A 111,941-nucleotide genomic window follows, 5' to 3' on the forward strand; every position below is an offset into this window, starting at 1 on the left:
GCACGGCGCAGTCGCGCACCACCAGGTCGGACACGGCGTCGCCCAGCCGGGCGATCAACCGGCCATAGCCCTCGCGCACCCGCCAGTTCACCCCGGTGTCGCCATAGGCGTCATAGTCCAGGCTCGACACCTCGGCGAACCGCGCCCCGTTCAGGGCGCCCGAGACGGCGTCCATCCGGGCGTTCCAGCGGCAGTCGGGGTCGAAGAAGTCGGACGCCGGCCGGTCTTCCCCCTGCCCATCCCGACACAGGGCTGCGGCCTCGGTCACATGCTGGTCGAAGGCGGCGAAGGCCTCGCCGAACGCGGCCTGGTCGGCGCGCGTGATCTCGTGATCAAAGGCCTGGGTCCGCCACGGCGGCGGGGCCTGGTCCAGCGTCAGCCCCTCGGCCTCGACCCGCCCGGCCAGGACATTGTCGTCGGCCGAGTGCAGCCAGCCGCACCCCATGTCCAGACCCTCGCCCTCGACCCGTGCGGTCCAGGCCCGGCCGCCGACCCTGTCGCGGGCTTCCAGCACCAGTACCGACAGGCCGGGCCGCATCAGCCGCCGCGCGGCGGCGATCCCGGCCGCCCCTGCGCCGACCACCACCACATCCACCTCGGACGGCAGCGGATTCGAGGCTTGAGCGCGGTCGTTCATGGGGCCGGGACATACACGAAAACCACGTGTGATCGCGCATTTGTCGATTGGACATTGATTTTTGGACGGCGGCGTCCATTTTAGCTCTGCTTCAAAACGCCGCACCCTCCCCCGGATGTCCCATGTCGCCTGAACTCAAGAAACGCCTGCCCCTGTTCGCCGCGGTCCTCGTCGGCCTGGCCCTGATCGCGGGCGGGATCGTCTGGTGGATGAACGGCCAGCGGTGGGAAGCCACCGACAACGCCTTCGTCCAGGCCGACACCACCCTGATCAGCCCCCAGCTGGCGGGCCGGGTGACCGAGGTTCTGGTCGGCGACAACCAGAGGGTCGAGGCCGGTCAGGTCCTGGTCAGGCTGGATGACTCCGATCAGAAGGCCGAACTGGCCCGCGCCGAGGCCAATCTTCAGGCCGCCCTCGCCGCCGTCGGCAATGTCGACGCCCAGTCCGCCCAGGAAGAGGCCGCCATCGCCGCCCGCGCCGCCGCCGTGACCCAGGCTCGCGCCCAGGCCGGCCTGGCCCGCGCCGAGGTCGACCGCTACGGCAAGCTGGCCCAGCAGGGCTGGGTTTCGCAGCAGCGGATCCAGACCGAACGCGCCGGCGCCGCCACCGCCGACGCCAGCGTGCAACAGGCCCAGGCCGCCCTGGTCGCTGAACAACGCACCGCCGGGGTGCTGGGCTCGACCCGCGAACAGAGCGTCGCCGCCGTCGAACAGGCCCGCACCCAGGTGGACACCGCCCGTATCGCCCTGGAACGCACCGTGATCCGCGCCCCCATCGCCGGCGTCGTCGGCGCCCGCAGCGTCCGGGCAGGCCAATATGTCAACGCCGGCGCCCAGCTGCTGTCCATCGTGCCCCTGACCCAGACCTATGTGGTGGCCAACTTCAAGGAGACCCAGCTGGACAAGATGCGTCTGGGCCAGACGGTCGAGATTTCCGCCGACGCCTTCCCCGGGCGCAAGATCGAGGGTCGGATCGACAGTTTCGCCCCCGCCACCGGCTCCGAATTCGCGCTGATCCCGGTCGAGAACGCCACCGGCAACTTCACCAAGATCACCCAGCGCGTCCCCGTGCGCATCGTCGTCGCCGGCGCCGACCGCAGCCTGGCCCTGCGTCCCGGCCTGTCGGTCGACGTCAAGGTGGATCTGAAGAGCCAGGGCGGCCAAAGCTTCGCCGAGGCCTCCATCGGGGCGCCCCGCCCGTGACCACCGCCAACCCGGCTGGGGCTGGGGCTGGGGCTAGGACTGGGGCTGGAGCCACGCCGCAGAACCCCGTCGCCGGCCATCCCGAGATCAACTGGACCATGCTGCTGCTCGGCTTCGCCGGCATGGTGGTGGGTCAGTTCATGGCCATTCTGGACATCCAGATCGTCGCCGCCTCCCTGCCCCAGATCCAGGCCGGGGTCGGCGCCTCGGCCGACGAGATCAGCTGGATCCAGACCGCCTATCTGATCCCCGAAGTGGTGATGATCCCCCTGTCCGGCTTCCTGTCGCGACTGTGGGGCACCCAGAAGGTCTTCCTGGCCTCGTGCGCCGGCTTCGTCCTGATGAGCATCGCCACCGGCCTGTCGAACTCCATCGACACCATGATCCTGTTCCGCGCCATCCAGGGCTTCGTCGGCGGGGCCATGATCCCGACCGTCTTCGCCGTGGCCTTCACCGCCTTCCCGCCGGAGAAGCGGGTCACGGCCAGCGTGGTCATGGGCCTGATCGTCACCCTGGCCCCGACCGTCGGTCCGACCCTGGGCGGGCACCTGACCGACTGGCTCAGCTGGCGCTGGCTGTTCTTCATCAATGTCGCGCCGGGCCTGCTGGTCCTGTTCCTGGTCGGCCGCTATGGAAACTTCGACAAGGGCGACCCGTCCCTGGCCAAGGGGTTCGACTGGTGGGGCCTGGGCTTCATGGCGACCTTCCTGATGTCGATGCAATATGTGCTTGAAGAGGGCTCCAAGAACGACTGGTTCGACGACACCTCCATCCTGATGCTGTCGGTGGTCGCCGCCGTGACGGGGCCGGTCTTCATCTGGCGTTCCCTGGCCTATCGCCAGCCGATCGTCGAGCTGCGCGCCTTCGCCAACCGCAACTTCCTGGTCGGCTTCATCATGACCTTCATCGTCGGCTTCGCCCTGTATGGCGGCACCTTCCTGCTGCCCTTGTTCCTGGGTCGGGTGCTGGACTATTCGTCGTCCCAGGTGGGCACCACCATGGTCGTCTCGGGCCTGGCCATGTTCGCCACCGCCCCCTTCGCCGGGCGGCTGGTGCGCAAGATGGACGCGCGGATCCTGATGTTCGGCGGCTTCATGCTGTGCGCCTGGGGCATGTGGGAGGCGCGGGTCGTCACCGACGACTGGGGCTTCTGGGAATTCGCCTCGGTCCAGGCCTTCCGCGGCGTCGGCGTCATGCTGGCCATGATCGCCTCGCAACAGGTGACCATGGCCACCCTGCCGCCGCACATGGTCAAGAACGCCTCGGGCCTGGTCAACCTGTCGCGCAACGTCGGCGGCGCCTTCGGCCTGGCCATCCTGAACACGAACCTGACCACCAACACCGCCGTCCATATCGGCGAACTGACCAGCGGCATCGCGCAAGGCGACCAGGCCATACGAAATATGATGGCCGGCATGGCCCAGCGCTTCGCCGGCACCATCGACCCGGCCGCCTCGGCGATGAAGGCGGTCTATGGCATCCTGCAGAAACAGGCCACCACCATGGCCTTCGGCGACGCCTTCGCCCTCTTGGGCATCATGTGCGCCGGGGCCGCCTTCGTCACCCTGCTGGCCCAGCCGGTAAAAGCCCAGCCGGGCGCCCCGCCTTCGGACGTCCACTGATGGCGCGCCGTCGGGGCCAGATCGACGAGAAGAAGAGCGAGGCCATCCTCGACGCCGCCGCGACCCTGTTCGCCGACAGGGGCCTGTCGGTCTCGATGGAGGAGATCGCCCGCGTCGCCGGGGTGTCGAAACAGACCCTCTACAACCGCTTCGACTCCAAGCTGGAGATCGCCCGGGCCATGGCGATCCAGCGGGCCGACGCCATCGTCGCCCCCCTGAAGACGACGGCCGCCCCCGCCGAGGTGCTGGAGGCCCTGGCCCTGCTGCTGCTCGAACGCATCTGCCACCCGGACAAGGTCAGCACGATGCGCGGCGTGATGCTGATGTCGACCGACGCCCCCGAGATCGCCCAGGCCGTCTATGAGGCCGGCCCCCTGCGCAGCCTGAAACTTCTGGCGGCCTGGCTGTCGGACCAGACCCGCGCGGGCCGGCTGAACGTGCCCGACCCCGAGGATGCGGCCGAGATGTTCTCGGGCCTGGTGCTGGGACACGGCCATCTGCGCGCCATGCTGAACGTGCCCCAGATCGACGCCGCCCGCCGCCTGCGCCGCGCCCGCGAGGCCGCCCGCCTGTTCGTCGCCGCCTATGCGCCCCCTCAAGATCGCGCTAGGTGATATCGGTCGCGTAAAGGAGTCCGCCCATGCTGATCCACCTGTCGTCCTGGCCCGAGATCGACGCCCAGATCGCGTCGGGCCGGCCCCTGTCCAGGACGGTCGTGGTCCCCATCGGCTCCAACGAGCAGCACGGCCCGACCGGTCTTCTCGGCACCGACTGGCTGTGCCCCGAGATCATCGCCCACGAGGCCGAGCGGTCGGACGCCGCCCTGATGGTCGCCCCCACCTTCAATATCGGCATGGCCCAGCATCACCTGGCCTTCGCCGGCACCATCAGCCTGCGCCCCTCCACCTTCATGGCCGCCATCACCGACTGGGTCTCGTCGCTGAGCCGCCACGGGTTCGAGCGGATCTATTTCCTCAACGGCCACGGCGGCAATGTCGCCACCATCGAGGCGACCTTCTCGGAAATCTACGCGGAGTGGAGTTTCGGTCGAGGCGCCCTCAAGCAGCACGACGCCGCGCGGCGTGCGGTAGGGAAAGAGAATGAGCCCCCATTCGTTCTCAAGCTCAAGAATTGGTGGGACCTGCCGGGCGTCCAGGGCCTGTGCAACGAAATCTTCCCCACCGGCCACGGCATGCACGCCACCCCGTCCGAGATCGCCGTGACCCAGGCCGCCTATCCCGACCGGATCAAGACGGCGGAATACGCCCCCAAGATCGCGCCCAGCGGCCCGATCCGCGACGCCCTCGACTATCGCGCCCGCTTCCCCGACGGCCGCATCGGCTCCGACCCGGCCCAGGCCAGCCCCGAAAAGGGCCGCCGCATCATCGATCTGGCCGTCCCCACCCTGCTGTCCGACGTCGCGGCCTTCGCCGCCGAAGTCCGGCCTGGAGAGACATTCTGACCCGCAAGACCCCCGCCGCCCCGACCCCGGCTGTCCTGGGCGCCGAACTCCTGTCCGCCTCGGCCGAGGTGATCGCCGCCCGCACCACCCTGATGGCCCAGGGCCTGACGGACCCCAGGGGCCAGGACCCGGTCGAACTGTCGCTGATGAGCTCGGAAAAGACCGAGGCCATGGCCGCCTCCGCCGCCGCCCTGACCGCCAGCGCCGGCGCCGTCGGCGAACGCCTGAGCCGCGACGCCATGAACGAGGGCGCCCGCGCCCTCCACGCCGCCACCGAAATCGCCGGCGCCCACACCCCGGCCGAAGCCGCCCAGGCCCAGATCCGCTACGCCCTGGGCTGGTGGAGCCGCGCCGCCGGCCAGGCCCAGACCCTGACCGCCGAACTGACCCAGGCCCACACCGACGCCCTCACCCCCATCCACAAGACCGCCGTCGCCAACGCCAAACGGCTGAGGAAGACGTAGGGCGAACCCGCACCGTCTCCTCCCCACACCGTGGGGAGGGGGACCGCGCGTAGCGGGGTGGAGGGGCTCCCTCCCCCCCCCCCCCCGTCATCCTCGGGCTTGACCCGAGGACCGGGCGCCGATCGGGCGCTGCGCCAAAACCATCGCACAAGCGACGGACCGCTCGATCCTCGGGTCAAGCCCGAGGATGACGGTTTCCAACTTGGCCGAGCAACTCTCAAATGCACCAGCTACGAGGCGGCATACGGATCAAGTGCTGTCACGAAGTCGAAATGTATCTCGAGGATGAATGACCGCATGCTAGCCAATTCAATCTCTCGACGTGCTGTCATAGGAAGCCTGCTCGCCGGCGCTAGCGGGCTACAAGGCTGTGCCGAGGTCAAGGATCTCTACGGATTTCGCTTAGACGTCCGACTTCATTTGCCCAATCGCCATATCGACGTTCACGCTGTACGCCGACAAGCCGAGGTTCGCTATTACGACTGGGTACCTACCGCTAACAGAAGTTATAGCCCAGTTTCCGGCCAAGCTGTTCCCGTTGATATAGACGGCAGAACGCTATTCATAACACGAACCGGATTTCAGCAGTGGAGTGATAAAAATCATCGATTTAGCTACTATGGCGATGGCGAGCGAGTAATAGGATCAACATGGACTCCTGAAATTATTTACAGAGACAGGAGACTTTTATTTCCACCCGACTGGGGATCGTCTGGAGAAATTATAGATATTCAACCGCATGAGATGCCTGCATTAGCAGTCTTCGATGATACGAAACGCCCGGAAACGATCCGAATTATTCCTCCAAACAACTTGGGGGACGAATTTCCTGGCTTGCGACTTGGGCGGTGCACAGTCCGTCCCAGCGCTGAAAAAACATCAAAGACGGACGTGAGAGAACGTCTTCCTTGGCTGAACGAGCAAAACAGGTCGCTGCCCGACTTGGGAGACCACGTGTATCCTGATGAGGACATGTTTGGTTGAGGCAACCACGCATCGATGCGTGCCTGCCACAGCGTGATCGGCGCCAACGCCATTATCCCCCCTCACCTCAGCGGCAAAAACAACTCCGCCGCCGCCCCCCTCTCCGGCTCCCCCAGAAACAGCCGCTGGCAATAGATCGGAAAGTCCCGCATCTCCTCCCCGCTGGCCGGCAGCCACTCGCGGTACAGATACAGGGCGGCGGGCTCCAGATTATGGGTGTCGCCGGTGACGCGCAGCACGGCGCACCGCCCGCCGGGGATTTCGCCCGCCTTGACCGACGGGTCCTCCGCCTCCACCCGCTGACCGGGGTTCAGACCGACGCACAGGTCCATCCGATAATCAGCCGGGTCGGCGGGTCGGCGTTCCGAGTGCCAGATGTTGAAGGTCGGGTTGGTCTGGGGCGACAGGCCGGCGGCCTTGCGCCAGGCGATGAACCGCTGGACCGTGGCGTCGATGGTCGCGGGATCGCCGCGATGTTCGAAGATCGCCACCCGGATCGGGGGCGTCTCCCGGATGCTGACCTGATCGGGCGTGAAGGGCGTGGGCATGAGCCTGCTCCTGGCTGAGTTGAGCGGCCCGAAGGCCTGAAGCCACGGCGCCCAGTCGGGCGATTTCCGGAAGCTAGACGGCGACTGCCGGAACCTCTGGCGAAAGGCGCGGGCGAAGGCGTCGGGCGTCTCGTAACCGGCGTCCAGGGCGATGTCGGTCACGCTGTCCCCCTGCCCGTCCGCCAGCCGTTTCGAGGCCTGTCGCATCCGCGCCAACTGGACATAGCGGTGCAGGGACAGCCCGAAGGTCGCTTTGAACTGCCGGTGGAAATGGAATTTGGAAAAGGCCGCGACACCGCTGACCGTCTCCAGGTCCAGATCGCCGTCCAGATGCCGGTCGATATGATCCAGCACCCTCAGCATCCGGGCATGATAGTGGTCCTGCGCCGCCGTCATCATCCTCATCCGTCGTGGTGAAACGACCTTGGCGCCTGACGCGCCCGCGCGCTCGCCCGATCTTGCGGTTTGAAACGGGATGCGGACCCCGGCGCCGCCTAGCCCGCGCCGGTCCCCTTCTCGCGATGCGGGCATCCCGGCCAGCAGCAGGGGCGACGTTTGCCGTCGCTCAGGTTCTCCCGCCCCCAGTCGATCCGCTTCAGCCGCGTCTCGGTCTTCTTCGCCGACTCGACCCAGCAGATCCATTCGTTGCGGGCCAGGGGCGTGATCGACATCCAGGTCGCCACGGCTGCGGCGTCGCGGCTCAGCGCCGCCCGCAGATCGGCGGGCAGCGGATGAACGACGCCGCCGGGCAGGTCTGTCTCATCAGCCATGCCCCATTGTTCGCAGTCGCGGACCGGCGACACAACCCGGTCCTCCCGTCTCCTCCCCGCGCCGTAGGGTGGAGAAGCCCGCCCCCACCCTCGTCATCCTTGAGCTTGACCGGAGCGCAGCCGGGACCGAAAGTGAAGTTTGCACTTGACTGTTTTGGGGCGAAGAAGTTAGTGAAGTTCAGGCTTCACCAATTGAGAGGGCGTCATGACCGTCAAGTTCGACAGCTTCGAGATGGACGAGGCGTTCGCATGTCCGGTGCAAAGGCTCTTTTCGGCGTTCACCGATCCGATGACCAAGCGCGCCTGGTATGCCGATGGCGCCCACGCTGAGACCCACGAGACGCTGGAGTACACGCTCGATCCGCAAGTTGGCGGCAAGGAGGTCTTTCGTCTGGCGCTGAACGACAAGACGCCCGCGCCCGGCCTGGAAATCCATATGGTGGGAGAGTGCGTGGCGCGCATAGATGATGCACTGCTCGTCTATGCCTCGCGGATGAGCGCGCATGGCCAGGTGGTCTCGATCACCAACGAGACCTTTGAATTCGCGCCCGACGGCGCGGGCGCGCGGCTACGCCTGACCCAGCAAGGCACCTACCTCGAGGGCTCAGACGGTCCCGAGTTGCGCAGGCGCGGCCACGAGCAGTTGTTTTCCGACCTGCGACGCCATTTGGCCGGCTGACCATGTCGACCGACCTGCAGACCCTGTCGCCTGGCGCCGTCGAGGGGATCTTTGTCGCCCTCGGCGACAATACCCGGCGAAGCATCTTCTTTTCGTTGATGGAGCGCGAGCAATCGATCAAGGAGCTCGCCACGCCCCTGGGGATCACCCTGACGGGCCTCGGCCAGCACATCAGGGTGCTGGAGGCCGCACAGCTCGTGAGCAGCCGAAAGGTTGGACGTGAGCGACGATGCATGATCGACCCCGCAGGGCTGGAGCGCCTTGAAGCCTTCGCGCAGTTGCAGCGGTCGCTCTGGCGATCCCGCTTCGACACCCTCAGACAGATCCTGGAAACGCCCTAGGTATCGAACCGCCCCAGATCTCTACGGGCGTGCGTGGCGCGACCGCGCCCCAGCTGCGGCAAACAACAACTCCGCCGCCCCCGCCTCGTCATCCTCGCCCTTGTGGCGAGGATCCATACCCCCGGTGTTTCCACAGGGCGCACCCCCATCCACAAGACCGCCGTCGCCAACGCGAAACGGCTGCGGAAGACGTAGGGCTCACCGGCTCGTTCAGGCCGCGCGGCGGGTCAGACGGTCGATCTGGGTCGAGAACTCGGCGCGGACGGCGGCTCGTTCATCGTCGGGCAGCCACCGGCTCATCTGCGGCACGACCGTGGTCCAATAGGCCAGCTTCCGCTCCGACAGAGGCATGACCTCCGCCTCGCGCAGGCTTTTCAGCAGGGCCTCCAGCCGCGCGCGCACCGCATCGACGCTGGGCTCGGTCGAGGGCTGGACGACGGGCTGGGTGAAAAGCTCGAACTGGGACATGGAACGGACTCTCCCGCTGATTCGTGGCGAGGTCCAGACATCATCGCGGTTGCATCGCGAAGCTCCCCAAGCGATTGAGGGAGACTCGAGGGGGAAGTGGATGAAGCCGACGCTTGCGGACGCCATCGCCAAATTTGGCAAGACCGCCAAGGACAAGCTGAGCAATCCCGCCGTCACGGGCCAGCCCGAGGACCAACTTCGCGCGCCGCTGGAGACCTTGATCCAGGACATCTGCGCCGTCATCGGCGCGGCGGCGGACGATGTCATTCTGGTCGGCGAGACCTCCCTGGCCGATCTGATGACGCGGCCCGACTATTCGGTCACGCGCAAGGGCGCCCTGACCGGCCATATCGAGGTCAAGGCGCCGGGTAAGGGCGCCGATCCGCGCAAATTCACCGACAAGCACGACAAGGGCCAGTGGGAGAAGCTGAAGGCCCTGCCGAACCTGATCTATACCGACGGCTCCGCCTTCTCCCTGTGGCGCGACGGCGAACTGGCCCAGTCCATCGTGCGGCTGGACGGCGACATAGAGACGACCGGGGCGGCCCTGACGGGACCGGAGACCTTGCGGGCCCTGGTCGAGTTGTTCCTGGACTGGCGCCCGATTCCGCCGCGCAGCCCCAAGGAGCTGGCCGACACCACGGCGCGCCTGTGCCGCCTGCTGCGTGACGAGGTGGTCGAACAGCTGGATCGCGAGGCGCCGGCCCTGGTGGGTCTGCGGCAGGACTGGCGTCAACTGTTGCTGCCCGAGGCGACCGACGACGAATTCGCCGACGGCTACGCCCAGGCGGTGACCTTCGGCCTGCTGATGGCCAAGGCGCGGGGCATTGATCTGTCGGCCGGCCTGGACGCGGCGGCCCGGCAGTTGAGCCAGACCAACACCCTGATCGGATCGGCGCTGAAACTGCTGACCGAGCCGACGGCCGGGGCCAATCTGCTGGACACCTCGATCAAGACCCTGGTCCGGGTCGTGGACGCGGTGAACTGGAAGACCCTGACCAAGGGCAAGACCGAGCCCTGGCTCTATTTCTACGAAGAGTTCCTGCAGCAGTATGACCGCTCGCTGCGGAAAAAGACCGGCAGCTATTACACTCCGCCCGAGGTCGTGACCGAGATGGTGCGGCTGGTGGACGAGGCCCTGCGCGCGCCGAACCGGTTCAATCTGGCGCGCGGCCTGGCGTCCGGCGAGGTGTCCCTGGCCGATCCGGCGGTCGGCACCGGCACCTTCCTGCTGGGGGTCCTGAACCGCATCGCCCGCACGGTCGAGGATGAAGAGGGGGCGGGTTCCGTCCCCGCCGCCGTCCAGAGCGCCTTGAAACGTCTGGTCGGGTTCGAGCTTCAGTTCGGCCCCTTCGCGGTGGCCCAGCTGCGACTGCTGGCCGAGGTCGCCGACCTGACCTCGGTGGACGCCGATGTGGCCGATGCGACCGCCCTGCGCCTCTATATCACAGACACCCTGGCCGACCCGGACGAGGAAACCCAGTGGGTGCCCCAGTCGGTCCAGGGCATCGCCGAATCCCGGCGTCAGGCCAATAAGGTCAAGCGCAAGGAGGCCATCACCGTGGTGATGGGCAATCCGCCCTATAAGGAAAAGGCCAAGGGCCTGGGCGGCTGGGTCGAGGATCACGGCGGCCGCGACCGCGCCCCGCTGGACGACTGGCAGCCGCCGGTCGCCTGGGGCGTCGGCGCCCACGCCAAACACCTGAGAAATCTCTATGTCTATTTCTGGCGCTGGGCCGCGTGGAAGGTGTTCGGCGGCGACAGTTTCCGCAGCGGCGGCGACAAGGAAGAGGCCCGCGACTGGACCAAACGCCAGGGGATCGTCTGTTTCATCACCGTGGCCGGTTTCCTGAACGGACCGGGCTTCGAGAAGATGCGGGCGGACCTGCGCCGCGACTGCGACGAGATCTGGGTCATCGACTGTTCGCCAGAGGGGCATCAACCGCCGGTCCAGTCACGCATCTTTGAGAGCGTGCAGCAGACGGTCTGTATCGTCATGGCCCTGCGCCGGTCGCCCGACAGCCCGTCCACTCCGGCGCGGGTGCGGTTCCGCGCCCTGCCCGAGGGCGGGCGCAAGGCCAAGTTCGAGGCCCTGGCCAGGATCGGCCTGGACAACGCCGGTTGGACCGAGGCGCCGACCGCCCCCCGCGCCCCCTTCCTACCCCAGCAGGCAGATGATTGGGTTGGCTATCCTGCCTTAGTAAGCCTGTTTGACTATAACGGGTCTGGTGTGATGCCGGGCAGAACTTGGGCCATCTCGCCCGACCGTGAATCCCTCACAGCCCGATGGGCACGGCTTACCGGCGAAAAGGATAGAGCCAAAAAAGAAATCCTTTTCCATCCGCAATTGCGGAAAGGGAAGCTTGCCAGCAGACACATCGCCAAGGTCGTGAAGGAGCCGCTCGGAATCATCCGAACGCGCAGCATATCCATCGAGAACGATGGTGCTGAAGTGCCCTCACCTGTGAGATATGCGTTTCGTTCGTTTGATCGTCAGTGGCTCGTCGGCGACGCCCGCGTTCTGAACGACCCTCGCCCAGTACTTTGGGCTGGCCTTAGCAGCGACCAGATTTTTGCGACTGCCGTCCACGCCACCTCACCGTCTGCGGGGCCAGCGATCACCTTTACCTCTTCCGTGCCAGATCAAGATCACTACAACGGGCGTGGAGGCCGTGCCTTCCCCCTTTGGGCCGACGCCTCGGCGAGCCAGAGCAATATCGCGCCGGGTCTGCTGAAGACCCTGGGCGAGACCTACGGGCAGGAGGTCGAGCCCGAGGCCATGCTGGCCTATATCGCCGCCGTCGCGGCCCATCCGGCCTATGTCGCCCGGTTCCGGGCCAATCTGAAACAGCCGGGTCTGCGGATTCCGATCACCGCCGACGGCGACCTGTTCCATCAGGCGGCGACGCTCGGGCGCGCGGTGGTCTGGCTTCACACCTTCGGCGAACGCTTCGCCGACGGCCGGCCCCAGGGGGCGCCGCGCGTGACCGACGGGCCGGAGCCGACCATTCCCAAGGACGGCGCCCTGCCGCGCACCTTAGCCGAGATGCCGCACGACCTGACCTATGACGCCGCCGAACGCCGACTGAAGATCGGGTCCGGCCATATCGACAATGTCGCGCCCGAAGTCTGGGCCTATGAGGTGTCGGGCAAGCGGGTGATCAGCCAGTGGTGGAGCTATCGCCGCGCCGACCGGTCCAAGCCGCCGATGGGCGACAGACGCCCGCCCTCGCCCCTGTCGGCCATCCAGCCGACCGAATGGCCGGCGGAATACACCACCGAACTGTTGAACGTGCTGCGGGTGCTGACCCGGCTGGTCGCGCTGGAGCCGCAGCAGGCGGACCTGCTGGCCCGGATCGTGGACGGCCCCACCATCGACGCCGACGACCTGATGGAAACCGGCGCCCTGTCAGAGGGAACGACCGACGCGGCGGACGAGGCCGAGACCGAGGAATGACGGGCGGCGGCCGTCAGGCGAGCTCGACCACCTTCAGCTTGGGCTTCTTGACCTTGCCGGGCTTGGCCGGGCGGACCGCCTTCTTGGCGGCCTTTTCGGCCTTCTTGGCTTCCTTCTCGGCCAGTTTGGCGGCCTTCTTGGCGGCCTTGACCTCGGCCTTGGCGGCGTCGGGGGCGGCGTCGGCGGCGGCGGCCAGTTCGGCCAGCTGGGCCAGGAAGGTCTCGCGCTGGCCCTTGGGCAGCAGGGCCATGATCCGTTTGTCGGCGGCCTCGACCAGGGGGCGGGCGGCCTCAAGCCGGGCGGCGCCGTCCGTGGACAGACGAACCGCCTTGGCGCGGGCGTCCAGGGTCGAGCGTTCGCGCTCCAGCAGGCCCTTGGCGGTCATCCGCGTGACCAGGTCAGCCAGGGTCGAACGGTCGATGCCGGTCATCCGCACCAGTTCCGTCTGGGTCAGGCCGGCCTTCAGCGAGGCGGCCTCAAGCACCGCGAACTGGCGCTGGGTCAGGCCGTCGGCCCCCGTTTCCTCGGAATAGATGTCCAGCGCCAGTTGCAGCGCGCGGTGCATCAGATGGCTGGGCGAGGTGGCCAGAGGCCCGACCTTGCGCAACGCCTTGCCCGACTTGACCATATCGACCGTCCCCCGATTGTCTTTCGTCCGCACGCGTACCAGCAGCGCTTTACGATTTGACGCGAGAAGTGTGTCGGTTACACGACATTTTGTCTGTGCGCTATCGCGCTTCCTTCAAAGTCCCGTGTCCGGCGAGACGGGGCCGGGCTCTTCGTCCTTGGTCATGTTGCGCATGATCAGCGGCACCTGCGACAGGCCGAAGACCGAGGCGGCGATCCACAGAACGCCGCGGAACCCGGTCCAGACGTCGTTCGGATTGGGCGTGTCGCGGCCCAGGGCGTGCCAGATGGCGGTCACGGCGGCGGGGCTGCGGAACACCTCGTTCAGCACGGCGACGGTCAGGAAATACAGGCCATAGCGCAGGGTCAGGGTGCGCCAGGCGGCGTCATTGACCTTGATGGCCGAGCCCAGCAGGGCCTTGAACGGATATTTGCCCAGCGGGATCGAGCCCAGCAGGATCACCGCCAGCAGCCCGTTCTGCACCGTCAGCTTCAGCTTCACATACAGGTCGTCGTGGGTGAAGACGGTCAGCAGGCCGAACACCAGGGCGAACAGGCCGGTGATCAGCGGCAGGGGCGCGAACCGCCGCTCGACCGCATAGCCGACGACCAGGGCCAGGGCCGAGGCCCCCACCAGCACCCAGGTCGCCAGGATCATGTCCCGCGTCACGAAATAGCTGATCATGAAGGCGGCCAGGGCGCCGAAATCGACGGCCTGCCGGATCCACTGACGGTTCTTGGTCTCGGGGGCGGGGGTCTCTTGGACCTTCGTCACCTCAACGTGTTCAACATCAACAGGCACTAGGTCGCGGCCGGGCTTTTGGTCGGTCATCTCAGTCTTCCAGTCCCACCAGCGAGCGGGCGAAGGCGCGGGCGTCGAAGGGTTGCAGATCCTCCACCCCCTCGCCCACGCCGATCAGCATCAGGGGCGCGTCGGACGCCTGGGCCACGGGCACCAGCACCCCGCCGCGCGCCGTCCCGTCCAGCTTGGTCATGACGACGCCCGTGACGAAGGCGGTGCGGCCGAAGATCTGTTCCTGGGCCAGGGCGTTGCGCCCCACCGTGGCGTCCAGCACCAGCAAGGTGTCATGCGGCGCCTCGGGGTCCACCTTCTTCAGCACCCGCACGATCTTCAGCAGCTCGTCCATCAGGGCCGACTTGTTCTGCAACCGCCCGGCCGTGTCGATCAGGACCACGTCGAACCCCTCGGCCCGCGCCTTGGTATAGGCGTCAAACGCCAAGCCCGCCGCGTCGGCCCCGTCGCGACGGCTCTCGAACTCGGCCCCGGCCCGGTCGGCCCAGACCTTCAGCTGTTCGCGGGCGGCGGCGCGGAAGGTGTCGCCGGCGACGATCATCACCTTGGCGCCCTTGCCCGTCAGGTCGGCGGCGATCTTGCCCAGGGTGGTGGTCTTGCCCGAGCCGTTCACCCCGACGAACAGCACCACATAGGGTTTGGGCCCGCTCAGCGGATCAAAGGTCGCCTGGCGCGGCGCCAGTTCGGCCGCCACCGCCTCGGCCAGGGCTTCCTTGACCTCGCGCTCCTGGGCGTCCTTGCCGAACTTCAGCGCCCGGAACCGTTCGACGATCCGCGCCGAGGCCGCCGGCCCCAGGTCGCTTTCCAGCAGATGTTCCTCCAGCTGCTCCAGCGCCGCCTCGGACAGGGGTTCCTTGACGAAGCTGGCGACGACCTGGTCGGTCATCTGTTTGGAGGAGCGCGAGAGCCCCGCGGACAGGCGCTGGAACCAGCCCTTTTTCGGCGTATCGTTCATGGATCAGGCTCTAGCGCGCCCGCCGCCCCCCGTCACGCGCCAATGGCGGGGTCATGGGCCTACAACACCCTGAACCACGGCCCCTGCCCCTCCTCCCCCAGCATCAGGTCGGTCAGGGCCCAGACCAGGGCGTCGGCCCGGTCCAGACTGCCCGTCTCGTCCCCGCCCAGGGCCATCAGCTCCTCCTCCAGGTCGCGGAACCGGCCCAGGTGCGTCACCCGCCCCTGTTCGTACAGGGCCGCCACCGGCTCGGCCCGCATCCGCTTGCCGCGCGTGGCCCGCACCTCGCGCACCACCACGTCAGGGCTCAGAGTCTTCAGCACATGGGCCACCATGTCCCCGCCTTGGTTGACCTCGGCCACGATGGCCCCGGCCCCGAACTCGGCGGCGCAGGCCAGGGCCCGCCGCGCCCAGCCGTCGGGGCTTAAGCCCCGCATCGACCGGTCGGCCAGGACATAGGCCTGCGTCCCCACCCGCCCCGCCGCCACGATGCCGCAGGCGTCGCCCCCCGGCGTGGTGGTCGGATCGATCGCCACCACCACCCGGTCTAACCGTTCCGGCGCCGCCCCGGCGTCCAGATTCGCCCGCGCCAGATCCTCCGCCCGGAACAGCGCCCCTTCGACGTCGAGGATCAGCCCCTCCATCTCCTGCGCCGCCCGCCGCGTGCCGCCGTACAGAGCCTCCAGCCGCGCGATCACCCCCGGCGCCAGATGGTCGGCGTTGTCCCGCGTCGGCGCATGGGTGGTCACGCACCCGGCCTCGGCCCGCAGCGCCTTCAGCGCCGCCATCGGCCGGGGCGTGGTCGTCACCACCAGACGCGGATCCCGCCCCAGCCTCAGCCCCAGGCGCAGCATGGCCAGGGTCTCGTCCGGCCGCGCCCAGGCGCAGAATTCGTCGGCCCAGGCCCCGGCGAACTGCGGCCCGCGCAGGCTGTCAGGGTCCTCGGCGGAAAAGGCCCAGGCCTCGGCCCCGCTCGGGAACACCAGCCGCCGCCGCGTCGATTCATAGACCGGCCGCGCCCGCCCTCGCCAGCGCGGCAGGGCGTTGATGCCGCTGGGCCCGCCGATCATCACCTCGCGCACATCGTGCAGGGTCGCCCCCACCAGGGCCAGCCGCCCGCCGGGCCCCAGCCGCTCGGCCTCGTCCGCCGCCCACGACGCCCCCGCCAGGGTCTTGCCCGCCCCCCGTCCGCCCAGGAACAGCCAGGCGGACCAGGCGTCCTCCGGCGGCTGCTGCGCCGTCCTCAGCACCAGCTCCGGCCCCGGCTCTTCGTCTTCGCCCAGCCCCGCCGCCTCCAGCGCCTCCCGCGCCGCCTCGGGCCAGACCACATAGGGCAGGGGCGCCCCCGTCGCCGCGCGCAGGCCCGCGATACAGCGCAGGATTTCGCGAAACTCGGGCAACCGCCCCAGGCGGCATGCCGCCTTGCCCAACTCGATCAGGGCCTCCATCGACAGATCCGGACGCTCGGGGTCCCATTCGAACCCCATCAGGGCGGCTCTCGCCTCCTCCAGCGTCCGCGTCTCCGGCGCCGCCGTCCCCTTCAGGAAGTTGGCCGGCAGGGACTCGCGCGGCGTCTGCCGGAAGAACCCGCGCTTGTGCATCTGGGTTTCCAGCGTGCCCTTGGAGACGCCCAGCTCGGCCGCCATCGCCCGCGCGGTCTTGTGCCGCTCGTTCATGTATCGTGGGCCGATCTCCTCGTCCCACACCTTATCCGTGAATATGCTCTTGGCTCCCATGCGGACATTATTCGCGCACCCGCACCTCAGGCGCGCAAATAGGCTCTCGCGCGCCTCAAGCCGCTGAAGTCCCAGACTTTCGATCGTCCAATTGTGCGCGCAGGGCCGCCCAACTCATCATAAGTCGGGCCATCCTAAGTCGGGCCATCCTAAGTCGGCCCATCCTAAGTCAGATGGGGCGCCCGCCGATCAGTGCTGGTTCTGCGGCAACCGCACCACCAGGCCGTCCAGCGCCTCCGACACCCGGATCTGGCACGACAGCCGGCTGTTGGGCTCGACCTCTTCGGCGAAGTCCAGCATCGACTCCTCCATGGCCGAGGGTTTGCCCGCCGCCTCGCGCCAGGCTTCATCCACATAGACATGGCAGGTGGCGCAGGCGCAGGCCCCGCCGCAATCCGCATCGATCCCCGGCACATTGTTCCGGATCGCGCCCTCCATGACGCTCAGCCCCGGTTTCACGTCAACGACGTGCTCGGTTCCGTCATGCTCGATATAGGTAATGCTGGCCATGCGCCGCTCATATCAAGCCGGGGGGATGGTGCAAGGGCGCTCATCGACGGCGCAGACGCTCCATGGCATCCTCCCCCCATGACCGACAGGCGCAAGACCACCGCCGCCCCGCCCGCGCGCCCTTCGGCGCGGCGCCCCAACGCGACCGGTCAGGGCGTGACGGAAACCCTGCGTCAGGCGCTAGAAACCCCGGCTCATTCAGACTGGAGCCGCCGCATGCTGGCCCTGGAACACCGCGCGCCGCTGGACCTAGATCTGGACGACCTACGCCAGGATCGCGCGATAGACTGATTGAAACGGCCGGTTTGTCGCGGTCGAACTTGTCCTCGGCCCTAAATTTAAGCTCTCGCATCCAGCCAGTCGGCCAGCGGCTGAAGATCATGGGACCAAAAGACCAGGACGTCGCTGTCGAGAAGGCGCGCCACATCCTTGTATGCGACCACCCCTTGCAGCAAGGCCGCCGTCTGGATGAAGCCGCCCCATTGGTCGTTCCAGGCCTTGGTCTTGTCCATCACGTCGCTGACGCGCTTCACCGAATTGGTGGCGTCGTTCGACACCTTGCACTCCATGGCCATGATCAGGCTGGGGTTCACGCCGCAGGCGATGTCCACCTCCTTCGTAGCCGTGCGCGTTTTGCAGCGCGTCTTGCGCATGAAGTGCTGCGGCGGAAGGTCGGCGGTATTGTTGACCGTGGTCGAGGGCGAGCGGACCCAGCCCTTGGTCTCCAGCAGGGCGACCACCGCCTTCTCCTGCTCGTCGGACAACCGATTGCGCCGGACGGTATTGAATCTTTGATTGCTGATCATCGGCGTCAGCGTGTCCAGGAGCTTTTTGATCTGTCGCCGATTGGGGTTGGCGTTGGTCGATAGCCAGGCCGTCAGGTTCTTGTCACGTCGCGCCGCAAAGGCGGCGGCGAAGTCCTCCGCCGCCTGTTTCGACAGCCGGGTCGAGCCTTTTTCCGCTCCCTTGGGGTAGGATTTCACGATCAGCTTCAGCTGATCCTGGCTGATGGGCGGCGCGAAAAGGTGACGCAAGACCAGGATATGCCTGCCGGTCTTCGTCAGGGACTCCTGAAGATCGCGAAGTCCCTTGGTCTCTATCAGCGTGCGCAGGATTTCTTTGCGAACAGCACGACAGACCTGTCGCCACTCAGCCGCCAGCGGGTCAGGCGCCATGCCCCCGACATAGATCTCGACCGCCTTTGCGGCGGCTTCGCGGTGGTAGGCCTCGTCAGCCCCAGACTTCGCCGTCGTCATGCGCGAACGAGGACGCGGCGTTTCGCTGGCGCCTCTCGGCGCGACGGACCGTTCCGACGCTCCTCGCGCCGGGTGTAGTCGATGGCGGATTGAAGACGTTCCGGCAGGGGCGTCGGCGCGGCCCACGTCACCTTCCGGTCCTCGCCCTCGCACGAGGCCAGCAGCGTCGCCCCCACGGCCTCGGCCAGGCGCGGCGGAACAGCATTGCCGATCAGTCGATATTGATCGACACGCCGACCGGTGATGATCCAGTCGGTGGGGAAGCTTTGCAGCGCCGCGCACTCTCGCGGCGTCAATCGGCGTAACCCGTGTCGTGGATCCCTGACCCAATCCTGCTGCGGATTGGCCGTGACCGTGCGGCCAGGCAGGGCGGGATCGGCGACGAATGCGCCCTGCTTGTAGCCCCAGTGCCCACCAGGCCGCGTCGCTTCCGACTTGCCCGGGCTCTTGACGCCTGAGCCCGGCTTGATGCCTTCCAGATCCAGCGCCAGCTTGCCCGTGGGCCGAATGATCTCTTCGTCTGACAGCGGGGACAGGGCGCCGATACAGGCCCCCAGGCTGACCCAGGGCCGCCTGCCGTCCTCTTCGCGCTTGTCGTGCGTCGGCTCAGGCAGGCGTGGCAAATCGCCCGTCCGATAGCCGACCAGCACCACACGGACCCGGCGCTGCGCCACGCCATAGTCCGCCGCATTGAACAGCTCGACATGGGTCTGCCAGCCGCGGGCGAACAGCTGCTCGCGCAGCCAGGCCAAAGCAGACCCAGGAACGCCGTCCGGGCCGCGCGCCGTGATCAAGCCGCGAACATTCTCAAAGAGCAGATAACGACAGTCCAACTCCGACGCGATGCGCAGATAGTCCTTGATCAACTGGCCCCGAGGATCGTCGAAGCCCAGCTGATGACCCGCGCTGCTCCACGATTGGCAAGGCGGCCCCCCTGCGAGCAGAGTTATCGCGCCGCGCCGCTGTCCCGACTTGGACAGGACATCCTCGCCTCGAAGCGCGCGAACGTCTCCGACTTCGATCTGCGCGTCGCCCATGAACCGTCGCCCGTCGGCCAGGCGGCGACCACGGTTCGCCTCAAGGCTCTCGACCGCGCGCGGATCGATGTCGGTGGCGTAGACACAGTCCCAGCCTGCGGCCTCAAGACCCAGGTCGAGGCCGCCTAGACCGCTGAAAAGCGACACGACTTTCTGCATCTGTCTCGCCTCCGCTGGACATGCTCCCTATCGCGTCTGGGGACGCGTCCGCTTGCGCGAGGACCATGCTGTACAAGCCGTTAACAGCCGGTGTTTCGGCCAATCCGTCAATCCGATCCCGCAAAATCGCCGGGGGCCGGCGCTCGGGCTCGGGATCAGATCACACCGTGTATGTTCTTATCTTGTTCTGGTCAAGTTCGCCTTGGCTCAGGCGCTAAAGCGCCGCCACATACACCCAGGCCTCCGCCCCCGCCTCCGTCGTCACGCGCACCCGGCGATAGGCCTCGCCCTCATAGGCGTCGGCGGCGGTCAGATCGGCGGGGGTCAGGGGGTAGAGGCGGCCGGGGACGGGCGGGGCTTCGTCCGTCGTCGGGATCAGGATCGGATAGTGGGTCAGGCCGGTCTCGGCCGTGATCTGGGGGTCGTCAACCGGGATGTGCGACAGGCGAAAACCGCTCAGTCGGTCCGGGGCGCCCGGTCCAGGGTGGGGCGCCAGAGCACGACCGAAGACGGCCGTCTGGACCGCCGGGTCCTGCAGCGTGCCATAGGCGAACAGCAGGACCTCAGCGGTCATTGACGCGGTCGGGGGAGCGGCGCCGGCGGTCAGGCCGCCTGTTTCTTGCGGCTGGGGGCGACCATCAGCTTCTTGGTTTCGGCGATGGCCTTGGCCGGGTTCAGGCCCTTGGGGCAGACCTGGGCGCAGTTCATGATGGTGTGGCAGCGGTACAGTTTGAACGGGTCTTCCAGGTCGTCCAGACGTTTCTGCGTGGCGTCGTCGCGGCTGTCGGAGATCCAGCGATAGGATTGCAGCAGGGCCGCCGGGCCGAGGTATTCGTCCTGGTTCCACCAGTAGCTGGGGCAGGAGGTGGAACAGCAGGCGCACAGGATGCACTCGTACAGGCCGTCCAGTTTTTCGCGCTCGGCCGGGGTCTGGAGCCGTTCCTGTTCCGGGTCGGGCTCGTCCGACTGGAGATAGGGCTGGATCGAGTCATACTGGGCGTAGAACAGGCTCAGGTCCGTCACCAGGTCCTTGATCACCGGCTGGTGCGGCAGGGGGGCGATGGTGATGTTGTGCGACGCGCACTCGTCCCAGCCCTTGGTGCAGGCCAGGGTGTTGCGCCCGTCGATGTTCATCGAGCAGGAGCCGCAGATGCCTTCACGGCACGAGCGCCGGAACGACAGCGTCGGGTCGATCTCGTTCTTGATGTGGATCAGGGCGTCCAGCAGCATCGGACCGTGGTCGCCCGTGGGCACCTCGAACGTGTCCCAGCGCGGGTCGGCGTCGACCTCGGGGTCGTAACGATAGACCTTGTAGGTCTTGACGTCCTTGGAGCCGGGCGCGGCCTTGTGGACCTTGCCCTTGGTCGGCTTGGAGCCGCGGGGGAGGGAGAGTTGAACCATCTGCGTTCGACCTCAGTAAACCCGAGCCTTGGGCTCGATGTACGCGATGTCGTCGGACATCGTGTATTTGTGCACGGGGCGGTAATCGATCTGGACGGGCTCGCCCGGACGCTTCCACGCCAGGGTGTGTTTCATCCAGTTGGCGTCGTCCCGGTCGGGATAGTCCTCGCGGGCGTGGGCGCCGCGCGATTCCGTGCGGTTCAGCCCGCTCTCGATGGTGACGACGGCCTGGGCGATCAGGTTGTCGTACTCCAGCGTCTCCATCAGATCCGTATTCCAGATCAGGCCGCGATCGGTGGTCTTGATATCATCCCCCGCCGCATCAATCGCCCGCAGCTTGTCGGTGCCCTGTTGCAGGGTCTCGCCGGTGCGGAACACCGCCGCGTCAGCTTGCATCGCCTTCTGCATGGAAAGGCGAAGCTCTGCGGTCGAAGTGGAACCGTCGGCGAAGCGGAAGCGGTCCAGGCGGGCCAGGTGGGCGTCGGTCTGGGTCTTGGAGGCGGACGGAACGGCCGAGGCCTTGTCCACCACCTCGCCGCAGCGCAGGCCGACGGCGCGGCCGAACACCACCAGGTCGGTCAGGGAGTTGGAGCCCAGGCGGTTGGCGCCGTGCACCGAGACGCAGGCCGCCTCGCCCACGGCCATCAGGCCCGGAACCACGCTGTCGGGGTTGCCGTCGCGCAGCGTCAGGACTTCGCCGTGATAGTTGGTCGGTATGCCGCCCATATTATAGTGGACGGTCGGCAGGACCGGGATCGGCGCCTTGGTCACGTCCACGCCGGCGAAGATCTTGGCGCTTTCGGAGATGCCCGGCAGGCGCTGGTGCAGGATCTTCGGATCCAGGTGGTCCAGGTGCAGGAAGATGTGGTCCTTGTTCGGACCCACGCCACGACCTTCACGGATCTCGATGGTCATGGAGCGGCTGACCATGTCGCGCGGGGCCAGGTCCTTCACGGTCGGGGCATAGCGCTCCATGAAGCGCTCGCCTTCCGAGTTGGTCAGGTATCCGCCCTCGCCGCGCGCGCCCTCGGTGATCAGGCAGCCGGCGCCGTAGATGCCGGTCGGGTGGAACTGGACGAACTCCATGTCCTGCAACGGCAGGCCGGCGCGCAGCACCATGGCGTTGCCGTCGCCGGTGCAGGTGTGGGCGCTGGTGGCGCTGAAATAGGCGCGGCCGTATCCGCCGGTGGCCAGAACCACCATCTTGGCGCGGAACTGGTGCAGCTGGCCGTTATCGAGCTGAAGCGCGGTCACCCCGGTGCAGGTCCCGTCCTGCATGATCAGGTCCAGCGCGAAATATTCGACGAAGAACTTCACTTCCCGACGCACCGACTGGCCGTACAGGGTGTGCAGGATGGCGTGGCCGGTGCGGTCGGCGGCGGCGCAGGTGCGCTGCACCGGGCCTTCGCCGAAGTTGCGGGTCATGCCGCCGAAGGCGCGCTGGTAGATCTTGCCTTCCTCGGTGCGCGAGAAGGGCACGCCCCAGTGTTCCAGCTCATAGACGGCCTTGGGCGCGTTGCGGACCAGATATTCGATCGAGTCCTGGTCGCCCAGCCAGTCCGACCCCTTGACGGTGTCGTACATGTGCCACTGCCAGCTGTCCTCGCCCATATTGCCGAGCGAGGCGGAGATGCCGCCCTGGGCTGCGACGGTGTGCGAGCGGGTTGGGAAGACCTTGGTGACGCAGGCGACCTTCAGCCCCTGCTGGGCGGCGCCGAGGGCGGCGCGAAGGCCGGAGCCCCCGGCGCCGACGACGACGACGTCGTATTCGTGGTCAATCAGTTCGTAAGCGGCCATCAGAAAATCAGGCTCCGAAACCGGCGGGCAGGGGCGCAGAACCCAGCGCCAACCGCACGATGAAGAAGAGGCTGGCGGCGACCAGCACGAAGAAGACCAGGTTCAGCAGACCCGTCAGCGCCTTGCGGGCGCCGACCTGGGGCACATAGTCCTCGAGGATGACTTTCCAGGCCAGGCTGAGGTAGCCGAACAGCAGCACGGCCGTAACCGCCAGCAGGCCAGCGTTCAGCGGCTTGGCGAACCAGTCCAGCACGGCTTTATAGGTTGCGCCCGCCAGGGTGAAAGCGGTCGAGGCGAGCCACAGGCCCAGCGACAGCAGGGCCGTCAGCAGCACCCGCTCGGCCAGCCATTCGCCGCCGCCGTGGCGCTCGGAAATCTTGACGTTGTTCTTGAACTTAACGGCGCCGCTCACAGCGAGACCCTCCTGACAGCGAACAGGACGACCCAGAACAGGATCGCCAGGGGGACCGGCGCCCAGACCGCGATGTTCGACAGCGCAGTCGCCGACTTGATCGTCAAACCGTTGCCCGTGTCATTGATCGTGTGGCGCGCGCCGTTCAGGATGAAGGAGAACAGGATCACCGTCAGGCCGAAGCCGACGAACAGGCCCAGCGGCGAACCCGCCAGGGCCAAGGCGCACTCATAGACCTCAGGCCCAAAAGCCAGGGCGCCCAGCCAGGCGACGACGAAAACCAGGCCGACCGTGCCCGCGATCAGGGTCGCGCGGAACAGGATCGAGGCGGCCATGGTCACGTGCCAGCGCCAGATTCCCATATGGGGCGAGAGCGGCGTCTTGTGACCGTTGGGCTGGACGACGAAGCGACCGGTCCGGTCGCCCGATGCAACCCCCGGGGTCGGGTTGGGTTGAGTCATGCGAATGGTTCTCAAAAGCGAATGAATTCAATCGCCGTGTGCGGTTGCGAAGGCTTTTGTGACCCTAGAGGGACGGTGTCAACGGACCGTTGATAACTTCGCGGATTCACGCGTCGCTTCGCCCGATCCATGTCGAAATCGCGATATTCAAGGCATGATCGATCCTCGCTCCGCCCGAGTCGCAGGTTTTACGCGGCGCCGCAGGTTTTGGATCGCCGCGCCGCGCCACGCTCGCCAAAACCGCGCCGGCCCTTATATGGACCCATGACCGAGACCACGCCCCGCCCCGTTCTTCGCCTGCATCCCGCCCACCGCGACGACATCGGCGACCTGACCACGCGCCGCCCCGTGCCCGGTCCGGGCCTGGACCAGGTCGATCCCTTCCTGTTCCTGAACCACCACGGGCCCCAGACCTATGCGCCGGGCAACCAGGGCCTGCCCTTCGGCCCGCACCCGCACCGGGGGTTTGAGACCGTCACCTTCATTCTGGACGGCGAACTGGCCCACAACGACTCCGGCGGCGGCGAGAGCATCATCAAGGCGGGCGGGATCCAGTGGATGACCGCCGGCTCGGGCCTGATCCACGCCGAACTGTCGCCGGCCGACTTCAAGCGCGACGGCGGGCCGATGGAGATTCTGCAGCTGTGGGTGAACCTGCCGGCGCGGCTGAAGATGACCCAGCCCGACTATGTGGGGCTCCAGGCCGCCGACATTCCGACCTTCACCACTGAGGCCGGCGTCACGGTCGAGCCGGTCTCCGGCGAATGGCTGGGGGTCAAGGCGCCGATCCAGTCGCTGATCGACATCCATCTGGCCATCGTCCGCCTGCCCGCCGGCGCCCGGTTCGAAGTCCCGGTCGCCGCCGGCCGCAATATCTTCTTCTATGCGATCAAGGGCCAGGTCTCCGTCGCCGGAACCCCGGTGCCCGAATGGAACCTGGCCGCCCTGGGCGACGGCGACGCGGTCGAGATCACGGCCCAAACCGACGCCGTCGTCCTGCTGGGCCACGCCGAACCGATCAACGAGCCCGTCTTCAGCCACGGTCCCTTCGTCATGACCACCCGCGAAGAAATCATTCAGGCGATCGAGGACTATCAGTCCGGCAAGTTCGGTCCGCCGCCGCGGGTGTGAGGCTTATTTTCCGTCACCCTGGGCCTTGTGCCCAAGGGTGTCAGGCCCATCAGAGCCAGCCGCCGAGCCAAGAAGGCCTGGATCGGCGCGCTCGCCATTTCATAGCCCTACGCGCGATGATCGGGGCAATGCGATCGTAGCTCTTCCACGTATCAGGGACCTCGTAGAGGTTGGCTGCTTCCGGAAACGCCTTCTCATAATCCTCTAGGTATGAGGACGAGGCAAAAGCCCGGTTCGCTTCGGCTGTATAATAGTCACTCGCGAACACGTTGCCTTCGTCACTCAGATCTTCGTCTGTGAATTTTCCATCGCACGCCTCAATGAACCAGCGGGCCGGCGTCAGTGTTCGCGCCCGCAAAAAGTCGGTCGCTTCTGAACTTTCGACTCCATGTAGTTCTCCCGCCATTCCGTTGAGCACGCACCACGCAACGAACATCGCGATATGTGTTGCCCCGGCCTCGTCAGGCAGGTTCGAAGGAAACTCCCCGTCGTAGTGCCATGAAGCATCATCATATTTCATGCCGCCTCTCCCACCATGGGGGTAGTTAGAGCCCGTGGGATGCACACCACAAGCCCCTCCCCACGGCACCTTGTGGATCGGAACGCGGAATCGAAACCCGCGTTAGCCGACCTCCTGATAGAAGCCCCTAGAATAGCCGTTCTCAGCGAACGCCCGGCCGAAGATGACGAACTAGAGCATTTTCCGATCAGTCTGCATCATAGCCGGCGGCGGCGAAGTAGTTGGCGCATTCTTGGGGAGAGTAGGTCTGGATGATGCGGGCGATGGCGTCCCAGAGTTGGTCGATTGTCCGAGCGGCGGCCTTTCTCAGCAGGGCCTTGAGCTTGGCGAAGGCGTTCTCGATCGGGTTGAGGTCGGGACTGTAGGGCGGCAGGAAGAGCAGCCGTGCGCCGACAGCCTCGATGGCGTCCCTGATGGGCGTGCTCTTGTGGGCGGCGAGATTGTCCATGATCACCACGTCGCCGGGCTTCAGGGTCGGGGCCAGCACCTGTTCGACATAGGCCAGGAACCAGGCGCCGTTCATCGGGCCGTCGAGCACCATCGGGGCGGTCATGCCCGTCAGCCTCAAGGCTCCGACGAAGGTGGTCGTCTTCCAGTGACCGTGCGGCACGCTGCACCTCAGCCGCTGCCCGCGCGGCGCACGTCCGTGGCGGCGGGCCATCTTGGTCGAGGCTCCCGTCTCATCGATGAAGACGAGCCGCTCGGGATCGAGGTCGAGCTGGCTGTCGAACCAGGCCTGACGCCGGCTCAGGACGTCGGGGCGGCTCTGTTCGTCCGCGTGCGCCGACTTTTTTTGAGCGAGATCCGGCGGCGCACGAAGAACCGCCACAAGCTCGACAGGCTGGTCCCCACGCCCTGTTCGGCCAGAGCCGTCTGAAGCTCCGCCAGGGTGATGTCGCTCTTGCGCTCGACCAGGCCCAGGATCAGGTCGGCATGGCCTTCAATCCGCCCAGAGCGCCGATCTCCGCCCAGAGGCCCCGGCCGCACGTCGCCCTGCCTGCGGACCCGCGAGCGCCAGCGGATCGCGCTGGCCGCGCTGACCCCGAACCGGGCCGCCGCCTGACGGCACGACATCCCGCCCTCAATCGCCGCGATCACACGATCACGCAAATCTACCGATAGCGCCTTGCTCATTCATGCTGGCCTCCGCCTCCAGCACGAAGGTTGAATCAGAACCCGGACCCCTTGGGAATCCCAAACGATTCAATCAGGTCGCCAAATGCTCTAGCGCATCGCCCCGCCCTCCTTCGCGCGGATGATGCGTTCCCCGACAAAACCCTATATGACGCCGGTTCCTTAGCGACCGCCCAGCCGAAGACACGCCCAAATGCCCAGCCTGAACGAGATCCGCGCCACCTACCTCGACTTCTTCGCGGCCGACGGCCACGAGAAGGTGCACTCGGCGCCGCTGGTGCCGCAGAACGATCCGTCGCTGCTGTTCGTCAATGCGGGCATGGTGCCGTTCAAGGACTATTTCACCGGCGCGTCCAAGCCGCCCTATCCGCGCGCCACCAGTTCGCAGAAATGCGTCCGCGCCGGGGGCAAGCACAATGACCTGGACAATGTCGGCTACACCGCCCGCCATCTGACCTTCTTCGAGATGCTGGGGAACTTCTCCTTCGGCGACTATTTCAAGGAACACGCCATCGACCGGGCGTGGAAACTGGTCACGCAAGAGTTCGGCCTGGACGCCAAACGCCTGCTGGTCACCGTCTATATCGATGACGACGAGGCCGCCGCGATCTGGAAGAAGGTCACCGGTTTCGGCGACGACAAGATCATCCGCATCGCCGGCAGCGACAATTTCTGGGCCATGGGCGACAGCGGTCCCTGCGGCCCCTGCACCGAAATCTTCTGGGACCACGGCGACAAGATCCCCGGCGGCCCTCCCGGCTCGCCGGACGAGGACGGTGATCGCTACGTCGAGATCTGGAACAACGTCTTCATGCAGTTCGAGAAGGAGAACGACCAGATCGTTCGCAACCTTCCCAAGCCCAGCGTAGACACCGGCATGGGGCTGGAACGGATGACCACCGTGCTCCAGGGCGTGCATTCGGTGTTCGAGACCGATCTGTTCAAGACCCTGATCGCCGCCTCGGAAGACGCCACCTCGACCAAGTCGGACGGCGAGCGCGCCGCCAGCCACCGGGTCATCGCCGACCACCTGCGCTCCTCCTCCTTCCTGATCGCCGACGGCGTCACCCCGTCGAACGAGGGCCGGGGTTATGTGCTGCGCCGGATCATGCGCCGCGCCATGCGCCACGCCCACCTGCTGGGCGTCGCCGACCCGCTGATGCACCGTCTGGTCCCGACCCTGGTGGCCCAGATGGGCGACGCCTATCCCGAACTGGCTCGCGCCCAGCCCTTCATCGAGGACACGCTGAAGCAGGAAGAGGTCCGTTTCCGCACCACTCTGGGCCGAGGCATGGCCCTGTTCGACACGGCGGTTCAGGGCTTCAAGCCGGGCGACATGCTGGACGGCCAGACCGCCTTCACCCTGTCCGACACCTATGGCTTCCCGCTGGACCTGACCCAGGACGAGGCCCGGCGTCGCGGCTTCTCGGTCAATGTCGACGGTTTCGAAGACGCGATGGCGCAACAGCGCCAGCGTTCGCGCGAACACTGGAAGGGCTCGGGCCAGACCGCCAACACCAATGAATGGCTGGCGATCCGCGACCGCATGGGGCCGACCGTCTTCACCGGCTATGAGAATATCGAGGGTTCGGGCGAGGTCCTGGCCCTGATGAACGGCGGCGCTCCGGTCGAGACGGCCGAGGCCGGCGACATCGTCGAAATCCTGTTCGACAACACCCCCTTCTACGCCGAAAGCGGCGGCCAGACCGGCGATCAAGGCACGCTTGAGTGGCCGGGTGGAGAGGCCGAGGTGCTCGACGTCAAGAAACACGCCGGCGACCTGCACGTCCTGTCGGCCCAGATCACGGCCGGGACGCTTGAGATCGGCGCCCGCGTCGCCCAGCTGGTGGACGCCGACAAGCGTATGACCACCCGCGCCAACCACTCGGCCGCCCACCTGCTGCACACGGCCCTGAAGAATGTGCTCGGCCCGGCGGTCGCCCAGAAGGGCCAGCTGGTCGATTCTGAGCGCGCCCGCTTCGACTTCAGCCACGGCGCCCCCGTGACCGAGGACGAGCTGGCGACCATCGAGGCCGAGGTCAACGCCGTGATCCGCCAGAACGTCCCGGCGGAGACCAAGCTGATGGCTCCGCAGGAGGCCATCGAGGCCGGCGCCATCGCCCTGTTCGGCGAGAAATACGGCGACGAGGTCCGCGTCCTGACCCTCGGCCGCTCGCTGATCAGCGATAACGCCCCCTATTCGGTCGAACTGTGCGGCGGCACCCATGTGGCCCGCACCGGCGACATCGGCCTGTTCAAGGTGGTCCAGGAAACCGGCGTCGCCGCCGGCGTGCGCCGTATCGAGGCCCTGACCGGCGAGGCGGCCCGCCTCTATCTGGAATCCCAGGCCAAGGTGACGCGCGGCCTGGCCCGCGACTTCAAGATCCAGACCCAGGACGTGCCCGGCCGGGTCGAGGCCCTGCAAGGCTCGGTCAAGACGCTGGAGAAACAGGTCGCCGAGCTGAAGAAGCAACTGGCCCTGGGCGGCGGCTCGGGCGCGGCCTCGGCGCCCGAAGAGATCGGCGGGATCAAGCTGATGGCCCGCGTCCTCGACGGCGTGGACGGCAAGGGTCTGCGCGGCGTGGCCGAGGACTTCCGCAAACAGGTCGGCACCGGCGTCGTCGCCCTGATCGGCGTGACCGAGGGCAAGGCCGCCGTCACCGTCGCCGTCACCTCGGACTTGGTCGGTAAGGTCAACGCCGCCGACCTGGCCCGCGCCGCCGTCATCGCCATGGGCGGCCAGGGCGCCGGCGGCAAACCCGACTTCGCCCAGGGCGGCGCCCCCGACGGCTCCAAGGCCGAAGACGGTCTCACCGCCGTCCGTGAGGCGCTGAAGGGCTGAGCCCACCAGAGACCCTCTCCCGCTTGCGGGAGAGGTGGCCCGGCGTCCGCGCAGCGGACCAGGGTCGGAGAGGGGAGTCTTGCTTGAACAACAAGACTTCCCCCATCGTCACGCGTGTCGCTTCGCGCCACGACGCGACACTTCCCCCGCAAGCGGGGGAAGGTCTGAGTGCCTGATCGCCCGCCTCCGCGCACAATTCCGAAAACAATCTTTCGGCGATTCAATCGCCTGGCTTCCCGAAAAGCCCATCGACCCATCACGCTTTCGAACGCCCGTATAATGGGCGCATGATCGCGAGACGTGACCACCGACTATGGACTTTTCACTAGGCGACGCCCGTCATCCTGACGCCCGCCGAAATTGCACTCTTTTGCATATTGCACCCGTTTTCGGGGGTGCAGTGCAATTTGGCCGGCGCCCCTAGCCCATCGGGTCGGGCGTCAGGTCCACCCCCGCCAGCTTCCAGCTCAACGGCCCCCGCCGCTCCAGGATCAGCACCAGGGCGTCGTCGGGCCGGTCGTCGCGGGTCAGGGTGACGGCGAAAGTATTGATCCCGCGATAGGCCCAGGACTGATGGATCCGCTCCTTCGGCGTCGCAGGCGTGTCAGACGCGGGGACCGGTCGCTCGGGCCGGGGCTTGTCGCCGGAGCGGACCATGGCCGCGATCCCCTCGGGCGTGACCAGACCGTCCACGGCCCCCTCGACCAGCGACGGCGCCAGCAGCATGCCCAGGGCGGCCATGGCCCGGTCGCCGCCCGTCCGCTCGCGGATCTCCAGCGCCGCGCGGGCGTTCAGCTCGGCCTTCAGACTGGTCCGAAAGGCGGGAAAGTCCACGGACCGCTCCAGACCGGCCACGTCGCCCGTCCGCGCCGCCCGGATCAAGGCCTGGGCGGCCACGAAGGGCGAAGCGAAACAGGCGGCCAGGGCCAGGCCCAGAATGGCCACGACCAGTCCGATGGCGATCTTCTTCATGGATTCTCCTTCAACCGAAACGCCGAGACGAGCCAGATGTTGCGCCTAGGGCGTCGCCACAGGTGCAACGGTCGGAGCCGAAGCCGGCGCCGCCCCGTCCGGCAGGCCGATCTGGACCAGCATCCACTCGAACGGCCCGCGCCGCTCAAAGGTGAAGACAGTGCGCGATCCGCCCTGGTCCTGGACCACCATCCGCATCCGGTTCACGCTCCAGTAGATCGGTCGGGGCCAGGGCTTGGGCGTCTCCGCGCCGACCGCCGGGGGAGTCGCCGCCGACCACTGGCTGGCGTAGCGGCCCTCGCCGCGCGTCAGGGCCGACACGGCGGCCGGCGTCAGATAGGCGTCAACGTCCGGCGCATTCAGGATCGGGTTGCGCTCCATCTGGCGTCTGACGGCGCCGATCGGGTCTTCCAGGAACGAGGGCGCCGGCGCCTGGGCCCGACCGCTCAGCTGCGGCCGCAGCGATTGGCGCACGGCCTGGAAGTCGATCAGCCGGGTCAGCCCCTGCACATCGCCGGCCTCCGCCGCCGACCGTATGGCGAAGAAGCCCACCGCCGGCGCCCCAAAGAAGGCCACGGCCGCCGCCAAGAGCACCAGGCCCACCAGATTGCCGAACTGCCGCTTCAAACCACGTCCCCCACGCTCGACGCCGATCATGCACGACCCTTGCTTCGACGCAACGAAAAGCCCCGCCGGATCGCTCCAGCGGGGCTTTGTGTTGTGGTCCTACCGCGCTTCGCGCTGCTTGAGGACAGTCTGTGTCCTACCGCGCTTTGCGCTGCTTGAGGACGTTCTGTGTCCTACCGCGCTTCGCGCTGCTTGAGGACGGGCTCAGCCGACGTCGGGCAGGGCGGCCTTCAGGTTCTCGGCGACCTTGTCGAGGAAGCCCTCGGTGGTCAGCCAGCCCTGTTGATCGCCGACCAGCAGCGCCAGATCCTTGGTCATGTGGCCGCTCTCGACCGTGTCGACGACGATCTTCTCCAGGGTGTCGGCGAAGACGTCCAGGGCCGAGTTGCCGTCCAGCTTGGCGCGGTGCTTGAAGCCGCGCGTCCAGGCGAAGATCGAGGCGATCGAGTTGGTCGAGGTGGCCTCGCCCTTCTGATGCTGGCGATAGTGGCGGGTCACGGTGCCGTGGGCGGCTTCCGTCTCCAGCACCTTGCCGTCCGGCGTCATCAGCACCGAGGTCATCAGGCCCAACGAGCCGAAGCCCTGCGCCACCACGTCCGACTGCACGTCGCCGTCATAGTTCTTGCACGCCCAGACGAAGCCGCCGGACCACTTCATCGCCGCCGCGACCATGTCGTCGATCAGGCGGTGCTCATAGGTCAGGCCGCGCGCCTTGAACTCGGCGGCGTAATGGGCGTCGAACACGTCCTGGAACAGGTCCTTAAAGCGGCCGTCATAGGCTTTCAGGATCGTGTTCTTGGTCGACAGATAGACAGGATAGTTGCGCTGCAAGCCATAGGCGAAGCTGGCGTGGGCGAACTCGCGGATCGACTCGTCCTGGTTATACATGGCCATGGCCACGCCGGCGCCGGGCGCCTTGTAGACTTCGTGCTCGATCACGGCGCCGTCTTCACCGACGAACTTGATCGTCAGGGTGCCGGGGCCAGGCATCAGGAAGTCGGTGGCCTTGTACTGGTCGCCGAAGGCGTGGCGGCCGACGACGATGGGCTGGGTCCAGCCCGGCACCAGGCGCGGCACGTTCGAGCAGATGATCGGCTCGCGGAAGACCACGCCGCCCAGGATGTTGCGGATGGTGCCATTGGGCGACTTCCACATCTTCTTCAGGCCGAACTCCTTCACCCGCGCCTCGTCGGGGGTGATGGTGGCGCACTTCACGCCGACGCCGTGCTTCTGGATCGCGTGGGCGGCGTCGATCGTCACCTGGTCGTCGGTGGCGTCGCGGTGCTCCATGCCCAGGTCGTAGTAGTCCAGCTCGAGATCCAGGAAGGGGAAGACCAGCTTGTCCTTGATCATCTGCCAGATGATGCGGGTCATTTCGTCGCCGTCGATATCGACGATGGGGTTTTCGACCTTGATCTTGGCCATGCGTGCGGTCCGCCTCTGAGCTTTGGGGAAAGAATATCGTGGCGGGGATATAGCCGGGCCGCGCGCCCGCGCAAACCCCGCCGTAGAGCCTGATCGGAGTCAAAACGATCAGGCTCTAGCTGACGATCTCTAGCCCTGGGTCGCGATCCAGCCGTCCACGATCCGCTCCAGCACCGACAGGGGCACCCCGCCGGCGGCCAGGGCCGTGTCGTGGAAGCCCTTCAGGTCGAACTTGTCGCCCAGGCTCGTCTTGGCCTTTTCGCGCAGCCGGACCCATTCGTTGTGACCGACCTTGTAGGCGCAGGCCTGACCCGGCCAGCCGCAATAGCGCTCGACCTCGGACACGGCGGCCCCTTCCTGATCGCCATAGGCCTCCATCATGTACTGGATGCCCTGTTCGCGGCTCCAGCCCTTGGAATGGATGCCGGTGTCCACCACCAGACGGGCGGAGCGGAACATCAGCGACTGGATATAGCCGATCTGACCCACCGGATCGTTCTCATAGGCGCCCAGTTCGTCGGCCAGCTGTTCGGCATACAGGCCCCAGCCTTCGACATAGCTGGAGAAGCCCAGCAGGTTCATCAGCTTGGGCGCCGCCGCGCTCTCCTGCTGCAGGCTGATCTGCAGATGGTGGCCTGGCGCCGCCTCGTGATAGGTCAGGGTCGGCAGGGTCCAGGACGGCCATTCCGCCGTGTCCTTCAGATTGATCCAGTAGATGCCCGGCCGCGTCCCATCCAGGCTGGGCGAGTTATAGTAGCCCATCGGCGCGCCGGCCTCGACCTCGGGCGGCACGCGCTTGATCTGGACGGAAGCCTTGGGCAGGCGGCCGAAGGCGCCGGGCAGACGGGCCTGCATATCGGCCATCTGATCGTTCAGCTTCTCGATCAGTTCGGCCTTGCCCGCGTCTGTGTTGGGATAGACGTATTTCGGATCCTGACCCAGAGCGCGGATCCGCTCCGCCACCGTCCCCTGGGTCAGGCCCTGGGCTTGCAGCAGCGCATCAGCGCGGGCGGACAGCTCGGCCATCTGGGCGCGGCCGGTGCGGTGGATCTCGTCGGCCGTCAGCCGGGTGGTGGTGATGAAGCGCAGGCTGTTGGCGTAATACTGCTGGCCCTGCGGCAGGCGACGGACCGAGGCCTCATGTCCCGCGCGCGGCAGGGCCGCCTTTAGCAGGGCGTTCTGGGCCGCCAGGGCGGGATAGACCTTCTGGTTCAGCAAGGCCTCGACCTGGGCGCCCCAATCTCCCGTCAGGCCCTTGGCCTGCGTCCGGTCCACCACCGAGGCCACCATGGGCGAGGCGGCGACGTCGGTGGCCAGTATGCCCTCCTGCTGAGCGATAGCCTTGGCCAGGATGAAGTCCGGCGGGATCACGCCCAGGCCATAGTCCTCGCGCAGCCGCTCGGTCTCGGCGCTCAGCACCTCGGCGAAGGCGGCGACGCGCGCCACATAGGCGTCGGCGTCGGCGGCGGTCTGGATCGTGTGCTGATTGGCCAGGAAGTCGGGCGTCGACTGATAGGCCCCGCCCTGCTGGCTGACCCGATAGGGATTGGGCCATCCGCCCTGGCCATAGGGTATGGCGAAGGTGGCGATCACCCCGTCCAGATTGTCGGCGATGGTGTCGTAATAGATGCCGTCCTGGGCATCCATCGACGCGCGGTCCAGGGCGGTCAGGGCGGCGCGCTGGGCCTTGGTGAAGGCGCGGAACTTCTCCTCGTTCTCCAGGGTCGAAGCGGTCAGCTGGGACTTGGCGGCGGCGCGCGCGCCATTGTCCAGGCCAAAGGCGGTCACGGCCTCAGGGCTGAGATCCAGCGTCTGTTCGAAGGCCTGATCCATGTAGGCGGCCAAAGCCGTCTTGGCCTGACCGGCGTCTCCGGCTGAGGCGGTCAACGCAAACGCCTGTCCATTGGCGGCGGCGAGGCCCGCGCCTGCGGCGGCGGACAGAAGAAGGCGGCGACGGTCGATCATGGAAGGCCCCAGCGAATATGTCTGGCGCCAATGGAGCGCCGGTCGTCGCGACCCGCAAGTGAAATCGCGGACAGGCAGGATCTGGGCTCACCTCCCTGTTCGCGAAGGCGAACGGGGAGGACAGGCGATCGCGTCAGCGAGCGCCAGGAGGGGGCGACTCGGTGTCTGAAGCTGGCCTAGTCATCACCACCGTCGGAGTCGCCCCCTCCTGGTCGCTGCGCGACCGGTCCTCCCCACGCGCCTTCGCGCGCGGGGAGGTGACAATCACCCCGCCGCCTTCACCGCCGCAGACACGTCCGACACCACCCGCTTGACCAGGGCCGCGTCATCGCCCTCCGCCATCACCCGGATCAGCTTCTCCGTGCCCGAGGGCCGGACCAGCAGCCGTCCCGAGCCGTTCAGCGCCGCCTCGGCCTCGGCGATGGCCGCCTTGACCTTTTCATTCTCGAGAGGCTTGCTGGAGGAGAACCGCACATTCTCCAGCCGCTGCGGCACAGGATCGAACTGGCGGGCCAGTTCGCTCATCGGCTTGCCGGAGTCCACCAGTACGGCCAGCACTTGCAAGGCCGCCATAAGGCCGTCGCCGGTGGTGGCGTGGTCGTGCAGGATGATGTGGCCGGATTGTTCGCCGCCGATATTGAACCCGCCCTCGCGCATCCGCTCCATCACATAGCGGTCGCCGACCTTGGTCCGCTCCAGCGTCAGACCCTCGGCCTTCAGCTTCCGTTCCAGCCCCAGGTTGGACATGACGGTGGCGACCACCCCGCCGCCGGTCAGCACACCGCGTTTGGCCCAGTCCAGCCCGACCAGGGCCATGATCTGGTCCCCGTCCACCACCTGGCCCTTTTCGTCGCAGATGATCAGCCGGTCGGCGTCCCCGTCCAGGGCGATGCCGATGTCGGCCCGGTAGCGTTTGACCGCCTCGACCAGGGTCGCCGGATGGGTCGAGCCGCATTCGGCGTTGATATTGGTTCCATTGGGGGTGACCCCCACGGGGAAGACCTCGGCCCCCAGCTCGAACAGGGTGGTGGGCGCGACCTTGTAGCCGGCGCCATTGGCGCAATCGACGGCGATCCGCAGCCCTTGGAGCGACAGCCGCTTGGGGAAGGCCTGTTTGGCGATCTCGATGTATCTGGCCTGGGCGTCGTCGATCCGCTTGACCCGCCCCAGCTTGTTGGACGGCGCCAGGCCCTGGTCCAGGCCGTCGTCCATCAGGGCTTCGATCTTCAACTCGATCTCGTCCGACAGCTTGTAGCCGTCCGGCCCGAACAGCTTGATGCCGTTGTCGGCATAGTCGTTGTGCGAGGCCGAGATCATCACCCCCAGGTCGGCGCGCATCGACCGCGTCAGCATGGCCACCCCCGGCGTCGGCACCGGGCCGAAGGTGCGCACGTCCATGCCCACCGAGGCGAAGCCGGCGACCAGGGCCGGCTCGATCGTATAGCCCGACAGTCGGGTGTCCTTGCCGATCACCACCAGATGGCGCCGGTCGTCGCCGGTTCGGAACAGTTTCCCGGCGGCCAGGCCCACGCGCAGCGCGACCTCGGCCGTCATCGGATAGGTGTTGGCGCGCCCGCGAATGCCGTCGGTGCCGAAATATTTCCTGTCGCCCAAGGCGTCATCCTTCGTTTCGGGTAACGTTCCGAAACCCCTTTTTTGATGCGGTCCGCCTTAAGATTGCATAGACGGCCGGTGGGGCTCGATGCGTGGCTTAGCCCCGGATCGCCGCTAGTGCAAAGCGGCGCCCTTCTGTTTCCTTCTTCCTCGGAGTTCCAGCCCATGTGCGGCATCATCGGCGTCACCGGCAATGGACCCGTCGTTCCCCGGCTGATCGACAGTCTGAAACGGCTGGAATACCGGGGCTATGACTCGGCCGGGGTCGCCGCCGTCGTAAATGGGTCGGTCGAGCGTCGCCGCGCCCAGGGCAAGATCCGCAATCTGGAAGCCGTTTTGGTCGAGGCGCCGCTGACGGCCACGGTCGGCATCGGCCACACCCGCTGGGCCACCCACGGGGCCCCGACCACCGCCAACGCCCACCCGCACAAGGCCGGCCGCGTCACCCTGGTCCACAACGGCATCATCGAGAATTTCGCCGAGCTGAAAGCGGAACTGGCCGCCGAAGGCCATGTCTTCGAAAGCCAGACCGACACCGAGGTCATCGCCCACCTGCTGGACGCTGAGCTGAACACGGGCCGTACGCCGCTGGAGGCCTTCAAGATCACGCTCGACCGGTTGACCGGGGCCTATGCCCTGGCGGTGCTGATCGACGGCGAGGACGATCTGATCCTGGGCGCCCGTCGCGGCAGCCCGCTGGTGGTCGGCTGGGGCGAGGACGAAATGTATCTGGGCTCGGACGCCCTGGCGGTCGGCCCCTTCACCCAGAAGATCTCCTATCTGGAAGAGGGCGACTATGTCGCCGTGACCAAGGGCGGGGCCCGGATGTTCGACGTCGCCGGCAAGCCGGTCGAACGGGCTGTGGTCCAGGTCTCGGCCTCCTCGGCCATGGTCGAAAAGGGCGAGTATCGCCACTTCATGGAAAAGGAGATCCATGAACAGCCCGACAGCGTCCAGCACACCCTGTCGGAATATCTCGATCTGGTGACCGGCACAGCCAAGACGAACAGCGTCGATTTCGCCGCTCTCGACCGGATCCAGATCGTCGCCTGCGGCACCGCCTTCTACGCAGGCCAGATCGGCCGCTACGCCTTCGAGAAGATCGCCGGTCTGCCGTGCGACGTCGAGATCGCGTCCGAGTTCCGCTACCGCTCGCCGGCGGTGTCGCCAAAGACCCTGGCGGTCGCCGTCAGCCAGTCGGGCGAGACGGCCGACACCCTGGCCAGCCTGACCTGGTGCAAGGCGCACGGGTTGATGACCGCTGCGGTGGTCAATGTCCACTCCTCGTCCATGGCGCGGGAGGCTGATGTGCTGTGGCCCACCCACGCCGGACCGGAAATCGGCGTGGCCTCGACCAAGGCCTTCACCGCCCAGGTCGCCGCCCTGCTGGCGCTGGCCGTGGCGGCGGGCGTGGCGCGCGGCCGGATCGATGCGGCCCAGGAGCACGAACTGGTCAAGGCCCTGTTCGAAAGCCCCCGCCTGATCGCCGAGGCCCTGCGCATGGACGCCAGCATCCGCGCGGTGGCCCACGACCTGGCCAAGGCCGACGACGTCCTGTTCCTCGGCCGGGGCGCCATGTTCCCCCTGGCCATGGAAGGCGCGCTGAAGCTGAAGGAGATCAGCTATATCCACGCCGAGGGCTATGCCGCCGGCGAGCTGAAGCACGGCCCTATCGCCCTGATCGACGAAGACACCCCCACCATCGCCCTGGCGCCGCTGGACGACGTCTTCGAGAAGACCGCCTCAAATCTGCAAGAGGTCGCCGCTCGCGGCGGTCCGGTCATCATGATCGCCCCGGAAAAAGCGCCCGATCCGCACGGCGCCGGCATCCGCCGCATCCACGCCCCGGACTGCCACCCCCTGATCGCGCCCCTGGTCTACGCCGTGCCGGTCCAGCTGCTGGCCTACTACACCGCCGTCCAGAAGGGCACCGACGTCGATCAGCCCCGCAACCTGGCCAAGTCCGTCACCGTGGAGTGAGGTGCTGGTTTGGCGAGCCGCTCCTCGCTAACTGCCGGCCTCAAGCGGCGACAGGCTGCAGTTCACCGCGCAGAGTGTGAGCGAGATAGGCGCGACCAGCCTTATCACGCACGACAGACTGCTGCGGAACGTCCGACGCACGCCAGTAGTGCACGACCAGACTGCTGCGAGTCCGCGAGAAATCCCTTATGGGCGAACCGCCGTGAATAAGCTGGCCGTGCCAGATGAAGACATCGCCAGGACCGCCCTGATAACGAATCAAGGGAAGCTGTAATTCCTCAATCTGAGCTTGCACATAGGCGCGGCAATCGGCGAATTCGGCATCGATGACGTTCAGGCGTCCATCGGAGAAACGGTAGGGCGCGATCTTGTGACTGCCGGGGTAGAAGAATATGGGGCCGTTCGTATCATCGACCGGGTCGAGAGAAATGCTTGCGGCAACCATGCTCTCATCATCGGGGGCGGGCATATACCAACTATCGATGTGCGCGTCTTGCTGGCTGCCACGTTCGAAATTCAAGGAGTTGCAGATCATAGGCTCGGACTGGAGCAATTCGCCCATGATCCGCTTCAGGCGCCGAGACAAGGCAACACTGCGTATGGTGTCGTCCCTCAAAAACAGATTGTTTAGCTTGTAAGCCTCCCCTCTTACTGTGAGGGGGGTATCGTTCATGGTGAAGCACTGACCAGCATAATCGCCAGTAATGACATCCACATTGTGCGGATTGCCCGAGGGATTCGCCCAATGCCACTCTACCCTATTGCGGACTGCTGTGATTTCTTCGGTTGAGATGGCCTTTTTTAGATGCAGATATCCTTGATCGTTCCACGTTTTACGCTGTGTGGCCGAGAGGGGCGAAAAAAACGGCAAATCGAACATCGAAAGCTCCAACTGCATCCATGCGCCGCAAAGGTTATCGCTGATCATAGCCAAACAATAGGCGGTTGTGTCGCGTCACAGGCCCTCTACAACGCAAACCATAACGCGTGAAGAGGATGCCCGTAACCGTGGTAAAGAATATGGAGGCCGGTTGGCTGGCGCGTGTTGGCGGCCTGTTTAGGAAGTCCAATGACACTGCTCTTCGCGAGAAGGGACGTGGCGCGCTTCGCGAGGGGCGAACGGATGAGGCAATTGAGGCGTTTCAGCGCCATTTGGCGCTGCGTCCTCGTGATGGACAAACTTGGGTTCGTCTCGGAAATGCGCTCAAGGACGCCGGGCGTTATGATAACGCCGAGGTCGCCTACGAAAAGGCCTGCAAGATTAGACCCCGTTCCGCTCACACTTGGTTGCAGCGGGCCCATCTTGCCCGTTTCAGCGGCGACCGAGAGGGAGCTGCGGCCTATTTTCGACGTAGCTTCGAACTGGACGGAAACGCTGAGGCAGGACGGGAGTTGTTGCGACTTTCCGATTCGGTAGAGGGCGCGTCCGCCCCTCCCTCCCTTGTCGGCTGTATCGACGGTCTAACGGCGAATTCAATCTTTGGCTGGGTGGTCGATCCGGACAGTCCCGATGTTCCGGCCAAGATCGAGTTTCTGCAGGCCGGGGTCGTGGTCGGATTGGGCCAAACTTCTATCGCGAGGCCGGATGTCCATGCGGCGGGTTACGGTGCAACTCATGCCGGATTTCGCGTCGCACTGAATGCTCATTACCGGGGCGATAAAGGACCAGTGATTGCCCGATTGTCAGAGAGCAAACGCCCATTGGTCAATTCGCCGTTCCAGCCTGCTGAGGACGACCATGTCTCTCTGTGGCTGAAGCGTTGGCAGGTGGTTGACGCCGATACACGTGCGGAGCTTCGACGACTTTTCGATCAGGAGACAGAGGGGCTGTCTCTGTCGATAATCATGCCGATCTATAATCCGCCGATCAATTGGCTGAAGCAGGCGCTGGACAGTGTGGTGGGGCAGTTCTGTAGCCGATGGGAGCTGATTTGCATTGATGACGCGTCTCCTGACCCCGCAGTCATGGGCGTACTGTCTGCATATGCGGCAAAGGATCGACGCATAAGAATTCTACAGATGCCCAAGAATGGAGGAATATCGAAGGCGACAAACGCTGGCCTGAAGCTAGCAAAGGGCGACTACGTCGCTTTCATGGATCATGACGACGCTCTCGAGCCCGAAGCGGTTTATCGCATGCTGGAAACAGCTCGTGGAGGTTATGATCTAATATACAGCGATGAGGTTCTGACAGGGGCAGATATCGAGGAGATCCTCGAAGTTGTTGCTCGACCGGCCTTTTCCTACGACTACTACATCTCGCACCCGTATTTTGTGCATTTGATCGCGGTTAAACGATCGCTGGCTAAACGCGTGGGCGGGCTGGATCCCTCCATGTCAATCTCGATGGACGTAGATTTTGTCCTCCGCGTCCTTGAGGCGGCAATTAGCGTGGCTCACATTCCCGCACCCCTATATCGTTGGCGGACGCACGAAAATAGCGCCGGGCACGCTAAGGTGGACGCAGTCATGGCCGCGACTCGCGGAGCGCTGGAACGCCATCATGAACGTTTGGGTCAAAGCGTGGAAGTGTCTGACGGATTGACGTTTAACACCTTCCGCCACGATTTCCCGCTTAAGGGGCGGACATTGATCATCGTGCCGACCAAGGATCGACTGGATCTAATCAAGCCTTGCGTCGACTCCCTCTTGGCCACCACCTCCGCAGATATCGTGATTGTGGATCACGATTCCGTCGATCAGGAAGTATTAGACTATTTCTTGAGTCTACCTCCCCGCGTCCGGATTCAGAAATTCTCTGGCCCGTTCAATTTTTCGAAGATGAACAACGAGGCTGTCAGCGCCCTTGGTGAAGGTTATGACGCCTATCTGTTCGCCAACAACGACTTGGAGGCGATCGAAGCCGGTTGGTTGGAGCATATGCAGGGAGTGTGCCTGCGTGAGGATGTCGGCGCGGTCGGCGCTCTACTGCTCTACTCCGATGATTCCATCCAGCACGGCGGCGTGGTTTTGAACGTCGGCGGTCCGGCCGAACACGTCTACAAGAATGAGCCTTCGTGCATCGGAAACATCCGGCACCCAGGGCATATCAGTGGTTTAGTGTCCGTCCGGGATTTCATGGCGGTCACGGGCGCCTGCCTGATGGTGCGCGCCGATATATTCCATCAAGTCGGAGGCTTCGACCCGCTTCTGGCGGTCGGCTTCAACGACATCGACTTGTGTCTGCGTATCAAGGAGGGCGGCCACAAAGTGCTCTTTGACGGCCATGCCATGCTTTACCATCATGAATCTGCTACGCGGATGAAGTCGAAGCAACTGCGGCACCCAGAAGACACAGCACTTATGATCGGCCGGTGGAGAGATCTTCTGAATGCGTCTGATCCCTATTTCAGCCCGTTATTCGGTAATCGCGCGCCTGCGAAGCACTTTATAGCCAATCCTATCGATCCTTACGCACCTGCTCGCGCCTGGACTCGCCGCAGAAGCAAGATGAAGAAGCATAGGACAGGTCGGGTTGCTCCGCCTATTGCGGTCATGTGAGCGACTCGAATGCGTCGGGGTTGTGAGGCGAGGAACTCTGCGGTCGGGTAAAGTCTGACGCCTTGCGCAGTGCGGCGGTGTCCGACAGTAGAGTCACACCCCTTCGCACGCGGATCGCCCCGGCCGTCTGAAGCTCCCCGCAGGCAGTCGAGACGCCGGCCCGGCGAACGGCCAGGAGATCGGCGATGTCGCTCTGGCGCGGCGGGACTTCCATCTGACGTAACCCCCGGCTCTCATCCAGCCATAACGAGAGTCCTTTGGTGATCTGAGCTGGGGCTGGTGGGGTTGGCAAGAGGCCGGTCAGCGCAGCCTCCAACCCGCGCAGCGGACCGGCCGATCTGTCCGTTGAGCGCATCTGCGTAAGCCTGCGGCGTCAGCCATCCCAGCTTCGAGTGCGGCCGGGTTTCGTTGTAGTCGCGCCGCCAAGTTTCGAGCACCGAACGGGCGTGCGATAGTGATCGGAACAGCGTTTCGTTCAGCAGTTCGTCACGCAGGCGGCCGTTGAAGCTCTCGTTGAAGCCGTTCTGCTGAGGCTTGCCTGGCGCGATGTAGTGCCAGCCGACGCCGGTGTCGTCGGCCCAGGCCAGGATGGCGTTGGACGTATATTCCGTGCCGTTGTGGCTGCGCCGACCTTCGGTTCGCTGATGATCGTGTGCGGGCGCCCTCGCCGCAGGATGATGGCGTCCAACTCGCGCACCAGTCGATCAGCTCGACCAGACGGTCCGCCGGGATCGTGATCTGCCGACCGGCCGTCAGGGTGGCGATCTTCGGTGGGGATCCCGCCTGAGTCACGTCTCGACCCAACCCTCTGGCGGGGCGTCGGAAGCCTTGGCCGTAACGCTGACCACGGTACGCCCGTCGGCATCGGTCACGATCACGCTGAACGAGGCCGTCTCCCAAAAGGCCGCACCCCTGGTACCGCAGAATCCCCCCAGAACCGCCACCGCCTCTTCACGTGCAGTATCGACATCGGGCAGATCCTCGCCCTGATCATCCCGAATACAGTCGCCGTTTTCGGTGTGGAAATAGAAGTGCGGCAATCGGGCCTCCAGCATCAGGTCTGCTGGAAGCGGTCATGGGGCGGATTGGTTCAGCGTTCAGATTTTCTGATTGAAAGCGCCGTCAGGCCGCCGCGCGTTTTCTGATCCGCGCAATGCGCCGAAGCCGGCGCCAGAAGCGGCCGCGCTCGGGTTCGGGATAGGGTTCCAGGTTCTCGACGAACTGCTCGGCCGACGCCCGCCAGCTGAACTTCTCAGCATAGGCGCGGACGTTTCGGCGGTCGAGGTCGAGGCATTTCAGGCAGGCGGTCTTCAAATCCTGGTCGATGACCCCGGCGTTCGAGCCGGGAATGATGTCGATCGGACCATGGGCCGGATAGGCGGCGACCGGCGTGCCGGCGGCCATGGCCTCCAGGATCACCAGACCGAAGGTGTCGGTCCAACTGGGGAAGACGAAGACGTCGGCGTCGCGAAAGCAACGGGCCAGATCATCACCGAACCTGGCCCCGAGGAATTTCGCCTCGGGATACTTTTCCTGCAGCTCGGCGCGGGCGGGCCCGTCACCGACAATGATCTTAGTGCCGGGCAGGTCCAGTTCGAGGAAGGCCTCGATATTCTTCTCCACCGCCACCCGTCCCACGTTCAGGAAGAAGGGCCGCGTCCAGTCCTTGCCGCCCATCTCGTCATAGATCCGGTCCAGATCGGGGCTGAACATCTCGGTGTCCACGCCGCGCGACCAGGGCGAGACGTTCTTGAACCCGTGCTCGACCAGTTCGTCGCGCAGGGTCGGGGTCGCCACCATCAGCCGGCCGGACGGCTTGTGGAACCATTTCATATAGGCGTAGCCGACCTGAACCGGGATCGGGAACCGGGCCGAGACATATTCCGGGAATTTGGTGTGATAGCTGGTGGTGAACGGCAGTTTCCACTCGACGCAGATTCGTCGCGTGGCGATGCCGATCGGCCCCTCGGTGGCGATGTGGACCGCCTCAGGTTCGAAGGCCCGCAGCATTTCGCGAATCTCTTCCTCCGCCCCCAGGGCCAGCCGGATCTCCGGATAGGTGGGGCAGGGAATGGTCTTGAACAGGCTCGGCTCTATGACCTCAACCTCATGGCCCATGCCGCGGCATTCCGCGACGGTGCGGGTCAGGGTGCGGACGACGCCGTTGACCTGAGGTTCCCAGGCGTCGGTGGCCAGAACGATGCGCATTGAGGCGGGCGGACCCTGAGCCGTTAAGTAAGGGCGGAACTTCTAGACGGTTCGAATGACGATGGCGAGACGTTCGCTACAACGGCAGCACCGTCGTCGACTTCACCTCCTCCAGCACGGCATAGGTCCGGGTCTCGCGCACGCCCGGCATACGCACCAGAACGTCGCCCAGGAAGGCGCGATAGGCGTCCATGTCGCCGACGCGCGCCTTGATCAGATAGTCGAAACCGCCGGCGACCATATGGCATTCCAGCACCTCGGGCTGGCTGCGGACGGCGGCGGCGAAGGCTTCGAAGACGTCGCCGGTGGTGCGGTCCAGCAAGACCTCGACGAAGATCAGCAGATCGCGGCCGACCTTGGCCGGGTCGATCATGGCGGCATAGCCGGTGATGATCTTCTTTTCGCGCAGCCGCCGGACCCGCTCGAAACAGGCGGCGGGCGACAGGTTGCACTGGCGCGCCAGCTCAGCGTTGGACAGCCGGCCGTCCGTCTGAAGCACCCGAAGAATGCGGCGGTCGACGGCGTCTATATCGATCATCGGAAATCGAGGCCCTGCACCGAACGATCTTCGGTCAAGCCTCGTATCATACGAAGCACCTTCAATGAACTCCGGCATATACGGCGTGAATCCACAGGATATGCCGCCGATGACCTCGCCCGCCTTCACGCCTTCGAGCCTGGCCGCCTGGGACGGCCTGGACGAACACAAGTTCCGCGATGAGCACGACGCCGTCGCCGCCAATCTGGCCCGCATGCCGCTGGACGTGACCGAACGGGCCGACGTCGTGGCCGAAGCCACAGCCCTGGTCGAACACGCGCGTCGCAGCCAGAAGAAGCAGGGGGTGGTCGAAAGCTTCCTGCAGCAGTTCAGCCTGGGCACTCGCGAGGGTCTGGCGCTGATGTGTCTGGCCGAGGCCCTGCTGCGCGTGCCGGACGAAGAGACGCGCGACCGACTGATCGCCGAAAAAATCGGCTCGGCCGACTGGGCCAGCCACCTGGGCCAGTCCGACAGCCTGTTCGTCAACGCCTCGACCTGGGGCCTGATGCTGACCGGCAAACTGGTCGATGTGGACGATGAGGCCCGCAGCGACCTGCCCGGCTTCCTGAAACGGATCGCCGGTCGTCTGGGCGAGCCGGTCATCCGCCAGGCCGTGGCCACCGCGGTCAAGATCATGGGCGAGCAGTTCGTGGTCGGCCGCACCATCCAGGGCGCGCTGAAGCGGTCGAACAAGGAAGGCTGGCTGTGCAGCTTCGACATGCTGGGCGAAGGCGCCCGCACCACCGCCGACGCCGACCGCTACGAGAAGATCTACGCCGACGCCATTGAGGCCGTGGGCAAGACCTCAAAGGGCCAGGGGCCGGAGCACGGTCACGGCGTGTCGGTGAAACTGTCGGCCCTGTCGCCCCGCTATGAGGCGACGCACGAGGACGACGTCTGGGCGACCCTCTATCCCCGGATCCTGCGCCTGGCCCAGATCGCGGCCCAATACGACATCAACTATACGATGGACGCCGAGGAGGCGGACCGTCTGGCCCTGTCGCTGAAACTGCTGGACCGGCTGGCGCATGAGCCCAGCCTGGGCGGTTGGACCGGCCTGGGCCTGGCGGTCCAGGCCTATCAGAAGCGCGGATTGGAGACGATCGAGCGGGTCGCCGACCTGGCCCGGCGCTCGGGTCGGCGGCTGATGGTGCGGCTGGTCAAGGGCGCCTATTGGGACACCGAGATCAAGCGCGCCCAGGTCTTCGGCCGCACCGACTATCCGGTCTTCACCACCAAGGCGGCGACCGACCTGAACTATCTCGTCTGCGCCAAGGCCATGATCGAGGCGGCGCCGGCGATCTACAGCCAGTTCGCCAGCCACAACGCCCACACCCTGGCCGCCGTGCGGCGCATGGCGCGGGATCGCGGCGTCACGGTCGAGCACCAGCGCCTGCACGGCATGGGTGAGGCCCTATATGACGCCGCGCACGAGGCCTGGGCCAATGAGACCGTCATCGTCCGCGCCTACGCCCCTGTCGGCGGACATGAGGAACTGCTGCCCTATCTGGTGCGGCGTCTGCTGGAAAACGGCGCCAACTCCTCCTTCGTCCATGCCCTGCTGGACGAGCGCGTGCCCGCCTCGGCCGTCGCGGCCGATCCCATCTCCCTGGTCGAGCAGGCGCCCGACCGTCACCCCAAGATTCCGGTTCCGCAAGACATGTACGGCGATCGTCAGAACTCCCTCGGCCGCGACTATTCGCAAGCCGCCGTCCGTGACGTCCATGCGCGCGCGCTGGAGGGGATCGACCGCGAGAAACTGACCTCCGGCCCGATCATCGGCGGCAAGCTGCGCGCCGGGATCCATGCCCAGGCCGTGACCAATCCCTTCGACCGGTCGCAGGTGCTGGGCCATGTCTCGGAAGCCGAGGCGACCGACATCGACGCCGCCGTCGAGGCCGCTGCGAACGCCCAGGTTCAATGGGACCGTCAGGGCGGCGCCAAGCGCGCCGTGACCTTGCGCGCCATGGGCGATGCGCTGGAGGCCGATCTGGACCGGCTGGTCGCCCTGCTCAGCCGCGAGGCGGGCAAGACCCTGAACGACGGCGTCGCCGAGGTGCGCGAGGCCGCCGACTTCTGCCGCTACTACGCCCTGCTGGCCGAACGCGACTTCACCGCCCCCCAGACCCTGAAGGGTCCGACCGGCGAGACCAACCAACTGATCCTGCACGGACGCGGCGTCTTCGCCTGTATCTCGCCGTGGAACTTCCCCCTGGCCATATTCACCGGTCAGATCGCCGCCGCCCTGGCCGCCGGCAACGCCGTCCTGGCCAAGCCCGCCGAACAGACGCCGCTGATCGCCGCCGAGGCCGTGCGCCTGTATCACAAGGCCGGGCTGAACCCGGACTTGCTGGCCCTGGTTCCCGGCCGCGGCGAGACGGTCGGCGCCACGCTTGTCACCCATTCCGGAATCGACGGCGTCGCCTTCACCGGCGGAACCGACACGGCCGCCGCCATCAACCGCGCCCTCGCCGCCCGCCCCGGCGCCATCATCCCCTTCATCGCCGAGACCGGCGGCCTGAACGGCATGTTCATCGACACCACGGCCCTGAAGGAACAGGTCATCGACGATGTGATCCAGTCAGCCTTCGGTTCGGCCGGCCAGCGCTGCTCGGCCCTGCGCGTCCTCTATGTCCCCAAGGACTCGGCCGACACCCTGATCGAAGGATTGAAGGGCGCCCTGGCCGTCCAGACCGTCGGCGACCCGGCCGATCCCAAGACCGACATCGGCCCGGTGATCGACCCCGAATCCCGCCGCGCCCTGGAAGCCCATGTCGAACGCCTGTCCAAGGAAGCCAAGATCATCGCCCGCGCCGACCTGGCCCTGGGCGCCGAAAAGGGCGACCTGTTCGCCCCCACCATCGCTGAAATCCCCACGCCCGACTTCCTGGAGCGCGAGGTGTTCGGCCCGATCCTGCACATCTATCGATACGACTCGGCCGGCCTCAAGTCGGTCGCTGGCAAGCTCGCCGCACGCGGTTACGGCCTGACCCTGGGCGTCCACAGCCGCATCGAAGCCTTCGCCGCCGAAGTGATCGACCTGGTCCCCGCCGGCAACGTCTACGTCAACCGGTCGATCACCGGCGCCGTGGTCGGGGTGCAACCTTTCGGCGGCGAAGGGCTTTCAGGCACCGGCCCCAAGGCCGGAGGACCGAACAGTTTGATTCGCTATGCGGCGGAAAAGGCCGTCAGTGTGAACATTGCGGCCCAGGGCGGGGATCCGGCGCTGTTGAACTTGTAGAATTGGCGTGCAGCCCTTTTCGTCTTTCACAGGCAAGGCCGCCTTGTTATGGACGAAGCTGTTCACGCCTCCCCTAAGGATTTGGAATGTTCGGATTTTCGAAGACGAAGACGGCAGCCTCGGCGAGTCGAAAAGAAGCCACGCATGCCAAGCTTGAGGCTGAAGTTCTGCGTCTCCAGGCTGAACTGGCGCAGCGTGATCAACAGCCTCACTTCGTGTCGGACTATACCGCCTATGTGCGGGATCTCATGCAGAAGCATCCGCTGGACGAGGCCATGGCCTACGCTGTCGGCGGCGCTTACGATCAGACCGGGTTTTTGCTCGTCGAGGTACTTGAGCGGTGCGGTTTGAAGGAGAATATGTCTGTGGTCGATCTCGGCTGCGGCAGTGGGCGACTGGCCAAGCACCTGGGTCTCAAATACCCGAACATCCAATATCTCGGCATCGACATCGTCCAGGAGTTACTGGATTATGCTCAAAGCCAGTCCCCAGACCATTTCCACTTTGTGCTGAACCACACCCTGAAGCTGCCGGCTGATGACGGCTCGGCCGACATGGTCGCAATTTTCAGCGTCATCACGCACCTGCTGCATCAGGAGAGCTTTGCTTACCTCAAGGAGGCTAGGCGCGTTCTGCGTCCTGGCGGCCGAATTGTATTCTCCTTTTTAGAGAGCGAGAATAACTGGTCGATTTTCCAGGGCATGGTGGATCGCGCCGAGTCGGGGGTGAAGGATGATCAACTAAACATGATCACTGAGCGTCCGCAGATCGAAGCCTGGGCTCAGCGTCTCGATATGGATGTAGTGAGCTATGATTTGGGTTTGCCACATCAAGGCGATGGGCAGACTGTGGTCGTTTTTGCCGATCGACGAGCCGACTGACTCGTCTGGGCCTTGCCCTCGCTAACCGCAAGTCTATGGTGCGCCACTTCGGCGAGCCTTCGTCACGCATCAGCCTGGTCCATGAGCGTATCCAATTTTGCCCGCCGCCAAGGCCGCATCGTCAGCGCACTGATGATGCGAGAGATCGTGACCCGGTTCGGGCGCGAAGGTTTCGGGTTCCTGTGGCTGATCGGTGAGCCCTTGTTGTTTTGCTTGGGTGTGCTGGTGATGTGGTCGATCATAAAACCCGAGTACGAGCACGGGGTACGCGTCGGGCCATTCGTGGTGACCGGATACATGTGCTTGCTATTGCTGCGGCACCAGATTTCCTATGCACAAGGGGCGGTCCAGGGAAACATAGGCCTGCTGTTCCACCGACAGGTTTCAATTACGCATTTGTTTTTCGCTAGAAGCATATTGGAGTTTCTGGGGGCGACTGGAGCATTTGTCGTCGTGTATTTTGTATTGATTTGTCTGGGTCAGGTTTCGTGGCCCAAGGATATCCTTCTGGTCTATGCCGGGTGGGGGGTTCTGGCGTTAAACAGCATTGGTCTGTCGACCTTGCTAGCTGCGCTGTCGCTTCGGTGGGAAGTGATGGAGCGCATCGTGCCGCTGCTCACCTATATCCTGATCCCGCTGTCCGGAGCCTTTTTTATGGTGTCGTGGCTGCCGGAGCGCTTCCAGGAACTGTACCTCTTGGTGCCCATACCACACGGTATCGAGATGGTTCGGGCCGGTGTCTTCGGGCCCTTCGTCGAGACGCACTATGACGCCGCCTATGCGTTGGCATTGGCGGGCGCAATGAACTTCCTGGGCCTAATCCTTCTTGCCGACGCCCGAGACCGGGTAGATGTGGAATAGCGGCCTTCGAGCCTGGAACAGAACATGACTGAGCCGAAACTCAACTATGTGGGCCCGTTGCCCGAAGCCCTGACCTATGAGCGGAAGGTTCCCCTATGGCGGCGCGTGCCGCTGGCCTTACTGCTTGTGGTAGTTGCCCCGACCTTGCTAGCTGCTGTTTATTTTCTGCTGATCGCTTCTCCGCGTTATGTCTCGGAAGCTCGTTTTGTCGTGCGCTCTTCCAACCAGACGCCCAGCTCTCTAGGGATGGCCCTGCAAGGGGTGGGCATCAGTACGGGGCAATCGGACGCCTTTGCAGTTCATGAGTATCTCACTTCAGCCGATGGCTTGCGTGATCTACAACGCAGCGTCGATGTGGCGGCCTTGCTGGGTAGGCCGGGCGTCGATCCCTTCTCTCGCTATCCTCGTGTCGGAGAGGCGCGCAGCGAAGAGGGGCTGCTGAAGGCGTTGAACCGGCTCGTCGTCGTTGGTTATGACTCGTCTACGGGCATCAGTACTTTGCGTGTAGAGGCGTTTCGTCCTGAAGACGCGAGTCAGATCGCGTCCCTACTTCTGGATAGCGGTGAGTCACTGGTCAATCGTCTGAACGAAAGGTCTGTCAATGATGCCGTTCGCCAGGCAAGGGTTACGCGGGAGAACGCTGTACGTAATCTGACCCAGGCTCAGGCGGCTCTGACTGATTTCCGTAATCAGCAGGAGTTTATCGATCCTCAGACCCTGGTGACCGAGAACGCCGAATTGGTAGGCCAACTTAATGCGAGAATCGCGGAGTTGCAGGCTGAGCGTAGTCAGGTCGCGTCACAGGCGCCGGATAGTCCGCAACTGCCGGCGATCGACGCGCGAATCGCAGCCTATAATCGCCAAGTGGCAACAGAACGTTCAAAGGTGGCAGGAGGGACGGCCACTCTAGCGCCCAAGGTCGGCGCTTATGAAGAGTTGTCCTTCAATCGAGAGCTCGCGACGCGAGAATTGGCCGCGGCCACAACATCTCTGTTGGCGGCCGAACAGGAGGCGCGTCGAAAGCAGGCCTACCTTGAGCGCGTGGTCTCTCCTAACCTGCCGCAAACTCCCTTGGAGCCTCGACGCTGGCTGTCGGTGTTGGCGGTCCTGGCGACCAGCTTGCTGCTATATGGGCTAGGGTGGCTTGTGTGGGCTGGCGTGCGTGAGCATAGGCAGGTTTAATGACGGATGCAGTCTCTGGTGCTGGTCTTTCCGTTAGTAATCTCGGCCTGACCTATCGCACCGCCCATCGTCCGGTTTTCAGCAATCTGAATTTTTCCTTGGGTCGGCAAGGACGGTTGGCGATCCTTGGACGAAACGGTCAGGGGAAATCGACCTTGATCAAGCTGTTGGGTGGCGTCATGTCGCCAACTCAGGGGCGGATAGACTGGGGCATGAGTCAGTCTTGGCCGATCGGTTTCAACGGCGGCTTTCAGGGAAGTTTGTCGGGCTTAGACAACATACGCTTTCTAGCGCGGATTTACGGACGGCCATTCAACGAGGTCCGCGACAGGGTTGACGACTTTGCAGAGTTAGGGCGATCACTGCGTTTGCCGGTGAAGCACTACTCGTCGGGTATGCGGGCGCGGCTAGCTTTTGGCTTGTCCCTAGCCATCGAATTCGACTGCTACCTGATCGACGAATTGGTTGCGGTCGGGGATGCCCGTTTTCAAAGAAAGTGTCAGCACGAGTTGTTCCAACAAAGAGCGGAGCGAGCCTTCCTGCTCGCTTCCCACAATACGGATCTTATTTCTGTGTATTGTGATCGCGCGCTTTTGGTGGAGGGCGGAAAAGCCAAGATCTTTGAAGATATCGGAGAGGCCGTAGAGATTTACAAATGGCTCAGAACTGTATAGCGCCTCCGGCCGACGAGCGCACACACTCGCTGACGGGGTGGATGTCTAGATGTGTCCTGATAGCCGCCCCTCGGACTGAGCAGTCTTGGCGTGAAATATTCATTGAGGCGGGCTTCCGGCAAGATGCTCAGGTCGTTTTCTTGACACAGGAAACGCAGCGGCTGGACGGTGAGTGTGGCAATACGATATTTGTTGCATCTGACAGGCGCTACCTGCAACCCAGCCCCGAGGCCGAAAGAGTGGTCCTGTACCAGGGGGTTGGCGTTTTTGACGGCCTGGACGCAGTTTCGGACAACGACGCTCGGATCCATCTGATTGAGATGTCTCGCTATGCTGTGGAGGCACTCGAGTGGGGCCGAGGCGCGCAGGTCTACTTTAACGCCGGAGCGCGTCTGCCCTTGTTTCAGCGGTTCAACATAGACGTTCCGTCGGGCGCAATGCCGGTCCAGGGCACCGGGCGCTGGGATCTTATCGCCGGACAGGCGATGCAGTTCCTGTCGCAGACGGAGAAGGCTGTGTGGCCTTCCGAACTGTTCCTGTTCGAGTGCGACGAACTATCAGTGTCTGGCGATTTCCAATGGCGAGACATGACTGGACCGCCTCGTGCCGTTGTGAGGGGCACCTATATATGGGCAACGCCGGGCACATGGGGAGTAACAGCACGTTTCGCTGTGGACGAGGAGGGGGCTCGTCAAGAGTTTCAAATACGTTGGGGGCCACCGCTCACACCAACGGTGATGAATGTCACGCCGGCTCGACCCGGCATTTATGAAGTGAAGCTCGAGAACACCTGGTTTGAGCCGGACGGTATGGAACTTACCATCGCCAAATCGCATAGCGCTGTTTCTGGTTTATTCGCGTTCCTAGGGTCCGAAGTGTTTAAACCCTCCTAATATTTGGACGCTGATTATTTTTCAATCACCAACCATCTACATTAGATGTATCTATATATTTGATTGAACGTATTCATTGTTTCAGCTTCTAACAGAATAGTTACTGACGTGCCCCTGAGTTTTCATCCAGCGACGACCAGAGCCCTTAGGTTAGTTGACCTTGCCCCTGATGTTGGACCGGGCCTCGGCGGAACGTCTCGGTGTTTAGGCGCCGGGCGGGCCATGTGGCCCGGCGCCGTTCATGAGCTCAATCGGGCACTTGTCGCCGATCGCGCTGTGGGGTCGTTCTTCGTTGTAGTCTCTACGCCAAGTCTCGCATTTTCGGCGCGCGTCGTCGAGGGAGAGGAACCAGGCCGTGTTCAGGCATTCGGCCCGGACCTTGCCGTTGAAGGACTCGGCGAACGCGTTGTCCGTCGTGACGTGACCCCCGTTTTTCATCCAGCGATAACGAGAGTCCTTTGGTGATCTGAACTGGGGTTTGTGGTGTTGGCAAGAGGCCGGTCAGCGCAGCCTCCAACCCGCGCAGCGGACCGGCCGATCTGTCCGTTGAGCGCATCTGCGTAAGCCTGCGGCGTCAGCCATCCCAGCTTCGAGTGCGGCCGGGTTTCGTTGTAGTCGCGCCGCCAAGTTTCGAGCACCGAACGGGCGTGCGATAGTGATCGGAACAGCGTTTCGTTCAGCAGTTCGTCACGCAGGCGGCCGTTGAAGCTCTCGTTGAAGCCGTTCTGCTGAGGCTTGCCTGGCGCGATGTAATGCCAGCCGACGCCGGCCTCGTCCGCCCAGGCCAGAATGGCGTTGGACGTATATTCCGTGCCGTTGTGGCTGCGCCGACCTTCGGTTCGCTGGTGATCGTGTCCGGGCGTCCCCGCCGCAGGATGATGGCGTCCAACTCGCGCGCCACCCGTCGCCCTGACAGCGAGGTGTCGGCGACGAGCCCGAGGCATTCGCGGGTGCAGTTGTCGATCACCGTCAGGATGCGGAAGCGCCGCCCATCGGTCATCTGATCGGAGACGAAGTCCAGCGACCAGCGCTGGTTGGCGACCAGGGGAATCTCCAGTGGACGCCGGGCGCCCATGGCGCGTTTGCGCCCGCCGCGCCGGCGCACCGTCAGCTTCTCCTCGCGATAGATCCGCTGGACCCGCTTCTTGTTGACCGCATGCCCCTCGCGCCGAAGCAGGACGTGCAGGCGACGATAACCGAACCGCCGACGCTCCTGAGCCAGAGCCTTCAGCCGATCGCGCAGGACGCCGTCGTCGTCCGGGCGTGTCGCCTGGTAGCGCACGCTCGTCCGATCCACGCCCAGCACCCGGCAGGCCCGCCGCTCGCTCATCTCGTAGGCCGACTGCAGGTGCGCCGCCGCCTCTCGATGCGCAGCGGGCGTCACCACTTTTTTCCCAGCAGATCCTTCAGCGCGACGTTGTCCAGCATCGAGTCCGCCAGCATACGCTTCAGCTTGGCGTTCTCCTCTTCCAGCGCCTTCAGACGCCGGGCCTCCGACACGTCCATGCCGCCATACTTGGCTTTCCACTTGTAGAAGGTCGGCGAGCTCAGCCCGTGCTTCCTGCACAGATCCGCCACCGGAACACCGGCCTCCTGCTCGCGCAGGATCCCGATGATCTGTTCTTCCGTGAACCGTGATCTCTTCATTCTGTCCGTCCTCTCGAGGGGCGGACTCTAGCTATTCCTGGAGGAGTTTCAGGGGGTCACGTCAAGCCGGTAGATCCGGTTCGTGCTCGAAAGCTCGCCGTCACGTCGCAACAACACGAACAGCCGGCGATAGCCGAACCGTCGCCGCTCAGCGGCAAGTACGCGCAGCCGCTCCCGCAGCGCCCTGTCCGGCGGACGGCGGGACCGATAGCGCACCGACTTGCGGTCGGCCTTGATGATGGAACAGGCCCGCCGTTCGCTGACGCCAAACGCCGCCTTCAAATGAGCGACGGCCTGGCGCATCGCAGCGGGCCCTACCACTTTTTTGAAAGCAGATCGTTCAGCGCCGCCTTGTCCAGCATGGCGTCGGCCAGAAGACGCTTCAGCCTGCCGTTCTCGTCTTCCAGGGCGCGCGGCCGCTGGGCGTCCAACACGCTCATCCCGCCGAACTTGGCTTTCCAGGCGTAGATCGTGCCCTCCGAAACGCCGTGCTTGCGCGCCAGCTCGCCCGCTTTGGCGCCCGCCTCGTTCTCCCGCAGGATCCCGATGATCTGCTCTTCCGTGAATCTCGCTCGCTTCATTCCGTCCGTCCTTTCAAGGGCCGGACTCTAGCTCCGCGTGGAGGAAAGTCTCAGGGGCAGGTCACGAAGGACGGACAGAATGAAGCGAGCGAGATTCACAAAAGAGCAGATCCGAGGGATCAGGAAGGGGGGCACGTCACCGGTCATATTTTGCGCGTAAAGACTAATACCTTCTGATCAAAATCGTCGGCGCTGTTGAACGGAGCAGTCTGCGCCAAAACAAATCCGGCAATTTCTGCTTGGGCCTCCAAATATTTCAACGTCAAATCATTAACCCAGCCCCTGCTGCGCCTCACCTGCGCCACATCGCCGTTGCGAGGCAAACAATAGGTCATCACCAACTTGGAACCCGCGCCGAATAGCTTGGCCAGCACTCCGGACGTATCATGGATATATTCGAGCACGCCCAACATCACTACGACATCCCAAGGTCCGGCGGGAAGCTCATCGCTCTCAACATTCAACGACTGCACGGCTGGAAGAACCGGCTGTAGATCAGTGCCTACCCATGGGCATCGCCCCACAATTAGATCGCGAAAGGCGCCGCCTCCTACGCCCACTTCCAAGACTCTCTCGCCATCGGCAACGAAATTGGCAGCCAATTGCGCTCGCTCCGCCCACTGCGGATTATAACTTGAGGCCGCACCCCATTTTTGACGATCGGGAGCCTTGGCACGTGCTAGCCTTTCCAACCGCTCAGGATCGTTGAAATAAGAATAAGTAGTATTGCAATCGGGAACTGGCAGTTCTGTGGAGGGGGCAATCCCTTCAATTCGCGGCGTTTGCAATGTGCCCCAACGCTTTGCCATCGAAAAGAAGTGGTCCATCAGTGCCAACTTGAGCCCCCCCACGTCCGGGCTAGCGCCGCACCAATCGATCAGCCGTGCTTCCGTAAGATCATAGATTCGCACGATGTCTGCCAACGAAGAAAAACGCTGACTATCAGAGTCATGCGTCGCTCCGTCATTGAGTGGATAAAACACGATGACCGGTATGCCCATCGCAATGGCCGGTAAAGCACAATGCAGTAGCGTGGTTACAATCAGCCGTGCTCGGGTGCGATACGTGTCGAGCAAGGCGCGTGAGCGAACCATGTTGGCCCAAAAATCCCGATCACCCGAATAGTGATTTATAAAGGTGTATGGGCCCAAATCATCGGGAATATAATCGCACAGTCTCTGATCGCGCGAAACCACGAAGACCTCTCGCTGCGCCTCTGGATCCGGCAGGCGCCTAGGATAGGTGATGGACATACAGTGGCTTAGAAAGGCCTCCACTCCGTGAGACTGTAGTAACGACAGCGTATAGCGGTCTCGACATCCGACCGGTCCATGCGTCTTGTAATTCGCGATCGCCTGCGGCGCGATCAGGGAGGGCGATTGGAACAGGCGAATGTGGAAGCCAAGATAGATAGGAACGTAACCTACATGCGGTGGCCATTGCTCCGGGTTGGTCTTAAACCAGCCGTTGAGCAAAATGCCGCCGGGGCCAGCAGTGGGGACATCGGCAATTTCATCATCACGATCCACCCATTTGCTGGGCGCTAGGCCAGCTCTGGCCAATATTCGCGCCCCAGCTATGATTTGGATGTGATCGCCCAGATTTTCGGTCCCAACCTTCAAACAATAAATTGGCAAAGGCGCAGGCACTGCTTCTGTCGGCAACTCATCTGATGTTTCCGTGGCAGGGTGGTTTGAATGCAAGGCTAAGAGCCTTACAATCAGACTATTTTCGCTCAACTCAGTTTGGTTGTATCGATAGGTCAGCTTGAATACTGGGGCTGACCAATCCACTTCATCTTGCACAGAACTAAATTCACTGGAGAAACCAGCCTGTTGCACGCTATGCGGTCCATCTGCGCCAATACGCGGCGTCGCATGCCAATCAGCAAAGGCTTGGGAATCGCTGGCAATTAATTCGCCAAATTGATGGTGCAGCCAGAAGTAGTCTTGCGTCGAGGCGCGGTCCCTCCAGTAGGCAAGGGCCCGCGCTGCCCAAGCAGCCAGTAGGCGATTGCCGGGCCTTGCCGCGATAAACCAACTGGCAAGTTCACGATCTTCACCTGGTCGAGCAAAGGCAAAGAACCCTGTTTGAATTGCGGGGGAGATCCATTCATCCAGCGGGGTGTTACAAAATGTCGTAGCATCCACCCACACTCCGCCATATTCGTGGAGCAGCAAAATGCGCAGGATATCCGAGAGTGAAGCTGCCGTAATCCGCTGTCGGCTCAGATCGACATATTCTGCGAGATCGACATACTTGCCAATCGTGCCCGCATCGAGACATCGTAAATCCCAACCTGGATTGCGCTGCCGCCAGCTCGAAACACACGCACGTACCAAATCCGGCGCTTCTTCCAGGCCTTGAAACCAGCAGGTCCAGATTATTTTGCGCAAGGGTTGCCCTCCTCCGAGTGCGGTCGGCACCTGCCCGTATGCTAGTGGTTTCGCCCTAACACAAGACTCCCGTTTGGGATTTCCCAGAATCCGTGATTGTGCGAACTGGGGGCGTGCGCACAGGGATTTCCATTACGGTCACGCCTGAGGATCGCCTCCATCTTGAGGGGATCCTCAGGATAGCAACAGCCCCCAAAATAGCAACAGCCCCCAAAAGCATGTCTGGCGGGCGCGGATCATCATGCTGACGACCGATGGCGTCGGCACGAACGCCATCATGGCCGCCACTGGCAAGGACAAGACCTGCGTTTGGCGCTGGTAGGAGCGCTTCATGCTGGAGGGCTTCGAGGGCCTGGTGCGCGACGAGACCCGCCCCTCGGGCATCCCGCCCGTGCCGCTGGCAACCATCGAGCGCGTGTTGGCTCTGTCCAACACGACGCCGCCGCAGGAGGCCACCCACTGGACGGCGGCGGCCATGGCCAAGGCCGTGGTGCTGTCGCTCGACGAGAAGAGCCAGATCCAGGCCCAGGACCGCACCCAGCCTGGCCAGCCCATGAAGAAGGGCCGGGCCGGGACCATGACCTACGACTACAAGCGCCACGGCACAACCACCCTGTTCGCCGCCCTCGATGTGTTGGAGGGCAAGGTCGTGGGGCGCTGCATGCAGCGCCACCGCCATCAGGAGTTCATCCGCTTCCTCAACGCCGTCGAGGCCGCCGTCCCGCCCGGCAAATCGGTCCACGCCATCCTCGACAACTACGCCACCCACAAACACCCAAAGGTGCGCCAGTGGCTGGCCAGGCATCCAAGGTGGACGTTCCATTTCACCCCCATGTCCTGCTCGTGGCTGAACGCTGTCGAGGGCTACTTCGCAAAGCTCATACGCCGCCGCCGCCTCAAGACCCTCAAGGGCCTCACGCCCTTCGAGTTCATCTGCGAAATGTGGACAAAAGAGCCCGACCGATTCAGGATCGGTCCGATCCATCAAAGCCTGGGACCAAACACCTAGAGCATTTGGCGACCTGATTGAATCGTTTGGGATTCCCAAGGGATCCGGGTTCTGATTCAACCTTCGTGCTGGATGCGGAGGCCGGCATGAATGAGCAAGGCGCTATCGGTAGATTTGCGTGATCGTGTGATCGCGGCGATTGAAGGCGGGATGTCGTGCCGTCAGGCGGCGGCCCGGTTCGGGGTCAGCGCCGCTAGAGCGTGCTTCCTTCACACGGAACCGTATCCTGAGTTGACGAGGTAGTTCGCACATTCGGCGGGGCTGAAGAGATTGATGATCTCTCCGGCCTTTCGCCATGTGGCTTCAAAGGTTCTGGGCTGGGCGTTGCGCATGAGGTGTTTGAGCTTGGCGAAGACCTGTTCGATGGGGTTCAGGTCGGGGGAGTAAGGGGGCAGGAAGATCATGTGTGCGCCTTTGGCCCTGACAGCGGCGCGGGCGGCCTTGCCCTTGTGACTGCCGAGGTTGTCGAGGACGACGACGTCGCCAGGCGACAGGGTCGGCGCCAGTATTTTCTCGATGTAGACGAGGAAGATCGCGCCGTTGATCGGACCATCGATAACCCAGGGCGCGTCGATCCGGTCATGGCGCAGGGCGGCGATGAAGGTCAGGGTTTTCCAGTGACCGAAGGGCGAGTGGCCCTTCAAGCGTCGCCCCCTCGGCCCCCAGCCGCGCAAGGGCGCCATGTTGGTCTTGACCCAGGTCTCATCCAGGAACACCAGTCGCGACGGGTCGATCCGCCCCTGATGCGCCTTCCAGCGTGCGCGGCGGCGCGCGACGTCAGGCCGGGCCTGCTCCTCAGGCAGCAGTGTTTTTTTGAAGCTCAGTCCTTCAGCGTGCACGAACACCCACACCGCTCGCGGGCCGGTCTTGATCCCGCGCGCGGCAAGTTCGGCCGTCAGTCCTCTGAGCGTGAACGGCCCTGAGGCGATGCGGGTGCGCAGCCATTCGGCGCAGTCTCCTGATAGCGTGCGAGGCTTGTGGCCGCCGACCTGGCCCGGCGCCACCGAACCTGTCTCTCCAACTCGCTTCGTCCACTTGGACACGCAAGACGGACTGATCCGAAGCGCCGCCGCGATCTCCCGGTGTGTCTCGCCCTCCGCCTTACGCGCCAACGCTCGCTCACGAAGATCCATCGAATAAGGAGCCGTCATCCGGGCTGGCCTCCCATCCAGCACGAATGTTGAATCAGATCACCGCAAACTTGGGAATCCCGATTCCGTCAAAGCGAGCCATGCTCTAGGGTCGCGCCTTCATCTCCTTCGATCAGCAGGGGGTTCAGCTTAAGTGGTGGATCCTTCGATGCTTCGGACGCAAGCGCTGCGACCGGACTGGCGGTCGCCAGCACCAGGGCGAGTATGACGGCTTTCATCTTGAGCCTCAGATTTCGTCGGTGAACAGGATCAGCTTGTCGACGACTTCAGCCAGTTGCAGGACGGTGGCGTTCTCGTTGGAGAAGATTTTCGCCAGAGCGCGTATGGCGGTCGCCGTCGTATCGGCGGGGCGCTGCTTTCGTATCAGATAGGCCTTGCCGATGAAGCGGAGAAACTTTCGGGCCTGTTCGAGCGCAAGCAACTCGACGATGTCGGGATTGGACGTGGTGTGCGGGAAATAGCGCAACTGACCCATCTTGAGGCTGCCAGCCTCGGCGAAGGGAAAAGCTGCGTCCTCGAACTCGTCAAGGAAGATCTCGCCCTCCAGCACATTGTAGGTGGCGACGCAGGCGAGATTGTCCCGCCAGAGATAATCGCTCATCGTGATCTCCCCGATCCAATCAAGAGGTCGGTTAACTACAATTTTAAAGTGTATTTGTAGATACTCAAGGTGGTTCCATTCGGTTCGGGGCTAACCACCAGACGCGCCATCTCGCCGCGCGCGGCTCTCAGCGCCGGGACGGGCGGGCCTTCGCCAGCCGGTTCTTCGACGGCAAGATCGATCTGAGCGTCTTCCATCCGCGTCTGCCCAAGGTCGCCGGGCGGCCGGGCTGGCTAGCGGCCGATCCGGCGCGCAAGCCGGTGGAGGTATCGGTTCCGCCGTTCGAGGGGCCGACCCTGTTACAGGCCCTTCACCTCAACGAGGGCCCGGCCATTCCGGCCGATCACCTGCTGCTGGAGCCGGGACAGGCGCGGGCCACGCTGCTGCTTCGGCCGGGCCCCTATTTCCTGCGCCTGGAGACCACGCGGGGTATCGAGCCGGCGTTCGGGATGGTGACGGTCTGATACTTGGCGGCGATGTGACACTGTAACGCCGTAAGGGCTTGCCGCCTGCGTCGCGGCGCCCTTAGTTGCCCGCCTGAGTTTTGTGGGGACTTCTGATGATGATGCGCGTTCGTGGGGCCGGTGTTGCGCTGGCGGCGGTGTTGATGGCGTCGACGGCGGGGGCGGCGTTCGCTCAAGTCCCGGCGCCGGCGGTGACCACCTATCAACAGCCGCCGTCGCCCATCGCCGACATCCTGGACGCCAAGCCGACGCCGTCGTCGATGCTGAGCCCGGATCGCAGGACCCTGGTGCTGATGGACCGGTCGAACCTGCCCAGCATCAAGGCCCTGGCCGAGCCGATGCTGCGGCTGGCGGGGGCGCGGATCAATCCGCGCAACAACGGCATGGCCGAGAGCCGGGTGTCGTGGCTGACGGGGCTGAGCCTTCAGGCGGTGGATGGGGGAACCGCGCGGGTGGTGGCCCTACCGGCTGAGGCGCGGTTCACCGCGCCGCGCTTCTCGCCCGATGCGAAATCCCTGGCCCTGGTGCTGGACCGGCCGACGGGGCTGGAGCTGTGGGTCGTGGATGTGGCGACGGCGCGGGCGCGCAAACTGACCGAGCCGGTGGTCAATATGACGGGCGGGGCGGGCTATGAATGGCTGCCCGACAGTTCGGGCCTGCTGGTCGAAGCCGTGCCGGCCGGGCGCGGTCCGGCGCCCGATGTGACGACGGCGCCGACGGGGCCGAATATCGAGGAGACGGCCGGGCGGGTGGCCCCGGTGCGGACCTATCAGGACCTGCTGTCGAACCCCGGCGACGAGGCCCTGTTCGACCATTATTTCACGTCGCAGCTGACCCTGGTTCCGCTGAACGGCCGTGCACGGACGATTGGCGCGCCGGCGGTCTATCTGGACAGCGCCGTGTCGCCGGACGGGCGCTATATCCTGCACGAGATCGCCAAGCGGCCCTATTCCTACGCTGTGCCGGATGACCTGTTCCCGACCGAGATCGTGGTGACGGATCTGAACGGGCGGGTGGTGCGGACCATCGCCGACCTGCCGTTGCGCGACGATGTGCCGACCGCCTTCGACGCCGTGGCGCCGGGGCCGCGTTCGGTGGGCTGGCGGGCCGATGCGCCCGCGACCCTGACCTGGGTCGAGGCGCTGGACGGCGGCGACATCAAACGCGAGGCCGTGTTCCGCGACCGGGTCTTCATGCAGGCCGCGCCCTTCACGGGCGAGCCGGTCAAGCTGATCGACCTGAAGGAGCGGTTCGGAGGGATCGTCTGGGGCAAGGACGATCTGGCCGTCGTCAACAGCCGCTGGTTCAACACCCGGCACGAGACGCGCTTCGTCGTCGATCCGTCGAACCCCGGCGAAGGCCGGGTGCTGCTGGAGCGGAACTATCAGGCCCGCTACGACAATCCGGGCCAGCCGGTGACCCAGCCCAATGCGGCGGGCCGGTCGGTGATCCGGTTCACCGCCGACGGAAAGATCCTGATGTCGGGCGCCGGGGCGACGCCGCAGGGCGAATTCCCCTTCCTGGCCGCCATGGACCCGGCGACGGGGCGCAGCGAGCGGCTGTGGACCTCGGCCGACACGGATTACGAGGCGGTGGTCGGCTTCCTGGATGCGGAGGGCAAACGGGTGGTGACCCAGCGCGAGACGCGGCTGGATCCGCCGAACCTGCAAATCCGCGACCTGACGACGGGCCAGACCACGGCCCTGACGAACTTCCCCGATCCGGCGCCGCAGCTGGCCGGGGCGACGCGCCAACTGGTGACCTACGAGCGGGCCGACGGGGTCAAGCTGTCGGGCACCCTGTATCTGCCGGCCGGCTACGACAAGGACCGCGACGGCCCCCTGCCCATGCTGATGTGGGCCTATCCGGCCGAGTTCACCGATGCGGCGGTGGCGGGCCAGACGGTGGATGTGCAGAACCGGTTCGTGCGGCCGGGCGGGTCCAGCCACCTGTTCCTGCTGACCCAGGGCTACGCCATCTTCGACAACCCCTCCATGCCCATCATCGGCAAGGACGGGGCCGAGCCGAACGACACCTATGTCGAACAACTGGTCGCCGACGCGAAGGCCGCGGTCGATGCGGTGGTCGGGATGGGGGTGGCGGATCGCGACCGGATCGCCGTCGGGGGCCACAGCTACGGCGCCTTCATGACCGCCAATCTGCTGGCGCACAGCGACCTGTTCCGCACCGGGATCGCGCGGTCGGGCGCCTATAACCGCACCCTGACGCCGTTCGGCTTCCAGTCGGAGCAGCGCAACTATTGGGAGGCGACCGAGATCTATACCGAGATGTCGCCCTTCACCTACGCCAACAAGCTGAACGAGCCGATCCTGCTGATCCACGGCGAGGCGGACGACAACTCCGGCACCTTCCCGGTGCAGAGCGAGCGCTTCTATGCCGCGCTGAAGGGACTGGGGGCGACGGCGCGCTATGTCACCCTGCCGCTGGAGGCGCACGGCTATCGCGCGCGGGAATCGGTGGGCCACACCCTGTGGGAGATGACCCGCTGGATGGACCAGTATGTGAAGAACGCCCCGCCGAAACCGGCGGCGTGACGGGTCTGACCGCCCGCAGCGGATCGCTGCGGGCGGAACCTGGTCAAGCCTTCGTCATCTGGGCCCCATCGATAGGCGCTTGACGCAAGGTCGTCCAAGCCCGAGCGTCGGGGTTAAGGCGACGCGGACTGTCGCCAGATAGAGGACGACTGACGATGCCCAAGAGCGATTTGGGGCCCTTGGCCGAACGCGCGACCTACAAGGCCTTTCACATGGTCTCGACCCGCTGGGCCGATAACGACCAGTACGGCCATATCAACAACGCCAAATTCTACGAGTTCGTGGACTCGGCGGTGAACGCCCACCTGATGATCGCCGATGCCCTGGACGAGTCCATCGGCCTGGTGGTGGACAGCGGCTGCCAATACACATCGGCGCTGAAGTTTCCCGATGTGATCGAGGTCGGGATCAAGGTGGACCGGATCGGCACCTCCAGCGTCAGCTACGGCTTCGCCGTGTTCAAGCGCAGCGCCGACGTCCCCGCCGCCGTCGGCCATTTCGTCCACGTCTATGTCGACGCCGAGACCCGCCGTCCCAAGCCCCTGCCGGCCAAGCTGAGGGTGGTGGTGGAGAATCTGCGGGCCGACTGAGGACGGGTCAGTCGTCCAGCCGGCCGGTCAGGAACAGCACGCCGACGGCGGTCAGGGCGCCCAGGGCGAAGGCGGTGAGGATCGAGCCGGCGGCGACGGCGGCGGGGACGGTGACGGGGCGGGTCTCGTACCATTCGACGATGTCGGCCTCGTGCAGATCGTCGTCGGCGCGGCCCTCGGCTTCGTAGATGTCGGTGGTGTTCATCGGGGGGCTCCCTAGCAGCGTCAGAGATCAATACCCGCAAACGGTCGCGGTTCCACCCTTCAGGCGCGTCTAGGCCGATCCGGTCCGCCCAAGGTGACAGCCCGCGCGGCATCGGCTAGGAGGCGCGGCTCAGGTTTCAGACTCTCGAAGACGATCCCATGGCCGGCCACTCGAAATTCAAGAACATCATGCACCGCAAGGGGCGCGCCGATGCGCAGCGCTCCAAGCTGTTCTCCAAACTGTCGCGCGACATCACGGTGGCGGCCAAGTCGGGCATGCCCGATCCGGCGCTGAACCCGCGCCTGCGTCTGGCGGTCAACAACGCCAAGGCCGAGAGCCTGCCCAAGGATGTGATCACCCGCGCCATCAACAAGGCCTCGGGCGGCGATGTCGATACGATGGAAGAGGTCCGCTACGAGGGCCGGGGTCCGGGCGGCGTGGGCATCATCGTCGAGGCCCTGACCGACAACCGCAACCGTGCGGCCTCGAACATCGGCGCGGCCTTCAAGAAGAACGGCGGCGCGCTGAGCGAGATGAACTCGGTCGCCTTCATGTGGGATAAGGTCGGCCAGATTATCTACAAGGCCGAGGCCGGGACCGAGGACGAGGTCATGGAAGCGGCCATCGAGGCCGGCGCCCAGGACGTCGAGAGCGACCTGGTCAAGCCCGACATCTACGAGGACGCGCCGGGCCACACCATCTGGACCGCCTTCGAGGACCTGAACGAGGTGGCCGAGGCCATGTCCAAGGTGCTGGGCGACCCCAAGTCGACCGCCATCGTGTGGAAGCCCCAGTCGGAAGTGACCGTGACAGGCGAAGCTGTCGGCGTCCTGTTCAAGCTGTTGGACGCCCTGGACGCCGAGGACGACGTGCAGAACGTCTATTCGAACGAAGACATCTCGGACGAGGATGCGGCGAAATACGCCGGATAATACTTATACGGGGCGATCGACGAACGGAGGTCTCGACACCTTCGTAACCCGCGATTAACGTCTCACCAAGGACGGTGAGCGGTTCGATTCGCCTTTCGAGGCCGGAATTGAAGGCGCCCGCCGCGAAGCGAGACATCGAGGCGGGCACAATCATGAAACTGACCAGGATCGACAGAGTGCTGTCGCGGGGCGGTAAGGGCGAGCAGAACAAGGACGCCGCGACCTCGCTGGACCGTGCGGCGGAACAGGATGTCGCCGGCCTGATCGGCGAACGGTTCGAGACGATTCAGGACAGCCTAGATCAACTGTCGGAAATGGCGCAGCGGTTCGGCACGTTCGAAGGCCTGCTGGGTCAGCTGCGCGAACCCCTGGACGCCGAGTTCAAATCGCGTCGCGACAACCACATCGAACTGATCAATCTGCGCAACGCCAACGCCTCGACCATGAAACAGGTCGGCGCGCTGAACGCCGAGGTCCGCAAACTGTCGGACGCCCTGGCCGAGTCCGAGTCCAAGGCCGACGATCTGGCGGCGCGCGGCGGCGAGGCGACCAACAATCTGCAAGAAGCCCGGGTCGATCTGGGGCGTCTGCGCAATGAGCTGGCCCAGGCCGCGACGCGCCTGGAAGGCCTGGAGACGGCCGAACGGGCCGCGACCCAGCGGATCCGCGAGCTGGAGCAGGACCAGGAGTCGCTGCGCAACCAGTTGAAACAGGCCGAGGCCGGCCGCGCTGAGTCCGACAAGACGCGCGGTCAGGTCCAGCGCGACCTGGCCCTGGCGCTGGAAGAGAACACCGCCCTGCGCCGCCGGGTCGACGAGGTCGGCGCCGAGGTGGCGGGTCTGGCCCGCACCGCCGCCGCCGGCGAAGGCCAGTTGGCCACCGAGCGCGCCCGCGCCGCCTCCGAACAGGCCGAGGCCGCCCGCGCGATCCGCTCGCTGGAAACCCAGGTCGAAGCCGCCCGCGCCGAGATCGCCGCCCTGACCGCTCGACTGGACACCGCCACGGCGCGCGCCAACGGTCTGGAAGTGCTGAACAGCGAGCAGGCCTCGCGTCTGAACGAGCTGCAGACCGGCGCCCACGCCGTCGAACGCCGCGCCGATACGCTTCAGGTCGCGTTGGACCGCGCCGTGGAACGGGTCCGCACGCTTGAGATCGAGACCGAGGAATCGCGTCAACGCCAGGCCTCGATGGAAGTGGCCCGCGTCGCCGCCGTCGATCGCGCCGAGGCCCTGACCAAGGCGGCCATGGCCCACGACAAGGCCATCGCCCGCGCCGAAGAACGGACCGCCAAGCTTCAGGCTAAGCTGACCGCCGCTCAGGACGAGCACGAGGCCCGCGCCCAGACCCTGAGCCAGCAGATCAGCGCCCTGCGCGAGGATCTGGAAAGCGCCCGCGCCGAGGGGGCCATGTCCGCCGCCGCCCTGGACGCCGCGCGTCGCGGCCGTGGCGGTCGCGCCACCATCGCCGACGCCGCCGCCCAGCTGCAGGCCATCGTCGGCTGATCGGGGTCGGCTGATCGAAGTCCGCTGACTTCAGTCGGCGCGCCAAGACGGTCATTGTCTGTTCACCCTCTTTGCGGCATGAGGGGAACGGATGGCGAACGAACCTGTCAGAATCATCGGGCTGGACCCGGGCCTGAGGCGCACCGGCTGGGGGGTGATCGTCTCGGACGGCGCGCGCCTGAGATGGGTTGCGCACGGGGTGGTGGCCCCGCCTGAGGCGGCGCCCTTTTCCGAACGCCTGCTGTTTCTGTTCGACGCCCTGGGCACGATCTGCGCCGACCACGGCTGCGAGGAGGCGGCTGTGGAAGAGGTGTTCGTCAATGTGAACCCGTCCTCGACCCTGAAACTGGGTCATGCCCGCGCGGCGGTCATGCTGGCCCCGGCCAAGCTGGGGCTGTCGGTCGCGGAATATTCGCCCAATCTGATCAAGAAGGCCGTGGTCGGGGCGGGCCATGCGGACAAGAGCCAGATCGCCTTCATGATCAAGCGCCTGCTGCCGACGGCCGGCGACGTGAAGGCGGACGCCGCCGACGCCCTGGCCGTGGCGGTCACCCATGCGCAACTGAGGAAACGGTCCTTGTTGGAAGCCATGCACCGAGGCGCGGCGTGAGGGCGGCTGCTGAAATCCTCCCCCGTTGGGGGAGGGGGACCGCGTCTTCGCGGTGGAGGGGGCCTGCCCCAGACACCCCGTTTGCGTTTGGCCCCCTCCACCACCCTTCGGGCGGTCCCCCTCCCCCAACGGGGGAGGATTGGTCGTGATCGGGCGATTGAGAGGCGTGCTGGCCGAGGTGGGGGAGGCGGACTGCCTGATCGACTGCGCCGGGGTCGGCTATGTGGTGTCGTGCGGGGCGCGGACCCTGGGGCGGCTGCCGGCGCCGGGCGATGAGGCCACGGTCCATGTCCATTCGCAGTGGAGCGAGGACGCGGGGCCGCGCCTGTACGGATTTCTGACGCGGGACGAGCGGCGCGCCTTCACCACCCTGTTGGCCATTCAGGGCGTAGGGCCCAAGGCGGCGCTGGCGGTGCTGGACGTGCTGCCGCCCGGCGAACTGGCGGGCGCCGTGGCGCGCGAGGACAAGGCGGCGGTGGCGCGGGCCAATGGGGTGGGGCCGAAACTGGCGCTGCGGATCGTCACCGAACTGAAGGGCAAGCCGCTGGGGGACGTCAGTTTCGCGCCCACGGCGCCGGGCGTCCATGTCGAGATCGCGCCGCCGCCCCCGTCCCTGACGGGCGAGGCGGTGTCGGCCCTGCTGGGCCTGGGCGTGGCTGAGGTCAATGCGCGTCGGGCGGTGGATCAGGCCCTGATCCGGCTGGGCGAAGAGGCCGAACTGCCGGCGGTCATCCGCGCGGCCCTGCAGGAGTTGGGGCGGTGAGTGAGTGGCGAGTGGGGGGTGAGTGGCGAGTGACGAGTGGCGAGTGGCGAGGCGTGAAAAGTGCTAGTGAGCAAGAGGTGAGCTGCGACCGGTCTTGGTTCACACAGGCTCGCTCACCCCTGCGCTCACTTCTCAGCTCACTATTCACTCGTCACTCGCCACTCGTCACTCGCCACTCACCGGCCACTCGCCACGGCGATCAACCATGACCCGTATCATCTCCCCTGAGGCCGAAACGGGCGAAGCCTTCGACCGCGCCCTGCGGCCCCAGACCTTGTCCGAATTCGTCGGCCAGTCGCAGGCCAAGGGCAATCTGAAGGTCTTTATCGACGCTGCGCGCGGCCGGGCCGAGGCGCTGGACCATGTGCTGCTGTTCGGGCCGCCGGGACTGGGCAAGACCACCCTGGCCCAGATCGTGGCGCGCGAACTGGGGGTCGGGTTCCGAGCGACGTCGGGCCCCATCCTGGCCAAGGCGGGCGACTTGGCGGCGATCCTGACCAATCTGGAGCCGCGCGATGTGCTGTTCATCGACGAGATCCACCGGCTGAGCCCCAATGTCGAGGAGATCCTGTATCCGGCCATGGAGGACCATGTGCTGGACCTGATCATCGGCGAGGGACCGTCGGCGCGGTCGGTGCGGATCGATCTGGCGCCCTTCACCCTGGTCGGGGCGACGACGCGGGCGGGTCTGTTGGCCACGCCGCTGCGGGACCGGTTCGGCATTCCGCTGAGGCTGGAGTTCTATACCGCCGACGAACTGACGGCGGTGGTGCGCGGCACGGCGCGCAAGATGGGCGCGGCCATAGACGAGGGCGGCGCGCGCGAGATCGCGTCGCGGGCGCGCGGCACGCCCCGGATCGCCGGACGGCTGTTGCGGCGGGTGCGGGACTTCGCCTCGGCGGACGGCGCTGAGACCATTTCGAAACTGGTCGCGGCCAAGGCTCTGGCGCGGCTGGAGGTGGACGAGGCCGGGCTGGACAGTCTGGACCGGCGCTTCCTGAAGGCCCTGATCGAGAACTACGGCGGCGGGCCGGTGGGGATGGACACATTGGCGGCGGCGATCGCCGAGGCGCGCGACGCGGTCGAGGACGTGATCGAACCCTATCTGCTGCAACAGGGCTTCATCATGCGCACCCCCCGCGGTCGCATGGCCTGCGCCAAGGCCTATGCACACCTGGGCCTGAGCGCGCCGCCCCCGCCCGCCGCCGGTCCCGTCCCGGGCGACTTGTTCGAATGAAGATCGCGTTCGATCCGGGCAAGGACGCGAGCAATCGGGAGAAGCATGGGGTGTCCCTGGCCCGCGCCGGCGACATCGATCTCCGCACTGCCTATGTCCTTGCGGACGACCGTCAGGATTACGGCGAGCCACGATGGCGGGCCTATGGTATGCTGGACGGGCGGCTGCACATGCTGGCTTTCACCTTCCGGGACGGAATATTGAGGGCCATCAGTCTGCGGCGAGCAAACGCCAAGGAGACCAGACGCTATGGCTGATCCCAAACTCAGCCTTGATCCGAGCGACCCCGAAGATGTCGAGATCGACGATCAGGACAATCCGGAGTGGACCGAAGAGGATTTCGCCAAGGCGCAGCCTCTGCGGGAAGCCCTGCCCGATCTCTATGCCCAGATTGTCGCTGAGCGCGAGGTCGGGTTGAAGCTGCCCGCCGCCACTATTCGCGCCTTCGCCGAAGAGGGCGAAGACTGGCGCGAGCGGATGGCCGATGCGCTGACAGAAGCGGCGCGCAAGAAGCAGGCCGCCTGATTGGGGCCTGATCTCCAATAGACGGTTGCCAAGCGGGTCGAGCGGGGGTTTGCTGTCGCCGAACCGGAGCCGCCCGATGATACTGCGCACCTTGGCCATCCTTGCGGTCGTGTCCGGGCTGGCGGCCTTGGCCTCGCCCGTGAAGGCGTCGACGCCGGTGTTCACCGACACCCCCTGTCCGGCGGAGTGGCCGACGGGCGTTCGCGAGGTGCGGTGCGGAACCCTGACGGTCGATGAGGCGCGCGACGGATCGACCGACCGGCGCATCGGCGTCGCCGTGGTGATCCTGAAAGCTAGCCAGCCCTACAAGGACGCCTCGGGTCATTTCCTGCCGCCGGTGGTGATGTTTCATGGTGGACCCGGCGGGGCGCTGACGCCCGGCGCCGGCCGCCTGCTGGGCGCCCTGTTGCGCCGGCCGGATCTGGCGGCGGTCGACCAGGATATGATCCTGTTCGACCAGAGGGGCGGGGGGCGCAGCGATCCGTCTATGGACTGTCCGGGGGTCGAACTGACTGACGCGGGGCCGCCGACGGACCAGGATCGCGACGGGTTGATCGCCTGTCTGAAAACCTATCAGGCGCAAGGTGTCGACCTGCGCTGGTACAACGCCGCCGCCATCGCCGACGATGTGCGCGACCTGACCCAGGCCCTGGGGCTGGAGAAGATCGACCTGCGCGGGGGCTCCTATGGGCCGCGGATCGAGGCGGCGGTGATCACCCACCAGCCGCAGATCGTGCGCGCTGCGGTGATGGACAGCCCCTGGCCGCCCGAAGGCAACTGGGCCGTCGGCACGCCGGAGCAGGTGTCCACGGCGGTGCGGCTGATCCTGACCAAATGCGCGGCCCAGGCCGACTGCACGGCGCGCCATCCGGCCCTCCAGGCGCGGTTCGAGGCCGAGGCGCGCAAATGGCTGGCCGGACCGGTCACGGGCAAGGACGGGCGCACCTTCACCGTCGATGACCTGTCCGCCTTCCTGATGGACACCACCTACAGCGGCCAGGGCGTGCGCCGCCTGCCCGCCGATCTGGACCGGATCATCGCCGGCGACCTGACGCCGGTGGCCGAGGTCGCGGAGAACCGGACCTATTATTTCGAGGGCCAGCACATGGCCCATCTTTGCAAAGAGGAACTGCCGTTCGAATCCAAGGCGCGGCTGGCGGCCGGGGCGGCTGGCGATCCTGTGGCGCAGGTGCTGGTTCCCTCGCTGGCGCGTCTGTTCGACGTCTGCGCGGCCGTTGATGTGGGCGCTGCCGACCCGGTCGAGAATCTGCCCGTGACCACGACCATTCCCACCCTGTTCGTCGCCGCCGAAATCGACCCGGGTTGCCCGCCCCATCTGACCGAGGCCGCCGCCAAGGGATATGCCGGCAGCCAGGTTGTCATCGTCACGAACGCCACCCACGGCGTGATCGACGCCAGCCCCTGCACCCGCCGCATGGCGCGCGACTTTCTGCGCGATCCGTCCGCGCCGGTGGACCGCACCTGTCTGCCGGCGACCGATACGCCGCTGGACTTCATAGAGGACGCCGCCGCGACCTGACCATGCTGCGACGAGAGGGTTTTCGACCATTCCCCCGGGTGTTCGTGGCGGTTCTGTTCGGACTGGTCGCCCTTGTCGCTGCGGGGTGGGGCGCCTGGATGATGACCCATGGCGTGCGCGTCGCACCGCAGGAGGCGCCGGTGGAGCGCGCGACGCGGCAGATCCGCGAGCAGTTGGGGCGCGACGCTGAGCTGCGTTATGCGGAACTGGGCGAGAAGCGCGCCGCCTGCGGCTATGTCGGACGGGTTCGTGGCGGTCCGGCGGTCGGTTTCGTCTCCCTGACCAATCGCATCCTGTTCAGCGACGACCCGCTGCCCACCGAATTCCGCGAGATGCGCGAACGCTATTGTCCCGGCTTCCTGACCGCCCCGCCGACGCGCTAGACTGGATTCATGACCGATCTGCCTACAGCCGGCCGTTTCGACGGACGCGATCACCTGTTGCCGGTGCGCGTCTATTATGAGGACACGGATTTCACTGGTCTGGTCTATCACGCCAACTATGTCCGCTATTTCGAGCGGGGCCGGTCGGACTTTCTGCGGGCCATCGGCGTGGGCCATGTCGATCTGCTGGAGCAGGACGAGCCCCTGGCCTTCGTCGTGTCGGAACTGAACATCCGCTATCTGAAGCCGGCGCGGATCGACGACGCCCTGGTGGTGCGCACCGTCTATGAGCAGGTGAAGGGGGTGAGGCTGATCATCCGCCAGAGCGTGGAACGGGCCGGAGAGGTGCTGTGCCGGGCCGAGGTGACGGCGGTCTGCATCCATCTGGACGGCCGGCCGCGCCGACCGTCGAGGGGGCTGGTCGCGAAGGTCACGCCGTGGCTGGCGAAAGCCGCTGTCGCCGATTAGGATCAGACGAACTCGGGGGAGATCAGACCATGGAAAATCAGGGAATCACCGCCAGCGCGGTCATCGTGAGCTTCCTGCTGCTGGTCCTTGTGATCGGCGGCGGCCTGGCCGGCTGCCCCTATTACAAGGTCTGGGAACGCAAGATGGCGGGGCAGGCTGAGCTGCAATACCAGCAGGGCGCGCGCCAGGCCCTGATCGCCCAGGCGGCGGCCGAGGACGAGGCCGCCATCAAACGGGCCGAGGCGGCGACGCGCCGGGTGCTGGGCTGGACCGACGCGGCCAAGCGCGGTTGCGAGGCCCTGGGCCGCCCCGGCGACCGGGCCTGCGAGGAACAGCTGGTCCGCGACGCCGCCACCTATTCCATCGCCAAGGAAGGCCACGAGGGCGTGATCATCAGCGTCGGCGCACCGGTCTCCGTCGCGGTCGATCCGAACCGTCGTCCGGCGTCGGAGTGATCTGGATGACGCGCCTGTCAGGTGACGGGCGTCCTCTGGACCGCTAGAAGCCGCCCTCGCCACACAATGGTCACGCCCGCTCGGTCGAAGAGGGGGTCGCCTGTTTCCAACCCGCACCCGATTCCGCCCGGAGCGCCTGAATGACTATGCCTGTCGACGCCTCGATGATGAACCCCGTCGAGCTGTTCCTGACCGCCGACTGGGTGGTGAAGTCAGTGATGATAGGCCTGGCGGCGGCGTCGCTGTGGTCCTGGACCATCATCATCGACAAGGGCGTGCGGTTCTTCGCCCTGAACAAACAGGCGGACGAGTTCGAAAAGGCGGTCCAGTCGGGCCGGTCGCTGGAAGACGTGGCGACCCAGGCCGGGCCGGCGCCGGAACACGCCCTGCCGCGCATGCTGGTCATCGCCCTGTCGGACTGGCGCGAGGCGCGTCAGAAGGGGGCGCTGAACGACCACCAGGGCGACCTGCTGATGATCCGCATCGACCGGGCGCTGAACAGCCTGATCTCGCGTGAAGGTCAGCGGATCGAGAATGGTCTGGGCGTGCTGTCGGTCGTGGCGACGGCCTCGCCCTTCATCGGCCTGTTCGGCACGGTCTGGGGCATCATGAACGCGTTCGGCCGCATCGCGGCGGCGGGCAACACCAATCTGACCACCGTCGCGCCGGCCATCGCCGAGGCCCTTTTCGCCACGGCCATCGGCCTGGCGGCGGCCATCCCGGCCTATATCGCCTACAACAAATTCTCGATCGACGCGGGCAAGTTCACCGGCCGGCTGGAAGCCTTCGCCGATGATCTTCAGGCGGCGGTGGCGCGGCGCCTGGGCAGTTCGGCGACGCCGCCGGCGCCGGCGCCGACCCCGACCTCGGGCCTCAACCTCAAGCGGGGCGTCTGAGCCATGGCGCTGGGCGGCGGTGCGAGCGGCGGCGGGTCGCGTCGCGGGCGGCGGGGGCGCAGAGGCCCCCTGACCGAGATCAATGTCACGCCCCTGGTGGACGTGATGCTGGTGCTGCTGATCATCTTCATGATCTCGGCGCCCCTTCTGACTGTGGGCGTGCCGGTCGAACTGCCCAAGACCGAGGCCAGCGCGGTCGAGACGAACAACGAACCCCTGTCGGTCAGCATCGACCAGCAGGGCGCCATCTTCATCGGCGACAGCGAGACCGCGTTCAATGACCTGGCCGTGCGTCTGCTGACCGAGGCGGGCGGATCGGACAAGGCGGCCGAGCGTCCGGTCTTCGTGCGGGCCGACGGCCGGGCCCCCTACCAGGCGGTGGCGCGGGTGATGGCGCGGCTGTCGGCCTCGGGTTTCACCAAGCTGAACCTGATCACCGACACGGCGCCGGAGGCCTGATCGCTTGCGCCGTCCCGGTTCTTCAGAATCTTGGCCCGCCATTCTGGGGTCCATCGCCCTGCACGCCGGGGTGGTCGCGCTCGCCTTCGTTTCGTTTTCACACAAGGCGGAGGACGCCCCGCCGTTGGTGCATTCCGTGCCTGTCTCAATCGTTTCCGAGACGGTGATTGAGGCCGCAGCCGCTGACAATCCCCAGCCGGAACCCTCGCCCGACGACGCCGCGACCGCGCCGGTGAGCGCGCCGGAGACGCCGACGCCGCCGGTCCCTCAGCCCACGCCGCCGCCGCCGACCCCAACGCCCGCGCCGCCGCGTCCGACCCCACGGCCGACGCCCGCGCCGCGTCCCACACCGCCCCGTCCGTCGCCGCCGACGCCTGAGAAGGCCCGCCCGACGCCGCCGCGTCCGACCCCGCCGACCCCCGCCCGGCCCGCGCCGAAACGCAATGAGCCCAGTCTGGATCTGGACGCCCTGGCCGGGCCGACCCGCAACACCAACCAGCGCGGACGCCCGGCGACGGGGCAGCAGGGAGCGGGCAGCGCCTCACAGGCCACCGGGCCGCAGGTGACGGCCATCTTCAACCAGGTCTATCCGAACTGGGTTCTGCCCTGCGACATCCCCGGCGCCGACCAGCTTCGCATCCAGGTGGAGCTGACCCTGTCGCCGGACGGGCGGATCACGCGCGGGCCGACGCTGATCAATCCGCAGTCTTCGTCCGTCTATCGCGCCGCCGCCGACGGCGCCCTGCGCGCCCTGCGCCAGACCGCGCCGTTCGACGTGCCCGAGGGCTTCCCCGGCGGAGCCTATCGTCCGACGTTCAACACGGAACGGGCCTGTCGCAATCGCTGAGCGTCAGGCGTTGGTGATCAGGTGAAGGGCCGCTCGGCCGCCCTTGACCGCGTCCGGCGAAAGGCGGCGATCAAGCGTCGCCAAGCGACCACCGTTCGAGACGGCCAGAGCCAGTAGATAGGCATCGGTGATCTGTTCGGGCGTCGTCAGGGCCGATGGATCGAACAGGCGATCGTTGGCCAGACTGATGGCGTCCGGCCAGAAGACGTGACCCGCCATGTCCCGCAACAGTTCGAGAATCCGAACGACCTCGGACGGAGGTCCGACCGGATTGCGATAGCGACTGTTGCCGACAATCCGGACCAGGCCGTTCTCGGTTATCGGACAGGTGGCCCATGACCGGGCGGCCTCGCGATGAAACCAACCGTTTGCCGTGTCGTGAAAGACGTGACGCGGATCGACGAGGGCGATCAGCACGTTGACGTCCAACAGATAGGTCAAGGCAGTTCGTCGCGGAGCGCGTTGACATCCTCCAGCGTGACCATTGGTCCCGGTCGATCTGGCAGAAGGGGAACGCCATTGCGAAAGCGGACGGTCGTCTCCCGCTTTTGCAGCGCCTGTCGCGCGAGCTCGGACACCACTTCGCCGACCGTTCGGTCTTGATGGACCGCGATGGCTCGTGCGGCGTTCAGCACGTCGTCGTCGATGGCGAGGGTGGTGCGCATGGATGGAAGATAGTGCATCACGCATCACGCATCAATGTGATCGCCCTGTCCCGAAAGTCGCCCCATTCGCCATGAAGCTGGCGATTGTCACACGACCCGGCGATAAGGGGCGGCGATCCTTCGATATTTACGGGAGCATTCCATGCGTCTGAACCTTCTTCTGGCCTCTGCCGCCGCCTTGGCTTTGACGGCCTCCTCGGTCCAGACCCAGGCCCAGGTCCAGGCGCCTCCAGCCCAGGCCGGTCAGCCGGTCGAGGTCGAGATCGACCAGGGCGTGCTGAAGCCGCTTCAGATCGCCATCGTCCCCTTTACCGGCGACCACGGGCGGGAAATCTCCGACGTGGTCAGCGGCAATCTGCGGCGGTCGGGCTTCTTCGAGCCGCTGGACCCCGCCGGCTTCATTGAGACCGGACTGACGCTGGCCAATGCGCCCAACTTCCCGCAGTGGACCCAGATCGGGGCCCAGGCGGTGTTGTATGGGGCGGTGACGCCGAGGGCGGACAACCGGCTGGACGTCGGCTTCCGCCTCTATGATCCCTACCGCCAGTGCCAGCTGGTCAGCTATCAGTTCACCGCCACCCAGGAACAGTGGCGCCGGATCGCGCACAAGATCTCGGACGTCATCTATCAGCGGATGACCGGCGAGGCCGGCTTCTTCGATTCCCGCGTCCTGTTCGTCTCCGAAGAGGGGACGCAACTGAACCGGATCAACCGCCTGACCATCGCCGATCAGGACGGGTTCAACCCCACCTATCTGACCCAGGGCGACGAGGTGATCATGTCGCCGCGCTTCTCGATCTCGCAGCCGGACGAGATCACCTATGTGGCCCTGGGCAAGGATTACAGCCGGATCTATCTGCGCAACCTGACGACGGGCCGCACCGAAAGCCTGGGCGAGTTCGACGGCCAGGTGCTGGCGCCGCGGTTCTCGAACGACGGCAACAAGATCGCCTTCTCGATCATCCGGGGCGGCAATACCGACATCTATGTCATGGACCTGCGCAGCCGGCAGCTGTCGCGCCTGACCTCGGATCCGGGCATCGACACCTCGCCGTCCTTCAGCCCGGACGGCAGCCAGATCGTGTTCAACTCGGACCGGTCGGGCACGGCGCGCCTGTATGTGATGCGGGCCGACGGATCGGGTCAGCGGCCGATCTCGCGCGGGGGCGGCGTCTATACCGCCCCGTCCTGGAGCCCGACCGGCAATCTGATCGCCTTCACCAAACAGGGCGGCGGCCGGTTTTCGACCGGGGTGATGAACGCCGACGGATCGGGCGAGCGCATCCTGTCGTCCAGCTATTTCGAAGAGGGGCCGAACTGGGCGCCCAATGGCCGCTATGTGATGTTCGCCCGCCAGACGCGGGGCGGGGACACGCGGCTGTGGACCGTGGACCTGTCGGGCCGTGTCGTGGCCCAGGCCGGCTACAACGGTCGAGGCACGGACCCGGCCTGGTCGCCGCTGCTGGACGCGCCCCCGTCGAACATCGGCCTGGGCCAGGGGGCCGACAGCTGCCCCAACTGACGACGGGGCGGTCAACAAGCCGTTATTCCCCCTGTCATATAAAAGCGATAACCGGCAAACTATATGGCCACGCTTGAGGCCGCCGTCCTCAACCCGATTGTTTCAGGAGACGACCCGATGAAGACTTCCCGCATCCTTACCCTGGCCATGGTCGGCTGCGCCGTCGCCGCCATGGCGGCCTGCGCCCGCAAGCCGGTGGAAGGCGTCGTGCCGACGACCCCGACCGCCCCGACCGGTCCCGCCTATCCGACCGCGCCGACCGGCCCGGTCTCGGGTGGCAACATGGGCGCCGCCGCGCCGGGCTCGGAACAGGACTTCGTCGTCAACGTCGGCGACCGCATCTACTTCGACCTGGACTCCTATGACGTCCGTCCCGAAGCCATGCCGCGCCTGGACGCCCAGGCCCAGTGGCTGGCGCGCTATCCCCAGGTGACGATCCGCATCGAAGGCAACGCCGACGAACGCGGCACCCGCGACTACAACCTGGCCTTGGGCGCTCGCCGCGCCGAGGCCGTGCGCACCTATCTGATCAACCGCGGCGTGCCGGCCGGCCGTATCGACACCATCAGCTACGGCAAGGAGCGCCCGATCGCCGAGGGATCGAGCGAGGACAGCTGGGCGCGCAACCGCAACGCCCACACCGCCATCGTCTCGGGCGCGCCGCGCTAAGACGATCAACAGACTGAACGAATGGAGGCGTCGGTGAAAACCGGCGCCTCTTTTCATTTCACCCCGGCGTCCGCTAAGTGAGCTCAGGCTCTGCCGGGGGATGGGTGCGTGGATATTGAAGGGGCCGGTGGCGTGATCACCGGGGGATTGGTCGCGGGGGCGATCGAAAAGCCGACCGGCCATGCCGGCGAGGCCGGGCACGGGCTTTGCTCCGACTGCGGCGCGCCGACCAGCGGCAATTTTTGCTCCAACTGCGGCCAGCCCACCCACGTGCACCGCACCCTGCTGCACCTGGGCGAAGAGCTGCTTCACGGCGTCATGCACTTCGACGCCCGCATCTGGCGGACCCTGCCGTTGTTGGCCTTCAATCCGGGGCGACTGACGCGGGAATGGGTCGAGGGGAAGCGGACGCGCTATGTGTCGCCCCTGGCGATCTTCCTGTTCACCCTTTTCGTCATGTTCTTCGCGCTGAGCTTCATGCCGCATCCGGGCGGGCACGAGGACGAGGCGGGGCGGCTGCGCCATCTGCAGGAACAGGTGGTCGAACAGCGGGCCGGGGTGGTTGAGGCCGAGAAGACCGTGGCGGAGTTGCGTACCGAGCTGGCGGAACAGAATAATTCGGTCACCCAGGGCGCACTGACCGGTGCGCAGAAACTGGTGGAAAATCGGCGCGCCGCCCTGGACAGGATGGAGACCGAGCTGCGTGAGGGCCGTAGCGACGGCCTGGGCGTCGGCACCTGGCAGGCCGAGGTCAAGGACATGGCCGCCGAAGGCAAGGTCACAAGCAACGCCGGCCTGGGCAAGGTGCTGAACAAGAAGCTGCTGAACCCGGACCTGGCGATCTACAAGCTGCAGCAGACGATGTACAAGTTCGCCTTCCTGCTTGTGCCCTTCTCGATCCCGTTCCTGGCCCTGCTGTTCCTGTGGCGAAGGGGGTCCACCCTGTATGATCACGGGGTGTTCGTGCTGTATTCGCTGACCTTCATGGCCTTGCTGCTGATGGTCATGGTTCTGGCCGTGACCATCAACGGTCCGTTTGGTGGATTTGTCGTCGCGATCAGTCTGGCCGCCATCCCCCTCCATGTGTTCGCCCAATTGAAGGGGGCCTACAGCCTTTCGATATTTTCGGCTCTTTGGCGCGCGGTCCTGCTGCTGTTCTTCTGCAACATCGTGGTGGCGCTGTTCATCACGTCGATCGTCTATCTGGGCCTCGGGCACTGACTGCGCCTTGCGGCGGCCCCAAATCGGTGGAACCTAGCGAACCATGATGCTCAAGCTCTCGTTCCTGCGCACCCGCGCCTTCGCCGCCACCGCCGTCGGTCTGGTCCTGATCGCCGGGGGCGCTGTCGCACAACAGGCGGCGCCCAATATCATGCAGCCGATCGAATGGGACAAACGTCGCCTCGAGCAGCTGGATCGCAATGTCCGGCGGTTGGAGCGGGCGCTGACGCAGCGCAATGCTGCGGGCGAGCCCGTGCTGGTCGAGCCGGATCCCGAGGTGGTTACGCTTCAGGGCCAGTTCGGTCTAATGAACCAGCGGCTGGGGGATCTGGAGGCCACGGTGCGTCGGATCAACGGCGACAACGAGCGGCTGACCTTTCAACTGGACGAGGCCCAGCGTGACAGCGCCGCCCTGCGCACCCGACTGCTGGACGCCGAAGCCCGGATCGAGAAGCTGGAGACGGCGGCCGAGCTGAACGCCCCCATCGAAGCCAATTCGCCGACCGGCGACGCGGTTCAGGATCTGGCGGCGGCTGTGCGCTTGATGGGGAGTGACCGTCCGCGTGGCGCGCGGGCGCTGGAGACCCTGGTCGTCACCTGGCCCGACACGCCCCAGGCGCGTGAGGCCAATTCGCGGCTGGGCGACGTCCGCGTGTCCTCGAACGACAAGGCGGGGGCCGTGCCCTTCTACGCCGCCGCCTTGAAGGACTGGCCGCGCATCGGCTGGGCCGCCGACACGACGTTGAAACTGGCCGACGCCCTGTTCGCCACCGACCGCAAGACGCAAGGCTGCGCGGCCCTGGGCGAGTTCACGCGCCGTTATGCGCCCGCCGCCTCTGACCCGCAGAAGGCCCGCGCGGCTCAGATGAAGACCACCAACGGGTGCAGCTGACGCCTGACGGCGCTGGCGATGACGCGGGTCTGACGGCCCGGGTCTTTGCTGGGCTGGATCGGCGGCTGCGACGGGATGACGACCGCCCCGTCGCGCTCGCGCTTTCGGGTGGCGGCGATTCGATCGCCTTGTTGAGGCTGGCGGCCGCCTGGGCGGGCGACCGTGGACGGCCTCTGCTGGCGCTGACGGTCGATCATGGACTTAATCCCCGCAGCCCCGACTGGACCCGGTTCGCCGGCGAGGCGGCGCGGGCCGTGGGCGCCGATTGGCGGCCCCTTGTCTGGGCAGGCGAAAAGCCGACGACAGGCCTGACCGCCGTCGCGCGGTCGGCGCGGCATCGTCTGATCGCAGAAGCGGCGCGGGCGGCGGGGGCGCGGGTCGTTCTGTTCGCCCACACGGCTGACGACGTCGCCGAGGCCGACCTGATGCGGGCCGAGGGTGCGACCCTGGGGCGGGTGCGCGAATGGTCGCCGTCGCCGGCCTGGCCGGAGGGACGGGGGCTGTTGCTGTTGCGGCCCTTGCTGGGCGAACGACGCGAGACCTTGCGGGCGTGGCTGGCGGATCAAAAGGCGGACTGGATCGAAGACCCGGCGAATGTCGATCCGCGCTTTGGCCGCAGTCGGGCGCGGCTGGCGCTGGCGGGGACAGCAGCCGACATCGAGATTGGGCCCGAAGTCGAGATTGGGCCCGAAATCGAGATTGGGCCCGGAATCGAGATTGGGGATGAGGCGACGGGTGCGAAAAACGCCCGTCCGTTCAGAGGGATTTCGACGGCGGACGACGGGACCGTGCGGGTCTCGCGAAACGTGGAGGCCAGGGCTCTGGCGGCTGCCCTGGTCTGCGTCGGAGGAGGGGCGACGCCGCCGCGCGGAGATCGGCTGACGCGCCTGTTGCAAAGACTGGGGGCGGGTGAGGATTTTGCGGCGACCCTTTGCGGGGCGCGGGTCGAGGCGAGCGGCGGGACGGTTGTCCTGATGCGGGAGGCCGGGGAGTTCGTGCGCCGCCCGTCGGCGCCTGTGGGTCTGGCGCCCGGCGTCGAGGCGGTCTGGGACGGACGGTTCGTCTTCCTGGCGCAGACGCCGGGCTGGTCCGTCGTGCCGGCGCGGGGGTGTCTGTCGGCCCTGTCGTCCGTTGATCGGTCTAGAATCGGCGCGCTGCCGGTCGGGACGCGTGGCGCCTTTCCGGTCCTGATCCGGGACGTAGAAGCGGGACCGGTTCTTGCAGACCCGCAGATCGAACGGCGCGAACTGGTCTCTGAACGGGTCAGGCTGGCGCTGGACGAAACGACGCATGAAGACGATCTGAATGCGACGCCATAGCGTAACGCGGCGGAAGCGCCTATTTTCCGTGACAGACAATCCAGACCGTCGGTCCAGTTGGAGCCGGCGGACGACCGAGGACCTCAATGAACCTGCGTAATCTGGCGATCACGGGCGTCATCATCCTGGCCCTGCTTGCGGCCTATGCCGCCGTCTCGCAAGGCGGAGCCATGACCGGCATGACGGCCCAGGGGCCCGGCGCCGCCCGCCCTGAAACCATCACCTATTCCCAGCTGGTGCAGCGGGTACGGGCTGGTGATATCAAGGAAGCCACCGTGCGCGGCGACCAGGTGACCGGCGTCTACAAGAACGAAGGCCGCTTCACCGCCACCACGCCCTACCCGAACGAGCAACTGGTCAACGACATGCTGGCGGCCAACGTCAACGTCGACGCCAAGACCACGCGCCAGTCGATCTGGATGAGCCTGCTGATGGGCATCCTGCCGATCGCGCTGCTGGTCGGGGTGTGGATCTTCTTCATGCGCCAGATGCAGGGCGGGGCGCGCGGCGCCATGGGCTTCGGCAAGTCCAAGGCCAAGCTGCTGACCGAGCATAAGGGCCGCAAGACCTTCGACGACGTCGCCGGCGTGGACGAGGCCAAGGACGAACTGCAGGAGGTCGTCGACTTCCTGAAGGATCCGGGCAAGTTCCAGCGCCTGGGCGGCAAGATCCCCAAGGGCGCCCTGCTGGTCGGCCCTCCCGGCACCGGCAAGACCCTGCTGGCCCGCGCTGTGGCGGGTGAAGCCGGCGTGCCCTTCTTCTCGATCTCGGGTTCGGACTTCGTCGAGATGTTCGTCGGCGTCGGCGCGTCGCGGGTTCGCGACATGTTCGAACAGGCCAAGAAGAATGCGCCCTGCATCATCTTCATCGATGAGATCGACGCCGTGGGTCGCCATCGCGGCGCCGGCCTGGGCGGCGGCAATGACGAGCGCGAACAGACGCTGAACCAGCTGCTGGTCGAGATGGACGGGTTCGAGGCCTCCGAGAACATTATCCTGATCGCCGCCACCAACCGTCCCGACGTGCTGGACCCGGCCCTGCTGCGTCCCGGCCGCTTCGACCGCCAGGTGGTGGTGCCCAATCCGGACGTCTCGGGTCGTGAGCGTATTCTGCGCGTCCACATGAAGGACGTGCCCCTGGCCGCCGACGTCAACGTCAAGACCATCGCGCGCGGCACGCCCGGCTTCTCGGGCGCCGACCTGGCCAATCTGGTCAATGAGGCGGCCCTGACGGCGGCCCGCAAGGACCGTCGCATGGTCACGCACCGCGACTTTGAAGACGCCAAGGACAAGGTGCTGATGGGCTCGGAGCGTCGCTCGATGGCGATGAACGAGGAAGAAAAGCGCCTGACCGCCTATCACGAGGCCGGTCACGCCATCGTCGCCATGAACGTCAAGATGGCCGACCCGGTGCACAAGGCGACCATCGTCCCGCGCGGTCGCGCCCTGGGCATGGTGATGCAACTGCCGGAAGGCGACCGCTATTCGATGAAGTACCAGCAGATGATCGACCGGATCGCCATCATGGCCGGCGGTCGGGTGGCCGAGGAGCTGATCTTCGGCAAGGAGAACATCACCTCCGGCGCGTCTTCGGACATCGAACAGGCGACCAAACTGGCCCGCGCCATGGTCACACGCTGGGGCTTCTCCGAGAAGCTGGGCACGGTGGCTTACGGCGACAATCAGGAAGAAGTCTTCCTGGGCCACTCGGTGGCGCGCAGCCAGAACGTCTCGGAAGAGACGGCCCGCACCATCGATGAGGAGGTCCGTCGTCTGGTCGCCTCCGGCTGGGACGAGGCCCGCAAGATCCTGACGACCAAGGCCGATCACCACGAGAAGCTGTCGCAGGCCCTGCTGGAGTACGAGACCCTGTCGGGCGAAGAGATCAAGGATCTGCTGGAGAAGGGCGTCGCCCCGAACCGCGATGAGAACAACTTCCCCAACGCCGGACCCTCGGTCTCGGTGCCGGTGACGCCGGTCTCGGACGGAGCCACGGTCGAGGTTCCGGTCGCCGCCCCTGCCGCGACCAGCGTGCCGACGGTTCACTGAGGTCTGGGGCTTGATGAAGACGAGAGACCCGCCGGGGGCGACCCCGGCGGGTTTTTTCATAGGGGCTGTCTGGTCCCCCGCTATCCGTCATCCGAGGACAAGCTCTAGAGCATGGCTCGCTTTGACGGAATCGGGATTCCCAAGTTTGCGGTGATCTGATTCAACGTTCGTGCTGGATGGGAGGCCAGCCCGGATGACGGCTCCTTATTCGATGGATCTTCGTGAGCGAGCGTTGGCGCGTAAGGCGGAGGGCGAGACACACCGGGAGATCGCGGCGGCGCTTCGGATCAGTCCGTCTTGCGTGTCCAAGTGGACGAAGCGAGTTGGAGAGACAGGTTCGGTGGCGCCGGGCCAGGTCGGCGGCCACAAGCCTCGCACGCTGTCAGGAGACTGCGCCGAATGGCTGCGCACCCGCATCGCCTCAGGGCCGTTCACGCTCAGAGGACTGACGGCCGAACTTGCCGCGCGCGGGATCAAGACCGGCCCTCGAGCGGTGTGGGTGTTCGTGCACGCTGAAGGACTGAGCTTCAAAAAAACACTGCTGCCTGAGGAGCAGGCCCGGCCTGACGTCGCGCGCCGCCGCGCACGCTGGAAGGCGCATCAGGGGCGGATCGACCCGTCGCGACTGGTGTTCCTGGACGAGACCTGGGTCAAGACCAACATGGCGCCCTTGCGCGGCTGGGGGCCGAGGGGGCGACGCTTGAAGGGCCACTCGCCCTTCGGTCACTGGAAAACCCTGACCTTCATCGCCGCCCTGCGCCATGACCGGATCGACGCGCCCTGGGTTATCGATGGTCCGATCAACGGCGCGATCTTCCTCGTCTACATCGAGAAAATACTGGCGCCGACCCTGTCGCCTGGCGACGTCGTCGTCCTCGACAACCTCGGCAGTCACAAGGGCAAGGCCGCCCGCGCCGCTGTCAGGGCCAAAGGCGCACACATGATCTTCCTGCCCCCTTACTCCCCCGACCTGAACCCCATCGAACAGGTCTTCGCCAAGCTCAAACACCTCATGCGCAACGCCCAGCCCAGAACCATTGAAGCCACGTGGCGAAAGGCCGGAGAGATCATCAACCTCTTCAGCCCCGCCGAATGTGCGAACTACCTCGTCAACTCAGGATACGGTTCCGTGTGAAGGAATCACGCTCTAGGATGACGAGCGTCAATGCGGGTGCGCCTCGAGCGCGGCCGTTTGACCGCCCTCAGATGATGTCCAGCGGCGTCTCGCGCGTCGGCGGGGGAAACGCCTCATCCAGACGTTCCAGGTCCTCGAGATCGAATTGGATCTCCAGGGCGTCGGCATTGGCCTCGACGTGTTCGACCGAGCCGGCCTTGGGAATGGCGATGACGCCGTCGTGGCGCAGGATGGCGGCGAGCGCCACCTGAGCCGGGTCGGCGCTGTGGCGGTTGGCGATGTCGCGGATCAGGGGCTGTTCCAGCAACTCGCCGCGCCCCAGGGGCGAATAGGCCATCATCGGCATGTCGCGCGCCTGCATCCACGGCAGCAGATCGAACTCCACCCCGCGCGAGCCCAGATTATACAGCAGCTGGTTGACGGCGCAGTCCTCGGCCCCCTCGATCTCCATCAGCCGCTCCATGGTGCGCATATCCAGGTTGGACACGCCCCAGCGGGCGATCATCCCGTCGTCGACCAGTTCACGGAAGGCCTCAACCGTCTCCTCGAGTGGGACATTGCCCTCCCAGTGCAGCAGATACAGGTCCAGCCGGTCGGTCCCCAGCCGTTCCAGCGACTTCTCGCAGGCCAGCATCATCTTCATTTCCGACGCGTTTTCGGGCCGCACCTTGGAAACCAGGAAGACCTCGTCGCGGCGCCCGGCGATGACCTCGCCCACCAGCCGTTCGGAGCGGCCGTCGCCATAGAGCTCGGCCGTGTCGATCAGGGTCAGGCCCAGGTCGATGCCGCGCGCCAGGGCCTGCTGCTCCTCATCGCGCCAGGCGGGGTCGTCGCCCATCTCCCACGTGCCTTGGCCCAGGGCGGGAACGGTCGTACCGTCTGCAAAGGTGACGAGGCGGGTCATGTCCGTCCTGTTCGATGAGCGGCGGGAAACGCCGCCTTGGCTAGGGAGGGGGAGGTTGAAATGCGCACCCGGCTTATCAAGACCGACGGCCTTGTCCAACAGGTGCTGGAGGCGGGGTTCGAAGACCCCAACGCGCCCCTGGTCCTGTTGATCCATGGTTTCCCTGAGCTGGGGCTCAGCTGGCGCGCCCAGGTCGAGGCCTTGTCCCAGGCGGGCTGTCATGTCGTGGCCCCGGACATGCGCGGATATGGAGGCACGGACAAGCCCAAAGGCGCCGACGCCTGTTCGATCCTGCATCTGGTCGGGGACATGGTCGATCTGGTGCGGGCGCTCGGCAAGTCGACCTGCGTCGTCGTGGGCCACGACTGGGGCGCGCCGGTCGCCTGGCATTGCGCCCTGTTGAGGCCCGATCTGTTCACGGCGGTGGCCGGCCTGTCCGTGCCGTTCCAGCCGCGTCGACCTCAGGGACCGCCGACGGCCGTCATGGCCATCCTGTCCGAACGGGCGGGCCTGGGCGATCTCTACATCAGTCGGTTCCAGGCGGCCGACGCCCATCTGGCGCTGGAGGCCGATCCGGCGACGACGTTGAGGAAACTGTTCTGGGCCTATGACGGCGCCACCCCGGCCGTGAAACGCGCCACCGGCTTCATGGCGCGCGGCGTCGGCCTGCTGGACAGTATAGACGACGGCGCCGACCTGCCGCCGTGGATGAGCCCCGCCCATTTCGCCGAATATGTTCAGGCCTTCACGGCCGGCGGCTTCGACGGGCCTTTGAACTGGTATCGGGCCATCGACCTGAACTGGTCGCTGACGGCCTTCGTCCAGGATCAGCAGATTCTCCAGCCGGCCCTGTTCATCGTCGGCGAGGATGACCCCGTCCGACACTACGCCGGTTCGGCCGAGGCGGGGCTGAAGGACTGGGTTCCGAACCTGACCCGGTCGGTGGTCCTGCCCGGCGCGGGCCACTGGATCCAGCAGGAACGGGCGGATGAGGTGAGTGGGCTGTTGCTGGCGTTTCTGGGAGAGCTCTGACCCACTTCCTTCTCCCATTCGGAGAAGGTGGCCCGCAGGGTCGGATGAGGGACCGCCGGTGGGCCAATTCGCACCACCTTACCCCTCACCCTTTGGCTGCTTCGCGCCGCCCTTCGGGTCGCGCAAGACCGATCGCTGACGCTCTTGGGCGCTTAAGCCCTCTCCCGGCGGGAGAGGGGAAGGATTCACGCCGCCTGCGCCGTCTCCATCCGTCCGCGAACCTCGGCGACGATTTCCAGGCTGCGGATACGGGCGGCGTTGTCGAAGGCCATGCCGGTGATCATCAGTTCGTCGACGCCGGTCAGGGCGATGAAGTCCGAGAGCTTTTTGCGTACGGTGTCCGGCCCGCCGACGGCTGAGTAAAGCAGGCGGCTGCGCGCCCCCTCGATCTGTTGCGGGGTCAGGATGGCCGCGATGTCGTCGACGGGCGGCGGAAGCTTGCCCGGTTTGCCGGTCGAGAGACGCGCGAAACTCTGTTGCATCGAGGTGGACAGGCGCGCGCCTTGCTCGTCCGTGTCGGCGGCGAAGACATTGATCGCGGCCATGGCGTGGGGCTGGGCCAGCCGGTCGGACGGGATGAAGCTGCGGCGATACAGGGCCAGGGCCTCCAGCAGCAGTTCGGGCGCGAAATGGCTGGCGAAGGCGTAGGGCAGGCCCAGTTGGCCCGCCAACTGGGCGCTGAACAGGCTGGAGCCCAACAGCCAGATCGGCACGCGCAGACCGGCGCCCGGGACGGCGCGAACGGGTTGATTGTCGGACGCCGGCTCGAACCACTGGATCAGTTCGACCACGTCGCGCGGGAACTGGTCGGCGCCCTCGAAATAGCGGCGCAGGGCGCGGGCGGTGGCGCCGTCCGTGCCGGGCGCGCGGCCCAGGCCGACGTCGATCCGGCCGGGGAACAGGGTCTCCAGGGTGCCGAACTGTTCGGCGACGACCAGGGGCGCGTGGTTGGGCAGCATGACGCCGCCGGAGCCGACGCGGATTCGCTGGGTCCCCGCCGCCACATGGCCGATGACGACGGCGGTCGCCGCGCTGGCGATGCCGGGCATGTTGTGGTGCTCGGCCAGCCAGAAGCGTTCATAGCCCAGGCGATCGGCGGCCTGAGCCAGGGCCAGGGTCTCGTCGAGGGCGCGACGGGCGTCGCCGCCTTCGACGATGGGAGACAAGTCGAGCACTGAGAACGGGATCATGGACCCTAGATCGGGGCTGGCGGGGCGCGATCAAGGGGGCGGGGAACCGTAACTGGATCGGCGGCTTTCACTTTCGACCACAAGGAGCGGACGATGACCGACGCCAATTCCCCCGAACCGACCGACTGCGAAGACGCCCGCGAGGCCGCCGACATGGGCGAGCGCCCGGACCTGGGCCACAAGGCCGACGCCCTGATCCAGGCCCTGGACGGAAGCGATTCGGGGTCGGACACGCGGGCCGGCTCGCTGCGCGGGGGTTCAGCCTCCGGCTCGGACGACGATCCGGACTCAGAGGTCATCAATGAAGCCTTGGCGGCCGAGGGCCGGGCCTGGAAAAGCGGCGGCGAGCCGCGCGACCGCTGAACGCACGCCTTGCCGCCGCCGCATCCATGCGCCACGGTGGCGACTTGACCATGGGTCCAAGGGACGATTCCCCGATGATACGCCGTACGGCGGCCTCGGCCGCCTTAGTTTGCCTTTGCCTTGCCGGTTGCGACGACCGGTCGAAGGCCGAACAAGCGCCCGTTGAGGCCGCTGCCGCCGCCCCGCGTGAAAAGACCGCGCCGGCCGTCACCGACGCGCCGGCGACGCCCGAGCCTGCAGTCGCCGTTCCGGCCGCGCCGGGTGCGCCGGCCTACGCCGCCCTCTATCCCGGCGCCGCCCTGGACCAGCCCGCGACGACCGCTGCGGGACCGGACGGCGAAGGCGGGTTGGTGACCTTCACGACCGCCGCCACCCCCGACGATGTGGTGGCCTTTTATCGCACCCGCGCCGAGGAAGCGGGCCTGACTTCGGTCATGGGCATGAACCAGGGCGACGCCCGCGCCTATGGGGCGGCCGGCGGTCAGGCGGGATCCGCCAATCTGCAGGTGGTGGCGGCGCCGGGCGAAGGCGGCGCAACCTCGGTGCAGCTGAGCTGGAGCGCGGGGCTTTGAAGGCGGTCGCCGCCCTGGGCGCGGCGACTCTGGTCCTGACCCTTTCGACGGGCTGCGCGCCGGCCGCTCGGCCTTCGCCCTCGCCGATCTTCATCGCCGTCGACCAGGGCTATCTGGCGCCGGACGCGCTGGTGCGGCTGGCCGGGGCGATCCCTTCGACGCCGGTCACGGGGTCGGCTCAGGATCTGACCGATCACGCCGCCTCGGCGGGTTTCGTCGCGCTCGAGGATTCGGATCGCTGGCTGCTGGCCACCGCCCATGCCGAACTGCGCCCGCCGCTGGCTCTGCAGCATTTCGACTGCGCCCTGGGGGTCCGTCTGGGATCGGCTGAAACCCCGGCCCTGGATCGGATGGCGGCGCGGGCCTTTCATGACGCTCGCGCGGCGGCGGCTCTGGCGGGTGCGCGTGGTCAAAGGGCGCGACCGGTGGCCGAGGATCCCGCACGCCGCGCCTGTCAGACCCTGACCCCGGAGGCCCGGCGCAGTTCGGCCTATCCGTCGACGGCGGCGGTGGTGGGAACCGTCTATGCCGAGGCCCTGGCCCGGATTTCCCCGCAACAGGCCGGGCCGGCGCGCCGGATCGGCCATGAGATCGGCGTCAGTCGCCTGGTCTGCGCCATGGACTATCCCAGCGATGTGGCCGCGGGCGAGGCCCTGGGTCGGGCCGTCATGGCCGAGATCGCGGCCACCCCCGCCTTCCAGGCCGAGGTCGTCGCCGCGCGCGCCGAGATTGAGGCCGCACGCGCGACCGGGCGGACCAACCCCGGCTGTGCGGCGGAACGCGCGGCCCTGGCGGTTCGCCTGCCCTGACATCCCGCACTTGCGAAACGGCGCAGGCTCGGCCCTATTGGCGAGATGACGCCTCGGGGGATGCATCTAATGCGGCTGGCCTTGTTGTTGACGGCCCTGGCGGCGGCGCTGGGCCTGGCCGCGATCACGACTCAGACGCCCCGGCCCGCGCCGGCGAGCGCCCGTTCTGCGGATTTCTCGGCGGAACGGGCCATGGCGGATGTGCGGGTCATGGCGCGCTCGCCCCGCCCGGTCGGTTCGACCGATCACGCCCTGGTCCAGACCTATCTGTATGGCCGGATGGCCCAGCTGGGCCTGTCGCCCAGACTTCAGGCCGGCGCCCTGTCGCCTGCGGCGGTGAAACGGATCGAGGATCGGGGCGAAACGGTCGAGGGTCTGTCGGTGGTCAATCTGGTCGGCGTCCTGCCGGGCCGTAACCCCAGTCTGCCGCTGGTGGTGATGATGGCCCATTACGACAGCGTGCCCGGCTCGCCGGGCGCGGCGGACGACGCCAGCGGCGTGGCGGCGGTGCTCGAGGCCGTGCGGGCGATCAAGGCGCGGGGGCCGGCCGAGCGGGGCTTGATCATCCTGCTGACCGACGGGGAGGAGCTGAACCTGGACGGGGCGCGGGCCTTCTTCAGCGAACATCCGCTGCGTCATCGGGTCGGGGCGGTGGTGAACCTGGAGGCGCGCGGCGGCGGCGGTCGGGCCATGATGTTCGAGACCGGTCCCGGCAACGCCCAGACCATTGATCTGTATGCGCGGGCGACGCGCCGGGCGGACGGCGGGCCGTCCAGCAACGCCCTGGCTGTCTTCGTCTATCGGCTGATGCCGAACGGGACCGATTTCACCATCGCCGCCGACCGGGGTCTGGCCGGGGTCAATCTGGCCTTCATCGGCCGCCCGGCCCAGTATCATTCGCCCGGCTCGACTCCCGATGCCCTGGATCAGGGCAGTGTGCAGCATATCGGATCCCAGGCGCTGGAGACGGCCGACGCCCTGGTGCGGGCGCCGGTCCTGCCGAAAGCCACGCACAACGCCGTCTATGCCGACATCTTCGGCCTGGGGCTGCTGCGGCACGGACCGGACGCGGGCTGGGGTCTGCTAGGCCTGGCCTTTGTGCTGACCGGTTTCGCCGCCTGGGGGGCGCGCCACGCCACGGGTCTGACCTGGAGACAGGGGGTGAAGGGCTTCACCGGCGGGCTGTGGCTGCTGAGCGCGGGCGTGGTCGTGGCCCAGGCGGCGCGAGTCCTGGCCGGGCCGGTCGGCGAGCGGATCGACTCGTCCGAGATCTACTACATGATGCTGCGTCGCCTGCCGTGGATGGAAGCGGGCGTGGGGCTGGCCGTGCTCGGGGCGATGTTCGCTCTGATCGCCGGGCGCGCCCTGATCGGACGGCGGCTGCTGGCGGGCGTTGTCGCGGCGGCGGCCGCGCTGGCGACGGCCATGGGCGGGTTCAATCCCGTGGTGCTGGGCACGGCCGGAATCGCGGTGGTGCTGAGCCTGTGGCCGGGCGGCGAGGATGAGACGGCCTGGGGCGGCTGGCTGGGCGCGATCATGCTGGTTTTGACCCTGGGGGTTCTGGTCCAGGCCGTGGCGCCCGAGGCGGCCCTGCTGTTCGTCTGGACGGGCTTGGCGGCCGCCTTCGCCGCGGCCCTGGCGGCGGTGATCGGCGCGCGGCTGGAGCGGTGGGCGGCTCTGGCGCCGGCGGCTGTGGTCACGGTCGTCGTCGGCGGCTGGCTGGCGGGATTGGGCCATTTCATCTTTCTCGGCGTGGGGATGGACCAGCCGGGCGCGCTGGGCCTGATCGCCCTGCTGATCCTCGCCCTGGCTCGCCCCTTGGCGCCCGCCAGGCTGGACGCGTCCGGAACGGCCAATCCCGCCGTCCACACCCTCGCGGGTCTGGCGGCGGCCGTGCTGATCCTCGGCTGCGGCCTGTCCATGGCGGCCGGCCATGCCGAACCGGCGTCAGCGGTCGATGTGGCTGTTCCTTGATGCGTCAGAATCGGACGTAGGTTCGGATGTTCTCATTTGTTCTCGATGAGAACATCTTGTGAACCAGAACAAACCGTGCACATAGTCGGTCTCACAAACGGGGGCGGGTCCATGGCGGGTCTCTCCCAAGCTTCTGACGGGAATCATGGCAAGGGAGACGAAGGCAATGGCACAGGCGGCTTTGAAACTGGTGGGCAAGGAAGACGGCGACAAGCAACGCGCTCTGGAGGCGGCGATCGCGCAGATCGATCGCGCCTTCGGCAAGGGTTCGGTGATGAAACTGGGCAAGGGCGGGGTCGCCGACGTGATCCCCTCGGTGTCCACCGGGTCCCTGGGTCTGGATATGGCGCTGGGCATCGGCGGCCTGCCGCGCGGACGGGTGATCGAGGTCTTCGGTCCTGAGTCCTCGGGCAAGACGACCCTGGCCCTGCATACGGTGGCCGAGGTTCAGAAGGCCGGCGGCACCGCCGCCTTCGTCGACGCCGAACACGCGCTGGACCCCGGCTATGCCCAGAAGCTGGGCGTCAATCTGGACGATCTGCTGGTGTCCCAGCCGGACACCGGCGAACAGGCGCTGGAGATCGTCGACACCCTGGTGCGCTCCGGCGCCGTGGACATCGTGGTCGTCGATTCCGTCGCCGCCCTGACGCCGCGCGCCGAGATCGAGGGCGAAATGGGCGACAGCCTGCCGGGCCTTCAGGCGCGTCTGATGAGCCAGGCGCTGCGCAAGCTGACGGCCTCCATCTCCAAGTCGAACTGTATCGTCCTGTTCATCAACCAGATCCGCCACAAGATCGGCGTCATGTACGGCTCGCCCGAGACGACGACGGGCGGCAATGCGCTGAAGTTCTACGCCTCGGTGCGTCTGGATATCCGCCGCACCGGCGCGATCAAGAACCGCGACGAGGTGGTCGGCAACACCACCCGGGTCAAGGTGGTCAAGAACAAGGTCGCCCCGCCGTTCCGCGAGGTCATCTTCGACATCATGTACGGCGAGGGCATCTCCAAACTGGGCGAAATCATCGACCTGGGCGTCAAGGCCGGGGTGATCGAGAAGTCGGGCAGCTGGTTCAGCTATGACTCGACCCGGATCGGCCAGGGCCGCGAGAATGTGCGCGAATTCCTGAAACAGAACCCCGACATCGCCGCCTCGATCGAAAAGGCGGTGCGGGCTTCGACCAGCAAGATCGCCGACGAACTGCTGGGCACGCCCGAGCCGGACGAAGGCCAGGATCTCGAAGGCTGACGACCGTCTCGCCTTCCTAGACACTCCGTCGCCCCAAGCGACCCGCCACCGACCCCGCGAGGGGCGGCGGAGCGACCCGTCCGACCTCGTGTCGGACGGGTCTTTTTTGGGCCGTGTCGCGAGGGCCGGCCGTCTTCAGCAGTCAATGACGGTCAAATAGTCAGGATCGACGCGGGCGATCCTCTGCATGACGGCGTCGCGCGAGACGAGGGGGATCCGCATGACCCGCGCCGTCGCCATCAGGAAACAGTCCCGTGGATCCCTGTGCCCCGTCCGCGTCACCACATCGGCGGACTCCAGGGCGATCCTTTGTCGGATGGGGGTGATCCGGGCCCCGGTGGCCTGGACGGCCTCTCGAAACCAGGTCTTGGGCGACAGAACGCCGAGATCAGGCCGGTTCGCCTGGACCGACTTTTGCGCGGCGACGCCGAGTTCCCACGCCGTTACGGGCGACACATAGAGACGATCCTCAGCCTGGGCGTCGGCAATGGCGACGAGGGCGGCGTCTGAAAGAGGCGTCGTGCCTGAAACCAGCCAGTAGAGAACGTGCGTATCGAGGAGCGCGCTAATGGAAAGGGCTCAGTCGTGAGAGAGGCGGCTGGGCTTGGGGCGCGCCTTTGAGACCTGTTCGAAGATGGGCTTGGTCAGGTCCACCTCGGGTCGTAGGGCAAGCTTCCCCTGCAGCGCGCCGAGACCGTGCACCTGGACCAGGCGTCCAGACCGCGTATCGCGAACCGTCTTCGACGGCGATGAGGCTGGAAACACGTGTGCCATATTCCGAATATAGCGCGTTCGAACGCCGATCTCCAGTTTCAGGCCTTTCAATCGGCTCAAACCAAAACGGGCGACCCGAAGGCCGCCCGTTCCGTCGTCTGACGATGTCGTCGCCGATCAGGCGGCGGCCTTCTCCGGGGCGAACTTGCCGTAGAAGGTCTCGTTCTTGGCGGCCATGTCGCGCAGCAACTGCGGGACCTTGAACCGGTCGCCGTAGGTCGCGGCCAGACGGTCCGCCGTCTCGACGAACTTGGCCAGGCCGACGCCGTCGATCATGCTGATCGGGCCGCCGGTCCAGGGCGCGAAGCCCCAGCCCAGGATGGCGCCCAGGTCGGCCTCACGCGGGTCGTCGATGACGCCCTCTTCCCAGCAACGCGCCACTTCCACCGCCTGGCGATACAGCAGGCGCGTCTTCAGCTCGTCGATCTGGGCGAAGGCGGTCGCCTCCTCGGGCTTGTCGATGCCCTTGGTGGTCGGCGCCAGGTCGCTCAGCCCCTTCCAGATCGTCTTGGGCTTCTGATCATAGTCATAGAAGCCCTTGCCGTTCTTGCGGCCGAAGCGTCCGTCTTCGACCATCTTGGCGACGATGTCGGCGCCTTCCGACGGGACGTATTTGTCGCCCAGGTCCAGCGCCGTCTGTTTGGCGATCTTGTAGGACAGGTCCAGGGCGACGTCGTCGTGCATCTCCAGCGGGCCGCGCGGCATGCCGGTCATGCGGCCGACATTGTCGATCAGGGCCGGGCCGTAGCCTTCTTCCAGCATCGCCATGCCTTCCAACAGGAAGGTGGAGAAGCAGCGCGAGGTGTAGAAGCCGCGGCTGTCGTTGACGACGATCGGGGTCTTCTTGATCTTCAGCACATAGTCCAGCGCCTTGGCGATGGCGGCCTGACCCGTCTTTTCGCCCAGGATGATCTCGACCAGCATCATCTTGTCGACGGGCGAGAAGAAGTGGATGCCGATGAAGTCTTCGGGCCGGACGCTGGCCTCGGCCAAGCCGGTGATCGGCAGGGTCGAGGTGTTGGAGCCAAAGACGGCGCCCTCGACCAGCTGGGCCTCGGCGCGCTTGGTGACGTCGGCCTTGATCTCGCGGCTTTCGAACACGGCCTCGACCACCAGGTCAGACCCCTTGATGTGGTCATAGTCGGTCGTCGCCGTGACCAGGGCCAGGGTGGCGTCATACTTGTCCTGCGTCATCTGACCGCGCGACAGACGCTTCTTCAGCAGCTCCTCGACATGGGCCTTGCCCTTGTCGGCGGCTTCCTGGGTCTGGTCGATCAGCACCGTCTCGATGCCGGCCATGACCTGCACATAGGCGATGCCCGCGCCCATCATGCCCGCGCCCAGGACCGAGACCTTCTTCGGGTCCGACTTGGGCACATCGGCCGGACGCACGGCGCCCTTGTCCAGCTCCTGCTTCGATAGGAACAGGCTGCGGATCATGGCCTGGGCCTGCGGCGTCATCAGGGTCTTGATGAAATAGCGGGTCTCGATGCGCAGGGCCGCGTCCATCGGAACCTGGGTTCCCTCGTAGACGGCCTTCATCAGGTTCAGCACGGCCGGATAGTTGCCGTAGGACTGTTTGCGCAGCATGGCGTTGCCGACCATGAAGTTCTGGATGCCGGCCGGGTGATAGGGGCCGCCGCCGGGCAGTTTGAACGACTTGTCGTCCCACGGCTGCACGGCCTTGCCGCCCGACTCGACTTTGGTCTTGATCCAGGTCTTGGCGGCCTCGACCGACTGACCCTTCTCGACCACCTCATGGACGATGCCTGCGCCCTTGGCGTCGTTCGGACGGAAGGACTTGCCCTCGCTCATGGCCATCATGGCGTTTTGCACGCCGACCAGGCGGGTCAGGCGCTGGGTGCCGCCGCCGCCGGGGAAGAGGCCGACCTTGATCTCGGGCAGGCCCAGCTGGATCTTGTTGTCGTTCTCGACCACGCGATAGTGGCAGGCCAGGGTGAACTCCAGCCCGCCGCCCAGGGCCAGGCCGTTGATCGCCGCCGCCACCGGCTTGCCGCAGGTCTCCAGCGCGCGGAAGGCGCCGTTCAGCTTCCAGCCGGCGTCGAACGCCTTTTGCAGGTCGCCGCCGCCCGACAGCACCCCGCCGGCCATGTCGCCCAGGTCCGCGCCGGCGCAGAAGCCCGACGCCTTGCCTGAGGTGATGACGGCGCCCTTGATGGTCTCGTCGGTCTTGATCCGTTCGACCAGTTCCGGGATCTCGGCCATGACCGCGCTGGTCAGGGTGTTCATCGAACGGCCGGGGACGTCGAAGGCGATGACGGCTATGCCGTCCGCGTCGATGTCGATCTTGAAGTTTTCCATAGTCATTCGCTCCGGATCAGACGCGTTCGATGACGGTGGCGGTGCCCATGCCGCCGCCGATGCACAGGGTGATCAGGGCCGTCGACTTGTTCGAGCGTTCCAGCTCGTCCAGGGCGATGCCGGTGATCATGGCGCCGGTGGCGCCCAGGGGGTGGCCCATCGAGATGCCGCCGCCGTTCACATTCATCTTGGCGTGGTCGATGTTCAGGGCCTGCATGTAGCGAAGCACGACGGCGGCGAAGGCCTCGTTCAGCTCCCACACGTCGATGTCGTCGGGCGTCATGCCCAGCTTGCCCAGCAGTTTGCGGGTCACATATTCCGGGCCGGTCAGCATGATCGACGGCTCCGAGCCGATCGAGGCCCCGCCCAGGATCTTGGCGCGCGGCTTCAGGCCCAGGGCCTTGCCGGCTTCCAGCGAACCGATCAGCACGCCGGCCGAACCGTCGACGATGCCGGACGAGTTGCCGGGGGTGTGGACGTGGTTGACGCGCTCGACCTCGGGGTAGCGCTGGTTGATCACGCTGTCGAAGGCCATTTCACCCATCATGGTGAAGGAGGGGTTCAGGCCGCCCAGGGTCTGCATGTCCGTGTTCGGACGAATGGTCTCGTCGCGGTCCAGGATGGTCAGGCCCAGCTGGTCCTTGACCGCCAGAACCGAGTTCTTGAACCGGCCCTCGGCCCAGGCCTGGGCCGCGCGCTTGTGGCTCTCGACCGAATAGGCGTCCACGTCGTCGCGGCTGAAGCCGTATTTGGTGGCGATCATGTCCGCCGACACGCCCTGCGGCACGAAATAGGTGGGGAAGGCCGACGACGGATCGGTGGGCCAGGCGCCCATGTCCGAACCCATGGGCACGCGGCTCATGACCTCGACTCCGCCGCCGACGGCGAAGTCGGCCTCGCCGGACTTCACCTTGGCGGTGGCCATGTTCACGGCTTCCAGGCCCGAGGCGCAGAAGCGGTTGACCTGAACGCCCGCCGTATATTGCGACCAGCCGGCCGACAGAACCGCCGTGCGGGCGATGTCGGCGCCGAGTTCGCCCACGGGGGTGACGCAGCCCAGGATGACGTCGTCGACCTTGGAGGTGTCCAGGTCGTTGCGGTCGCGCAGGGCCTCCAGAACCTGGGTCGCCAGGCTGAGGCCGGTGATCTCGTGCAGCGAGCCGTCCTTCTTGCCCTTGCCGCGCGGGGTGCGGACGGCGTCGTAGATATAGGCGTCAGCCATGGGCGTGTGTCTCCATTTTGATCCCGGCGCTCAAGGTCCGCCGAATGGGCGAACGTCTCGCGACCTTGGGGGAAGGACGGGTCTAAGCTCGGACGTCAAGAACCCTACGTTTACGTCAACGTCAAGTAATAAGCCGCGTGACCGGCTGCGGCGACGGGGCCGCACAAATCCAGATGGGGTCGGGTCGGAGGTCGCGCCAGCTATAAAGGCGCACAAAGACGCCGGCCGCGACCGTCACGGTCGGGCCGGCTCGGGCCGTGCGTCAGCGGGGCGGAATACGGCTGGCGCCGCCGGTGATGCGGCAGGCGTATTCGGTCTCAGGCCGGCCGCTTTGCAGACCGGTCGGGGTCAGGATGCCCTGACGCTCGGTGCAGGTGGCCTCAAGCCGCTTGAGGTCTTCCTGATAGGTGTTCGTCTGGCCGGTCGAGGCGCAGGCGGTCATCAGCGGTGCAGTCATCAGGATGGCGGCGAATATCTTGCGCATGGTGTCTCCTGTTCACGCAAAGCCTCGGCTTTGCGGTCCTGCCCCCCGGCGTCCCGCAGACTACTGCGCGACCGCCAGCCTGACCAGCTTGCCGTCATCCTGATCGGTGATGGCCCAGACCGCGCCGTCGGGCCCCACCGCCACGTCGCGGATCCGCTCGCCCAGGTCGGTCAGCAGACGTTCTTCGCCCACCACGCGGTCATTCTGGATGACCAGCCGGGCGATATGTTTCTCTCTCAGCCCGGCGACCAGCAGATCGCCGTTCCAGCCGGGGAACATGGCGCCCTGATAGAAGGTCGCCCCGCCCGGCGCGATCACTGGATCCCAGTAGTAGACCGGCTGTTCCGTGCCCGGCGCCTGCGTCGCGCCGCTGTTGATCGCGCCGCCCGCATATTCGACGCCGTAGGCCGCGTCGGGCCAGCCATAGTTCAGGCCCGGCTTGTCCAGATTGACCTCGTCGCCGCCGCGCGTGCCGTGTTCGACGGTCCAGACAGCGCCCGTGCCGGGCTGTACCGCGATCCCCTGGGCGTTGCGGTGACCCAGGCTCCAGATCTCGGGCAGGGCGCCGGCGCGGCCGACAAAGGGATTGTCCTGGGGAACCGAGCCGTCGGCGTTGATGCGGATGGTCTTGCCCATGTGCGAGCCCAGGTCCTGGGCCTGGGGCCGCATCGGCCGGTCGGAGCGTTCGCCCAGGGTAATGAACAGCTTGCCGTCCGGCGCAAAGGCCAGGGCCGAGCCGAAATGCTTGTCGCCGTCATAGACGGGCAGGGCGCGGAAGATGACCTGGACGTTCTCCACCCGCGCCCCGTCGTCGGACAGGCGGCCGCGGGCGACCGAGGTGGCGTTGCCGCCGTCACGGGGCTCCGAATAGCTCCAATAGATCAGACGGTCCTGGCCGAAGCCAGGACTTGTGACGACGTCCAGCAGGCCGCCCTGGCCGCGCGCATCGACCGGCGGCAAGCCCTGAACCGGTTCGCTGATCTGTCCCTGGGCCGTGATGATCCGCAGCCGGCCGGGCTTTTCCGTCACCAGCCAGCGGCCGTCGGGCATCAGGGCCAGTCCCCAGGGATGGACGAGGCCGGAGGCGACGACGCTGTGGTTCAATGCGACGTCGGTCTTCACGCCCGGCGCCCGGGTCTGTCCGGCGAAGGCGGGCTTCTGATCGGGATTGTTGGCCGGTCGGGTCTCCAGCGGCGCGCCCGCCTGGCCTCCTGTCTGGCCGGACGCCGGGGCGCTCTCGCCGCTGGCGCCGCAGGCTGCGGCGAGGACGAGCAGGGAGGTCGAGGCGGCGAGGATGATCAGGCGCATGGGGGTGACTCCGGTCGGGTCTGGGCGTTCCGTCTGAACAGAAGCGTCAGGGTTAGCCTTCCCGCGAAACCCTGTCATGCGCCGCATCGCCGCACGATCTCTGTAGAGACGACTTGAACCGCGCGCCCGACGGCGATATAGGCACGCCTCTTTCGCGCTGGCCCCAAGCCTCGCGGACGCCCGGAGACGGGATGCGACTGGGTAGCTCAGATGGTTAGAGCGGTGGATTCATAACCCACAGGTCGGCGGTTCGATCCCGCCTCCAGTCACCACTCCAGCGGTAGTGAAGATATTGCATCTTCCATTCACGTGGCATTCTTTTTGGAATACGCGCTTCGTAATGTTTGACGCTGCTTTGTTGGGCGGTTCGGCGATATGCGGGTGAATTTGTTGCGTCTCGCTATGAATAAGTCCGCCCCCAAGGGGCGGACTTATTCAGCTGTGGGAATATTACTCTATAGTGTCTACTAGTCCTTCGATGCATCTCAGCAATGCGGCGTCGGCAGCAGCCTCACACGGTCCGTATCCGCCACAGCCCGCTACGCTTAGCTGATACTTCATGACGCACTCACTGTAGCTGGCGGCGTTTGCGTTCGGCACACTCACAAGCATAGAGCCGACGAAGGCTGCGGTGATGATGATTTTCTTGATCATGCTGTCCTCCGAGCGGGAGCCCAATCCCCTCCATTAGTCATGCATGAGCGCTGGGCAGTCGCAACCGAAGCTCCTTCAAATTATCGGGAGGAACCTAAGCTCGGTAGGCATAGGGGGCGCTGGTGCAACTGCACGCCAGAGGTCGCGTTATTTACGCGTAATTTAAAAGCCCTGACCGGAGAAATCTCATGACCATCTGTACGAAGGCCCTGCTGGCCGCCGCCGCCGCCGTCTTGTCGCTGGGTGCCGCTGCTTGCACCGAGGCTGAGCAGGAAAACACCGAGGCCCATGCCGAGGCGGCCGCCGACAATACGGCTGATGCGGCTGCCCAGGCCGGCGAAGTGATCGAATCCGGCGCCATGAAGGCCGCGCGGGCGGTCGAGACCGGCGCCGGCAATGTCGCCGACGAGCTGGAGGAAAATCAGGCCGAGGCCGCCGCCGAGGGCAAACCCGGCGCCGTGAACCCGAACACCGACCAGCGCGTGCCGGCCGAAAACTGAGCCCCGATCAGACGGCGGGCGTAGTCCCGGCGACGGGCGCGCCTTCCGCCAGCAGGGCGTCGATCAGGGCGTGGGCCTCGGGGCTGTTCCAGTCGGCCTCGCCCGAGAAGGTCGCGCGGATCCGGCCTTCGCGATCCAGGAAGATGGTCTGGGGCATCTTGCCCTTGCCCGGAAACTCGAACGGCAGCTGGAATTTCAGGTCGCTATACAGCGGCAGAGGTTCATGCACGTCGATGAAGCTCTTGGCGTCGGCCAGGGCGTCGGCCGAGGCGTCGACGTTGATCGGCAGGACGATCAGGTCCTCGTTCGCCTGATAGGACTTGGCCAGGGCCGCCAGGGTCGGCATTTCGGTCCGGCACGGGGCGCACCACATGGCCCACAGATTGACCACCACCACCTTGCCCTCGAAGGTCGAGAACCGCACCGCCGTGCCGTTGCGGTCGCGGAACATGTATTCCGGCGCGGTCTTCAGATCGGTCGGCGTCTCCAGCGACGCCAGGGGGCCGACGGCGAACCGGGCCAGATCGCTTTTCGCAACAGGCGTCGTCTGGGGTTGCGCCTTCTGCCTATGATTGGCGTATAGCGACATCGCCAAGCCGCCGACGCCGGCAAGCGTGCTGAACAGCACGAGCGCGCCGACGACCGCCCAGATCGCCTTTCTCGAGCCATTCATGACAGACGCCGCCTCCGATACCGCCCAAGCCAGTGCTTCTAAGGCCCCGGCAAAGCCCGCAGGTCAAGACATGTGGGGCGGTCGCTTTTCGTCACGGCCCGCCGAGATCATGCAGGCCATCAACGTCTCCATCGGCGTGGACCAACGTCTGTGGGCGCAGGATCTGGCCGGATCGCGCGCCCATTGCCGCATGCTGGCCAAACAGGGCGTCATCCAGCCGGCCGACGCCGAGGCCATTCTGGGCGGGCTGGACGCCATCGAGGCTGAGATCGTCGGCGGGACATTCCCGTTCCGTGACCAGTTCGAGGACATCCACATGAATGTGGAGGCCCGGCTGTCGGAGCTGATCGGCGAACCCTCGGGCCGGCTGCACACCGCCCGCAGCCGTAACGACCAGGTCGCGGTCGATTTCCGTCTGTGGGTTCGCGACGCCGCCGACCGCACCATCGCCCAACTCAAGGCCCTCCAGGCCGCCCTGTTGGATCGGGCCGAACAGCACGCCGGCGACCTGATGCCCGGTTTCACCCATTTGCAGACCGCCCAGCCCGTCACCCTGGGCCACCATCTGATGGCCTATGTCGAGATGTTCGGCCGCGACGCCGGCCGGTTCGCTGACGCTCGGACGCGGATGAACGAAAGCCCCCTGGGCGCCGCCGCCCTGGCCGGTTCGCCCTTCCCGATTGACCGTCATATGACAGCGGCCGAGCTGGGCTTCGACCGGCCGATGGCCAATTCGCTGGACGCCGTGTCGGACCGCGACTTCGCCTTGGAAAGCCTGGCCGCCGCCTCGATCACGGCGGGCCACCTGTCGCGCATGGCCGAAGAGATCGTGGTCTGGATGACGCCGATGTTCGGCTTCGCCAGCCTGCCGGACGATCTGACGACGGGGTCGTCGATCATGCCGCAAAAGCGCAATCCCGATGCGGCCGAACTGGTCCGGGCCAAGACCGGCCGGATCCTGGGCTCGCTGGTCGCCCTGTCGACCGTGATGAAGGGTCTGCCGCTCGCCTATTCCAAGGACATGCAGGAGGACAAACCGCCGGTGTTCGAGGCGTTTGACGCCCTGGACCTGGCCCTGGTCGCCATGACCGCCATGGTCTCGGCCCTGCGGCCCAATACCGAACGGATGGCGGCCGCCGCCGGCGCCGGCTTCTCGACTGCGACCGACTTGGCCGACTGGCTGGTGCGCGAACTGAACCTGCCCTTCCGCAAGGCGCACCACGTAACGGGGGCGGCGGTGAAACAGGCCGAGGCGATGGGCGTGGACCTGTCGCAACTGCCTTTGGAAGAAATGCAGAAACTCGAGCCGGGGATCACGGAAGCGGTTTACAAGGTGCTGACCGCCGAGGCTTCGTGCCAGAGCCGTCAGAGCTATGGCGGCACCGCGCCGGAACAGGTCCGCGCGCGCATCGCCGACTGGAGAGCCCGCCTATGAAGAAGACCCTGATCCTCGCGGGCCTGCTCGCCCTGTCGGCCGCCGGCTGCGGCCGTATGGCCGATCTGGAATCGCCGGTGCGCGAGACCGAGCGCGCCACCCGCAGCAGCCGCGCCCCCGGCCTGCCCGAGCCGGCCACCCTCAACCGCCCGTCCAGCAGCGTGCCGATCGACGGCGGTCCCAACAACCCGATCGGCGCCGGCGCCGCCCAGAACGATCCCCGCTAGGCCCCCTTGCATCATTTCGACCTGAAGGACGGCGCCCTCCATGCCGAGGGCGTGCCGCTTGAAATCATCGCCGACGAGGTGGGCACGCCCGTCTATGTCTATTCCACCGCGACGCTGAAGCGGCACTATGGCCTGCTGCGCGCGGCGGCGGATGCGCACCGCGAAGCCCTGGGCGAGGCCCTGATCGCCTTCGCGGTCAAGGCCAACTCCAACCTGTCGGTGCTGGCGACCCTGGCCAAGCTGGGTTCGGGCGCCGACACCGTGTCCGAGGGCGAGATCCGTCGCGCCCTGGCGGCGGGCGTCCCCGCCGACCGGATCATCTTCTCCGGCGTCGGCAAGACGGATGTCGAGATGGTCTTCGCCATCAGCGTCGGCGTGCGCCAGATCAATATCGAATCCGGGGCCGAACTGGACCGGCTGATCGCGGTCTCGGCCCTGATGCAGGCGTCGCCGGCCGTGGCGGTGCGGGTCAACCCCAATATCGGGGCCGGCGGTCACGCCAAGATCACCACCGGCGGCAAGGGCGACAAGTTCGGCGTGCCGGTCGAGGAGGCGATGGCCCTCTACGCCCGCGCCTCGGCCTCGCCCCATGTCACGCCCGTCGGCCTGGCCTGCCATATCGGCAGCCAGATCACCGACCTGGCCCCGCTGGAGGCCGCCTTTACGGTTCTGGCCCAGATGACCCGCGATCTGCGGGCCCAGGGCCATGCGGTGACGCGGCTGGACCTGGGCGGCGGCCTGGGCGTGCCCTATTCGGGCGGGGTCGAACCGCCGTCGCCGGCCGACTATGTGGCCATGGCCGCGCGGGTTCTGTCCGGCCTGGACGTCGAGGCGGCGTTCGAGCCCGGCCGGCTGCTGGCCGCCAACGCCGGGGTGCTGCTCAGCCAGGTGATCCAGGTCAACGAACGCTCGGACGGGCGGCGTTTCCTGGTGCTGGACGCAGCGATGAACGACCTGATGCGCCCGGCCCTGTACGACGCTTTCCACGACATCAAGCCGGTCAATCCGCGCTCCGGCGCCGCCCGCGCCCACGACGTGGTCGGCCCGGTCTGCGAGACCGGCGACACCTTCGCCCGCGACCGCGACCTGCCGCCGCTGGAGGCCGAGGATCTGGTGGTCTTCACTGGGGCCGGCGCCTATGGGGCGGTCATGTCCAGCGAATACAACAGCCGCCCCCTGGTGCCCGAGGTTCTGGTGGACGGCGACCAATGGGCCGTCATCCGGCCGCGCCCCACCTATGAGGATATGCTGGACCGGGAGCCCTTCGCCGACTGGCTGTGAGGTGGAATTGGTCTCGATTGTTACAAAGTAACGATGTATAGGCCCGCGAATGTCGCCCGCCCACGACTCCTCTGTGCTGCTGTCCCTGCTCGGGGGCGGCTTTGTCGCGGCCTTCCTGCACGCGGCCCTGCCGACCCACTGGCTGCCCTTCACCCTGGTGGGGCGGGCGCAGGGCTGGCGGGCGTCGCGGGTGCTGTTGGCGGTGACGGCGGCGGGCCTGGCCCATATTGCGACGACGGCGGTGGTCGGCGGCCTGATCGTGGCGGCGGGCCTGGCCCTGGATCAGTGGGTCGAGGGGCTTTTGCCCCATCTCGCGGCCGTACTGCTGTTCCTGTTCGGCGCCTTCTATCTGGCGCGGGCGACCCTGCTGCGTCCGGCGACGGCCGGCGGGCCGCAGATGGAGGTCGCCACCCCGGCGGTCTCCAACAAGGCGGCCTTCCTGGGCCTGGTGGCCATGATGGCGGTGTCGCCGGGCGAGGTCTTGCTGCCCATCTATCTGTCCTCGGCCTCGCAAGGCTTCGCCGCCCTAGCCCTGCTGACCCTGGTCTTTGCCGTCGGCACGATTGCGGGCATGGCGGTGTTCACGGCTATGGCCAGCGCGGGGGCCTCGATCCTGCGGTTGGAGCGGTGGGCGCGATATGAGGGCGCGATTCTGGGTCTGGCCCTGATCGCCCTGGGCCTGCTCGTCGCCCTGCATCAGCACTGACGAGGCATTACATGATAACATTCAATGCGTTATCATGTACCAGCTTGGCCATTCGCGGAAATGGCGTATAGGCGGAAGCATGAGCGCCCCGCACAAACACGATCACGCCGATCACGATCACGATCACGATCATGACCATGACAGTGGTCATGGGCACGACCATCATCACCACGGTCATTCCCACGCGCACGGGCACGCCCATGGTCCGGTCGATACCGGCGACTGGCGCTACGCCGTCGGCCTGGTCGTCAATCTGGCCTTCGTCGTCTGTGAGTTCTCAGCCGGACTGATCGCGGATTCCACCGCCCTGCTGGCTGACGCCGGGCATAATCTGTCGGATGTCCTGGGCCTGGCCATGGCGGGCGGCGCGGCCTGGCTGGCGCGGCGCGGGGCGCATGGGGCGGCGGGCGGCCGTCGCACCTACGGCTTCGGCAAGGCGACGGTCCTGGCGGCCCTGGGCAACGCCCTGCTGCTGATCTTCGCCTGCGGGGCCATCGCTTTCGAGGCCGTCCGGCGGTTTGCAGAACCCGCGCCGGTCGGCTCGGGCGTGATCATGACGGTGGCGGCCATCGGCTTCTTCATCAATCTGGGCACGGCGCTTCTGTTCATGAAGTCCCAGCACGACCTGAACGCGCGCGGCGCCTATCTGCACATGATGGCCGACGCCGGGGTGTCGCTGGGCGTGGTCGCGGCCGGCGGGCTGATCCTGCTGACCGGCTGGTCCCTGGTCGATCCCTTGGTCAGCCTGGTCATTGTCGCCGTGATCCTGTGGTCGACCTGGGGCCTGCTGAAGGACTCGGTCAATCTGGCCATGGACGGGGCGCCCGGCGACGTGGACGTGGCCAGGCTGGAAAAGGCGCTGCTGGGGCTGGCGGGCGTGCGCGCGGTCCACGACCTGCACGTCTGGGGCCTGTCCACCACCGAGACCGCCCTGACCGCCCATCTGGTCCACGACCGCGAGGACGGGAACGCCCTGCTGATCGAGGCCCAGGCGCTGGCGAAACGCCATTCGATCCATCACACCACGCTTCAGCTGGAAAGCGAGGCCCTGCCGGATTGTCCGGGGTGTTGAGTTCCACCCACCCCCACAACCGTCATCCTAGGCCTTGTGCCTAGGATCCATACTCCCGGTGTCGGACTATGAGCCGCAGACGGCGCCGTTCTTCTCTATGCGGCGGGGCCTGAGTCTATGGATCCTAGGCACAAGGCCTAGGATGACGGTGCGTGGGTAGAATGCGCCCCTAAGCCCGCGCGAACGCCAACGGCGCGCCCCAGAACTGGGACACCATCTCCGACTGCGGGCCGGCCTGGCCCGTCGTCAGGAAGTCGCGGCGGCCGCTGTCGCCCAGTTCGAACTCGGGATGCCGCGCGAAATACCGCTCCAGCGCATCGGCCACGGCCGTCGGCTGGTCGATCAGCACCGTTCCCGCCGGCAGGGCGTCGGCGAACAGTTCGGCGATGATCTCATAGTGGGTGCAGCCCAGGATGGCCTTGTCCGGATGGCGGCCGATGCGGCGGCGCAGGGCGTCGACATGGTCGTCCACCACCACCTTCAGCTCCTCGCGCGGGGCGCCCAGCTCGATCAGGCCGGCCAGGCCGGGGCAGGGTTCGGAAAAGACGGCGATGTCCTCGCGTCGCTTGTCGATCTCGATCTCGAACACGCGGCTGATGGCGGTGGCGGCGGTGCAGAAGACACCGGTTATGTCGATGGCCTCGACCTTCTCGCCCTCTTGGGGTCGCTCCGCCTCGAAGCTCCAGGGCTTGCCCGTGGCCGCCTCGATGGTCGGCACGATGATGCCCAGCACATTGACCGGCCGGCCCAGCCGCTCGCGCAGCCCGGGGATCCAGGTCTGTTGCAGGCGACGCAGGGCGATGGCGCTGGCGGTGTTGCAGGCCAGTACGACGATCGAGGCCCCGGCCTCGAACAGCCGCTCGCATCCCGCCTTGGTCAGTTCGACGATGTCCTCGCCGCCGCGCCCGCCATAGGGGGCGTGGGCCTGGTCGGCCAGATAGACGAAGTCGCGCTGCGGAAAGCGCCGGGTCAGTTCGCGATGGACGGTCAGCCCGCCCACGCCGGAGTCGAAAACGCCAATAGCCATGACCGCGCTTTAGAACAGTGCGACGATCGATCCAACAAGATTACGGGCCTTTAACGCGCCGCGCAGGTGACGATCCGCCCCAGCGCGCCTAAGTGTAACCTCGACATGATTTTCCCACGGAGCATTCCATGCACAGACGCCAGCTTCTCATCGCGGGCGGCGGCCTGATGGCCCTGTCGGCCTGCGCCACCGCCGGAACCGTCTCCGCCTCCGGCGCAACGACGCCGCCCGCCATGGATTTGGCGCAAGAGGCCCGTATCGCCCGCGCCGTCCTGCCCGCTGCGACGCCCAAGGCCGAACTGCTCCAGCCCTGGACCGGCGCCTACGACGGCCTGCCGCCGTTCGACAAGGTGACCCCGGCCAAGCTGCGGGAAGCCATGCTGGAAGGCATCGAGCTGCAACGCGCCGACATCGCCGCCATCGCCAACAACCCGGAAGCCCCCACCTTCGCCAACACCATGACGGCGCTGGAACTGGCCGGCGAGCCGCTGGACCGGGCGTCCAACCTCTATGGCGTCATGACCTCCAATATCGGCGGCGAGGCCTATGACGCCGTCGATACCGAGCTGTCGCCCATCCTGTCGGCGGCCTCGGACGAGATCACCTTCAACGAAAAACTGTTCCAGCGCGTCAAGACCATCGCCGACAACGCCGACGCCATGGGCCTGAGCGCCCAGCAGACGCGTCTGGCCGAGCGTCGCCGCGACGCCTTCATCCGTTCGGGCGCCAATCTGGACGCGGCCGGCAAGGCCGAGCTGGGCCGGATCAACACCGCCCTGTCCAACGCCTTCACCCGCTTCGGCCAGAAGGTCGTCGCCGACGAGAACGCCTGGACCCTGATCCCGAACGAAGCCGGCCTGGCCGGTCTGCCCGCCTCGAACAAGGCCGCCGCCGCCTCGGCCGCGCGCAGCCGCAATCTGCAGGGCTGGGCCATTCTGAACACCCGTTCGGCCGTCGATCCCTTCCTGACCTTCGCCGACGACCGGGGCCTGCGCGAGCAGGTCTGGAAGAAGTTCGTCAACCGCGGCGACAACGGCGACGCCAACGACACCAATGCGACCATCGCCGAGATCGTGAAACTGCGCGACCAGCGGGCCAAGCTGCTGGGCTATCGCAACCATGCCGAACTGCGCATGCAGGACACCATGGCCAAGACCCCGGCCAATGCGCAGAGCCTGATGGATCGCGTCTGGGCCCCGGCCAAGGCCCGCGTCGCCGAAGAGGTCGCCGACATGAAGGCGATCGCCGGTTTCGACATCGAGCCCTGGGACTATCTCTACTTCGCCGAGAAGGTTCGTAAGGCCAAGTACGACCTGGATCAGAACCAGCTGAAACCCTATTTCGAACTGAACGCGGTGCGCGCCGGCTCCTTCGCCATGGCCGAGCGTCTGTACGGCTTCAAGTTCACTCAACTGCCCAAGGGTTCGGTCCCGACCTTCGAACCGGACGTCGAGGTCTATGAGCTGCACGACAAGGCCACCGGCAAGCTGATCGGCCTGTATTACACCGACGACTACGCCCGTCCGGGCAAGCGTTCGGGCGCCTGGATGACCACATACCGGTCCTTCTCGACCCTGGACGGCTCCAAGGTGATCCTGGGCTCGAACAACAACAACTTCACCAAGCCCGAGCCCGGCGAGCCGGTGCTGATCTCGCTGGACGACGCCGAGACCCTGTTCCACGAGTTCGGCCACACCCTGCATTACTTTTCGTCGAACGTGACCTATCCCTCGTTCGGCAATACGCCGCGCGACTTCGTCGAATATCCGTCGCAGGTGCACGAGCACTGGGTGCTGAGCCGGCCGATCCTGGACGGCTATCTGAAACACTATCAGACGCACGAGCCCATGCCCCAGGCCCTGGTCGACAAGATCCAGGCCTCGTCGACCTTCAACCAGGGCTATGCGACGGTCAGCTATCTGTCCTCGGCCATCGTCGACATGGACCTGCACACCCAGGCCACGCCCCCGACCGATATCGACGCCTTCGAGAAGGCCAGCCTGGCGCGCATCGGCATGCCCAAGGAGATCGTGATGCGGCACCGCCTGCCGCAGTTCAATCACCTGTTCACGTCCGACGGCTATTCCGCCGGCTACTACAGCTACCTGTGGTCCGAGACGATGGACGCCGACACCTGGGCCTATTTCGAGGAGTCGGGCGACGTCTTCAATCCGGATATCGCCGGCCGCTTCAAGTCGCTCATGCTGGCCCCGGGCAACACCACCGACCGCGCCGAAGCCTACCGCGCCTTCCGCGGTCGCGACCCGGACGTCGCCGCCCTGCTGAAGGTCCGGGGCTTCCCGGTGTCCTGATCAGGCACGGGCCTAAAGCTTACGGCGAAAGCCGATAACGGGGACGCCGTCGGACATCGGTCCGGCGGCGTCCTGCGTTTCAGGCCTCGAACGAGCGGCTGCCCCGGGCGTATTCGGTCCGGGCCCGCGCCGGCAGGTTCGACAGGGCCTCCTCGCGCACGCCTGCGCGGCAAGCGAGTTGTTCGAGGGGCGTGCGGTTCGCGCACAGTTGGTTGGCTGCCTGACGAATGCGGGTGTCCAGCCGCGCCGCGCCTTCGCGGGTGGCCAGGTCCAGATCCCCATAGGAGATGCGAAGGTCGGAAGCGGAGGCGGCGCTGGCGGCCATGACAACGGCGGCAGTTAGAGAGACAATCCTGAACATGATCCTGTTTCCTTTTTTCCACCCCTCTGTCGGCTGGGGCAGTGAAAGGTGGCGTAGAACCGCATCCAAACGGCGAAGCTTCCGCGGCGGAAACACGGCGGATTCACAATTCGATGTCATGACATTTTCGACAGGCGAGCCTGGCCGCGAGGCTCTTTGACGTCAGGCCGCCTCGCCCTCCATTTCGTCAGCCGCCGGCATGGCCTAAGGCGTAGGCAGCGCATCCGTTTGCAGGAGATTCCATGACTGTCGTCGCCTCCTACGTCTACAAGGACGGCCAGCGCGTGCGGGCGGGGTCGCTGACGCCGAAGGGGCTGGCCCTGAAGCCGGGCGAGTTCGTCTGGATCGGTCTGCACGACCCGACCGACGCCGAGTTCGATGTCCTGGTGAAACGGTTCCACCTTCACCCCCTGGCGGTGGAAGACGCCCTGTCGGCCCACCAGATGCCCAAGGTCGAGGTCTATGGCCACGAGCTTTTCGTCGTCGCCCGCACCGCTGAAAAGGTGGATGACGTCATCAGCTATGGCGAGACCCACGTCTTCGTCGGGACGGACCATGTCATAACGATCCGCCACGGCTCGGACCGGTCGCACACGGCCCTGCGCGCCCAGCTGGAAGCCGCGCCCGAGCAACTTCAGGCGGGGCCGGATTTCGTCCTGCACGGGGTGCTGGACTTCATCGCCGACGCCTATGTGCCCATCGTCGACGGCGCCGAGGACAGTGTGCTGGAACTGGAGCAGAGGGCCCTGGACGCCTTCCTGTCGCGCGGCGAGATCCGCCGCCTGTTCACCCTGCGCCGCGAACTGCTGAAGTTCCGTCGCATTCTGGGGCCGATGGAAGAGGTGGCGGGCAAGCTGCAGTCGCTGGACCTGCCCTGTATCGATCCGAACGTCCGTCCCTATTTCCGCGACATCGGCGACCATGTGCGGCGGGTGAACAGCCGTCTGAACGGGCTGACGGAAATTTTGGGTTCGGTGTTCGAGGTCGCCAATCTGCTGGAGCAGCAACGTCAGGGCGTCATCACCCGCAAGCTGGCGTCCTGGGCGGCGCTTCTGGCCGTGCCCACGGCCATCGCCGGCATTTACGGCATGAATTTCGAATTCATGCCGGAGCTGCACTGGCGCTACGGCTATGCGCTGGTGATGGGCCTGATCGTCGCCGTCTGCCTCGGCCTCTACATCACCTTCAAACGCACCAAATGGCTTTAGGCCACTGAACCGGCGAAGGGCGGCGCGCCCCTCGCCGGCCTGGGGTCAGCTATTGACGAACAGACCGACGACCTGGGCGACCTGACGCGCGCCGCGGGGGGCGCGCGCATATTCGACCTGACGCGAACGCGGCAGTTGACGCATCGCTTCGGCCCGAACGGCCGAGCGGCAGGCCTGGCTGCGCACGATCCGGCTGCCCGGTATCGTGAAGTTGCGGCACAGGCCGGCGGCGGCCTGGTCGATGCGAGCGTCGAAGGCGGCGGCGCCGGCGGCCGTGGACAGGTCCAGATCGCGGAAGGCGATCGAGGCCTCGTTCTGGGCCAGGGCGGGGGATACGGACAGGACGGCGACAACGAAGAGAGCGGGGGAGAGAACCTTCATCGCTTTGCTCCTAAGAGAAAGATAATCGCTCGAGACGGCGACGAAGGCGCAATACGCGTGTTGTGTAACAGCGCGATGAGGGTTCCGGCGCCGATCCAAGACAGTCCGATTAAATCGCCGTCATTGTAATGGCCGCAATCAGCCGCTGTTGCGCAGCCCCGCCGCCACTCCGTTGATGGCCAACAGGATTCCCTCGCGCACCCGCGGATCCTCGTCGCCGGCGCGGCGGCGGCGGATCAGCTCGATCTGCACATGGTTCAACGGCTCGACATAGGGCATCCGCAGCCGGATCAGACGATCCAGCTCCGGCTGGCCGCCCAGCAGCTTGTCATGGCCGGTAATGGCCAGGATGGCGTCATGGGTCCTCTGCCACTCGTCGCGGATCTCGCCATAGATGCGGGCGGCCAGAGAGGCGTCGCTCACCAGGGTGGCGTAACGGCGGGCGACGGTCATGTCCGACTTGGCCATGACCATTTCCATGTTCTGGACCAGGGTGCGGAAGAAGGGCCAGACCTCGGCCATGGCCTTCAGTTCCGCCATGTCCTGGCCCTGGACCGCCGAACCGAAGCCGAACCAGCCGGGCAGCATGACCCGGCTCTGCGACCAGCTGAACACCCAGGGAATGGCCCGCAGATCCTCGATCCGGGTCGAGGCGGTGCGCGACGACGGGCGCGAGCCGATCTTCAGGTCGGCGATCTCGGCGATGGGGGTGGCGGCGCGGTAATAGTCGACGAAACCGTCGGTCTCATAGACCAGCTTGCGATAGGCGGCCATCGACCGGGCCGACAGGTCGGACAGGGTGGCGCCGTGGTCGGCGGTGAAGACATGATCCTTGCCCTGGCCCAGCGAGGCCAGGACGGCGCCGCAGGTCAGGGCGTCCAGATTGCGCAGGGCGATCTCGGGCTCGCCGTATTTGTTGGCGATGACCTCACCCTGTTCGGTGGTGCGGATCCGGCCCTGGACCGTGCCTTCCGGCTGGGCCAGGACGCCAGCGAAGGACGAGCCCCCGCCGCGCCCGACCGTGCCGCCGCGCCCGTGGAACAGCTGCAGCTTCAGACCGGCGGCTTGCGTCACCTCGACCAGGGCGCGCGAGGCCTCGTGCAACTCCCAGCCGGACGTCAGATAGGAGCCGTCCTTGTTGGAGTCCGAATAGCCGATCATCACCTCCTGCACGCCGCGCGCCTTGGCCACGGCCAGGGCGGACGGTTCCTTCAGCAGCCGTTCCAGGGTCGGACGCGAGGCGCGCAGATCCTCGATGGTCTCGAACAGGGGGGCGGCCTGGATCGGGCAGGCGGCCGGGTCCTCAGGGCGATAGAGGCCGACTTCCTTGAGCAGCAGATAGACCTCCAGCAGGTCCGAGGCCGCATCGGTCTTGGACACGATATGGGTGCGGATCGCCTGGGGCCCGAAGGCGGCCAGGGCGGCGGCGGCGGCCTGGAGAATGCCGCGCTCCTTCAGGGTCTCGGCGGCGTATTCGGCATAGGGGCTGAACAACTGGCGCGGCGAGGCCAGTTCGGCGGCCAGAACCGCCAGCCGGCCCTCTTCGTCCAGACCGGAATAGTCGGCGCAGACCCCGGCCGTCTTCAGCAGGTCGGCGACGACCCGTTCGTGGACGTCGGAGTTCTGGCGCAGGTCCAGGGTGGCCATGTGGAAGCCGAAGATCTCGACCGCCGTGATGAGATCGCTCAGCCGGTCGTCGGCGAAGACGCCGCCGTGGTGGTTCACCAGACTGTCGTGCAGGATCCTCAGATCGGCCTCGAAGGCGTCCGGGCCGGGATAGGGATCCGCCACGACGGCGGCGCGGCGGGGCGGGGGCGTGCCGCCCCGCGCCTCATAGGTGGCGGCCAGACGCGCGTAGACCCCGGTCAGGGCCCGTCGATAGGGTTCGTCGGCGCGTTGGGGCGACGGGTCGTGGGCGGCGTCGGCCAGGGCCGCCAGCTCGGGCGAGACCTGGGCCAGTTCGGCCGCCAGACTGAGCTCGGCCCCCAGGGCGTGAACCTCTTCCAGATAGAAGCCCAGCACCGCGCGCGACTGGGTGCGGAAGGCGGCGGCCAGCACCGTTCCATCGACGTTCGGATTGCCGTCGCGGTCGCCGCCGACCCAGGTGCCGACCCGCATGAAGGGCTGAAGCGTCGGCGCCTCCAGCAGACGACGCCAGGCCGACAACTGTTTGGGCGCGACCCGCAGGAAGATGCGGTCCAGGAAGGAGACGACGGTGTCGATCTCGTCCTGCACCACCAGTCCCTGGGTGCGGACCAGGCGCGTGGCCCACAGGATGACGATCTGGCGGCGCAGCGGCTCGTTGATCAGGGCCGGCGAACAGGCGTCCCCCGCCTTGTCGCAGGCGTCCAGAATGTCGGAAATGGCGGCGATCCGGTCGATGACGCTCTTGCGCCGGACCTCGGACGGGTGGGCGGTCAGCACCGGCGAGACCAGGGCCTCCTCCAGCAGGGCGCGCACCGCGGCCTTGTCCACCTTCTGCTCGGCCAGACGTTGCAGGGCGCCTTCGGGCGTATCCGGGCGGGCGCCGGCCACGGCCTGGCCCTGGGCGCGACGGCGGGTGGCGCGGTCCTCAGCGATATTGGCCAGAAGGGAGAACAGGGCGAAGCCGTGGGCCAGTCCGGCGGCC

The 111,941-nt window shown here is 66.1% G+C and carries 106 protein-coding genes, 1 tRNA gene and 6 pseudogenes (2 of these 113 cut by a window edge); 61 read left to right on the forward strand and 52 right to left on the reverse strand.

Annotated elements, in window-relative coordinates; all coding sequences use genetic code 11:
• Positions 1-637, reverse strand: the 5' end (the start) of a protein-coding gene (locus tag OU998_RS02210) for a flavin monoamine oxidase family protein (RefSeq protein ID WP_267515223.1). It extends 680 nt beyond the left edge of the window; the window shows 637 of its 1,317 coding nt (coding positions 1-637); its start codon is at positions 635-637; its stop codon lies beyond the left edge, outside the window.
• 122 nt (positions 638-759) lie between these two features.
• Here OU998_RS02210 and OU998_RS02215 point away from each other — a divergent pair, with 122 nt between their 5' ends.
• The 6 genes from OU998_RS02215 to OU998_RS02240 all read left to right on the forward strand — a co-directional run bounded on the left by OU998_RS02215 (position 760) and on the right by OU998_RS02240 (position 6,371).
• Positions 760-1,839 (forward strand): HlyD family secretion protein, encoded by a 1,080-nt coding sequence (locus tag OU998_RS02215; RefSeq protein WP_267515224.1) that lies wholly within the window; start codon positions 760-762, stop codon positions 1,837-1,839.
• Positions 1,836-3,461, forward strand: a complete 1,626-nt coding sequence (locus OU998_RS02220; RefSeq protein ID WP_420709780.1) for a DHA2 family efflux MFS transporter permease subunit — start codon at positions 1,836-1,838, stop codon at positions 3,459-3,461. Before OU998_RS02215 ends, OU998_RS02220 begins: the two co-directional genes overlap by 4 nt.
• A complete protein-coding gene (locus OU998_RS02225) occupies positions 3,461-4,075 on the forward strand; it encodes a TetR/AcrR family transcriptional regulator (protein WP_267515225.1) in 615 nt (204 codons plus the stop codon). The genes OU998_RS02220 and OU998_RS02225 overlap by 1 nt, the downstream gene beginning before the upstream one ends.
• A gap of 26 nt (positions 4,076-4,101) precedes the next feature.
• Positions 4,102-4,923 carry a creatininase family protein gene (locus OU998_RS02230; protein WP_267515226.1) on the forward strand — a complete coding sequence of 274 codons (822 nt, stop codon included), beginning with the start codon at positions 4,102-4,104 and terminating at the stop codon, positions 4,921-4,923.
• 68 nt (positions 4,924-4,991) lie between these two features.
• Positions 4,992-5,387, forward strand: a complete 396-nt coding sequence (locus OU998_RS02235; RefSeq protein ID WP_267515227.1) for a phasin — start codon at positions 4,992-4,994, stop codon at positions 5,385-5,387.
• 285 nt (positions 5,388-5,672) lie between these two features.
• Complete coding sequence (locus OU998_RS02240) at positions 5,673-6,371, forward strand: hypothetical protein (protein WP_267515228.1); 699 nt, start codon at positions 5,673-5,675, stop codon at positions 6,369-6,371.
• Between the two features lie 62 nt (positions 6,372-6,433).
• On the opposite strand, the gene OU998_RS02245 is transcribed toward OU998_RS02240, so the two are convergent.
• Positions 6,434-7,315 carry an AraC family transcriptional regulator gene (locus tag OU998_RS02245; RefSeq protein WP_267515229.1) on the reverse strand — a complete coding sequence of 294 codons (882 nt, stop codon included), beginning with the start codon at positions 7,313-7,315 and terminating at the stop codon, positions 6,434-6,436.
• Between the two features lie 98 nt (positions 7,316-7,413).
• A complete protein-coding gene (locus OU998_RS02250) occupies positions 7,414-7,689 on the reverse strand; it encodes a YdeI/OmpD-associated family protein (protein WP_267515230.1) in 276 nt (91 codons plus the stop codon).
• Positions 7,690-7,894: 205 nt separating this feature from the next.
• Here OU998_RS02250 and OU998_RS02255 point away from each other — a divergent pair, with 205 nt between their 5' ends.
• Positions 7,895-8,368: an SRPBCC domain-containing protein gene (locus OU998_RS02255; protein WP_267515231.1), complete on the forward strand. Its 474-nt coding sequence runs from the start codon at positions 7,895-7,897 to the stop codon at positions 8,366-8,368.
• A 2-nt stretch (positions 8,369-8,370) separates the two neighbouring features.
• Positions 8,371-8,709, forward strand: coding sequence for an ArsR/SmtB family transcription factor (locus OU998_RS02260; RefSeq protein WP_267515232.1), 339 nt, complete (start codon positions 8,371-8,373; stop codon positions 8,707-8,709).
• A gap of 210 nt (positions 8,710-8,919) precedes the next feature.
• Here OU998_RS02260 and OU998_RS02265 read toward each other — a convergent pair whose 3' ends face one another.
• On the reverse strand, positions 8,920-9,177 hold the full coding sequence (locus OU998_RS02265; RefSeq protein ID WP_267515233.1) for a hypothetical protein: 258 nt from the start codon (positions 9,175-9,177) through the stop codon (positions 8,920-8,922).
• Between the two features lie 100 nt (positions 9,178-9,277).
• Between OU998_RS02265 and OU998_RS02270 the strand changes: the two genes are divergently transcribed.
• A complete protein-coding gene (locus tag OU998_RS02270) occupies positions 9,278-12,634 on the forward strand; it encodes a type ISP restriction/modification enzyme (RefSeq protein WP_267515234.1) in 3,357 nt (1,118 codons plus the stop codon).
• Positions 12,635-12,647: 13 nt separating this feature from the next.
• Here the strand turns inward: OU998_RS02270 and OU998_RS02275 are convergent, their stop codons facing one another.
• From OU998_RS02275 to OU998_RS02295, 5 genes are all read right to left on the reverse strand, one after another.
• Positions 12,648-13,262 (reverse strand): MarR family winged helix-turn-helix transcriptional regulator, encoded by a 615-nt coding sequence (locus tag OU998_RS02275; protein WP_267515235.1) that lies wholly within the window; start codon positions 13,260-13,262, stop codon positions 12,648-12,650.
• Between the two features lie 114 nt (positions 13,263-13,376).
• Positions 13,377-14,093: an inner membrane-spanning protein YciB gene (locus OU998_RS02280; RefSeq protein WP_267515236.1), complete on the reverse strand. Its 717-nt coding sequence runs from the start codon at positions 14,091-14,093 to the stop codon at positions 13,377-13,379.
• A gap of 1 nt (position 14,094) precedes the next feature.
• Positions 14,095-15,030: a signal recognition particle-docking protein FtsY gene (gene ftsY / locus OU998_RS02285; protein WP_267515237.1), complete on the reverse strand. Its 936-nt coding sequence runs from the start codon at positions 15,028-15,030 to the stop codon at positions 14,095-14,097.
• Between the two features lie 59 nt (positions 15,031-15,089).
• Positions 15,090-16,766 carry a DNA-packaging protein gene (locus OU998_RS02290; RefSeq protein ID WP_267515238.1) on the reverse strand — a complete coding sequence of 559 codons (1,677 nt, stop codon included), beginning with the start codon at positions 16,764-16,766 and terminating at the stop codon, positions 15,090-15,092.
• A 189-nt stretch (positions 16,767-16,955) separates the two neighbouring features.
• Positions 16,956-17,276 carry a 2Fe-2S iron-sulfur cluster-binding protein gene (locus OU998_RS02295; protein ID WP_267515239.1) on the reverse strand — a complete coding sequence of 107 codons (321 nt, stop codon included), beginning with the start codon at positions 17,274-17,276 and terminating at the stop codon, positions 16,956-16,958.
• Positions 17,277-17,354: 78 nt separating this feature from the next.
• On the opposite strand from OU998_RS02295, the gene OU998_RS02300 reads away from it, so the two are divergent.
• Positions 17,355-17,567, forward strand: coding sequence for a hypothetical protein (locus tag OU998_RS02300; protein WP_267515240.1), 213 nt, complete (start codon positions 17,355-17,357; stop codon positions 17,565-17,567).
• Positions 17,568-17,614: 47 nt separating this feature from the next.
• Here the strand turns inward: OU998_RS02300 and OU998_RS02305 are convergent, their stop codons facing one another.
• From OU998_RS02305 to sdhC, 7 genes are all read right to left on the reverse strand, one after another.
• On the reverse strand, positions 17,615-18,532 hold the full coding sequence (locus tag OU998_RS02305) for a XamI family restriction endonuclease (RefSeq protein WP_267515241.1): 918 nt from the start codon (positions 18,530-18,532) through the stop codon (positions 17,615-17,617).
• A complete protein-coding gene (locus OU998_RS02310; RefSeq protein WP_267515242.1) occupies positions 18,529-19,728 on the reverse strand; it encodes a DNA cytosine methyltransferase in 1,200 nt (399 codons plus the stop codon). Before OU998_RS02310 ends, OU998_RS02305 begins: the two co-directional genes overlap by 4 nt.
• A gap of 214 nt (positions 19,729-19,942) precedes the next feature.
• Positions 19,943-20,302, reverse strand: a complete 360-nt coding sequence (locus OU998_RS02315) for a gamma-glutamylcyclotransferase family protein (protein WP_267515243.1) — start codon at positions 20,300-20,302, stop codon at positions 19,943-19,945.
• Positions 20,303-20,331: 29 nt separating this feature from the next.
• Positions 20,332-21,129 (reverse strand): succinate dehydrogenase iron-sulfur subunit, encoded by a 798-nt coding sequence (locus OU998_RS02320; RefSeq protein ID WP_267515244.1) that lies wholly within the window; start codon positions 21,127-21,129, stop codon positions 20,332-20,334.
• Positions 21,130-21,141: 12 nt separating this feature from the next.
• Positions 21,142-22,926, reverse strand: coding sequence for a succinate dehydrogenase flavoprotein subunit (sdhA, locus tag OU998_RS02325; RefSeq protein WP_267515245.1), 1,785 nt, complete (start codon positions 22,924-22,926; stop codon positions 21,142-21,144).
• A gap of 7 nt (positions 22,927-22,933) precedes the next feature.
• Complete coding sequence (gene sdhD / locus OU998_RS02330; RefSeq protein ID WP_267515246.1) at positions 22,934-23,338, reverse strand: succinate dehydrogenase, hydrophobic membrane anchor protein; 405 nt, start codon at positions 23,336-23,338, stop codon at positions 22,934-22,936.
• Positions 23,335-23,799 (reverse strand): succinate dehydrogenase, cytochrome b556 subunit, encoded by a 465-nt coding sequence (gene sdhC, locus OU998_RS02335; protein WP_267515247.1) that lies wholly within the window; start codon positions 23,797-23,799, stop codon positions 23,335-23,337. The genes sdhD and sdhC overlap by 4 nt, the downstream gene beginning before the upstream one ends.
• A 264-nt stretch (positions 23,800-24,063) precedes the next feature.
• On the opposite strand from sdhC, the gene OU998_RS02340 reads away from it, so the two are divergent.
• Positions 24,064-24,930, forward strand: coding sequence for a pirin family protein (locus tag OU998_RS02340; protein ID WP_267515248.1), 867 nt, complete (start codon positions 24,064-24,066; stop codon positions 24,928-24,930).
• A gap of 49 nt (positions 24,931-24,979) precedes the next feature.
• On the opposite strand, the gene OU998_RS02345 is transcribed toward OU998_RS02340, so the two are convergent.
• Both OU998_RS02345 and OU998_RS02350 read right to left on the reverse strand, forming a co-directional pair.
• Positions 24,980-25,450, reverse strand: a complete 471-nt coding sequence (locus tag OU998_RS02345; protein WP_267515249.1) for a hypothetical protein — start codon at positions 25,448-25,450, stop codon at positions 24,980-24,982.
• Between the two features lie 187 nt (positions 25,451-25,637).
• Positions 25,638-26,584, reverse strand: a protein-coding gene (locus OU998_RS02350) for an IS630 family transposase (RefSeq protein WP_267515250.1) whose coding sequence is annotated in 2 segments (ribosomal slippage) — positions 25,638-26,248 and positions 26,248-26,584 — 948 coding nt in all. Because the reading frame shifts where the segments join, the coding sequence is not laid out codon by codon here.
• A 193-nt stretch (positions 26,585-26,777) separates the two neighbouring features.
• Between OU998_RS02350 and alaS the strand changes: the two genes are divergently transcribed.
• Positions 26,778-29,426 (forward strand): alanine--tRNA ligase, encoded by a 2,649-nt coding sequence (gene alaS / locus OU998_RS02355; protein ID WP_267515251.1) that lies wholly within the window; start codon positions 26,778-26,780, stop codon positions 29,424-29,426.
• A 420-nt stretch (positions 29,427-29,846) separates the two neighbouring features.
• On the opposite strand, the gene OU998_RS02360 is transcribed toward alaS, so the two are convergent.
• From OU998_RS02360 to glmM, 5 genes are all read right to left on the reverse strand, one after another.
• On the reverse strand, positions 29,847-30,398 hold the full coding sequence (locus OU998_RS02360) for a DUF2939 domain-containing protein (protein ID WP_267515252.1): 552 nt from the start codon (positions 30,396-30,398) through the stop codon (positions 29,847-29,849).
• Between the two features lie 45 nt (positions 30,399-30,443).
• A complete protein-coding gene (locus tag OU998_RS02365; protein ID WP_267515253.1) occupies positions 30,444-31,055 on the reverse strand; it encodes a DUF2939 domain-containing protein in 612 nt (203 codons plus the stop codon).
• Between the two features lie 174 nt (positions 31,056-31,229).
• Positions 31,230-32,450, reverse strand: coding sequence for an NADP-dependent isocitrate dehydrogenase (locus OU998_RS02370; RefSeq protein WP_267515254.1), 1,221 nt, complete (start codon positions 32,448-32,450; stop codon positions 31,230-31,232).
• 129 nt (positions 32,451-32,579) lie between these two features.
• Positions 32,580-34,415: a DUF885 domain-containing protein gene (locus OU998_RS02375; RefSeq protein WP_267515255.1), complete on the reverse strand. Its 1,836-nt coding sequence runs from the start codon at positions 34,413-34,415 to the stop codon at positions 32,580-32,582.
• A gap of 264 nt (positions 34,416-34,679) precedes the next feature.
• Positions 34,680-36,029 (reverse strand): phosphoglucosamine mutase, encoded by a 1,350-nt coding sequence (gene glmM / locus OU998_RS02380; RefSeq protein ID WP_267515256.1) that lies wholly within the window; start codon positions 36,027-36,029, stop codon positions 34,680-34,682.
• Between the two features lie 165 nt (positions 36,030-36,194).
• Between glmM and glmS the strand changes: the two genes are divergently transcribed.
• The gene (gene glmS / locus OU998_RS02385; protein WP_267515257.1) at positions 36,195-38,009 is read left to right on the forward strand and encodes a glutamine--fructose-6-phosphate transaminase (isomerizing); all 1,815 of its coding nucleotides are present in this window, start codon (positions 36,195-36,197) and stop codon (positions 38,007-38,009) included.
• Positions 38,010-38,049: 40 nt separating this feature from the next.
• On the opposite strand, the gene OU998_RS02390 is transcribed toward glmS, so the two are convergent.
• Complete coding sequence (locus OU998_RS02390; RefSeq protein WP_267515258.1) at positions 38,050-38,889, reverse strand: phytanoyl-CoA dioxygenase family protein; 840 nt, start codon at positions 38,887-38,889, stop codon at positions 38,050-38,052.
• 116 nt (positions 38,890-39,005) lie between these two features.
• Between OU998_RS02390 and OU998_RS02395 the strand changes: the two genes are divergently transcribed.
• Positions 39,006-41,510 (forward strand): glycosyltransferase, encoded by a 2,505-nt coding sequence (locus OU998_RS02395; protein WP_267515259.1) that lies wholly within the window; start codon positions 39,006-39,008, stop codon positions 41,508-41,510.
• Here OU998_RS02395 and OU998_RS17025 read toward each other — a convergent pair.
• The 5 genes and pseudogenes from OU998_RS17025 to OU998_RS02415 all read right to left on the reverse strand — a co-directional run bounded on the left by OU998_RS17025 (position 41,503) and on the right by OU998_RS02415 (position 44,256).
• The gene (locus OU998_RS17025; protein ID WP_420709782.1) at positions 41,503-41,724 is read right to left on the reverse strand and encodes a helix-turn-helix domain-containing protein; all 222 of its coding nucleotides are present in this window, start codon (positions 41,722-41,724) and stop codon (positions 41,503-41,505) included. The genes OU998_RS02395 and OU998_RS17025 overlap by 8 nt on opposite strands.
• Positions 41,725-41,743: 19 nt before the next feature.
• Positions 41,744-42,228, reverse strand: a pseudogene (locus OU998_RS02400) (integrase core domain-containing protein); the annotation flags it as partial.
• Between the two features lie 70 nt (positions 42,229-42,298).
• Positions 42,299-42,550, reverse strand: a complete 252-nt coding sequence (locus OU998_RS02405; RefSeq protein ID WP_267515260.1) for a DUF6894 family protein — start codon at positions 42,548-42,550, stop codon at positions 42,299-42,301.
• A gap of 82 nt (positions 42,551-42,632) precedes the next feature.
• Positions 42,633-43,718 carry a glycosyltransferase family 4 protein gene (locus tag OU998_RS02410; RefSeq protein ID WP_267515261.1) on the reverse strand — a complete coding sequence of 362 codons (1,086 nt, stop codon included), beginning with the start codon at positions 43,716-43,718 and terminating at the stop codon, positions 42,633-42,635.
• A gap of 76 nt (positions 43,719-43,794) precedes the next feature.
• Positions 43,795-44,256, reverse strand: a complete 462-nt coding sequence (locus OU998_RS02415; protein WP_035305865.1) for an Lrp/AsnC ligand binding domain-containing protein — start codon at positions 44,254-44,256, stop codon at positions 43,795-43,797.
• A gap of 109 nt (positions 44,257-44,365) precedes the next feature.
• On the opposite strand from OU998_RS02415, the gene putA reads away from it, so the two are divergent.
• The 6 genes from putA to OU998_RS02445 all read left to right on the forward strand — a co-directional run bounded on the left by putA (position 44,366) and on the right by OU998_RS02445 (position 51,988).
• Complete coding sequence (putA, locus tag OU998_RS02420; RefSeq protein ID WP_267515262.1) at positions 44,366-47,497, forward strand: bifunctional proline dehydrogenase/L-glutamate gamma-semialdehyde dehydrogenase PutA; 3,132 nt, start codon at positions 44,366-44,368, stop codon at positions 47,495-47,497.
• Between the two features lie 86 nt (positions 47,498-47,583).
• Entirely contained in the window at positions 47,584-48,378 is a 795-nt protein-coding gene (locus OU998_RS02425; RefSeq protein ID WP_267515263.1) for a class I SAM-dependent methyltransferase, read from the forward strand.
• Between the two features lie 81 nt (positions 48,379-48,459).
• Complete coding sequence (locus OU998_RS02430; RefSeq protein ID WP_267515264.1) at positions 48,460-49,239, forward strand: ABC transporter permease; 780 nt, start codon at positions 48,460-48,462, stop codon at positions 49,237-49,239.
• A 24-nt stretch (positions 49,240-49,263) separates the two neighbouring features.
• Complete coding sequence (locus OU998_RS02435; protein WP_267515265.1) at positions 49,264-50,421, forward strand: chain-length determining protein; 1,158 nt, start codon at positions 49,264-49,266, stop codon at positions 50,419-50,421.
• On the forward strand, positions 50,421-51,095 hold the full coding sequence (locus OU998_RS02440; protein WP_267515266.1) for an ABC transporter ATP-binding protein: 675 nt from the start codon (positions 50,421-50,423) through the stop codon (positions 51,093-51,095). The genes OU998_RS02435 and OU998_RS02440 overlap by 1 nt, the downstream gene beginning before the upstream one ends.
• Positions 51,096-51,235: 140 nt before the next feature.
• A complete protein-coding gene (locus OU998_RS02445) occupies positions 51,236-51,988 on the forward strand; it encodes a hypothetical protein (protein ID WP_267515267.1) in 753 nt (250 codons plus the stop codon).
• Between the two features lie 204 nt (positions 51,989-52,192).
• Here OU998_RS02445 and OU998_RS02450 read toward each other — a convergent pair.
• The 4 genes and pseudogenes from OU998_RS02450 to OU998_RS02465 all read right to left on the reverse strand — a co-directional run.
• Positions 52,193-52,402 (reverse strand): annotated as a pseudogene (locus OU998_RS02450) (integrase core domain-containing protein); the annotation flags it as partial.
• Positions 52,403-52,422: 20 nt separating this feature from the next.
• Positions 52,423-53,635, reverse strand: a pseudogene (locus OU998_RS02455) (IS3 family transposase).
• A 63-nt stretch (positions 53,636-53,698) separates the two neighbouring features.
• Positions 53,699-54,216: pseudogene (locus OU998_RS02460) on the reverse strand (transposase); the annotation flags it as partial.
• Between the two features lie 143 nt (positions 54,217-54,359).
• The gene (locus OU998_RS02465; protein WP_267515268.1) at positions 54,360-56,612 is read right to left on the reverse strand and encodes a capsular polysaccharide synthesis protein; all 2,253 of its coding nucleotides are present in this window, start codon (positions 56,610-56,612) and stop codon (positions 54,360-54,362) included.
• 113 nt (positions 56,613-56,725) lie between these two features.
• Between OU998_RS02465 and OU998_RS02470 the strand changes: the two are divergent.
• Positions 56,726-57,621, forward strand: a pseudogene (locus tag OU998_RS02470) (IS630 family transposase).
• 90 nt (positions 57,622-57,711) lie between these two features.
• Positions 57,712-57,822: pseudogene (locus OU998_RS02475) on the forward strand (helix-turn-helix domain-containing protein); the annotation flags it as partial.
• An 8-nt stretch (positions 57,823-57,830) separates the two neighbouring features.
• Here the strand turns inward: OU998_RS02475 and OU998_RS02480 are convergent.
• The 3 genes from OU998_RS02480 to OU998_RS02490 form a co-directional block, all read right to left on the reverse strand.
• The gene (locus OU998_RS02480) at positions 57,831-58,772 is read right to left on the reverse strand and encodes an IS630 family transposase (RefSeq protein WP_267513427.1); all 942 of its coding nucleotides are present in this window, start codon (positions 58,770-58,772) and stop codon (positions 57,831-57,833) included.
• 68 nt (positions 58,773-58,840) lie between these two features.
• Positions 58,841-58,990 (reverse strand): hypothetical protein, encoded by a 150-nt coding sequence (locus tag OU998_RS02485; RefSeq protein WP_267515269.1) that lies wholly within the window; start codon positions 58,988-58,990, stop codon positions 58,841-58,843.
• Between the two features lie 8 nt (positions 58,991-58,998).
• Entirely contained in the window at positions 58,999-59,373 is a 375-nt protein-coding gene (locus OU998_RS02490) for a hypothetical protein (RefSeq protein WP_267515270.1), read from the reverse strand.
• 260 nt (positions 59,374-59,633) lie between these two features.
• On the opposite strand from OU998_RS02490, the gene OU998_RS02495 reads away from it, so the two are divergent.
• The 3 genes from OU998_RS02495 to OU998_RS02505 all read left to right on the forward strand — a co-directional run bounded on the left by OU998_RS02495 (position 59,634) and on the right by OU998_RS02505 (position 62,982).
• The gene (locus tag OU998_RS02495; protein WP_267515271.1) at positions 59,634-59,837 is read left to right on the forward strand and encodes a hypothetical protein; all 204 of its coding nucleotides are present in this window, start codon (positions 59,634-59,636) and stop codon (positions 59,835-59,837) included.
• Between the two features lie 95 nt (positions 59,838-59,932).
• Positions 59,933-62,392, forward strand: a complete 2,460-nt coding sequence (locus OU998_RS02500; protein ID WP_267515272.1) for a S9 family peptidase — start codon at positions 59,933-59,935, stop codon at positions 62,390-62,392.
• Positions 62,393-62,547: 155 nt separating this feature from the next.
• Positions 62,548-62,982, forward strand: a complete 435-nt coding sequence (locus OU998_RS02505) for an acyl-CoA thioesterase (RefSeq protein WP_267515273.1) — start codon at positions 62,548-62,550, stop codon at positions 62,980-62,982.
• A 7-nt stretch (positions 62,983-62,989) separates the two neighbouring features.
• On the opposite strand, the gene OU998_RS02510 is transcribed toward OU998_RS02505, so the two are convergent.
• On the reverse strand, positions 62,990-63,187 hold the full coding sequence (locus tag OU998_RS02510; RefSeq protein ID WP_267515275.1) for a hypothetical protein: 198 nt from the start codon (positions 63,185-63,187) through the stop codon (positions 62,990-62,992).
• Between the two features lie 158 nt (positions 63,188-63,345).
• Here OU998_RS02510 and OU998_RS02515 point away from each other — a divergent pair, with 158 nt between their 5' ends.
• The 14 genes from OU998_RS02515 to OU998_RS02580 all read left to right on the forward strand — a co-directional run bounded on the left by OU998_RS02515 (position 63,346) and on the right by OU998_RS02580 (position 73,804).
• Positions 63,346-64,119 carry a YebC/PmpR family DNA-binding transcriptional regulator gene (locus tag OU998_RS02515; RefSeq protein ID WP_267515276.1) on the forward strand — a complete coding sequence of 258 codons (774 nt, stop codon included), beginning with the start codon at positions 63,346-63,348 and terminating at the stop codon, positions 64,117-64,119.
• Between the two features lie 152 nt (positions 64,120-64,271).
• Positions 64,272-65,621, forward strand: coding sequence for a hypothetical protein (locus tag OU998_RS02520; protein ID WP_267515277.1), 1,350 nt, complete (start codon positions 64,272-64,274; stop codon positions 65,619-65,621).
• A gap of 91 nt (positions 65,622-65,712) precedes the next feature.
• Positions 65,713-66,231: a crossover junction endodeoxyribonuclease RuvC gene (ruvC, locus tag OU998_RS02525; RefSeq protein ID WP_267515278.1), complete on the forward strand. Its 519-nt coding sequence runs from the start codon at positions 65,713-65,715 to the stop codon at positions 66,229-66,231.
• Positions 66,232-66,376: 145 nt separating this feature from the next.
• Positions 66,377-66,994, forward strand: a complete 618-nt coding sequence (gene ruvA / locus OU998_RS02530) for a Holliday junction branch migration protein RuvA (protein ID WP_183196463.1) — start codon at positions 66,377-66,379, stop codon at positions 66,992-66,994.
• Between the two features lie 205 nt (positions 66,995-67,199).
• Positions 67,200-68,231: a Holliday junction branch migration DNA helicase RuvB gene (ruvB, locus tag OU998_RS02535; protein WP_267515279.1), complete on the forward strand. Its 1,032-nt coding sequence runs from the start codon at positions 67,200-67,202 to the stop codon at positions 68,229-68,231.
• Positions 68,228-68,488: a BrnT family toxin gene (locus OU998_RS02540; RefSeq protein WP_267515280.1), complete on the forward strand. Its 261-nt coding sequence runs from the start codon at positions 68,228-68,230 to the stop codon at positions 68,486-68,488. Before ruvB ends, OU998_RS02540 begins: the two co-directional genes overlap by 4 nt.
• Entirely contained in the window at positions 68,481-68,756 is a 276-nt protein-coding gene (locus OU998_RS02545; protein ID WP_267515281.1) for a BrnA antitoxin family protein, read from the forward strand. The genes OU998_RS02540 and OU998_RS02545 overlap by 8 nt, the downstream gene beginning before the upstream one ends.
• 76 nt (positions 68,757-68,832) lie before the next feature.
• A complete protein-coding gene (locus tag OU998_RS02550) occupies positions 68,833-70,296 on the forward strand; it encodes an alpha/beta hydrolase (RefSeq protein WP_267515282.1) in 1,464 nt (487 codons plus the stop codon).
• A 2-nt stretch (positions 70,297-70,298) separates the two neighbouring features.
• On the forward strand, positions 70,299-70,679 hold the full coding sequence (locus OU998_RS02555; protein ID WP_267515283.1) for a hypothetical protein: 381 nt from the start codon (positions 70,299-70,301) through the stop codon (positions 70,677-70,679).
• A 9-nt stretch (positions 70,680-70,688) separates the two neighbouring features.
• The gene (ybgC, locus tag OU998_RS02560) at positions 70,689-71,147 is read left to right on the forward strand and encodes a tol-pal system-associated acyl-CoA thioesterase (protein WP_324287973.1); all 459 of its coding nucleotides are present in this window, start codon (positions 70,689-70,691) and stop codon (positions 71,145-71,147) included.
• Between the two features lie 29 nt (positions 71,148-71,176).
• Positions 71,177-71,602 (forward strand): hypothetical protein, encoded by a 426-nt coding sequence (locus OU998_RS02565; RefSeq protein WP_267515284.1) that lies wholly within the window; start codon positions 71,177-71,179, stop codon positions 71,600-71,602.
• A 140-nt stretch (positions 71,603-71,742) separates the two neighbouring features.
• Positions 71,743-72,498: a protein TolQ gene (tolQ, locus tag OU998_RS02570; RefSeq protein ID WP_267515285.1), complete on the forward strand. Its 756-nt coding sequence runs from the start codon at positions 71,743-71,745 to the stop codon at positions 72,496-72,498.
• A gap of 3 nt (positions 72,499-72,501) precedes the next feature.
• Positions 72,502-72,957, forward strand: a complete 456-nt coding sequence (gene tolR, locus OU998_RS02575) for a protein TolR (RefSeq protein ID WP_267515286.1) — start codon at positions 72,502-72,504, stop codon at positions 72,955-72,957.
• A 4-nt stretch (positions 72,958-72,961) separates the two neighbouring features.
• Positions 72,962-73,804: a cell envelope integrity protein TolA gene (locus tag OU998_RS02580; RefSeq protein ID WP_267515287.1), complete on the forward strand. Its 843-nt coding sequence runs from the start codon at positions 72,962-72,964 to the stop codon at positions 73,802-73,804.
• Between the two features lie 3 nt (positions 73,805-73,807).
• Here OU998_RS02580 and OU998_RS02585 read toward each other — a convergent pair whose 3' ends face one another.
• Together OU998_RS02585 and OU998_RS02590 are read right to left on the reverse strand one after the other, a co-directional pair.
• Positions 73,808-74,245 carry a TA system VapC family ribonuclease toxin gene (locus OU998_RS02585; protein ID WP_267515288.1) on the reverse strand — a complete coding sequence of 146 codons (438 nt, stop codon included), beginning with the start codon at positions 74,243-74,245 and terminating at the stop codon, positions 73,808-73,810.
• Positions 74,242-74,469, reverse strand: a complete 228-nt coding sequence (locus OU998_RS02590) for a CopG family transcriptional regulator (RefSeq protein ID WP_267515289.1) — start codon at positions 74,467-74,469, stop codon at positions 74,242-74,244. Before OU998_RS02590 ends, OU998_RS02585 begins: the two co-directional genes overlap by 4 nt.
• Before the next feature lie 142 nt (positions 74,470-74,611).
• On the opposite strand from OU998_RS02590, the gene tolB reads away from it, so the two are divergent.
• The 7 genes from tolB to OU998_RS02625 all read left to right on the forward strand — a co-directional run bounded on the left by tolB (position 74,612) and on the right by OU998_RS02625 (position 83,275).
• On the forward strand, positions 74,612-75,991 hold the full coding sequence (gene tolB / locus OU998_RS02595) for a Tol-Pal system beta propeller repeat protein TolB (protein WP_267515291.1): 1,380 nt from the start codon (positions 74,612-74,614) through the stop codon (positions 75,989-75,991).
• 117 nt (positions 75,992-76,108) lie between these two features.
• Entirely contained in the window at positions 76,109-76,660 is a 552-nt protein-coding gene (gene pal, locus OU998_RS02600; RefSeq protein ID WP_267515292.1) for a peptidoglycan-associated lipoprotein Pal, read from the forward strand.
• A 108-nt stretch (positions 76,661-76,768) separates the two neighbouring features.
• Positions 76,769-77,881, forward strand: a complete 1,113-nt coding sequence (locus OU998_RS02605) for a DUF3667 domain-containing protein (RefSeq protein WP_267515294.1) — start codon at positions 76,769-76,771, stop codon at positions 77,879-77,881.
• A gap of 43 nt (positions 77,882-77,924) precedes the next feature.
• On the forward strand, positions 77,925-78,773 hold the full coding sequence (locus OU998_RS02610) for a tol-pal system protein (protein WP_267515295.1): 849 nt from the start codon (positions 77,925-77,927) through the stop codon (positions 78,771-78,773).
• Complete coding sequence (tilS, locus tag OU998_RS02615) at positions 78,764-80,092, forward strand: tRNA lysidine(34) synthetase TilS (protein ID WP_267515297.1); 1,329 nt, start codon at positions 78,764-78,766, stop codon at positions 80,090-80,092. Before OU998_RS02610 ends, tilS begins: the two co-directional genes overlap by 10 nt.
• Before the next feature lie 86 nt (positions 80,093-80,178).
• A complete protein-coding gene (gene ftsH, locus OU998_RS02620; RefSeq protein ID WP_267515298.1) occupies positions 80,179-82,140 on the forward strand; it encodes an ATP-dependent zinc metalloprotease FtsH in 1,962 nt (653 codons plus the stop codon).
• Positions 82,141-82,333: 193 nt separating this feature from the next.
• Complete coding sequence (locus tag OU998_RS02625) at positions 82,334-83,275, forward strand: IS630 family transposase (protein ID WP_267515012.1); 942 nt, start codon at positions 82,334-82,336, stop codon at positions 83,273-83,275.
• Positions 83,276-83,342: 67 nt separating this feature from the next.
• Here the strand turns inward: OU998_RS02625 and OU998_RS02630 are convergent, their stop codons facing one another.
• Positions 83,343-84,179, reverse strand: coding sequence for an aldo/keto reductase (locus OU998_RS02630; RefSeq protein WP_267515299.1), 837 nt, complete (start codon positions 84,177-84,179; stop codon positions 83,343-83,345).
• Positions 84,180-84,239: 60 nt separating this feature from the next.
• Between OU998_RS02630 and OU998_RS02635 the strand changes: the two genes are divergently transcribed.
• Positions 84,240-85,211 carry an alpha/beta fold hydrolase gene (locus OU998_RS02635; RefSeq protein ID WP_267515300.1) on the forward strand — a complete coding sequence of 324 codons (972 nt, stop codon included), beginning with the start codon at positions 84,240-84,242 and terminating at the stop codon, positions 85,209-85,211.
• A gap of 185 nt (positions 85,212-85,396) precedes the next feature.
• Here OU998_RS02635 and OU998_RS02640 read toward each other — a convergent pair whose 3' ends face one another.
• Entirely contained in the window at positions 85,397-86,401 is a 1,005-nt protein-coding gene (locus tag OU998_RS02640; protein ID WP_267515301.1) for an LLM class flavin-dependent oxidoreductase, read from the reverse strand.
• A gap of 93 nt (positions 86,402-86,494) precedes the next feature.
• On the opposite strand from OU998_RS02640, the gene OU998_RS02645 reads away from it, so the two are divergent.
• The 5 genes from OU998_RS02645 (at position 86,495) to recA (ending at position 91,365) form a co-directional block, all read left to right on the forward strand.
• The gene (locus OU998_RS02645; RefSeq protein WP_267515302.1) at positions 86,495-86,764 is read left to right on the forward strand and encodes a ribonuclease; all 270 of its coding nucleotides are present in this window, start codon (positions 86,495-86,497) and stop codon (positions 86,762-86,764) included.
• A 74-nt stretch (positions 86,765-86,838) separates the two neighbouring features.
• Positions 86,839-87,336, forward strand: coding sequence for a hypothetical protein (locus OU998_RS02650; RefSeq protein ID WP_267515303.1), 498 nt, complete (start codon positions 86,839-86,841; stop codon positions 87,334-87,336).
• The gene (locus OU998_RS02655; protein WP_267515304.1) at positions 87,333-88,145 is read left to right on the forward strand and encodes a PA-phosphatase; all 813 of its coding nucleotides are present in this window, start codon (positions 87,333-87,335) and stop codon (positions 88,143-88,145) included. Before OU998_RS02650 ends, OU998_RS02655 begins: the two co-directional genes overlap by 4 nt.
• A 69-nt stretch (positions 88,146-88,214) precedes the next feature.
• Complete coding sequence (locus OU998_RS02660; RefSeq protein ID WP_267515305.1) at positions 88,215-90,119, forward strand: M20/M25/M40 family metallo-hydrolase; 1,905 nt, start codon at positions 88,215-88,217, stop codon at positions 90,117-90,119.
• Between the two features lie 166 nt (positions 90,120-90,285).
• Positions 90,286-91,365, forward strand: coding sequence for a recombinase RecA (recA, locus tag OU998_RS02665; protein WP_008261712.1), 1,080 nt, complete (start codon positions 90,286-90,288; stop codon positions 91,363-91,365).
• Positions 91,366-91,500: 135 nt separating this feature from the next.
• On the opposite strand, the gene OU998_RS02670 is transcribed toward recA, so the two are convergent.
• The 5 genes from OU998_RS02670 to OU998_RS02690 all read right to left on the reverse strand — a co-directional run bounded on the left by OU998_RS02670 (position 91,501) and on the right by OU998_RS02690 (position 97,475).
• Positions 91,501-91,935 (reverse strand): type II toxin-antitoxin system VapC family toxin, encoded by a 435-nt coding sequence (locus OU998_RS02670; protein WP_267516682.1) that lies wholly within the window; start codon positions 91,933-91,935, stop codon positions 91,501-91,503.
• A 321-nt stretch (positions 91,936-92,256) separates the two neighbouring features.
• Positions 92,257-94,461, reverse strand: a complete 2,205-nt coding sequence (locus OU998_RS02675) for a 3-hydroxyacyl-CoA dehydrogenase NAD-binding domain-containing protein (protein WP_267516683.1) — start codon at positions 94,459-94,461, stop codon at positions 92,257-92,259.
• 16 nt (positions 94,462-94,477) lie between these two features.
• Entirely contained in the window at positions 94,478-95,683 is a 1,206-nt protein-coding gene (locus tag OU998_RS02680; RefSeq protein ID WP_267515306.1) for an acetyl-CoA C-acetyltransferase, read from the reverse strand.
• A 262-nt stretch (positions 95,684-95,945) separates the two neighbouring features.
• A complete protein-coding gene (locus OU998_RS02685) occupies positions 95,946-96,167 on the reverse strand; it encodes a hypothetical protein (RefSeq protein ID WP_267515307.1) in 222 nt (73 codons plus the stop codon).
• A gap of 60 nt (positions 96,168-96,227) precedes the next feature.
• Positions 96,228-97,475 carry a PQQ-dependent sugar dehydrogenase gene (locus OU998_RS02690; protein ID WP_267515308.1) on the reverse strand — a complete coding sequence of 416 codons (1,248 nt, stop codon included), beginning with the start codon at positions 97,473-97,475 and terminating at the stop codon, positions 96,228-96,230.
• 195 nt (positions 97,476-97,670) lie between these two features.
• On the opposite strand from OU998_RS02690, the gene OU998_RS02695 reads away from it, so the two are divergent.
• Positions 97,671-97,747: transfer RNA gene (locus tag OU998_RS02695), tRNA-Met, on the forward strand.
• 178 nt (positions 97,748-97,925) lie between these two features.
• Here OU998_RS02695 and OU998_RS02700 read toward each other — a convergent pair.
• Positions 97,926-98,129 carry a hypothetical protein gene (locus OU998_RS02700; RefSeq protein WP_267515309.1) on the reverse strand — a complete coding sequence of 68 codons (204 nt, stop codon included), beginning with the start codon at positions 98,127-98,129 and terminating at the stop codon, positions 97,926-97,928.
• A gap of 188 nt (positions 98,130-98,317) precedes the next feature.
• On the opposite strand from OU998_RS02700, the gene OU998_RS02705 reads away from it, so the two are divergent.
• Complete coding sequence (locus OU998_RS02705; protein ID WP_267515310.1) at positions 98,318-98,629, forward strand: hypothetical protein; 312 nt, start codon at positions 98,318-98,320, stop codon at positions 98,627-98,629.
• Positions 98,630-98,636: 7 nt separating this feature from the next.
• Here OU998_RS02705 and OU998_RS02710 read toward each other — a convergent pair whose 3' ends face one another.
• A complete protein-coding gene (locus OU998_RS02710) occupies positions 98,637-99,302 on the reverse strand; it encodes a TlpA family protein disulfide reductase (protein WP_267515311.1) in 666 nt (221 codons plus the stop codon).
• A 70-nt stretch (positions 99,303-99,372) separates the two neighbouring features.
• Here OU998_RS02710 and argH point away from each other — a divergent pair, with 70 nt between their 5' ends.
• The 5 genes from argH to OU998_RS02735 all read left to right on the forward strand — a co-directional run bounded on the left by argH (position 99,373) and on the right by OU998_RS02735 (position 104,023).
• The gene (gene argH / locus OU998_RS02715) at positions 99,373-100,737 is read left to right on the forward strand and encodes an argininosuccinate lyase (RefSeq protein ID WP_420709784.1); all 1,365 of its coding nucleotides are present in this window, start codon (positions 99,373-99,375) and stop codon (positions 100,735-100,737) included.
• Positions 100,734-100,964, forward strand: coding sequence for a hypothetical protein (locus OU998_RS02720; RefSeq protein ID WP_267515313.1), 231 nt, complete (start codon positions 100,734-100,736; stop codon positions 100,962-100,964). The genes argH and OU998_RS02720 overlap by 4 nt, the downstream gene beginning before the upstream one ends.
• 6 nt (positions 100,965-100,970) lie before the next feature.
• The gene (lysA, locus tag OU998_RS02725) at positions 100,971-102,245 is read left to right on the forward strand and encodes a diaminopimelate decarboxylase (protein WP_267515314.1); all 1,275 of its coding nucleotides are present in this window, start codon (positions 100,971-100,973) and stop codon (positions 102,243-102,245) included.
• A 49-nt stretch (positions 102,246-102,294) separates the two neighbouring features.
• Complete coding sequence (locus OU998_RS02730) at positions 102,295-102,951, forward strand: hypothetical protein (RefSeq protein WP_267515315.1); 657 nt, start codon at positions 102,295-102,297, stop codon at positions 102,949-102,951.
• A 79-nt stretch (positions 102,952-103,030) separates the two neighbouring features.
• Positions 103,031-104,023 carry a cation diffusion facilitator family transporter gene (locus tag OU998_RS02735; RefSeq protein ID WP_267515316.1) on the forward strand — a complete coding sequence of 331 codons (993 nt, stop codon included), beginning with the start codon at positions 103,031-103,033 and terminating at the stop codon, positions 104,021-104,023.
• Positions 104,024-104,192: 169 nt separating this feature from the next.
• On the opposite strand, the gene OU998_RS02740 is transcribed toward OU998_RS02735, so the two are convergent.
• Complete coding sequence (locus tag OU998_RS02740) at positions 104,193-105,050, reverse strand: glutamate racemase (protein WP_267515317.1); 858 nt, start codon at positions 105,048-105,050, stop codon at positions 104,193-104,195.
• A gap of 128 nt (positions 105,051-105,178) precedes the next feature.
• On the opposite strand from OU998_RS02740, the gene OU998_RS02745 reads away from it, so the two are divergent.
• Entirely contained in the window at positions 105,179-107,362 is a 2,184-nt protein-coding gene (locus tag OU998_RS02745) for a M3 family metallopeptidase (protein ID WP_267515318.1), read from the forward strand.
• Positions 107,363-107,441: 79 nt separating this feature from the next.
• On the opposite strand, the gene OU998_RS02750 is transcribed toward OU998_RS02745, so the two are convergent.
• A complete protein-coding gene (locus tag OU998_RS02750; RefSeq protein WP_267515319.1) occupies positions 107,442-107,723 on the reverse strand; it encodes a UrcA family protein in 282 nt (93 codons plus the stop codon).
• 242 nt (positions 107,724-107,965) lie between these two features.
• Here OU998_RS02750 and OU998_RS02755 point away from each other — a divergent pair, with 242 nt between their 5' ends.
• Positions 107,966-108,931, forward strand: coding sequence for a magnesium and cobalt transport protein CorA (locus OU998_RS02755; protein WP_267515320.1), 966 nt, complete (start codon positions 107,966-107,968; stop codon positions 108,929-108,931).
• Between the two features lie 45 nt (positions 108,932-108,976).
• Here OU998_RS02755 and OU998_RS02760 read toward each other — a convergent pair whose 3' ends face one another.
• Positions 108,977-109,312, reverse strand: coding sequence for a UrcA family protein (locus OU998_RS02760; protein WP_267515321.1), 336 nt, complete (start codon positions 109,310-109,312; stop codon positions 108,977-108,979).
• Positions 109,313-109,450: 138 nt separating this feature from the next.
• A protein-coding gene (ppc, locus tag OU998_RS02765; RefSeq protein WP_324287974.1) for a phosphoenolpyruvate carboxylase crosses the window boundary here: on the reverse strand, positions 109,451-111,941 show its 3' portion. Its footprint extends 209 nt past the window's final position; only the last 2,491 of its 2,700 coding nucleotides appear in the window; the start codon falls outside the window, past its right edge; its stop codon occupies positions 109,451-109,453.

It is taken from the genome of Brevundimonas sp. SL130, from assembly GCF_026625805.1.
Classification (GTDB): domain Bacteria; phylum Pseudomonadota; class Alphaproteobacteria; order Caulobacterales; family Caulobacteraceae; genus Brevundimonas.

Excerpts from the sequence above, each read along its gene's own strand:
- OU998_RS02750 (WP_267515319.1), bottom strand. The coding sequence starts at position 107,723 with ATGTTCAGGATTGTCTCTCTAACTGCCGCCGTTGTCATGGCCGCCAGC.
- OU998_RS02240 (WP_267515228.1), top strand. The coding sequence starts at position 5,673 with ATGAATGACCGCATGCTAGCCAATTCAATCTCTCGACGTGCTGTCATA.
- OU998_RS02225 (WP_267515225.1), top strand. The coding sequence starts at position 3,461 with ATGGCGCGCCGTCGGGGCCAGATCGACGAGAAGAAGAGCGAGGCCATC.
- tolR (WP_267515286.1), top strand. The coding sequence starts at position 72,502 with ATGGCGCTGGGCGGCGGTGCGAGCGGCGGCGGGTCGCGTCGCGGGCGG.
- tolQ (WP_267515285.1), top strand. The coding sequence starts at position 71,743 with ATGACTATGCCTGTCGACGCCTCGATGATGAACCCCGTCGAGCTGTTC.
- OU998_RS02320 (WP_267515244.1), bottom strand. The coding sequence starts at position 21,129 with ATGGTTCAACTCTCCCTCCCCCGCGGCTCCAAGCCGACCAAGGGCAAG.
- glmS (WP_267515257.1), top strand. The coding sequence starts at position 36,195 with ATGTGCGGCATCATCGGCGTCACCGGCAATGGACCCGTCGTTCCCCGG.
- OU998_RS02700 (WP_267515309.1), bottom strand. The coding sequence starts at position 98,129 with ATGATCAAGAAAATCATCATCACCGCAGCCTTCGTCGGCTCTATGCTT.
- OU998_RS02215 (WP_267515224.1), top strand. The coding sequence starts at position 760 with ATGTCGCCTGAACTCAAGAAACGCCTGCCCCTGTTCGCCGCGGTCCTC.
- OU998_RS02705 (WP_267515310.1), top strand. The coding sequence starts at position 98,318 with ATGACCATCTGTACGAAGGCCCTGCTGGCCGCCGCCGCCGCCGTCTTG.
- OU998_RS02555 (WP_267515283.1), top strand. The coding sequence starts at position 70,299 with ATGCTGCGACGAGAGGGTTTTCGACCATTCCCCCGGGTGTTCGTGGCG.
- OU998_RS02375 (WP_267515255.1), bottom strand. The coding sequence starts at position 34,415 with ATGATCGACCGTCGCCGCCTTCTTCTGTCCGCCGCCGCAGGCGCGGGC.
- OU998_RS02295 (WP_267515239.1), bottom strand. The coding sequence starts at position 17,276 with ATGGCCAGCATTACCTATATCGAGCATGACGGAACCGAGCACGTCGTT.
- ybgC (WP_324287973.1), top strand. The coding sequence starts at position 70,689 with ATGACCGATCTGCCTACAGCCGGCCGTTTCGACGGACGCGATCACCTG.
- OU998_RS02515 (WP_267515276.1), top strand. The coding sequence starts at position 63,346 with ATGGCCGGCCACTCGAAATTCAAGAACATCATGCACCGCAAGGGGCGC.
- OU998_RS02500 (WP_267515272.1), top strand. The coding sequence starts at position 59,933 with ATGATGATGCGCGTTCGTGGGGCCGGTGTTGCGCTGGCGGCGGTGTTG.
- OU998_RS02730 (WP_267515315.1), top strand. The coding sequence starts at position 102,295 with ATGTCGCCCGCCCACGACTCCTCTGTGCTGCTGTCCCTGCTCGGGGGC.
- OU998_RS02415 (WP_035305865.1), bottom strand. The coding sequence starts at position 44,256 with ATGATCGATATAGACGCCGTCGACCGCCGCATTCTTCGGGTGCTTCAG.
- OU998_RS02275 (WP_267515235.1), bottom strand. The coding sequence starts at position 13,262 with ATGGTCAAGTCGGGCAAGGCGTTGCGCAAGGTCGGGCCTCTGGCCACC.
- OU998_RS02425 (WP_267515263.1), top strand. The coding sequence starts at position 47,584 with ATGTTCGGATTTTCGAAGACGAAGACGGCAGCCTCGGCGAGTCGAAAA.
- OU998_RS02480 (WP_267513427.1), bottom strand. The coding sequence starts at position 58,772 with ATGACGGCTCCTTATTCGATGGATCTTCGTGAGCGAGCGTTGGCGCGT.
- recA (WP_008261712.1), top strand. The coding sequence starts at position 90,286 with ATGGCACAGGCGGCTTTGAAACTGGTGGGCAAGGAAGACGGCGACAAG.
- ruvC (WP_267515278.1), top strand. The coding sequence starts at position 65,713 with ATGGCGAACGAACCTGTCAGAATCATCGGGCTGGACCCGGGCCTGAGG.
- OU998_RS02675 (WP_267516683.1), bottom strand. The coding sequence starts at position 94,461 with ATGGAAAACTTCAAGATCGACATCGACGCGGACGGCATAGCCGTCATC.
- OU998_RS02265 (WP_267515233.1), bottom strand. The coding sequence starts at position 9,177 with ATGTCCCAGTTCGAGCTTTTCACCCAGCCCGTCGTCCAGCCCTCGACC.
- OU998_RS02485 (WP_267515269.1), bottom strand. The coding sequence starts at position 58,990 with ATGAAAGCCGTCATACTCGCCCTGGTGCTGGCGACCGCCAGTCCGGTC.
- OU998_RS02490 (WP_267515270.1), bottom strand. The coding sequence starts at position 59,373 with ATGAGCGATTATCTCTGGCGGGACAATCTCGCCTGCGTCGCCACCTAC.
- OU998_RS02250 (WP_267515230.1), bottom strand. The coding sequence starts at position 7,689 with ATGGCTGATGAGACAGACCTGCCCGGCGGCGTCGTTCATCCGCTGCCC.
- OU998_RS02650 (WP_267515303.1), top strand. The coding sequence starts at position 86,839 with ATGATACGCCGTACGGCGGCCTCGGCCGCCTTAGTTTGCCTTTGCCTT.
- OU998_RS02270 (WP_267515234.1), top strand. The coding sequence starts at position 9,278 with ATGAAGCCGACGCTTGCGGACGCCATCGCCAAATTTGGCAAGACCGCC.
- OU998_RS02360 (WP_267515252.1), bottom strand. The coding sequence starts at position 30,398 with ATGAAGAAGATCGCCATCGGACTGGTCGTGGCCATTCTGGGCCTGGCC.
- OU998_RS02395 (WP_267515259.1), top strand. The coding sequence starts at position 39,006 with ATGCCCGTAACCGTGGTAAAGAATATGGAGGCCGGTTGGCTGGCGCGT.
- tolB (WP_267515291.1), top strand. The coding sequence starts at position 74,612 with ATGCGTCTGAACCTTCTTCTGGCCTCTGCCGCCGCCTTGGCTTTGACG.
- putA (WP_267515262.1), top strand. The coding sequence starts at position 44,366 with ATGACCTCGCCCGCCTTCACGCCTTCGAGCCTGGCCGCCTGGGACGGC.
- OU998_RS02690 (WP_267515308.1), bottom strand. The coding sequence starts at position 97,475 with ATGCGCCTGATCATCCTCGCCGCCTCGACCTCCCTGCTCGTCCTCGCC.
- OU998_RS02230 (WP_267515226.1), top strand. The coding sequence starts at position 4,102 with ATGCTGATCCACCTGTCGTCCTGGCCCGAGATCGACGCCCAGATCGCG.
- OU998_RS02430 (WP_267515264.1), top strand. The coding sequence starts at position 48,460 with ATGAGCGTATCCAATTTTGCCCGCCGCCAAGGCCGCATCGTCAGCGCA.
- OU998_RS02720 (WP_267515313.1), top strand. The coding sequence starts at position 100,734 with ATGAAGAAGACCCTGATCCTCGCGGGCCTGCTCGCCCTGTCGGCCGCC.
- OU998_RS02685 (WP_267515307.1), bottom strand. The coding sequence starts at position 96,167 with ATGCGCAAGATATTCGCCGCCATCCTGATGACTGCACCGCTGATGACC.
- OU998_RS02565 (WP_267515284.1), top strand. The coding sequence starts at position 71,177 with ATGGAAAATCAGGGAATCACCGCCAGCGCGGTCATCGTGAGCTTCCTG.
- sdhA (WP_267515245.1), bottom strand. The coding sequence starts at position 22,926 with ATGGCCGCTTACGAACTGATTGACCACGAATACGACGTCGTCGTCGTC.
- OU998_RS02520 (WP_267515277.1), top strand. The coding sequence starts at position 64,272 with ATGAAACTGACCAGGATCGACAGAGTGCTGTCGCGGGGCGGTAAGGGC.
- ruvB (WP_267515279.1), top strand. The coding sequence starts at position 67,200 with ATGACCCGTATCATCTCCCCTGAGGCCGAAACGGGCGAAGCCTTCGAC.
- alaS (WP_267515251.1), top strand. The coding sequence starts at position 26,778 with ATGCCCAGCCTGAACGAGATCCGCGCCACCTACCTCGACTTCTTCGCG.
- sdhC (WP_267515247.1), bottom strand. The coding sequence starts at position 23,799 with ATGACTCAACCCAACCCGACCCCGGGGGTTGCATCGGGCGACCGGACC.
- OU998_RS02745 (WP_267515318.1), top strand. The coding sequence starts at position 105,179 with ATGCACAGACGCCAGCTTCTCATCGCGGGCGGCGGCCTGATGGCCCTG.
- OU998_RS02735 (WP_267515316.1), top strand. The coding sequence starts at position 103,031 with ATGAGCGCCCCGCACAAACACGATCACGCCGATCACGATCACGATCAC.
- OU998_RS02760 (WP_267515321.1), bottom strand. The coding sequence starts at position 109,312 with ATGAAGGTTCTCTCCCCCGCTCTCTTCGTTGTCGCCGTCCTGTCCGTA.
- OU998_RS02540 (WP_267515280.1), top strand. The coding sequence starts at position 68,228 with ATGAAGATCGCGTTCGATCCGGGCAAGGACGCGAGCAATCGGGAGAAG.
- OU998_RS02245 (WP_267515229.1), bottom strand. The coding sequence starts at position 7,315 with ATGACGGCGGCGCAGGACCACTATCATGCCCGGATGCTGAGGGTGCTG.
- OU998_RS02590 (WP_267515289.1), bottom strand. The coding sequence starts at position 74,469 with ATGCGCACCACCCTCGCCATCGACGACGACGTGCTGAACGCCGCACGA.
- pal (WP_267515292.1), top strand. The coding sequence starts at position 76,109 with ATGAAGACTTCCCGCATCCTTACCCTGGCCATGGTCGGCTGCGCCGTC.
- OU998_RS02345 (WP_267515249.1), bottom strand. The coding sequence starts at position 25,450 with ATGAAATATGATGATGCTTCATGGCACTACGACGGGGAGTTTCCTTCG.
- OU998_RS02305 (WP_267515241.1), bottom strand. The coding sequence starts at position 18,532 with ATGACGACGGCGAAGTCTGGGGCTGACGAGGCCTACCACCGCGAAGCC.
- OU998_RS02630 (WP_267515299.1), bottom strand. The coding sequence starts at position 84,179 with ATGACCCGCCTCGTCACCTTTGCAGACGGTACGACCGTTCCCGCCCTG.
- OU998_RS02370 (WP_267515254.1), bottom strand. The coding sequence starts at position 32,450 with ATGGCCAAGATCAAGGTCGAAAACCCCATCGTCGATATCGACGGCGAC.
- OU998_RS02260 (WP_267515232.1), top strand. The coding sequence starts at position 8,371 with ATGTCGACCGACCTGCAGACCCTGTCGCCTGGCGCCGTCGAGGGGATC.
- OU998_RS02310 (WP_267515242.1), bottom strand. The coding sequence starts at position 19,728 with ATGCAGAAAGTCGTGTCGCTTTTCAGCGGTCTAGGCGGCCTCGACCTG.
- OU998_RS02660 (WP_267515305.1), top strand. The coding sequence starts at position 88,215 with ATGCGGCTGGCCTTGTTGTTGACGGCCCTGGCGGCGGCGCTGGGCCTG.
- OU998_RS02340 (WP_267515248.1), top strand. The coding sequence starts at position 24,064 with ATGACCGAGACCACGCCCCGCCCCGTTCTTCGCCTGCATCCCGCCCAC.
- OU998_RS02510 (WP_267515275.1), bottom strand. The coding sequence starts at position 63,187 with ATGAACACCACCGACATCTACGAAGCCGAGGGCCGCGCCGACGACGAT.
- OU998_RS02680 (WP_267515306.1), bottom strand. The coding sequence starts at position 95,683 with ATGGCTGACGCCTATATCTACGACGCCGTCCGCACCCCGCGCGGCAAG.
- OU998_RS02290 (WP_267515238.1), bottom strand. The coding sequence starts at position 16,766 with ATGGGAGCCAAGAGCATATTCACGGATAAGGTGTGGGACGAGGAGATC.
- OU998_RS02390 (WP_267515258.1), bottom strand. The coding sequence starts at position 38,889 with ATGTTCGATTTGCCGTTTTTTTCGCCCCTCTCGGCCACACAGCGTAAA.
- OU998_RS02440 (WP_267515266.1), top strand. The coding sequence starts at position 50,421 with ATGACGGATGCAGTCTCTGGTGCTGGTCTTTCCGTTAGTAATCTCGGC.
- OU998_RS02505 (WP_267515273.1), top strand. The coding sequence starts at position 62,548 with ATGCCCAAGAGCGATTTGGGGCCCTTGGCCGAACGCGCGACCTACAAG.
- OU998_RS02610 (WP_267515295.1), top strand. The coding sequence starts at position 77,925 with ATGATGCTCAAGCTCTCGTTCCTGCGCACCCGCGCCTTCGCCGCCACC.
- OU998_RS17025 (WP_420709782.1), bottom strand. The coding sequence starts at position 41,724 with ATGGAAGTCCCGCCGCGCCAGAGCGACATCGCCGATCTCCTGGCCGTT.
- OU998_RS02640 (WP_267515301.1), bottom strand. The coding sequence starts at position 86,401 with ATGATCCCGTTCTCAGTGCTCGACTTGTCTCCCATCGTCGAAGGCGGC.
- OU998_RS02710 (WP_267515311.1), bottom strand. The coding sequence starts at position 99,302 with ATGAATGGCTCGAGAAAGGCGATCTGGGCGGTCGTCGGCGCGCTCGTG.
- OU998_RS02410 (WP_267515261.1), bottom strand. The coding sequence starts at position 43,718 with ATGCGCATCGTTCTGGCCACCGACGCCTGGGAACCTCAGGTCAACGGC.
- OU998_RS02365 (WP_267515253.1), bottom strand. The coding sequence starts at position 31,055 with ATGATCGGCGTCGAGCGTGGGGGACGTGGTTTGAAGCGGCAGTTCGGC.
- ftsH (WP_267515298.1), top strand. The coding sequence starts at position 80,179 with ATGAACCTGCGTAATCTGGCGATCACGGGCGTCATCATCCTGGCCCTG.
- OU998_RS02545 (WP_267515281.1), top strand. The coding sequence starts at position 68,481 with ATGGCTGATCCCAAACTCAGCCTTGATCCGAGCGACCCCGAAGATGTC.
- OU998_RS02645 (WP_267515302.1), top strand. The coding sequence starts at position 86,495 with ATGACCGACGCCAATTCCCCCGAACCGACCGACTGCGAAGACGCCCGC.
- OU998_RS02635 (WP_267515300.1), top strand. The coding sequence starts at position 84,240 with ATGCGCACCCGGCTTATCAAGACCGACGGCCTTGTCCAACAGGTGCTG.
- OU998_RS02550 (WP_267515282.1), top strand. The coding sequence starts at position 68,833 with ATGATACTGCGCACCTTGGCCATCCTTGCGGTCGTGTCCGGGCTGGCG.
- OU998_RS02740 (WP_267515317.1), bottom strand. The coding sequence starts at position 105,050 with ATGGCTATTGGCGTTTTCGACTCCGGCGTGGGCGGGCTGACCGTCCAT.
- OU998_RS02315 (WP_267515243.1), bottom strand. The coding sequence starts at position 20,302 with ATGACCGCTGAGGTCCTGCTGTTCGCCTATGGCACGCTGCAGGACCCG.
- argH (WP_420709784.1), top strand. The coding sequence starts at position 99,373 with ATGTGGGGCGGTCGCTTTTCGTCACGGCCCGCCGAGATCATGCAGGCC.
- OU998_RS02255 (WP_267515231.1), top strand. The coding sequence starts at position 7,895 with ATGACCGTCAAGTTCGACAGCTTCGAGATGGACGAGGCGTTCGCATGT.
- OU998_RS02280 (WP_267515236.1), bottom strand. The coding sequence starts at position 14,093 with ATGACCGACCAAAAGCCCGGCCGCGACCTAGTGCCTGTTGATGTTGAA.
- ftsY (WP_267515237.1), bottom strand. The coding sequence starts at position 15,030 with ATGAACGATACGCCGAAAAAGGGCTGGTTCCAGCGCCTGTCCGCGGGG.
- OU998_RS02625 (WP_267515012.1), top strand. The coding sequence starts at position 82,334 with ATGACGGCTCCTTATTCGATGGATCTTCGTGAGCGAGCGTTGGCGCGT.
- OU998_RS02435 (WP_267515265.1), top strand. The coding sequence starts at position 49,264 with ATGACTGAGCCGAAACTCAACTATGTGGGCCCGTTGCCCGAAGCCCTG.
- OU998_RS02755 (WP_267515320.1), top strand. The coding sequence starts at position 107,966 with ATGACTGTCGTCGCCTCCTACGTCTACAAGGACGGCCAGCGCGTGCGG.
- OU998_RS02300 (WP_267515240.1), top strand. The coding sequence starts at position 17,355 with ATGACCGACAGGCGCAAGACCACCGCCGCCCCGCCCGCGCGCCCTTCG.